Source organism: uncultured Pseudomonas sp. (assembly GCF_913774235.1).
In the GTDB taxonomy this organism is placed as follows: domain Bacteria; phylum Pseudomonadota; class Gammaproteobacteria; order Pseudomonadales; family Pseudomonadaceae; genus Chryseomonas.
The window spans coordinates 1-81,717 of the sequence record NZ_CAJYDW010000001.1; the positions used below are offsets into that span (position 1 = coordinate 1).

At 65.5% G+C, this 81,717-nt stretch carries 96 protein-coding genes and 1 riboswitch; of the genes, 60 read left to right on the plus strand and 36 right to left on the minus strand.

The features are described from left to right. The 33 genes from QZ471_RS00005 to QZ471_RS00165 form a co-directional block, all read left to right on the plus strand. Window positions 1-179: hypothetical protein (locus tag QZ471_RS00005; RefSeq protein WP_078451779.1), on the plus strand; the 179-nt coding region annotated here is incomplete at its 5' end. Between the two features lie 172 nt (window positions 180-351). Continuing rightward, a complete protein-coding gene (gene rpsJ, locus QZ471_RS00010; RefSeq protein WP_003243886.1) occupies window positions 352-663 on the plus strand; it encodes a 30S ribosomal protein S10 in 312 nt (103 codons plus the stop codon). A gap of 84 nt (window positions 664-747) precedes the next feature. After that, the gene (rplC, locus tag QZ471_RS00015) at window positions 748-1,383 is read left to right on the plus strand and encodes a 50S ribosomal protein L3 (RefSeq protein ID WP_007161251.1); all 636 of its coding nucleotides are present in this window, start codon (window positions 748-750) and stop codon (window positions 1,381-1,383) included. Window positions 1,384-1,396: 13 nt separating this feature from the next. Next, a complete protein-coding gene (gene rplD, locus QZ471_RS00020) occupies window positions 1,397-1,999 on the plus strand; it encodes a 50S ribosomal protein L4 (protein ID WP_017640279.1) in 603 nt (200 codons plus the stop codon). Beyond that, entirely contained in the window at window positions 1,996-2,295 is a 300-nt protein-coding gene (gene rplW / locus QZ471_RS00025) for a 50S ribosomal protein L23 (RefSeq protein ID WP_007161249.1), read from the plus strand. The genes rplD and rplW overlap by 4 nt, the downstream gene beginning before the upstream one ends. A gap of 12 nt (window positions 2,296-2,307) precedes the next feature. Then, window positions 2,308-3,129 carry a 50S ribosomal protein L2 gene (gene rplB, locus QZ471_RS00030; protein WP_059232154.1) on the plus strand — a complete coding sequence of 274 codons (822 nt, stop codon included), beginning with the start codon at window positions 2,308-2,310 and terminating at the stop codon, window positions 3,127-3,129. 18 nt (window positions 3,130-3,147) lie between these two features. Then, entirely contained in the window at window positions 3,148-3,423 is a 276-nt protein-coding gene (gene rpsS / locus QZ471_RS00035; protein ID WP_007161247.1) for a 30S ribosomal protein S19, read from the plus strand. Between the two features lie 12 nt (window positions 3,424-3,435). Then, window positions 3,436-3,768 carry a 50S ribosomal protein L22 gene (gene rplV / locus QZ471_RS00040; protein WP_007161246.1) on the plus strand — a complete coding sequence of 111 codons (333 nt, stop codon included), beginning with the start codon at window positions 3,436-3,438 and terminating at the stop codon, window positions 3,766-3,768. A 13-nt stretch (window positions 3,769-3,781) separates the two neighbouring features. Beyond that, window positions 3,782-4,471: a 30S ribosomal protein S3 gene (rpsC, locus tag QZ471_RS00045; RefSeq protein WP_007161245.1), complete on the plus strand. Its 690-nt coding sequence runs from the start codon at window positions 3,782-3,784 to the stop codon at window positions 4,469-4,471. A 12-nt stretch (window positions 4,472-4,483) separates the two neighbouring features. Beyond that, complete coding sequence (rplP, locus tag QZ471_RS00050) at window positions 4,484-4,897, plus strand: 50S ribosomal protein L16 (RefSeq protein WP_017640282.1); 414 nt, start codon at window positions 4,484-4,486, stop codon at window positions 4,895-4,897. Then, window positions 4,897-5,088: a 50S ribosomal protein L29 gene (gene rpmC / locus QZ471_RS00055; protein ID WP_059232153.1), complete on the plus strand. Its 192-nt coding sequence runs from the start codon at window positions 4,897-4,899 to the stop codon at window positions 5,086-5,088. Before rplP ends, rpmC begins: the two co-directional genes overlap by 1 nt. Before the next feature lie 2 nt (window positions 5,089-5,090). Further along, window positions 5,091-5,357, plus strand: coding sequence for a 30S ribosomal protein S17 (gene rpsQ / locus QZ471_RS00060; RefSeq protein WP_007161242.1), 267 nt, complete (start codon window positions 5,091-5,093; stop codon window positions 5,355-5,357). 12 nt (window positions 5,358-5,369) lie between these two features. After that, window positions 5,370-5,738, plus strand: a complete 369-nt coding sequence (rplN, locus tag QZ471_RS00065) for a 50S ribosomal protein L14 (protein WP_007161241.1) — start codon at window positions 5,370-5,372, stop codon at window positions 5,736-5,738. A gap of 12 nt (window positions 5,739-5,750) precedes the next feature. Further along, entirely contained in the window at window positions 5,751-6,065 is a 315-nt protein-coding gene (gene rplX, locus QZ471_RS00070; RefSeq protein ID WP_017640283.1) for a 50S ribosomal protein L24, read from the plus strand. 19 nt (window positions 6,066-6,084) lie between these two features. Next, window positions 6,085-6,624 carry a 50S ribosomal protein L5 gene (rplE, locus tag QZ471_RS00075; protein ID WP_007161239.1) on the plus strand — a complete coding sequence of 180 codons (540 nt, stop codon included), beginning with the start codon at window positions 6,085-6,087 and terminating at the stop codon, window positions 6,622-6,624. A gap of 13 nt (window positions 6,625-6,637) precedes the next feature. Continuing rightward, a complete protein-coding gene (gene rpsN / locus QZ471_RS00080; RefSeq protein WP_295460217.1) occupies window positions 6,638-6,943 on the plus strand; it encodes a 30S ribosomal protein S14 in 306 nt (101 codons plus the stop codon). Between the two features lie 161 nt (window positions 6,944-7,104). Further along, window positions 7,105-7,497 (plus strand): 30S ribosomal protein S8, encoded by a 393-nt coding sequence (gene rpsH, locus QZ471_RS00085; RefSeq protein WP_059232151.1) that lies wholly within the window; start codon window positions 7,105-7,107, stop codon window positions 7,495-7,497. An 11-nt stretch (window positions 7,498-7,508) separates the two neighbouring features. After that, on the plus strand, window positions 7,509-8,042 hold the full coding sequence (gene rplF, locus QZ471_RS00090; RefSeq protein ID WP_295460218.1) for a 50S ribosomal protein L6: 534 nt from the start codon (window positions 7,509-7,511) through the stop codon (window positions 8,040-8,042). A gap of 10 nt (window positions 8,043-8,052) precedes the next feature. Beyond that, complete coding sequence (rplR, locus tag QZ471_RS00095; RefSeq protein WP_007161235.1) at window positions 8,053-8,403, plus strand: 50S ribosomal protein L18; 351 nt, start codon at window positions 8,053-8,055, stop codon at window positions 8,401-8,403. Between the two features lie 3 nt (window positions 8,404-8,406). Next, a complete protein-coding gene (rpsE, locus tag QZ471_RS00100; protein WP_058760892.1) occupies window positions 8,407-8,907 on the plus strand; it encodes a 30S ribosomal protein S5 in 501 nt (166 codons plus the stop codon). Window positions 8,908-8,909: 2 nt separating this feature from the next. Beyond that, window positions 8,910-9,092 carry a 50S ribosomal protein L30 gene (gene rpmD, locus QZ471_RS00105; RefSeq protein WP_007161233.1) on the plus strand — a complete coding sequence of 61 codons (183 nt, stop codon included), beginning with the start codon at window positions 8,910-8,912 and terminating at the stop codon, window positions 9,090-9,092. 3 nt (window positions 9,093-9,095) lie between these two features. Continuing rightward, on the plus strand, window positions 9,096-9,530 hold the full coding sequence (gene rplO / locus QZ471_RS00110; protein WP_007161232.1) for a 50S ribosomal protein L15: 435 nt from the start codon (window positions 9,096-9,098) through the stop codon (window positions 9,528-9,530). Then, window positions 9,531-10,862, plus strand: a complete 1,332-nt coding sequence (gene secY / locus QZ471_RS00115; protein WP_295460220.1) for a preprotein translocase subunit SecY — start codon at window positions 9,531-9,533, stop codon at window positions 10,860-10,862. It begins immediately after the preceding gene. A 30-nt stretch (window positions 10,863-10,892) separates the two neighbouring features. Continuing rightward, entirely contained in the window at window positions 10,893-11,009 is a 117-nt protein-coding gene (gene rpmJ, locus QZ471_RS00120; RefSeq protein ID WP_002555468.1) for a 50S ribosomal protein L36, read from the plus strand. A gap of 130 nt (window positions 11,010-11,139) precedes the next feature. After that, a complete protein-coding gene (gene rpsM / locus QZ471_RS00125; protein ID WP_059232148.1) occupies window positions 11,140-11,496 on the plus strand; it encodes a 30S ribosomal protein S13 in 357 nt (118 codons plus the stop codon). 30 nt (window positions 11,497-11,526) lie between these two features. Beyond that, window positions 11,527-11,916 (plus strand): 30S ribosomal protein S11, encoded by a 390-nt coding sequence (gene rpsK, locus QZ471_RS00130; RefSeq protein ID WP_003281811.1) that lies wholly within the window; start codon window positions 11,527-11,529, stop codon window positions 11,914-11,916. 16 nt (window positions 11,917-11,932) lie between these two features. Next, window positions 11,933-12,553, plus strand: coding sequence for a 30S ribosomal protein S4 (rpsD, locus tag QZ471_RS00135; protein ID WP_059232147.1), 621 nt, complete (start codon window positions 11,933-11,935; stop codon window positions 12,551-12,553). A 22-nt stretch (window positions 12,554-12,575) separates the two neighbouring features. Then, window positions 12,576-13,577, plus strand: coding sequence for a DNA-directed RNA polymerase subunit alpha (gene rpoA / locus QZ471_RS00140; RefSeq protein ID WP_027599182.1), 1,002 nt, complete (start codon window positions 12,576-12,578; stop codon window positions 13,575-13,577). Window positions 13,578-13,621: 44 nt separating this feature from the next. Continuing rightward, complete coding sequence (gene rplQ, locus QZ471_RS00145; RefSeq protein ID WP_007161227.1) at window positions 13,622-14,011, plus strand: 50S ribosomal protein L17; 390 nt, start codon at window positions 13,622-13,624, stop codon at window positions 14,009-14,011. 192 nt (window positions 14,012-14,203) lie between these two features. Then, a complete protein-coding gene (locus tag QZ471_RS00150) occupies window positions 14,204-15,661 on the plus strand; it encodes a catalase (RefSeq protein ID WP_295460229.1) in 1,458 nt (485 codons plus the stop codon). Window positions 15,662-15,821: 160 nt separating this feature from the next. Continuing rightward, a complete protein-coding gene (gene yccS / locus QZ471_RS00155; RefSeq protein WP_295460231.1) occupies window positions 15,822-18,011 on the plus strand; it encodes a YccS family putative transporter in 2,190 nt (729 codons plus the stop codon). Between the two features lie 87 nt (window positions 18,012-18,098). Next, window positions 18,099-18,998: a sugar nucleotide-binding protein gene (locus QZ471_RS00160; RefSeq protein ID WP_295460232.1), complete on the plus strand. Its 900-nt coding sequence runs from the start codon at window positions 18,099-18,101 to the stop codon at window positions 18,996-18,998. Beyond that, window positions 18,991-19,920, plus strand: coding sequence for an NAD-dependent epimerase/dehydratase family protein (locus tag QZ471_RS00165; RefSeq protein WP_295460233.1), 930 nt, complete (start codon window positions 18,991-18,993; stop codon window positions 19,918-19,920). The genes QZ471_RS00160 and QZ471_RS00165 overlap by 8 nt, the downstream gene beginning before the upstream one ends. Window positions 19,921-19,964: 44 nt before the next feature. Here the strand turns inward: QZ471_RS00165 and QZ471_RS00170 are convergent, their stop codons facing one another. The 5 genes from QZ471_RS00170 to QZ471_RS00190 form a co-directional block, all read right to left on the minus strand. Next, window positions 19,965-20,654, minus strand: coding sequence for an OmpW family outer membrane protein (locus QZ471_RS00170; protein WP_295460234.1), 690 nt, complete (start codon window positions 20,652-20,654; stop codon window positions 19,965-19,967). A 97-nt stretch (window positions 20,655-20,751) separates the two neighbouring features. Beyond that, window positions 20,752-21,246: a DUF3299 domain-containing protein gene (locus tag QZ471_RS00175; RefSeq protein WP_295460236.1), complete on the minus strand. Its 495-nt coding sequence runs from the start codon at window positions 21,244-21,246 to the stop codon at window positions 20,752-20,754. Window positions 21,247-21,259: 13 nt separating this feature from the next. Next, complete coding sequence (locus tag QZ471_RS00180) at window positions 21,260-22,513, minus strand: ABC transporter permease (RefSeq protein ID WP_295460237.1); 1,254 nt, start codon at window positions 22,511-22,513, stop codon at window positions 21,260-21,262. 1 nt (window position 22,514) lies between these two features. Beyond that, on the minus strand, window positions 22,515-23,222 hold the full coding sequence (locus QZ471_RS00185; RefSeq protein WP_295460238.1) for an ABC transporter ATP-binding protein: 708 nt from the start codon (window positions 23,220-23,222) through the stop codon (window positions 22,515-22,517). Between the two features lie 7 nt (window positions 23,223-23,229). Beyond that, window positions 23,230-23,781 (minus strand): DUF2796 domain-containing protein, encoded by a 552-nt coding sequence (locus tag QZ471_RS00190; protein ID WP_295460239.1) that lies wholly within the window; start codon window positions 23,779-23,781, stop codon window positions 23,230-23,232. A 122-nt stretch (window positions 23,782-23,903) separates the two neighbouring features. Between QZ471_RS00190 and QZ471_RS00195 the strand changes: the two genes are divergently transcribed. Then, window positions 23,904-24,257, plus strand: coding sequence for a hypothetical protein (locus QZ471_RS00195; RefSeq protein ID WP_295460241.1), 354 nt, complete (start codon window positions 23,904-23,906; stop codon window positions 24,255-24,257). Between the two features lie 127 nt (window positions 24,258-24,384). Here the strand turns inward: QZ471_RS00195 and trxA are convergent, their stop codons facing one another. The 3 genes from trxA to QZ471_RS00210 all read right to left on the minus strand — a co-directional run bounded on the left by trxA (window position 24,385) and on the right by QZ471_RS00210 (window position 26,431). Then, entirely contained in the window at window positions 24,385-25,254 is an 870-nt protein-coding gene (gene trxA / locus QZ471_RS00200) for a thioredoxin (protein ID WP_295460242.1), read from the minus strand. Window positions 25,255-25,322: 68 nt separating this feature from the next. Then, on the minus strand, window positions 25,323-25,970 hold the full coding sequence (locus tag QZ471_RS00205) for a 50S ribosomal protein L11 methyltransferase (RefSeq protein WP_295460243.1): 648 nt from the start codon (window positions 25,968-25,970) through the stop codon (window positions 25,323-25,325). After that, the gene (locus tag QZ471_RS00210; RefSeq protein WP_295460244.1) at window positions 25,967-26,431 is read right to left on the minus strand and encodes a YbaY family lipoprotein; all 465 of its coding nucleotides are present in this window, start codon (window positions 26,429-26,431) and stop codon (window positions 25,967-25,969) included. Before QZ471_RS00210 ends, QZ471_RS00205 begins: the two co-directional genes overlap by 4 nt. A gap of 191 nt (window positions 26,432-26,622) precedes the next feature. On the opposite strand from QZ471_RS00210, the gene nrdR reads away from it, so the two are divergent. From nrdR to ribA, 10 genes are all read left to right on the plus strand, one after another. After that, window positions 26,623-27,093, plus strand: coding sequence for a transcriptional regulator NrdR (gene nrdR / locus QZ471_RS00215; protein WP_007161213.1), 471 nt, complete (start codon window positions 26,623-26,625; stop codon window positions 27,091-27,093). Then, window positions 27,090-28,214 carry a bifunctional diaminohydroxyphosphoribosylaminopyrimidine deaminase/5-amino-6-(5-phosphoribosylamino)uracil reductase RibD gene (ribD, locus tag QZ471_RS00220; protein ID WP_295460245.1) on the plus strand — a complete coding sequence of 375 codons (1,125 nt, stop codon included), beginning with the start codon at window positions 27,090-27,092 and terminating at the stop codon, window positions 28,212-28,214. The genes nrdR and ribD overlap by 4 nt, the downstream gene beginning before the upstream one ends. A gap of 56 nt (window positions 28,215-28,270) precedes the next feature. Next, window positions 28,271-28,429: riboswitch (FMN riboswitch) on the plus strand. Between the two features lie 142 nt (window positions 28,430-28,571). After that, window positions 28,572-29,234, plus strand: coding sequence for a riboflavin synthase (locus QZ471_RS00225; RefSeq protein ID WP_295460247.1), 663 nt, complete (start codon window positions 28,572-28,574; stop codon window positions 29,232-29,234). A 10-nt stretch (window positions 29,235-29,244) separates the two neighbouring features. Continuing rightward, the gene (gene ribBA, locus QZ471_RS00230; protein ID WP_295460248.1) at window positions 29,245-30,333 is read left to right on the plus strand and encodes a bifunctional 3,4-dihydroxy-2-butanone-4-phosphate synthase/GTP cyclohydrolase II; all 1,089 of its coding nucleotides are present in this window, start codon (window positions 29,245-29,247) and stop codon (window positions 30,331-30,333) included. 109 nt (window positions 30,334-30,442) lie between these two features. Further along, complete coding sequence (gene ribE / locus QZ471_RS00235; RefSeq protein ID WP_007161209.1) at window positions 30,443-30,919, plus strand: 6,7-dimethyl-8-ribityllumazine synthase; 477 nt, start codon at window positions 30,443-30,445, stop codon at window positions 30,917-30,919. 8 nt (window positions 30,920-30,927) lie between these two features. Continuing rightward, the gene (gene nusB, locus QZ471_RS00240) at window positions 30,928-31,407 is read left to right on the plus strand and encodes a transcription antitermination factor NusB (RefSeq protein ID WP_027599169.1); all 480 of its coding nucleotides are present in this window, start codon (window positions 30,928-30,930) and stop codon (window positions 31,405-31,407) included. 15 nt (window positions 31,408-31,422) lie between these two features. After that, the gene (thiL, locus tag QZ471_RS00245) at window positions 31,423-32,379 is read left to right on the plus strand and encodes a thiamine-phosphate kinase (RefSeq protein ID WP_295460249.1); all 957 of its coding nucleotides are present in this window, start codon (window positions 31,423-31,425) and stop codon (window positions 32,377-32,379) included. Between the two features lie 23 nt (window positions 32,380-32,402). Continuing rightward, window positions 32,403-32,912, plus strand: coding sequence for a phosphatidylglycerophosphatase A (locus tag QZ471_RS00250; protein WP_295460250.1), 510 nt, complete (start codon window positions 32,403-32,405; stop codon window positions 32,910-32,912). Window positions 32,913-32,939: 27 nt separating this feature from the next. Further along, on the plus strand, window positions 32,940-33,572 hold the full coding sequence (locus tag QZ471_RS00255) for a TIGR02281 family clan AA aspartic protease (RefSeq protein WP_295460252.1): 633 nt from the start codon (window positions 32,940-32,942) through the stop codon (window positions 33,570-33,572). Between the two features lie 298 nt (window positions 33,573-33,870). Further along, window positions 33,871-34,491: a GTP cyclohydrolase II gene (ribA, locus tag QZ471_RS00260; protein ID WP_295460253.1), complete on the plus strand. Its 621-nt coding sequence runs from the start codon at window positions 33,871-33,873 to the stop codon at window positions 34,489-34,491. Here ribA and QZ471_RS00265 read toward each other — a convergent pair whose 3' ends face one another. The 4 genes from QZ471_RS00265 to QZ471_RS00280 form a co-directional block, all read right to left on the minus strand. After that, window positions 34,492-36,648 (minus strand): methyl-accepting chemotaxis protein, encoded by a 2,157-nt coding sequence (locus tag QZ471_RS00265; protein ID WP_295460254.1) that lies wholly within the window; start codon window positions 36,646-36,648, stop codon window positions 34,492-34,494. Between the two features lie 127 nt (window positions 36,649-36,775). After that, the gene (gene dxs / locus QZ471_RS00270; protein ID WP_295460255.1) at window positions 36,776-38,725 is read right to left on the minus strand and encodes a 1-deoxy-D-xylulose-5-phosphate synthase; all 1,950 of its coding nucleotides are present in this window, start codon (window positions 38,723-38,725) and stop codon (window positions 36,776-36,778) included. Between the two features lie 150 nt (window positions 38,726-38,875). Beyond that, complete coding sequence (locus QZ471_RS00275) at window positions 38,876-39,754, minus strand: farnesyl diphosphate synthase (protein WP_295460256.1); 879 nt, start codon at window positions 39,752-39,754, stop codon at window positions 38,876-38,878. Then, on the minus strand, window positions 39,751-39,993 hold the full coding sequence (locus tag QZ471_RS00280; RefSeq protein ID WP_007161201.1) for an exodeoxyribonuclease VII small subunit: 243 nt from the start codon (window positions 39,991-39,993) through the stop codon (window positions 39,751-39,753). Before QZ471_RS00280 ends, QZ471_RS00275 begins: the two co-directional genes overlap by 4 nt. Before the next feature lie 263 nt (window positions 39,994-40,256). Here QZ471_RS00280 and ilvA point away from each other — a divergent pair, with 263 nt between their 5' ends. Further along, a complete protein-coding gene (ilvA, locus tag QZ471_RS00285; RefSeq protein WP_295460258.1) occupies window positions 40,257-41,798 on the plus strand; it encodes a threonine ammonia-lyase, biosynthetic in 1,542 nt (513 codons plus the stop codon). 299 nt (window positions 41,799-42,097) lie between these two features. On the opposite strand, the gene QZ471_RS00290 is transcribed toward ilvA, so the two are convergent. Then, a complete protein-coding gene (locus tag QZ471_RS00290; RefSeq protein WP_295460259.1) occupies window positions 42,098-43,159 on the minus strand; it encodes a DUF748 domain-containing protein in 1,062 nt (353 codons plus the stop codon). A 138-nt stretch (window positions 43,160-43,297) separates the two neighbouring features. Here QZ471_RS00290 and QZ471_RS00295 point away from each other — a divergent pair, with 138 nt between their 5' ends. Continuing rightward, window positions 43,298-44,248, plus strand: a complete 951-nt coding sequence (locus QZ471_RS00295) for a sensor domain-containing diguanylate cyclase (protein ID WP_295460260.1) — start codon at window positions 43,298-43,300, stop codon at window positions 44,246-44,248. 277 nt (window positions 44,249-44,525) lie between these two features. Here QZ471_RS00295 and ppa read toward each other — a convergent pair whose 3' ends face one another. The 5 genes from ppa to QZ471_RS00320 all read right to left on the minus strand — a co-directional run bounded on the left by ppa (window position 44,526) and on the right by QZ471_RS00320 (window position 49,575). After that, window positions 44,526-45,053: an inorganic diphosphatase gene (gene ppa, locus QZ471_RS00300; RefSeq protein WP_058760816.1), complete on the minus strand. Its 528-nt coding sequence runs from the start codon at window positions 45,051-45,053 to the stop codon at window positions 44,526-44,528. A 51-nt stretch (window positions 45,054-45,104) separates the two neighbouring features. Continuing rightward, window positions 45,105-45,941 carry a M90 family metallopeptidase gene (locus QZ471_RS00305; protein WP_295460261.1) on the minus strand — a complete coding sequence of 279 codons (837 nt, stop codon included), beginning with the start codon at window positions 45,939-45,941 and terminating at the stop codon, window positions 45,105-45,107. A gap of 4 nt (window positions 45,942-45,945) precedes the next feature. Continuing rightward, entirely contained in the window at window positions 45,946-46,593 is a 648-nt protein-coding gene (locus QZ471_RS00310; protein ID WP_295460263.1) for a DedA family protein, read from the minus strand. A gap of 175 nt (window positions 46,594-46,768) precedes the next feature. Next, window positions 46,769-47,800, minus strand: a complete 1,032-nt coding sequence (gene adhP / locus QZ471_RS00315) for an alcohol dehydrogenase AdhP (RefSeq protein WP_295460264.1) — start codon at window positions 47,798-47,800, stop codon at window positions 46,769-46,771. Window positions 47,801-48,054: 254 nt separating this feature from the next. Beyond that, window positions 48,055-49,575, minus strand: a complete 1,521-nt coding sequence (locus QZ471_RS00320) for an aldehyde dehydrogenase family protein (protein WP_295460265.1) — start codon at window positions 49,573-49,575, stop codon at window positions 48,055-48,057. A gap of 246 nt (window positions 49,576-49,821) precedes the next feature. On the opposite strand from QZ471_RS00320, the gene QZ471_RS00325 reads away from it, so the two are divergent. Beyond that, window positions 49,822-51,714, plus strand: a complete 1,893-nt coding sequence (locus tag QZ471_RS00325) for a sigma-54-dependent Fis family transcriptional regulator (protein WP_295460266.1) — start codon at window positions 49,822-49,824, stop codon at window positions 51,712-51,714. Here the strand turns inward: QZ471_RS00325 and QZ471_RS00330 are convergent. Then, window positions 51,711-52,868, minus strand: coding sequence for a C4-dicarboxylate ABC transporter (locus QZ471_RS00330; RefSeq protein WP_295460267.1), 1,158 nt, complete (start codon window positions 52,866-52,868; stop codon window positions 51,711-51,713). The two genes, QZ471_RS00325 and QZ471_RS00330, sit on opposite strands and share 4 nt — an antisense overlap. Before the next feature lie 130 nt (window positions 52,869-52,998). Further along, a complete protein-coding gene (locus QZ471_RS00335) occupies window positions 52,999-53,373 on the minus strand; it encodes a hypothetical protein (protein WP_295460268.1) in 375 nt (124 codons plus the stop codon). Window positions 53,374-53,581: 208 nt separating this feature from the next. On the opposite strand from QZ471_RS00335, the gene mpl reads away from it, so the two are divergent. From mpl to QZ471_RS00350, 3 genes are read left to right on the plus strand one after another with little or no spacing between them, the layout of a single operon-like run. Beyond that, window positions 53,582-54,937 carry a UDP-N-acetylmuramate:L-alanyl-gamma-D-glutamyl-meso-diaminopimelate ligase gene (gene mpl / locus QZ471_RS00340; protein ID WP_295460270.1) on the plus strand — a complete coding sequence of 452 codons (1,356 nt, stop codon included), beginning with the start codon at window positions 53,582-53,584 and terminating at the stop codon, window positions 54,935-54,937. Continuing rightward, window positions 54,937-55,569: a flavin prenyltransferase UbiX gene (gene ubiX / locus QZ471_RS00345; RefSeq protein ID WP_295460303.1), complete on the plus strand. Its 633-nt coding sequence runs from the start codon at window positions 54,937-54,939 to the stop codon at window positions 55,567-55,569. The genes mpl and ubiX overlap by 1 nt, the downstream gene beginning before the upstream one ends. Before the next feature lie 4 nt (window positions 55,570-55,573). Further along, window positions 55,574-55,858, plus strand: a complete 285-nt coding sequence (locus QZ471_RS00350) for a YceK/YidQ family lipoprotein (protein ID WP_295460271.1) — start codon at window positions 55,574-55,576, stop codon at window positions 55,856-55,858. Here QZ471_RS00350 and QZ471_RS00355 read toward each other — a convergent pair. The 3 genes from QZ471_RS00355 to QZ471_RS00365 all read right to left on the minus strand — a co-directional run bounded on the left by QZ471_RS00355 (window position 55,855) and on the right by QZ471_RS00365 (window position 58,568). Beyond that, a complete protein-coding gene (locus tag QZ471_RS00355) occupies window positions 55,855-56,469 on the minus strand; it encodes a TetR/AcrR family transcriptional regulator (RefSeq protein ID WP_295460272.1) in 615 nt (204 codons plus the stop codon). The two genes, QZ471_RS00350 and QZ471_RS00355, sit on opposite strands and share 4 nt — an antisense overlap. Beyond that, window positions 56,466-57,080 carry an NAD(P)H-dependent oxidoreductase gene (locus QZ471_RS00360; RefSeq protein WP_295460273.1) on the minus strand — a complete coding sequence of 205 codons (615 nt, stop codon included), beginning with the start codon at window positions 57,078-57,080 and terminating at the stop codon, window positions 56,466-56,468. Before QZ471_RS00360 ends, QZ471_RS00355 begins: the two co-directional genes overlap by 4 nt. A gap of 84 nt (window positions 57,081-57,164) precedes the next feature. Beyond that, window positions 57,165-58,568, minus strand: coding sequence for a PLP-dependent aminotransferase family protein (locus tag QZ471_RS00365; RefSeq protein ID WP_295460274.1), 1,404 nt, complete (start codon window positions 58,566-58,568; stop codon window positions 57,165-57,167). Window positions 58,569-58,713: 145 nt separating this feature from the next. Here QZ471_RS00365 and QZ471_RS00370 point away from each other — a divergent pair, with 145 nt between their 5' ends. Continuing rightward, on the plus strand, window positions 58,714-58,842 hold the full coding sequence (locus QZ471_RS00370) for a hypothetical protein (RefSeq protein WP_260856146.1): 129 nt from the start codon (window positions 58,714-58,716) through the stop codon (window positions 58,840-58,842). On the opposite strand, the gene QZ471_RS00375 is transcribed toward QZ471_RS00370, so the two are convergent. From QZ471_RS00375 to QZ471_RS00390, 4 genes are all read right to left on the minus strand, one after another. Then, window positions 58,830-59,306 carry a YbaK/EbsC family protein gene (locus QZ471_RS00375; RefSeq protein WP_295460276.1) on the minus strand — a complete coding sequence of 159 codons (477 nt, stop codon included), beginning with the start codon at window positions 59,304-59,306 and terminating at the stop codon, window positions 58,830-58,832. The genes QZ471_RS00370 and QZ471_RS00375 overlap by 13 nt on opposite strands. A gap of 40 nt (window positions 59,307-59,346) precedes the next feature. Further along, window positions 59,347-59,760, minus strand: coding sequence for a type II toxin-antitoxin system VapC family toxin (locus QZ471_RS00380; protein ID WP_295460277.1), 414 nt, complete (start codon window positions 59,758-59,760; stop codon window positions 59,347-59,349). Next, complete coding sequence (gene vapB, locus QZ471_RS00385; RefSeq protein ID WP_295460278.1) at window positions 59,760-59,984, minus strand: type II toxin-antitoxin system VapB family antitoxin; 225 nt, start codon at window positions 59,982-59,984, stop codon at window positions 59,760-59,762. The genes QZ471_RS00380 and vapB overlap by 1 nt, the downstream gene beginning before the upstream one ends. A gap of 64 nt (window positions 59,985-60,048) precedes the next feature. After that, window positions 60,049-61,425, minus strand: coding sequence for an L-serine ammonia-lyase (locus QZ471_RS00390; protein ID WP_295460279.1), 1,377 nt, complete (start codon window positions 61,423-61,425; stop codon window positions 60,049-60,051). Window positions 61,426-61,551: 126 nt separating this feature from the next. Between QZ471_RS00390 and QZ471_RS00395 the strand changes: the two genes are divergently transcribed. Next, entirely contained in the window at window positions 61,552-62,487 is a 936-nt protein-coding gene (locus QZ471_RS00395; protein ID WP_295460281.1) for a LysR substrate-binding domain-containing protein, read from the plus strand. Between the two features lie 228 nt (window positions 62,488-62,715). On the opposite strand, the gene QZ471_RS00400 is transcribed toward QZ471_RS00395, so the two are convergent. The 3 genes from QZ471_RS00400 to QZ471_RS00410 all read right to left on the minus strand — a co-directional run bounded on the left by QZ471_RS00400 (window position 62,716) and on the right by QZ471_RS00410 (window position 66,508). Continuing rightward, window positions 62,716-63,357: an oxidoreductase gene (locus tag QZ471_RS00400; RefSeq protein WP_295460282.1), complete on the minus strand. Its 642-nt coding sequence runs from the start codon at window positions 63,355-63,357 to the stop codon at window positions 62,716-62,718. A gap of 89 nt (window positions 63,358-63,446) precedes the next feature. Continuing rightward, the gene (locus QZ471_RS00405; RefSeq protein ID WP_295460283.1) at window positions 63,447-64,985 is read right to left on the minus strand and encodes a C13 family peptidase; all 1,539 of its coding nucleotides are present in this window, start codon (window positions 64,983-64,985) and stop codon (window positions 63,447-63,449) included. 20 nt (window positions 64,986-65,005) lie between these two features. After that, complete coding sequence (locus tag QZ471_RS00410; protein WP_295460284.1) at window positions 65,006-66,508, minus strand: AhpA/YtjB family protein; 1,503 nt, start codon at window positions 66,506-66,508, stop codon at window positions 65,006-65,008. 188 nt (window positions 66,509-66,696) lie between these two features. Here QZ471_RS00410 and serB point away from each other — a divergent pair, with 188 nt between their 5' ends. Continuing rightward, on the plus strand, window positions 66,697-67,851 hold the full coding sequence (gene serB / locus QZ471_RS00415; protein WP_295460285.1) for a phosphoserine phosphatase SerB: 1,155 nt from the start codon (window positions 66,697-66,699) through the stop codon (window positions 67,849-67,851). Window positions 67,852-68,189: 338 nt separating this feature from the next. On the opposite strand, the gene QZ471_RS00420 is transcribed toward serB, so the two are convergent. From QZ471_RS00420 to QZ471_RS00440, 5 genes are all read right to left on the minus strand, one after another. Continuing rightward, window positions 68,190-70,259, minus strand: coding sequence for an EAL domain-containing protein (locus QZ471_RS00420; protein WP_295460287.1), 2,070 nt, complete (start codon window positions 70,257-70,259; stop codon window positions 68,190-68,192). A gap of 40 nt (window positions 70,260-70,299) precedes the next feature. Continuing rightward, window positions 70,300-72,063: a molecular chaperone gene (locus tag QZ471_RS00425; RefSeq protein WP_295460288.1), complete on the minus strand. Its 1,764-nt coding sequence runs from the start codon at window positions 72,061-72,063 to the stop codon at window positions 70,300-70,302. Window positions 72,064-72,130: 67 nt separating this feature from the next. Further along, window positions 72,131-73,039, minus strand: a complete 909-nt coding sequence (gene asd, locus QZ471_RS00430; protein ID WP_295460289.1) for an archaetidylserine decarboxylase — start codon at window positions 73,037-73,039, stop codon at window positions 72,131-72,133. A gap of 16 nt (window positions 73,040-73,055) precedes the next feature. After that, window positions 73,056-73,865 (minus strand): rhodanese-like domain-containing protein, encoded by an 810-nt coding sequence (locus QZ471_RS00435; protein WP_295460290.1) that lies wholly within the window; start codon window positions 73,863-73,865, stop codon window positions 73,056-73,058. Between the two features lie 57 nt (window positions 73,866-73,922). Beyond that, window positions 73,923-75,440 carry an HDOD domain-containing protein gene (locus tag QZ471_RS00440; protein WP_295460291.1) on the minus strand — a complete coding sequence of 506 codons (1,518 nt, stop codon included), beginning with the start codon at window positions 75,438-75,440 and terminating at the stop codon, window positions 73,923-73,925. Between the two features lie 117 nt (window positions 75,441-75,557). Here QZ471_RS00440 and motA point away from each other — a divergent pair, with 117 nt between their 5' ends. The 3 genes from motA to QZ471_RS00455 all read left to right on the plus strand — a co-directional run bounded on the left by motA (window position 75,558) and on the right by QZ471_RS00455 (window position 78,343). After that, window positions 75,558-76,409, plus strand: coding sequence for a flagellar motor stator protein MotA (gene motA / locus QZ471_RS00445; protein WP_027598848.1), 852 nt, complete (start codon window positions 75,558-75,560; stop codon window positions 76,407-76,409). After that, window positions 76,409-77,581: a flagellar motor protein MotB gene (locus QZ471_RS00450; RefSeq protein ID WP_295460293.1), complete on the plus strand. Its 1,173-nt coding sequence runs from the start codon at window positions 76,409-76,411 to the stop codon at window positions 77,579-77,581. Before motA ends, QZ471_RS00450 begins: the two co-directional genes overlap by 1 nt. Window positions 77,582-77,743: 162 nt before the next feature. Then, the gene (locus QZ471_RS00455; protein WP_059232063.1) at window positions 77,744-78,343 is read left to right on the plus strand and encodes a nitroreductase family protein; all 600 of its coding nucleotides are present in this window, start codon (window positions 77,744-77,746) and stop codon (window positions 78,341-78,343) included. A 55-nt stretch (window positions 78,344-78,398) separates the two neighbouring features. Here QZ471_RS00455 and rsgA read toward each other — a convergent pair whose 3' ends face one another. After that, a complete protein-coding gene (gene rsgA / locus QZ471_RS00460) occupies window positions 78,399-79,421 on the minus strand; it encodes a small ribosomal subunit biogenesis GTPase RsgA (RefSeq protein WP_295460295.1) in 1,023 nt (340 codons plus the stop codon). Between the two features lie 94 nt (window positions 79,422-79,515). Here rsgA and QZ471_RS00465 point away from each other — a divergent pair, with 94 nt between their 5' ends. The 4 genes from QZ471_RS00465 to QZ471_RS00480 all read left to right on the plus strand — a co-directional run. Further along, a complete protein-coding gene (locus QZ471_RS00465) occupies window positions 79,516-80,286 on the plus strand; it encodes a class I SAM-dependent methyltransferase (protein WP_295460297.1) in 771 nt (256 codons plus the stop codon). Between the two features lie 50 nt (window positions 80,287-80,336). Further along, entirely contained in the window at window positions 80,337-80,885 is a 549-nt protein-coding gene (gene orn / locus QZ471_RS00470; RefSeq protein WP_295460299.1) for an oligoribonuclease, read from the plus strand. A gap of 14 nt (window positions 80,886-80,899) precedes the next feature. Further along, entirely contained in the window at window positions 80,900-81,514 is a 615-nt protein-coding gene (locus QZ471_RS00475; RefSeq protein ID WP_295460305.1) for a trimeric intracellular cation channel family protein, read from the plus strand. A gap of 99 nt (window positions 81,515-81,613) precedes the next feature. Next, on the plus strand, window positions 81,614-81,717 hold a 104-nt coding region (locus QZ471_RS00480), incomplete at its 3' end, for a PAAR domain-containing protein (protein WP_295460307.1).

The window sequence follows — 81,717 nt, forward strand, 5'->3', positions numbered from 1 at the left end:
CTGACGTGACCGGTAACTGCGAACTGCCGGAAGGCGTCGAGATGGTGATGCCGGGCGACAACATCAAAATGGTTGTCACCCTGATCGCTCCGATCGCCATGGAAGACGGTCTGCGTTTCGCCATCCGTGAAGGCGGTCGTACCGTCGGCGCCGGCGTGGTTGCCAAGATCATCGAGTAATCGGTTGATCTGAAACGGAAAAAAGGCCCTTCGGGGCCTTTTTTCTTGCCTTGCGAAATTGACAGATGGCAAAAGAGGCGTTCTTGACAGGCGTGAGCGACATCCTTAGAATTGCGCCTCCTTTAATCGGGCACCTTTTTGCCCGAGGGGAAAGCTTGGAGTCTGAGGTCAAATGCAAAATCAACAAATCCGTATTCGGTTGAAGGCTTTTGATCATCGCCTGATCGATCAATCCACCCAGGAAATCGTGGAAACCGCGAAACGTACTGGTGCTCAGGTGCGTGGTCCGATTCCTCTGCCTACCCGCAAGGAACGTTACACAGTGCTGATTTCTCCGCACGTCAACAAGGATGCTCGTGACCAGTACGAAATTCGTACCCACAAGCGCGTGCTCGACATCGTTCAGCCCACCGACAAGACCGTCGATGCGCTGATGAAGCTCGATCTCGCCGCTGGCGTTGAAGTGCAAATCAGCCTCGGCTGAGACCGTCAAGGTTTCAGTCGTGTAACGCTCTGAAATGGGCGGCCATAGCGGGTGAAAGCCCCGTACACTCAAGAGGTTCTCAACATGACGATTGGTTTAGTCGGTCGTAAATGCGGCATGACCCGCGTTTTCACCGAAGAAGGCGTTTCCGTTCCGGTTACGGTCATTGAGATCGAGCCGAATCGTGTAACCCAATTCAAAAGCGAAGAAACCGATGGCTACCGCGCCATTCAGGTGACCGTGGGCGAGCGTCGTGCTTCCCGCGTGACCAAGGCGCAAGCCGGTCACTTCGCCAAGGCCAGCGTTGCTGCTGGTCGTAGCGTCCTCGAATTCCGCCTGGAAGACGGTGAGTACAAGGCAGGTGACGAAGTCACTGTCGCCCTGTTCGAAGCCGGTCAGATGGTTGATGTCACTGGTCAGTCCAAAGGTAAGGGCTACGCCGGTACCATCAAGCGCTGGAACTTCCGTGGTCAGGACAACACCCACGGTAACTCCGTTTCCCACCGTGCACCTGGTTCCATCGGCCAGTGCCAGACTCCTGGTCGTGTGTTCAAGGGCAAGAAAATGTCCGGTCACCTGGGTGCGGAGCGTGTAACCGTTCAGTCGCTGGAAGTCGTGCGTGTAGACGCCGAGCGCAACCTGCTGCTGGTCAAGGGTGCCGTCCCCGGCGCGCCGGGTGGTGACGTGATCGTGCGTCCCGCTGTCAAGGCCCGTGGTTGAGAGGAGAGAGAACATGCAACTCAATGTGAATGGCTCTCAAGCTATCGAAGTCTCCGAGCACACCTTCGGCGGTGAATTCAACGAGACCCTGGTTCACCAGGCAGTCGTGGCCTACATGGCTGGCGGTCGTCAGGGCACCCGTGCCCAGAAGACCCGTTCCGAAGTTCGTGGTGGCGGCAAGAAGCCCTGGCGTCAGAAGGGCAGCGGTCGTGCCCGTGCCGGTACCATCCGCAGCCCCATCTGGCGTTCCGGTGGCGTGGCTTTCGCAGCCAAGCCCCAGGATCACAGCCAGAAGCTGAACAAGAAGATGTACCGCGCTGCCCTGCGCTCCATCCTCGCCGAGCTGGTCCGTCTGGACCGTCTGGTCGTGGTTGACGACTTCGCCGTCGACGCGCCCAAGACCAAGACCCTGGTCAGCAAGCTGGACGGTCTGGGCCTGAGCGACGTGCTGATCGTGACCGACGCTGTCGACCAGAACCTGTATCTGGCCGCCCGCAACCTGCCTTTCGTCGATGTGCGTGATGTCCAGGGTTCTGACCCGGTCAGCCTGATCGCCTACGACAAGGTGCTGGTCACTGTGTCCGCCGTGAAGAAATTCGAGGAGCTGCTGGCATGAACCAGGAACGCGTATTCAAAGTGCTGCTTGGCCCGCACATCTCCGAGAAGGCCACCATGCTGGCGGACAGCCAGAAGCAGTTCGTATTCAAGGTTGCCACCGATGCAACCAAGCTGGAAATCAAGAAGGCCGTCGAGCAGCTGTTCGAGGTCAAGGTTCGCAGCGTCAGCACCCTGAACGTCCAGGGCAAGACCAAGCGCACCGCTCGTGGTCTGGGCAAGCGTAACGACTGGAAAAAAGCGTACATCGCTCTCCAGCCGGGCCAGGATCTCGACTTTTCCAGCAGCGCCGAGTAATCAGGGGGCATCATGGCAATCGTAAAATGCAAGCCGACCTCCGCTGGCCGCCGCTTTGTGGTCAAGGTGGTCAACGCTGATCTGCACAAGGGCGCTCCTTACGCTCCTTTGCTGGAGAAGAAGAGCAAGTCCGGCGGCCGTAACAACAACGGTCGTATCACCACTCGCCACATCGGCGGTGGTCACAAGCAGCACTATCGTCTGGTCGATTTTCGTCGCAACAAGGATGGCATCCCTGCCGTCGTTGAGCGTATCGAATACGATCCGAACCGTACCGCGCACATCGCTCTGCTGAAGTACGCCGACGGCGAGCGTCGCTACATCATCGCCCCCAAGGGCGTTGCTGCTGGTGATCAGCTCATGTCCGGCGCTGGCGCTCCCATCAAGGCCGGCAACAACCTCCCGCTGCGTAACGTACCGGTCGGTAGCACCATCCACGGCATCGAACTGAAGCCGGGCAAAGGCGCTCAGATCGCTCGTTCCGCCGGTACCTCCGCTCAGCTGGTCGCCCGTGAAGGCGCCTACGTCACCGTGCGTCTGCGTAGCGGTGAAATGCGCAAGGTGCTGTCCGAGTGCCGCGCTACCCTGGGCGAAGTGTCCAACGGCGAGCACAGCCTGCGTTCGCTGGGTAAGGCCGGTGCCACTCGCTGGCGTGGTGTGCGTCCGACCGTTCGTGGTGTCGCCATGAACCCGGTTGATCACCCGCATGGTGGTGGTGAGGGTCGTACTTCCGGTGGCCGTCATCCGGTTTCGCCATGGGGCGTCAAGACCAAGGGTCTCAAGACGCGCTCCAACAAGCGTACCGACAAGATGATTGTCCGTCGCGGCAAGTAATCAGTAGAGGATTCGACTGTGCCCCGTTCTCTGAAGAAAGGTCCTTTTATCGATCTTCACCTGTTGAAGAAGATCGAAGTCGCGGTGGAAAAGAACGAACGCAAACCGATCAAGACCTGGTCGCGTCGTTCGATGATCCTGCCGCAAATGGTCGGCCTGACCATCGCTGTGCACAACGGTCGTCAACATGTCCCCGTTCTGGTGAACGAAGACATGGTCGGCCACAAACTCGGCGAGTTCGCTGCTACCCGCACCTATCGCGGTCATGCGGCTGACAAGAAAGCCAAGCGTTAAGGGGTAAGGAAGATGGAAGTAGCCGCTAAGCTGTCGGGCGCTCGTATCTCCGCCCAGAAAGCCCGCTTGGTCGCCGACCAGATTCGCGGGAAGAAGGTGGGCGAAGCGCTCAACCTGTTGACTTTCAGCAGCAAGAAAGCCGCTGAAATCATGAAGAAGGTGCTCGAGTCGGCCGTGGCCAACGCCGAGCACAATGAAGGCGCCGACGTGGACGACCTCAAGGTTTCCACCGTCTTCGTAAACGAAGGTCGTTCGCTCAAGCGCATCATGCCGCGTGCCAAAGGTCGTGCTGATCGCATCGTGAAGCGGTCTTGCCATATCACGGTCAAGGTTGCGGACAAGTAACGGAGTCGATCAGATGGGTCAGAAAGTACATCCCAATGGCATTCGCCTGGGCATCGTCAAGGAGCACACCTCGGTCTGGTACGCGGATAAGCGCACTTATGCGGACTATCTGCTGGCCGACCTGAAGGTTCGTGAGTACCTCCAGGACAAACTAAAAAGCGCGTCCGTAAGCCGTATCGATATTCATCGTCCGGCTCAAACCGCACGCATCACCATCCACACCGCCCGTCCCGGTATCGTGATCGGCAAGAAGGGTGAGGATGTCGAGAAGCTGCGTCAGGACCTGACCGCAAGAATGGGTGTGCCCGTGCACATCAACATCGAAGAGATCCGCAAGCCGGAGCTCGACGGTGCCCTGGTTGCGCAGAGCGTTGCGCAGCAGCTTGAGCGTCGTGTGATGTTCCGTCGCGCCATGAAGCGCGCCGTACAGAACGCGATCCGCATTGGTGCCAAGGGCATCAAGATTCAGGTGAGCGGTCGTCTGGGCGGCGCGGAAATCGCCCGTACCGAGTGGTATCGCGAAGGTCGTGTGCCCCTGCACACCCTGCGTGCCGACATCGACTACGCCACTGCGGAAGCCCACACCACCTACGGTGTGATCGGTGTGAAGGTTTGGATCTTCAAAGGTGAGGTCATTGGTGGCCGCCAGGAAGAACTGAAGCCCGTCGCCCCGGCTCCGCGCAAAAAAGCTGCTGCTAAGTAAGGAGTACGCAACATGCTGCAACCCAAGCGTACAAAATTCCGCAAGCAGATGACCGGCCACAACCGTGGTCTGGCTCATCGTGGTAGCAAGGTCAGCTTCGGCGAGTACGCGCTGAAGGCTGTCGGCCGTGGCCGTCTGACCGCTCGCCAGATCGAATCCGCACGTCGTGCGCTGACCCGTCACGTGAAGCGTGGCGGCAAGATCTGGATCCGCGTCTTCCCTGACAAGCCTGTCACCAAGAAGCCTCTCGAAGTGCGGATGGGTAAAGGTAAGGGTAGTGTCGAGTACTGGGTAGCCCAGATCCAGCCGGGCAAGGTCCTGTACGAGATCGAGGGTGTTTCCGAGGATCTGGCTCGTCAGGCATTCGCCCTGGCCGCTGCCAAGCTTCCGCTCGAAACCTCCTTTGTTAAGCGGACGGTGATGTGATGAAAGCGAAAGAATTGCGTGAGAAATCCGTAGAGGAGCTGAACGAGCAGCTTCTCAACCTGCTGCGTGACCAGTTCAATCTGCGTATGCAGAAGGCAACTGGCCAGTTGGGTCAGTCTCACATGCTCTCGCAAGTGAAGCGCGACATCGCTCGCGTCAAGACTGTGCTGAACCAGCAAGCAGGTAAGTGATCATGGCTGAAGCTGAAAAAACTGTCCGTACGCTGACCGGCCGAGTGGTCAGCGACAAGATGGACAAAACCGTCACCGTACTGATCGAGCGTCGCGTCAAGCACCCGATCTACGGTAAATACGTGAAGCGTTCCACCAAACTGCACGCCCACGACGAAACCAATCAGTGCCGCATTGGTGACCTGGTCACCATCCGCGAAACCCGCCCCCTGGCCAAGACCAAGGCGTGGACCCTGGTTGACGTCGTCGAGCGCGCCGTTCAGGTATAAGGGTAGAGAGCCATGATCCAGACTCAATCCATGCTTGACGTCGCCGACAACAGCGGCGCTCGTCGCGTGATGTGCATCAAGGTGCTCGGCGGTTCCCACCGCCGTTACGCCGGCATCGGCGACATCATCAAAGTCACCGTCAAGGAAGCAATTCCGCGCGGCAAGGTGAAGAAAGGTCAGGTGATGACCGCTGTCGTCGTGCGTACCAAGCACGGCGTCCGCCGCACCGACGGTTCCATCATCCGCTTCGACGGCAACGCCGCGGTTCTGCTGAACAACAAGCAAGAGCCGATTGGCACCCGTATCTTTGGGCCGGTGACCCGTGAACTTCGCTCTGAGAAGTTCATGAAGATCGTCTCCCTTGCCCCCGAAGTGCTGTAAGGAGTAGCCGACATGCAAAAGATTCGTCGTGACGACGAGGTAATCGTCATTGCCGGCAAGGACAAGGGCAAACGTGGCAAGGTGCTGAAGGTGCTCGCCGACGACCGTCTGGTCGTGGGTGGCGTCAACCTGATCAAGCGCCACACCAAGCCTAACCCCATGCTGGGCGTTCAGGGTGGCATCGTAGAGAAAGAAGCCCCTCTGCATGTCTCCAACGTTGCCATTTTCAACTCCGAGACCAACAAGGCTGACCGCGTTGGTTTCAAAGTCGAAGACGGCAAGAAGATTCGTATCTTCAAGTCGACCCAAAAAGCGGTCCAGGCCTGAAGCTGCTAGGTAGATCACCATGGCACGATTGAAAGAGATTTATCGGAAGGAAATCGCGCCCAAGCTGAAAGAGCAGCTTCAGCTGGGTAACGTGATGGAAGTTCCGCGCATCACCAAGATCACCCTGAACATGGGTCTGGGCGAGGCAGTCGGTGACAAGAAGATCATCGACAACGCTGTAGCCGACCTGGAAAAGATCGCTGGTCAAAAGCCGGTCGTGACTTATGCCCGCAATTCCATTGCTGGCTTTAAGATCCGCGAAGGCTGGCCGATTGGCGTCAAGGTGACCCTGCGTAGCGATCGCATGTACGAATTCCTGGATCGTCTGCTGTCCATCTCCCTGCCGCGCGTGCGTGACTTCCGCGGCCTGAATGCCAAGTCCTTCGATGGTCGTGGCAACTACAGCATGGGCGTGAAAGAGCAGATCATCTTCCCGGAAATCGATTACGACAAGATCGATGCGCTGCGTGGTATGGACATCACCCTGACCACCACCGCTCGTACCGACGAGGAAGGCCGTGCGCTGCTGCGCGCGTTCAACTTCCCGTTCCGTAACTGATTGAGGTCTTCAGATGGCTAAGCAAAGCATGATTAACCGTGAGCTGAAGCGTCAGCAAACGGTTGCCAAGTACGCCAAGAAGCGCGCCGAGCTGAAGGCGACCATCGGTAACGTCAACGCCTCCCCCGAGGACCGTTGGAACGCCCAGGTCGCCCTGCAGAAGCAGCCCCGTGACGCCAGCGCCAGCCGCCTGCGTAACCGCTGCCGCCTGACCGGTCGTCCGCATGGCGTATACCGCAAGTTCGGTCTGTCCCGCATCAAGCTGCGTGAAGCAGCCATGCGCGGTGACGTGCCCGGCCTGGTGAAGGCCAGCTGGTAACAGCGAGCGCCTTTCATCGCGGTAATTGAATCAAGCCCCTTTTGGGGCTTGATTCGTTTCAGGCCGATCACTAGAATGCTCGGCTCGCCCGAATCGGCCTATTGCCGAGGGGTGATTTTGAGAGCCGGAAGGCTCGTTTCTGTATTAGGAGCTAATAGCCCATGAGTATGCAGGACCCGTTAGCAGACATGCTAACTCGTATCCGTAATGCCCAGATGGCTGAAAAGACCGTCGTAAGCATGCCTTCTTCCAAACTGAAGGCAGCCGTTGCCAAAGTCCTCAAGGACGAAGGCTACATCGCGGATTTTCAGGTCAGCGCGGAATCCAAGCCGTTGCTGTCCATCGAGCTGAAGTACTTCGAAGGCAAGCCTGTCATCGAAGAACTCAAGCGTAGCAGCCGTCCCGGTCTGCGCCAGTACAAAGCCGTTGACCAGCTGCCGAAAGTGCGCGGTGGTCTGGGCGTGTCGATCGTTTCCACCAACAAAGGTGTGATGACTGATCGCGCAGCCCGTGCTGCTGGTGTTGGCGGCGAAGTGCTCTGCACAGTCTTCTAAGGGGAATCAGCATGTCTCGCGTTGCTAAAAACCCCGTAAGACTGCCTGCGGGCGTCGAAGTGAATCTGGCCGGTCAGGCTCTTTCGGTCAAGGGTGCCAAGGGCGCTCTGGAGCTGAAGGTGCATCCCTCGGTCGAAGTCATCCAAGAGTCCGGTGAGCTGCGTTTCGCCGCTCGCAATGGCGACCAGCAGACCCGTGCGATGGCCGGCACTACCCGTGCCCTGGTCAATAACATGGTGATCGGCGTCAGCCAGGGCTTCGAGCGCAAGCTGCAACTGGTCGGTGTGGGCTACAAGGCCCAGGCCAAAGGTCAGGTGCTGAACCTCGCTCTGGGCTTCTCTCACCCCGTGGACTACGAACTGCCGCAAGGCATCACCGCAGAAACCCCCAACCAGACCGACATCCTGATCAAGGGTATCGACAAGCAGCTGGTCGGCCAGGTCGCGGCTGAGATTCGTGGTTTCCGTCCGCCGGAGCCTTACAAGGGCAAAGGTGTACGGTACGCCGACGAAGTCGTCCACCGTAAAGAAGCCAAGAAAAAGTAGGGCATAGCAAATGACCGTCAAGAAAGAAACCCGACTGCGTCGCGCTCGCAAGGCTCGCCTGAAGATGCGCGAACTGGAAGTGGTCCGTCTGTGCGTGTACCGCTCTTCCCAGCACATCTATGCTCAGGTCATCGCGGCCGACGGCAGCAAGGTCCTGGCCAGCGCTTCTACGTTGGACAAAGAACTGCGCGAGAGCGCTACCAGCAACGTCGAGGCGGCCAAGAAAGTTGGTCTGCTGGTCGCCGAGCGTGCCAAGGCCGCTGGCGTTACCCAGGTGGCCTTTGATCGTTCTGGCTTCAAGTACCATGGTCGCGTCAAGGCGCTGGCCGACGCTGCTCGTGAAGGCGGGCTGGAGTTCTAAGTCATGGCAAATAACGATCAAAAGCGCGACGAAGGCTACATCGAGAAGCTGGTTCAAGTTAACCGCGTAGCCAAAACCGTGAAAGGCGGCCGTATCTTCGCCTTCACCGCTCTGACCGTGGTTGGCGATGGCAAGGGCCGCGTTGGCTTCGGCCGTGGCAAGGCGCGTGAAGTGCCTGCTGCCATCCAGAAGGCGATGGAAGCTGCTCGCCGCAACATGATCCAGGTGGATCTGAACGGCACCACCCTGCAGTACCCGGTCAAGGCCGCCCACGGCGCCTCCAAGGTGTACATGCAGCCCGCTTCCGAAGGTACCGGCATCATCGCTGGTGGCGCCATGCGTGCCGTCCTGGAAGTCGCTGGTGTGCAGAACGTCCTGGCCAAGTGCTACGGCTCCACCAACCCGGTAAACGTGGTGTACGCGACCTTCGAAGGTCTCAAGCACATGCAGGCGCCGGAAGCTGTTGCTGCCAAGCGTGGCAAGAGCGTCGAGGAGATTCTCTGATCATGGCTAACGCAACCGTCAAGGTCACGCTGATCAAGAGCGTCCATGGCCGTCTGGCCAATCACAAGGCTTGCGTCAAGGGTCTCGGCCTGCGTCGCATCGGTCATACCGTCGAAGTTCAGGATACCCCTGAGAATCGCGGCATGATCAACAAGGCCTACTACCTTCTGCGTGTGGAGGGTTAAGTCATGAAATTGAATGATCTGCGTTCCGCTCCCGGCGCTCGCCGCGAGAAGCTGCGTCCCGGTCGTGGTATCGGTAGCGGCCTGGGCAAGACCGGTGGCCGCGGCCACAAGGGTCTGACCTCCCGCTCCGGCGGCAAGGTTGCCCCGGGCTTCGAGGGCGGCCAGCAGCCGCTGCACCGTCGTCTGCCGAAGTTCGGCTTCGTTTCGCTGAAGGCCCTGGATCGCGCTGAGGTTCGTACCTCCGAGCTGGCCAAGGTTGATGTCGACGTCGTCGATCTGCAGGCGCTGAAAGACGCCAACGTGATCAGCCGCGACATCAAGCGTGTCAAGGTTGTGCTGTCCGGCGACGTTACTCGTGCCGTCACCCTGAAGGGCATTGGTGCCACCAAGGGTGCACGTGCAGCCATCGAAGCAGCTGGCGGCAAGATCGAGGAATAAATGGCTAAGCAAGGTGCTCTCTCTGCGCTCAGCAAGAGCGGTGGTATGTCCGAGCTGTGGACCCGCCTCCGATTCCTGTTTCTGGCGATCATCGTCTACAGGATCGGTGCGCACATCCCTGTTCCGGGTATCAATCCCGATCAGCTGGCCGCACTGTTCAGGCAGAACGAGGGGACCATTCTTAGCCTCTTCAACATGTTCTCCGGCGGTGCGCTGGAGCGGATGAGCATCTTTGCCCTGGGGATCATGCCGTACATCTCGGCATCGATCATCATGCAGCTGCTTACCGCGATCAGCCCGCAGCTGGAGCAATTGAAGAAAGAGGGTGAGTCTGGTCGTCGCAAGATCAGCCAGTACACCCGTTACGGCACGCTGGTTCTGGCGCTCGTTCAGGCCACCGGGATGTCGGTAGGGCTCGCCAGTCAGGGTGTCGCGTTCAGCGTGGGCTTCAGCTTCTATTTCGTCGCTGTCACCACGTTCGTCGCCGGTGCGCTGTTCATGATGTGGCTTGGTGAGCAGATCACCGAGCGCGGTATCGGCAACGGCATCTCGATGCTGATTTTCGCCGGCATCGTCGCGGGCTTGCCTCGCGCCATCGGTCAGTCCTTCGAGTCGGCACGGCAGGGCGATATCAACATCTTCGCGCTGATCATGGTGGGTGTGGTGGCCGTGGCCATCATCGCCTTCGTGGTGTTCATCGAGCGTGGTCAGCGTCGCATCGCGGTGCACTACGCCAAGCGTCAGCAGGGCCGCAAGGTCTTCGCTGCGCAGAACAGCCATCTGCCGCTCAAGGTGAACATGGCTGGGGTTATCCCGGCTATTTTCGCCAGCAGCATTCTGCTGTTCCCGGCATCGCTCGGTTCGTGGTTCGGTCAGTCCGAACGGCTCGGTTGGTTGCAGGACGTGGCTCAGGCCATCGCCCCCGGTCAGCCGCTGAACATCTTGCTGTTTAGTGCAGGGATCATTTTCTTCTGCTTCTTCTATACGGCGCTGATGTTCAACCCCAAGGACGTGGCGGAAAACCTGAAGAAATCCGGAGCGTTCATTCCGGGTATTCGTCCAGGTGAGCAGTCTGCGCGCTACATCGATGGTGTGCTGACCCGGCTGACCATGTTCGGTGCCCTGTACATGACGGCGGTGTGCTTGTTGCCCCAGTTCCTGGTGGTCGCGGCGAACGTGCCGTTCTATCTCGGCGGGACCTCGTTGCTGATCGTGGTGGTTGTGGTCATGGACTTCATGTCCCAGGTCCAGTCCCATCTCGTATCTCATCAATACGAGTCCCTGATGAAGAAAGCCAACCTGAAGGGCTACGGCGGCGGCATGATGCGCTGAGCCGTTACCCGTAAGGTTAGAGGAGTTGTCATGAAAGTTCGTGCATCGGTCAAGAAGCTGTGCCGTAACTGCAAGATCATTCGGCGCGAAGGCGTCGTGCGCGTGATCTGCAGCGCTGAACCGCGTCACAAGCAGCGCCAAGGCTGAGTGTGATTCACGCGTCTAACCCGGCAGCTAGTGTGCTGCCGGGTTGATCATTTGTTCCTACAGCGTTAATATCGCGCGCCCTTTTCTTGGCTTCCGGGGCGTCGGTAGCTGTCAATTGGAGTTTTTCTGAATGGCCCGTATTGCAGGCGTCAACATTCCAGATAACAAGCATACTGTTATCTCGCTGACCTACATCTATGGTGTCGGTCGCACCACCTCTCAGAAGATCTGCGCGGCCACCGGCATCGAGCCGACCGCCAAGATCAAAGAACTGAGCGACGAGCAGGTCGATCAGCTGCGTAACGAGGTCGCCAAAATCCTCACCGAGGGTGACCTGCGCCGCGAAATCAACATGAACATCAAGCGCCTCATGGATCTGGGTTGCTACCGCGGTCTGCGTCACCGCCGTGGTCTGCCGGTCCATGGTCAGCGCACCAAGACCAATGCCCGTACCCGTAAGGGCCCGCGCAAGCCGATCCGCAAGTAATCGCATCCGCGAATCGACAGGAATCTAGTCATGGCAAAACCTGCTGCTCGTCCTCGTAAGAAAGTCAAAAAGACAGTGGTTGATGGCATCGCCCATATCCACGCGTCTTTCAACAACACCATCGTGACCATCACCGATCGTCAGGGCAATGCTCTGTCCTGGGCGACCTCCGGTGGCTCCGGCTTCCGTGGCTCCCGTAAGAGCACTCCGTTCGCTGCCCAGATTGCAGCCGAACGTGCCGGCCAAGCCGCTCTGGAATATGGTCTGAAGAATCTGGACGTGAACGTCAAAGGTCCCGGCCCCGGCCGTGAGTCCGCTGTTCGCGCCCTGAATGCCTGTGGTTACAAGATCGCCAGCATCACCGACGTGACGCCCATCCCGCATAACGGGTGCCGTCCGCCGAAGAAGCGTCGCGTGTAATAGGAGACAGTGAGAAATGGCTCGTTACATTGGTCCCAAGTGCAAACTGTCCCGCCGCGAAGGCACTGACCTCTTCCTGAAGAGCGGCTCCCGTGCCCTCGACTCGAAGTGCAAGCTGGAAACCGTTCCTGGCCAGCATGGTCAGCGTCGCGGTCGTCTGTCCGACTACGGTCTGCAGCTGCGTGAAAAGCAGAAAGTCCGCCGTATCTATGGCGTGCTCGAGCGTCAGTTCGCCGGTTACTACCAGGAAGCTGCCCGTCGCAAGGGCGCAACCGGTGAGAACCTGCTGCAACTGCTCGAATGCCGTCTGGACAACGTGGTGTATCGCATGGGCTTCGGTGCCACTCGCGCGGAATCGCGCCAGCTGGTCTCCCACAAGTCGATCACCGTCAACGGTCAGACCGTCAACATTCCCTCCTATCAGGTCAAGGTCGGCGACGTCGTCGCGGTCCGTGAAAAGGCCAAGAACCAGCTGCGTATCGCTCAAGCTCTCGAGCTGTGCGGCCAGCGTGGCCGGGTTGAGTGGGTCGAAGTGAGCACCGAGAAAAAGGAAGGCACCTTCAAGAGCGTGCCGGCCCGTGGTGATCTCTCCGCCGACATCAACGAAAACCTGATTGTCGAGCTCTACTCCAAGTAAGGGCTAGAAAGTAGGTGCATCCATGCAGAGTTCGGTAAATGAGTTCCTGACCCCCCGCCATATCGATGTGCAGGCGGTTAGTCAGACCCGTGCCAAGATCACCCTCGAGCCTCTCGAGCGTGGTTTCGGCCATACCTTGGGCAACGCGCTGCGGCGTATTCTGTTGTCCTCCATGCCTGGCTGCGCGGTAGTCGAAGCAGAGATCGACGGAGTCCTGCACGAGTACAGCGCCATCGAAGGCGTGCAGGAAGACGTGATCGAGATCCTGCTCAACCTCAAGGGTCTGGCCATCAAGTTGCACGGCCGTGACGAAGTCACCCTGAGTCTGAGCAAGAAAGGTCAGGGGCCAGTTCTGGCCTCCGACATTCAGGTCGATCACGATGTCGAGATCGTCAACGGTGAGCACGTCATTGCCCACCTGGCGGACAACGGTTCGCTGAACATGAAGCTGAAAATCGCCCGCGGTCGTGGCTATGAGCCCGCCGATGCGCGCCAGAGCGAAGAAGACGAGACCCGTGCTATCGGCCGTCTGCAGCTCGACGCTTCGTTCAGTCCGGTTCGTCGCGTGGCGTACGTGGTGGAAAACGCTCGGGTCGAGCAGCGTACCAACCTGGACAAGCTCGTGCTTGACCTGGAAACCAACGGTACTCTGGACCCGGAAGAAGCCATCCGTCGTGCCGCCACCATCCTGCAGCAGCAGCTGGCAGCGTTCGTCGACCTCAAGGGCGACAGCGAGCCGGTCGTGGTCGAGCAGGAAGACGAGATCGATCCGATCCTGCTGCGTCCGGTAGACGATCTGGAACTGACCGTTCGTTCGGCTAACTGCCTCAAGGCGGAGAACATCTACTACATCGGTGACCTGATTCAGCGTACCGAAGTGGAGCTGCTCAAGACCCCGAACCTGGGTAAGAAGTCCCTGACCGAAATCAAGGACGTTCTGGCCTCCCGTGGTCTGTCGCTCGGTATGCGCCTGGACAACTGGCCCCCTGCAAGCCTTAAGAAGGACGACAAGGCTACTGCCTGATCGTCATTGTTCACCGAACGTTAGTTTGGGAAGGAATTTCAATCATGCGTCATCGTAAAAGTGGTCGTCATCTGAGCCGCACGAGCGCACACCGCAAGGCCATGTTCCAGAACATGGCTGTGTCGCTGTTCGAGCACGAGCTGATCAAAACTACCCTGCCGAAAGCCAAGGAACTGCGCCGCGTTGCCGAGCCGCTGATCACCCTGGCCAAGGAAGACAGCGTCGCCAACCGTCGCCTGGCTTTCGACCGTACTCGTTCGAAAGCTGCCGTAGGCAAGCTGTTCAACGACCTGGGTAAGCGCTATGCCAACCGTCCGGGTGGCTACCTGCGTATCCTGAAGTGCGGTTTCCGCGCTGGCGACAATGCGCCCATGGCGTACGTCGAGCTGATCGACCGTCCGGTCGGCGGCACCGTGGAACAAGCTGCTGAATAAGTAGCGCTGTTCTGGAAAAAGCCGGGCTCTTGCCCGGCTTTTTCATGTCTGGCATTTGACTAGAGCTGCGACAGGATCCGTCGGATTGTATTTTCTATCACGATGCTAGGATCAATAAATTAGTCCTAAAGTATTGCCTTGGCGATACTTCTCCCACGCGATCAGCAAGCGTTATTCAAAGGGAGACAGCCTGTGACCGATACCAAGATCCTCACCACCGCCAGTGGCATTCCGGTGGCCGACAACCAGAATTCCCGCACCGCCGGCCCGCGCGGTCCGCTGATGCTTGACGACTTTCATCTGATCGAGAAGCTGGCGCACTTCAACCGCGAAGTCATTCCCGAGCGGCGGGTTCACGCCAAAGGCTCCGCGGCCTATGGCACCTTTACCGTCACCCAGGACATCACCCATCTCTCCACTGCCAAGCTGTTCGCCAGCGTGGGCAAGCAGACCGAGACCCTTTTGCGCTTTTCTACCGTGGGTGGTGAGCGTGGCTCGGCGGATACCGAGCGTGATCCTCGCGGTTTCGCGGTGAAGTTCTATACCGAAGAAGGCAACTGGGACATCGTTGGCAACAACACCCCGGTGTTCTTCATCCGCGATCCGCTGAAGTTTCCGGATTTCATCCATACCCAGAAGCGCGATCCCTGGAGCAACCTGAAGAGCCCGCAGATGATGTGGGATTTCTGGTCGCTGTCGCCGGAGTCGCTGCATCAGGTCACCATCCTGTTCTCTGATCGCGGCATCCCCGATGGCTATCGCTTCATGCATGGCTTCGGCAGCCATACCTTCAGTCTGGTCAATGCCCAGGGCGAGCGGCACTTCGTGAAGTTTCACTTCAAGAGCCAGCAGGGGATCAAGAACCTGGCGCCCGCCGAGGCGGCGCGGCTGGCCGGTACCGATCCGGACTACAGCCAGCGCGACCTGTTCCAGGCCATCGAGCGGGGTGAGTTCCCGCGCTGGACGCTGTGCATCCAGGTGATGAGCGAGCAGGAAGCGGCCAATCGTGCGGAAAACCCCTTCGACGTGACCAAGGTCTGGTCGCAACAGCAGTATCCGCTGCAGGAAGTCGGGGTGCTGGAGCTCAACCGCAATCCGCAGAACTACTTCGCCGAGGTGGAACAGGCCTCCTTCGCCCCGAGCAACGTGGTGCCGGGCGTGGGGCTGTCGCCCGACCGGATGCTGCAGGGCCGGGTGTTCGCCTATGCCGACGCCCAGCGCTATCGGGTGGGCACCAACTACCAGCAGTTGCCGGTCAACGCGCCGCGCTGCCCCTATGCCAACAACCAGCGCGATGGCGCCATGAGATTCGACGGCAATGGCGGCTCGCAGCCGAACTATGAGCCGAACAGCTATGGCCACACGGCCAAGCAGGCGCCGCAGTACCGCGAGCCGGCGCTGAACTTCGCCGGCCCGGCCGATCGCTACGATCATCGGGTGGACGAGGACTACTACAGCCAGGCTGGCGCGCTGTTCCGGTTGATGAATGCCGACCAGCAGGCGCTGCTGATCGGCAACATCGTCGGCGCCCTGGGTTCGGTGACGCGTGACGCGCAGCTGCGGCAGATCGGCCATTTCCTCAAGGCTGATCCCGCCTACGGTATGGGGGTCGCGAAGGGGCTGGGGATAGAGCCCAGCGAAGTCGCCTAAGCGACATCCGAAAAAGGCCCGGCTGATGCCGGGCTTTTTTTCGTCGGTTAAAAAAGTGGCGGAAAGGCTGTCTCGGACGCCGCTTGCGACGTCGCAGTGCTAAGGTTCGCAACAAGCGCGAAAACACGAGGCTACCTCTTCCGTCATGACTCTGTTTGGAATGTCTTTGCGCCAGCTGTGGGCGCATGAGAAGGCCAGCTACGGTGTGCGGGTCTTCATCGCCTTGAGTGGCGCCATGGCTGTCTGCTGGTCGCTGGGCGATCTGCGGGCGCTGTCGCCGGTGTTTCTCGGCATCATCGCCAGTGCCCTGGCGGAGACCGACGACAACTGGGCGGGCCGGATCAAGTCACTGGTGGTGACCTTGCTGTGTTTCGCGGTAGCCGCCTTTTCCGTGGAGCTGCTGTTTCCCTATCCCTGGATCTTCGCGCTGGGCCTGGGCCTGGCCACCTTCAGCCTGACCATGCTGGGGGCTATTGGCGAGCGCTATGCGTCTATCGCTCAGGCCACGGTCATCCTGTCGGTCTACGCCATGATCGGCGTGGATCAGCGCCTCGGTACCCAGATGCCGCTCTGGTACGAACCCGTGCATCTGCTGGCTGGAGCCCTGTGGTACGGCGTGCTGTCGGTGCTCTGGTGCACCCTGTTCGCTCACCAGCCCGTGCGCCAGAGTCTGTACGCCCTCTATGGCGAGCTGGGCATCTTCCTTAAGCTGAAGGCCGAGATGCTCGAGCCGGTGCGCGGCGTCGACCTGCATCAGCGGCGTGTGGTGCTGGCGCAGCAGAATGGCAAGGTGGTGCAGGCGCTGAACCAGGCTAAGGCGACCATCCTCAGCCGTTTCGGCCGCTCGGGACGACCTGGGGCGCGGTCGGGGCGCTACTTCCGGCTGTATTTCATGGCGCAGGACATCCATGAGCGCGCCAGCTCGTCGCACTATCCCTACAGCGCGCTCACCGAGGCTTTCTTTCATAGCGACATCCTGTTTCGCTGCCAGCGCCTGCTCAAGTTACAGGCCGCTGCCTGTTTCAATCTGGGCGAGGCGATCAGGCTCGGCCAGCCCTTCGAGTACGGTCAGCAGAGCCAGCAGGGCCTGACCGACTTGCAGGCGTCGCTGGAGTATCTCAAACAGCAGCAGAATCCGCGTTGGCGGGGCCTGTTGCGCTCCCTGGATCTGCTCGGCCACAACCTATCGACCCTGGAGCGACAGTTCTCCGAGGCTGGCACCAGCGATTCCGGTGCGGCGGATCTCGATACCAGCCTGCTCGATCCTGCGGCGCGCTCCCTGCGCGAAGTGTTTCAGCGCATCCGTCTGCAGCTCACGCCCACCTCGCTGCTGTTTCGCCACGGATTGCGCATGGCGCTGGCTCTGATGGCCGGCTACGGCGTGCTGCATCTGATCCATCCGGTGAACGGTTACTGGATCCTGCTGACCACGGTGTTCGTCTGTCGACCGCAGTACGGCGCCACACGGGTGCGGCTGGTACAGCGGATCGTCGGCACGGTGATCGGGCTGCTGCTGGGCAGCGCCTTGCTGGAGCTGTTTACCCAGCCGGAGATCCAGCTGCTGCTGGCCCTGGTCGCCGGTCTGGTGTTCTTCATCACCCGGACCGATCGCTACACCATCGCCACCGCGGCCATCACCCTGATGGTGCTGTTCTGCTTCAACCAGGTGGGCAATGGCTTCATGCTGATCTGGCCGCGATTGATCGATACGCTGCTCGGCTGCCTGATCGCGGTGCTGGCGGTGTTCTTCATCCTGCCGGACTGGCAAGGACGTCGTCTGCATGTGGTGATGGCCAATACCCTGCGCACCAATGCGCTCTATCTGCGACGGCTGCACGAGCAGTACCGCACTGGCAAGCGGGACGACCTCGACTATCGGGTGGCACGCCGCAATGCGCACAATGCCGATGCCACCCTGTCCGCCGCCCTGGCCAACATGCTGCGCGATCCCGGGCACTTCCGCCGCAACCTGGAGGCGGGTTTCCGCTACCTGGCACTGTCCAATACGCTGCTGGGCTATCTGTCGGCCCTGGGTGCGCATCGACGCCAACTGGAGGCGGCCGAGCACGACGCCCTGGTAGAGCGTGCCGTCACCCGGATCGCCGAGGGCATGGAGGCCATCGCCGCGGCAGTGGCGGAGCGGCGCAGCCTGGCGCCGACGGCCGAGGAGGAGAACCTGCTGGCCGACGAGCTGGAAGCCGCGGCGGATGGGAATGACGATGGCTACCGGCTGGTCTGTACCCAGCTGGCGCTGATTTGCCGTCTGCTGCCCAATCTCAAGAGCGCCGCCAACCATACGTTGCGCGAACAAACCCGCGAAGAGCCGGCGGCGGGGACCGCCGATGCTTGAGCAAGGCTGGCGCGACGCGCTATGTTGATCGATGTGCGTCGAATTTCTCGACGTCTGTTTCTGCTGGTCTGAAGGCTGTTCCAACTCATGCGTATGCGTCTTCTAGTAGTGGGCGGGGAAAGCGCCCTGGGCAAGGCGCTGCTGACCGCCGGTGCCGAAGCCGGCATCGATTTCATCGCGCCCGCGGCACCGGCCGAGGGCTGGTACGCCGCCGAGCTGACCGAGGTCCTGGACCAGGTGCGGCCGGGAGCGGTGATCAATCTCGCCTATTATCACCACTGGCTGCAGGCGGAGAGCTTCGTGCCGGCGCTGATGCAGCGCCAGGCGCTCGCCGTGCAGCGACTGGCCGGGCTCTGCCAGCATTACCAGATTCCCCTGATCCAACCGTCCAGCTATCGGCTTTTCGATGGCTCGCGCGTGGCCGGCTATAGTGAAAAGGATCTTCCGCGACCTCCTGGGGCGCGCGGCGAGGCGCTCTGGCGGGTCGAGCAGCTGGTACGGGCGTTGTGCCCGATGCACATCCTGCTGCGCCTGGGCTGGGTGCTGGACGATTCGCGCGACGGGCGTCTGGGCCGCCTGCTGGGGCAGTTGACGACCGAGCAGGTCGTGCCTCTGGCCAGCGACCGGCGGGGCAACCCGACCACCGTGGACGACGCCGCCCGGGTGCTGCTGGCCATCGTCAAGCAGCTCGACTGCGGAGCGCCGCTGTGGGGGACCTACCACTATGGCGCCCAGGAAGCGGTGTCGGAGCTGGGGTTGGCTGAGACGGTCGCCATGCTCTGGCAGGAGTTCGACCGGCCGGTACGTTGCGAATGGCAGGAGGTGACGCACCTCGAGCGCGCCGATGCCGCGGAAGAGCCACAACAGGGGGTGTTGATCAGTCGCAAGCTGCTCAACACCTTTGGAATCAAGGCGCGGCGCTGGCAGCAGGAGCTGCCGGCGCTGTTGCAGGGCTTTCGGCAGGACGAGGTAGGTTTCCATGAGTGATGCGCCCATTCTGATCACTGGCGGTGCCGGTTTCATCGGCTCCCATCTGGCCGACGCGCTGCTGGCGCAGGGCAGGCGGGTGCGGGTGTTGGACGATCTGAGTACCGGCAAGCGCGAGAATCTGCCGCTGGACGACGAGCGTATCGAACTGCGGGTGGGCGACGTGGCCGATGCCGCTACCCTGGAGGCGGCGGTGGCAGGCTGCGCGGCGGTGGTGCATCTGGCCGCGGTGGCCTCGGTGCAGGCCTCGGTGGAGGACCCGGTCGGGACCCACAGGGCCAACTTCATCGGCACCCTAAATCTGTGCGAGGCCATGCGCAAGGCTGGGATCAAGCGGGTGGTCTACGCCTCCAGCGCAGCGGTCTATGGCGCCAATGGCCAGGGCCAGGCCATCGACGAGGAGTTGCCCAAGGCGCCGCTGACGCCCTATGCGGCGGACAAGCTGGCCGGCGAGTATTACTTCGATTTCTATCGCCGCCAGCACGGCCTGGAGCCGGCGATCTTTCGTTTCTTCAACATATACGGCCCGCGCCAGGATCCCTCGTCGCCCTATTCGGGGGTGATCAGCATCTTCACCGAGCGCGCCCGGCGCCAGACGCCGATCACGGTGTTCGGCGATGGTGAGCAGACCCGCGATTTCGTCTACGTGGCCGATCTGGTGGACATCCTGGTACAGGCGCTGGAGGCGCCCGAGGTGGCGGCCGGGGCGGTGAATGTGGGTCGTGGCGAGACCATCAGCCTGAACGGTCTGCTGGCGGAGATCGGCCAGGTGCTGGGCGGTTTGCCGCAGGTGACCCATGGTGCGGCGCGCTCAGGGGATATCCGCCATTCGAAGGCGGATAACAGTCGGTTGCGCGAGCGCTTCGATTTCAGTCGCCCCACGAGCATGGGGGCGGGCCTGGCGGCCCTGCTGGGAGACTGAACGAAACCGGCGCCGAGAGGCGCCGGTTTTAGTTTGGGCTCGTCTCAGAAGCGATAGCCCAGGCCGACCATGTAGACCCAGGGATCCACGTCCAGATCGACCTTGGCGCGGGCGCCCAGGGCAGTGTTGTCGACGTGGGCGGTGGTGGAGATGTCGAGGTAGCGGATCTGGGCGTTGAGCATCACCCGCTCGGTGAGCATGACATCGGCGCCGACCTGGGCGGCCCAGCCCCAGGAGTTATCGGCGCGGAAGTTGTCGAAGCCGGCCGCGCTGGCGCCGCTGCCAACGTGCTCGTCATAGATCCAGGTGTAGTTGAGGCCGGCGCCGACATAGGGCTGGAACGTCGCCTTGGCGTCCAGCGGGTAGTAGACCAGGCTCAGGGTCGGTGGCAGGTGCTTGAGGCTGCCCAGCTTGCCGTTGGCGGCGTCCAGACCGGTGCCCTTGATGTTGACCTGGTGCTCGAAGGGCGTGGCGGCCAGCAATTCGATGCCGAGGTGGTCGGTGAGCATGTAGGCGAAGTTGAGGCCCAACTGGGTGTCGCTGTCCATGGTCGCCTTGCCGCCGAGGTTGGCGCCGCTCAGGGCGCCCCGGTCGATCTTGACGTCGGAGCTGTGCTCGTGGGGATCCACGGTGATGGCGCCGGCGCGCAGGATGAAATCGCCGGCCTGGTGCGCCTGGGCGAGGGGGGCGGCCAGGGCGAGGGCGAGCAGGCTGAGACGGAAGAGGGGACGCATGGCTAGGGCTCCGAAGGCATTGAAAAAGGGCTGGGAGCAGCCTAGCGAAGCTGAAACGTCAGACTCTTGATCTCGCTCAAGCGTGGGGCAGATCCGCTCAGGAGCCGTCGCCCTTGAGGATATAGGGCTGGATACGCTGGGCCTGCAGCCAGTAGCCGGCGACGGCCACCTCGCTGCGCTGGGTGCCCACGCCGAGACGGCCTTCCACCCAATAGGGCAGGTGCAGCTTGGACAGCCAGAGGTCGTGGCTACCCTTGACGTAGACGATCTGGTTACCCGGCGGCGGTGGTACATGGATGCAGGCGCCGTAGTAGGGCACCAGCAGGAATTCGGTGACCTCGCCCTCCTCGGTGACCATCAGGGGCACCACGTAACCGGGGAGGCGTACTTCCTGGCCGTCCAGCGCGGCCACCGTAGGGGCATCCGGCCAGGGTTGGCTGGCGGCGGGGCCGTCTTCGCCGAGGCCGTGGTCGACGCTGCCGGGATTGAAGCGCGGCGCATCGGCGGGGACCAGTTCGCGCCAAGCGAGCTGGCGGGGATCGGCCTGCACCCAGGGCAGCCAGCAGAGCAACAGCAGGAGCGCCAGGCGCATGGGGAAGCCTCGTCTACAATCGCACGGACAGGCCATCCGTGAGGGCCTGGCGACAACCGCGCCACGCCGGGATGCAGCCGAGCACCAGGGCGGCGAGCAGGATGCCGCCGAGCAGTTGCCCATCGTAGAGCGAGGGCCAGTCCAGCGGCAAGGCTAGGCCGTATTCGGCCAGCAGCCAGGGCCGGCCCAGGGCGATGGCGCCGTAGAGCAACGCCAGGCCGCCCAGGCAGCCGGCCAGGGTGAGAACCAAGGATTCGGCCAGCAGCAGGCCGAACAGGTGGCGCGGCTGGGCGCCCACCGAGCGCAGGATGGCCATCTCCCGCCGTCGCTCGTTGAGGCTGGCGAGCAGGGCGGTGAGCATGCCGACCAGGCCGGTGAGCACCACGCACATCGACATCACCAGCAGTGCCTGTTCCGCGGTGCCGAGCAGGCCCCAGAGTTCCTGTAGGGCCACGCCGGGCAGGATGGCCAGCAAGGGTTCGCCGGTGTAGTCATTGACCGCGCGCTGCACGGCGAAGGTGGCGATCCGGCTCTTGAGACCGACCAGGGCGGCGGTGAGGTCCTTGGGCGTGAGATCGCGCTGGCGCACCTCGGCGTCGCTGAGGGATGGGCCGGGCATGCCGCCGCGCCAGTCCAGGTGCAGGGCGGTCATGCCGGTCAGCGGGATGTGCAGGGTACGGTCGACCGGGGTGCCGGTGGGGGCGAGGATGCCGACCACGGTGAAGGGGTGGTCGCTGTGCTCGGTGAGGCTGATAGTGGCGACGCCATGGGCCAGCACGAGCTTGTCACCCAACCGATAGTGCAGCGCCTTGGCCACTTCGGCGCCCAGCACCACCTCGAAGACGTCGTTGAAAGGTCGGCCCTGGGCCAGCCGCAGCGGTTGGTTGCGCCCGTAGTGATAGTGGGCGAAGTAGTTGCCGTCGGTACCCAGCACCCGGTAGCCGCGGTGGGAGTCGCCGAGGGACAGCGGAATGGTCCAGGCGACGCGGGGATCGGCGGCGAGCTTCTCGTAGCTCTCCCAGCGGATGTTGTTGGTGGCGTTGCCGATGCGGAATACCGAGTAGAGCAGCAGATTGACCGCGCCGGAGCGGGCGCCTACCACCAGGTCGGTGCCGGCGATGGTGCTGGCGAAACTGGCCTTGGCCTCGGTCCGTAACCGCTCGACGCCCAGCAGCAGGGCCACCGAGACGGCGATGGTGAAGACGGTGAGCAGGGCGGTGGCGCGGCGATTGCGCAGGCTGGCCCAGGCCAGTTGCAGGAGGGGCATCCTAGGTCTCCGGCCGGGCGGCGTTGAGTTGGGCCAGGGTCAGGTGGCGGTCGAAGCGACCGGCCAGGCTGCGGTCGTGGCTGACGAACAACAGGCCGGCACCGGCGGCGGCGCACTCGGCGAACAGCAGGTGCAGGAAAGCGTCGCGGTGATCGGTATCGAGGGCCGAGGTGGGCTCGTCGGCGATCACCAGTTCCGGCTGGCCGATCAGGGCGCGGGCGGCGGCGACCCGCTGTTGCTGGCCGATGGAGAGTTCTCGGGCCGGGCGCTTGGGCAGACTGGGATCGCTCAACCCCAGGGCGTTCAGCAAGGTGAGCGCGGCGTGCTGCGGAGCGCCGTGGCGCGCGCTGGCGCGTTCGCGGCGCAGGGCGGAGAACTGGCAGGGCAGCAGTACGTTGTCCAGCACCGAAAGAAAGGGCAGCAGGTTGAATTGCTGGAAGAGAAAGCCGGTGTGATCGACACGAAAGCGATCGCGCCGGGCAGTGGCAAGCTGTCCGAGATCCTGGCCGAGCAGCCGTACCTGGCCACGGCTGGGACGCTGCACGCCGCCGAGCAGGCCGAGCAGGGTGGTCTTGCCGCTACCGGAGGGGCCTTCGAGAAACAGCGCCTCGCCCCGTGCCAGCGAGAAGTGCCGGATGTCCAGGCACTCCGCCTGGCCGGGCCAGGCGAAGCCGAGGTCTTGGAGCTCGACCAGGGGCGTGGTGGTCACGAGCGTCTTACCACTTCAGCTGCGGTTGCCTGGCGGTCAGTTCGGCGCCTTGCTGGCCGCTGGCGACGATGGCCTGGACCTCGACGCTGTGGCTGTTGGGGAAGCGAGCGAACCAGCCGGAGAGATCCAGGCTATCGAGGGCGGTCGGCTTGCTGCAGCTGAAGCTCATGCTGGCTTCCACGTCCAGATGGCCGCTGGCCTTGGCGTCCGCGGCGAATAGGGGGCTGATGGCGCTAGCTTCGGTCAGGCGGCAATCGGCTGCCGCGGGCAGCTTCACCAGCGCCTGGGGATTTTCCAGGCTTTGCCGGAGGGCGGCGACGGCGTCCTTTTCCGCCTGGCTGCGCGGAGCGTGCTCGAAACCAACCAGGTCGGCTGCCGGGCTGCGCCACTGCAACTCCAGGCCGGTGTCGGTCTGGGCCAGGTCGAGGTGGGATTCGCCATGCACGTGGGCGCCCAGCGAGCCGTGCTCATGCTCGTCGTGGTCGTCCTGGGTGCCATGGGCGAAGACGGGTTGCGCGAGCGCGGCAGCAAGGCAGAGGGTCAGCAAGTACAGGCGCATGGTGGGCTTCCAATGGACGGGAAGGCGCTATGTTATGTTGTTGCTTTTGCGCGCCGCAACCTCGGTTTGGCGTCGGCCAGTGGCTGTGGGAGCATGGGCCTTGGTAAGACGAGGAGAACACCATGGTACGCATTCGCGGAACCATCGGCAGCCAGCCCGTGGATCTCACGGTGGAGCTGGATGACGCCGACTGGCAGCGCCTGGCCACCGCCTTGCGCCCGGCGGAGGCGCCCGTAGCTGCCGTCGCCGCTGCCGCGCCCAGCGGCCCCAAGTCGGGTGGTGACCTGCTGTGGGATCAGGTGGTGAAGTTGCTCAGCTCAGCCGGTCGGCTGAGTGGACCGGACATCCTCGTGGCGCTGGAGAAGTTGACCGGCAATCTAGGGGTGGCCAAGCAGTTGCTGGTACGACTGAGGCACAGCCCGCAGGTGCGCATGGAGCGGGTGGGGGAGGCACAGTTCTATATCTGGCAGGGGTGAGGCTGGAGCGAGATAGTGGAAAACGCTGCGCGGTTTTCCACGCTAAGGTAGATCGTCCACAGGGCCGCGATTGCTCCGGATGTGGATAAGGCTGCGTCCGCAGTGACGCAGCCTTTGTCGAGGGCTGTTAGTACAGTGCCTGATACAGCCGGCGGCGGTAGGTGGCGACCAACGGGTGGTCATTGCCCAGCAGATCGAAGACCTGCACCAGGGTCTTGCGCGGCAGGTCGTCGCCGTAGCCGCGATTGCGGCGGAACAGTTCCAGGAGACCATCCAGTGCCGGCTCGTATTGCTGGCGGGCGAGTTCCTGCACGGCCAATTGGTAGGCGGCTTCGTCGTCGCCGGCATCGCGGGCCAGGCGGCTCTTGAGGTCGGCGACGTCGGGCAGGCTGGTGGCCTGGCGCAGGAAGGTCAGCTGGGCGCGGGCCCCCGCCAGGGCCTGCTTGTGTTCGTCGCCCTTGACCGCGTCCAGCACGGCCTGGGCATCGTCCAGCTCGCCGCGCTCGGCCAGGCAACGGGCATAGAGGATCAGTGCCAGGGCGTCACTGTTGTCTTCTTCCAGCAGGGCCTTGAGCAGCGCTTCGGCTTCGGCGAAACGACCCTCGGCGAACAGTGCCTGGGCCGCCTCCAGCGGATCTTCCTCGGCCGGCGGCAGGGCCTGGACATGGGGCTCGAGCAGGGCGCGGATGGCCGATTCGGGCTGGGCGCCGGCGAAGCCGTCCACCGGCTGGCCATCCTTGAACAGCACCACGGTGGGCAGGCTGCGGATGCCGAATCTCATCACCAGTTCCTGCTCGATGTCGCAGTTGACCTTGGCCAGGTGCAGGGCGCCGCCGTAGGACTCGGTGATCTTGGCCAGTAGCGGCATCAGCACCTTGCAGGGGGCGCACCATTCGGCCCAGAAGTCCACCAGCACCGGGGTCGTGAAGGAGGCATCGATGACCTGTTGCTGGAAGGTATCGAGGGTGGCGTCGAAAATGTAGGGGACCTGGCTCATGGCGGACTCGGTAATCGAAAGATGCACTATAGGTGGGGGCGCCGGGCTTGGAAACAAGGTGGCCCGGCTCAGCCCTGATAGAGCGCCACGCGGCGGAATTCGTCCGGCTCGGCCAGATCCGGCAGGGTGCAGGCCTGGAGCATGGCGATCCGGGTGAAACCGGGGTGGACCAGGTCGCGGACCCGCGAATCAGCCAAGAGCACTCTTTCAGCGCGCCCTTGCAGCAGGTCCAGCAGGGGTAGGTTGGCCCGGTCGTAGAGGACATCGGCCGCCAGGATGAGATCGAAGCGCTCGGTACTGGCGTGCAGATCGTCCAGCGTCTCGATTTGCACAGCGTTGGCCCGGGCATTGGCACGACAGGCGGCGAGTGCCAGGGGATCAAGGTCGCAGCAGACCACCCGCGCGGCCCCGGCCCGGGCCGCGACGAGTCCAGCGACACACGAGCCGCTGCCGAAATCCAATACTTGGCGCCCAGCGACCGAGTTGGGGTTGGCAGCGATCCAGCGCGCCAGGGCGAGGCCGCTGGCCCAGCAGAAGCACCAGTAGGGCGGTGCCTCCAGCAGGCGCTGGGTTTCCGCAGGGGAAAAGGCCCGCGCCATGTTGGCCGGATCGATCAGCCACAGCGACAGGTCGCTGTCGGGCAGGGCCTGCAGCCTGAGCTGGGCGTCGCCGAGCAGTGTCGCCAGGGCGGCGGCGAGATCGACGGGCGGCGTCACGGGGTCTGGTTCAGCACCAGTTCGCCGAGGTTCTGGGTGGTCGGTCCCCCCACGCTCACCGGCGGCAGATAGCTGGCCAGCTGACCGGCCTGGATCAGGCGGGCGTGAAATTCCACCTTGAGATCCGGGCGGGTGGGAAAGATCTCGGGATTGAAGGGCAGGCGGAACGCCAGGGGCGCGCCCTTGCCGGTCACCGTCTCGCTGGCCAGCAGGCGCTGGGGCAGCCCCTTGGCGTTGACTGCCAGCAGGGCGATCTCCACCTGGGCGCCAGCCGGGACCAGCCCCTGGGCATTGCGCAGCACGCCGGAGATCTCGCGCAGATTGGCCGGGGTCGGCGCGCCGGCGACCGGTACCGGCTCGTCGGCCGGAGTGGTGGGCTGCGGCGGGGTGGCTTCGGGCGGACTGGAACAGGCGGCGAGCAGGCCGGTGAACAGCAGAGGCAGGAGGCGGCGTGAGGTCATGACGGATTCCGTAGGTCGCAGCCGGAACAGGCTGCACGGGAGGCTGGGTGGTCCGGACAGGAGGCCAGCAGACATAGCGCGCTCTTATAGCCCAGCGGCCCCTGGCTGTCGATTCGTCCGGCACCCGGAGGTTCCCGGCAGGGGGTGATCGGGTACCATGAAGGCTTTCCCTTCCGGCGGTCGACTCTCCCATGCATTGTCCCTTCTGCGGCGCCCACGACACCAAGGTCACGGATTCCCGGCTGGTTGCGGCCGGCGAGCAGGTGCGTAGGCGGCGCGAATGTCTGGCCTGCCAGGAACGCTTCACCACCTTCGAGACCGCCGAACTGGTGCTGCCGCGACTGATCAAGCAGGACGGCACCCGCCAGCCCTTCGATGAGGACAAGCTGCGCGCCGGCATGCAGCGCGCCCTGGAGAAGCGCCCGGTGAGCGTCGAGCGCCTGGAAGAGGCCATCGCCCTGATCAAGCATCGGCTGCGCGCCACCGGCGAGCGGGAGATCCGTTCCCGGGTGGTGGGCGAGCTGGTGATGGACGAGCTGCGCAAGCTCGACCAGGTGGCCTACATCCGCTTCGCCTCGGTCTATCGGCAATTCCAGGACCTGGCCGAATTCCGCGACGAGATCGAGCGCCTGGCCCAGGACCCGGGCAAGCAACCGGTATGAACAACGCCAACGAGGTGAACGACGAATTCTGGATGGCGCGCGCCCTGGCGCTGGCGGCGCTTGGCCGCTACAGCACGGCGCCCAATCCACGAGTGGGCTGCGTCATCGTCCGCGACGGTCAGGTGGTGGGCGAGGGCTGGCATCGCCAGGCCGGCGGTCCCCATGCCGAGGTGCATGCCCTGCGTCAGGCGGGGGAGGCCGCGCGTGGCGCCACCGCCTATGTGACCCTGGAACCCTGCAGCCACCATGGCCGCACCCCGCCCTGCGCCGATGCCCTGGTGGCCGCTGGCGTGGCCGAGGTGGTGGCCGCCATGACCGATCCCAATCCGCTGGTGGCCGGCCGTGGCCTGGCGCGCCTCACCGCTGCCGGCATCGCCACCCGCGCCGGGGTGCTGGAGGCCGAGGCCCGGGCACTCAATGCCGGCTTCATCCAGCGCATGCTCACCGGGCGGCCCTTCGTGCGAGTCAAGCTGGCGCTGAGTCTGGATGGTCGCACCGCCATGGCCAATGGCGAGAGCCAGTGGATCACCGGACCGGCGGCGCGCCAGAGCGTCCAGCGGCTGCGCGCCGAAGCCGGCGTGGTGATCACCGGCGCCGATACCGTGCTGGCGGACGGTGCACGCCTCACGGTTCGTTCGAATGAGTTGGGCCTGACCGGCGAGGAGCTGGAGCTGGCCACCCTGCGTACGCCGCAGCGGTTGCTGATCGATGGCCGCGGCCGGGTGCCGCTGGATGCGCCCTTCTTCCAGGCCGGCACTGCGCGGGTCGCCGGTATGGCTGCCGAGGCGCCCACCTATGCGGCGGCCGGTCATGACTACCTGTCTCTGCCGGGTATCAACGGCCAGGTCGATCTGGCGGCCCTGCTGACCCGACTGGGCAGCGAGCAGGTCAACGATGTCCTGGTGGAGGCCGGCCCACGTCTCGCCGGTGCCTTCGCCCGGGCCGGCTTGGTCGATGAATACCACCTGTTCCTGGCGCCCAAATTCCTCGGCTCCAGTGCCCGGCCATTGCTGGACTGGCCGCTGGAGCACCTGGCCCAGGCGCCGCAGCTGGAAATCGTCAGCGCGACGCCGGTGGGCGCGGACCTGCACCTGATCGCCCGGCCCCTGCGCGACACCTGACGCCCCTGGCCCCCCGACGGCGAACTGTGTTACAAAACCTGCGCCACCTTGGAGTGGCAAGTTCTCAGGGCGGGGTGCAATTCCCCACCGGCGGTAATGCCCGATCAGTCGGGACGAGCCCGCGAGCGCTCCCCGGTCCTCCGTGGCAGGGGAGGTCAGCAGACCCGGTTGGATCCCGGGGCCGACGGTCATAGTCCGGATGAGAGAGAACGGGATAGCCTCGCCTGGCAGGGGTGCGAGCCCCTCGTCCGTCTGATTTCCCTTCTGTCCGTGCGCCCTGTTTTTTCACCGAAACAGGAGTTCGTCGATGTCTAGCTGCACCGCCTGTTCGGCTCTACCTCTCGGAGGCCTGAGCTGATGTTCACCGGAATCATCGAAGCCCTCGGCGAGATCCGCGCCCTCACGCCCAAGGGCGGAGACGTGCGCCTCTACGTCGCCACCGGCAAACTCGACCTTGCCGACGTCAAGCTCGGCGACAGCATTGCCGTCAACGGGGTCTGCCTCACCGCCGTGGAATTGCCCGGCGACGGCTTCTGGGCCGACGTCAGTCGCGAGACCCTGAGCCTCACCAGCCTGGGCGGCCTCAAGCCCGGCAGCAAGGTCAACCTGGAAAAGGCGCTGATGCCCACCAGCCGGCTCGGTGGCCACCTGGTCAGCGGCCACGTGGACGGTTTGGGCGAAGTGGTCTCCCGTGCCGATAACGCCCGTGCCGTGCAATTCCGCCTGCGCGCCCCGGCCGAGCTGGCCCGCTACATCGCGCTCAAGGGCTCCATCACCGTGGACGGCGTCAGCCTCACGGTGAACGCGGTGGACGGCGCCGAATTCGAGCTGACCATCGTCCCCCACACCCTCGGCGAGACGATCATGGCCGACTACCGCCCCGGACGCCGGGTGAACCTGGAGGTGGACCTGCTGGCCCGCTACCTGGAGCGCCTGCTCATGGGTGACAAGGCCGCCGAATCCAGCAAGGGCGGCGTCACCGAACACTTTCTCGCCGAACACGGCTATCTGCAGCGCTAAGGACGACACCGTGGCACTTTCCAGCATCGAAGACATCATCCAGGACATCCGCGCGGGCAAGATGGTCATCCTCATGGACGACGAGGACCGCGAGAACGAAGGCGACATCATCATCGCCTCCGAATGCGTTACCGCCGAACACATCAACTTCATGGCGCGCCACGCCCGCGGCCTGATCTGCATGCCCATGAGCAAGGCCCTCTGCGAGCGCCTCAACCTGCCGATGATGGCCAGCCGCAACGCCTCCGGCTTCGGCACCAAGTTCACCGTGTCCATCGAGGCCGCCGAAGGCATCAGCACCGGCATCTCCGCCGCCGACCGCGCGCGCACCGTGCAGGCCGCCATCGCCAAGGACGCCAAGCCCGGCGACGTGGTCAGCCCCGGCCACATGTTCCCGCTGATGTCCCAGCCCGGTGGCGTGCTGGCCCGCGCCGGCCATACCGAAGCCGCCTGCGACCTGGCACGCATGGCTGGCTTCGCCGAGAGCGGGGTGATCTGCGAGGTGATGAACGACGACGGCACCATGGCCCGTCGCGACGAGCTCGAAGCCTTCGCCGAACAGCACGGCCTCAAGGTCGGCACCATCGCCGACCTCATCCACTACCGCCTGCTGCACGAGCACACCGTCAAGCGCATCGACGAGCAGCAATTGGAGACCGAACTCGGCTCCTTCAAGCTGGTGACCTATCGCGACGAGGTGGAGGGCGACGTCCACCTGGCGCTGATCCGTGGCGACCTGGCCAGCCAGGAGTTGCCACTGGTGCGGGTGCACAACATGGACCCGCTGCGCGACCTGCTGCAGGTCCATCAGCCGGGCCGCTGGAGCCTGCGCAGCGCCATGGAGCGGGTGGCTCGCGAAGGCGCCGGCGTGGTGCTCTTGCTCGGCCACTCCCTGGAAGGCGATGACCTGCTGGCACATCTGCGCGAGCCGCTGCCGGTGCCCAAGGCGCTGTCCACCTACAGCACCGTCGGTGCCGGTTCGCAGATCCTGCGCGACCTGGGCATTCGTCAGATGCGCCTGCTCAGTTCGCCGATGAAGTTCAACGCCATATCCGGCTTCGACCTGGAAGTAGTAGAATATCTGCCTCCTGAAGAATGACCCTTCCGCCTGGCGCGCCTTGCCCGGGTGGTGTGGCGCGCTTCACCTGGATTTCCACGGACGGCCCGGCATTGCCGGCCGTCCGGCTCTTTGACAACTGGACCCGCACATGAACATCAAGACCTTTGAAGGCACCTTCATCGCTCCCCAGGGCCGCTTCGCGCTGGTGGTCGGCCGCTTCAACAGCTTCGTCGTCGAGAGCCTGCTGCAGGGCGCCATCGACGCCCTGGTGCGTCACGGCATCAAGCCGGACGACCTGACCATCATCCGCGTCCCCGGCGCCTTCGAGATCCCGCTGGCCGTGCAGAAGATCGCCCAGCGCGACGAATTCGACGCCATCATCGCCCTCGGCGCGGTGATCCGCGGCGGCACCCCCCACTTCGAATACGTGGCCGGCGAGTGCACCAAGGGCCTGGCCCAGGTTTCCATGGAATTCGGCGTACCGGTGTCCTTCGGTGTCCTGACCGTCGACTCCATCGAGCAGGCCATCGAGCGTTCCGGCACCAAGGCCGGTAACAAGGGCGCCGAAGCCGCGCTGTCCGCCCTGGAAATGGTCAGCCTGCTGGCGCAGTTGGAGGCCAAGTGAGCGGCGATTTGACTCCGCCCGCGGCCGGCAAGCCCGCAGGCAAGAAAGCCCCCACCGGCAAACTGGCTGCCCGCCGCGAAGCGCGCAGCCTGTCGGTCCAGGCGCTGTACCAGTGGCACATGGCGGGCCAGGCGATCAACGAAATCGAGGCGCAGTTTCGCGTCGACAACGATTTCGCCAAGGTCGACGGCGCCTACTTTCATGAAATCCTCCACGGCGTCCCGGCCAACAAGGGCGAGATCGACGGCCTGATCCTGCCCTGCCTGGACCGTGCCATGGACGAGGTCGACCCGGTCGAGCTGGCCGTGCTGCGGCTGTCCTGCTACGAGTTGCTCAAGCGCATCGACGTGCCCTATCGCGTGGTGATCAACGAGGGCATCGAGCTGGCCAAGATCTTCGGCGCCACCGACGGCCACAAGTTCGTCAACGGCGTGCTGGACAAGCTGGCGCCCAAGCTGCGCAGCGCCGAGTTGCGCGGCAAGCGCTGATTCGTCCGCGCTGGCATGGGTGAATTCGAACTCATCCGCCGCTATTTCGCCGCGGCGCCCTGTGCCCGTGGCGGACCTGGCGTGGCCCTGGGCATCGGTGACGACTGCGCCCTGCTGGCGCTCGCGTCCGGCGAGCAACTGGCGGTCTCCACCGATACCCTGACCGCCGGGGTGCACTTTCCCGATCCCTGCCCGGATGCTTTCGGCCTCGGCCAACGCGCCCTGGCGGTGAGCGCCAGCGATCTGGCCGCCATGGGCGCCGCGCCCCTGGGCTTCACCCTGGCGCTGACCCTGCCGAGCGTCGAGCCCGCCTGGCTGGAGGGCCTGGCGGCAGGACTTGCGCAGATGGCCGAGCAGTGCGAGTTGCGTCTGGTCGGTGGCGACACCACCCGCGGTCCTCTGTCCCTTACCGTCACGGTCTTCGGGCGAGTTCCAGCCGGACAGGCGCTGCTGCGCAGTGGTGCCCGGCCGGGTGATCTGCTGTGCCTGGGCGGCGCGCCCGGTGAGGCGGGTGGGGCCTTGCCCTTCGTCCTCGGTCAGCGTGCAGCGGAGGGCGACGCGAGTCGGCACCTGCTGGCGCGCTACTGGGCGCCGCAACCGCAATTCGCCCTCGGCCTCTGGCTGCGCGGGCGGGCGACGGCGGCCCAGGACGTCTCCGACGGCCTGGTGGCCGATTGCGGCCACATAGCCGCGGCCTCCGGGGTGCGCCTGGTGGTGGAGACGGCGCGGCTGCCGGTGAGTCCGGCGCTGGCCGAGCTATTCCCGGCCGACGAGGGGCTGCGCCTGGCCCTGGGCGCGGGCGACGACTATCTGCTGGTCTTCACCCTGCCGCCGGACCAGGCCCCGGCCCTGGCCGCGGCTTGGCCCCAGGCGCAGGTGATCGGGCGGGTCGAGGCGGGCAGCGGCGTCACTGTCCTTGCGGCAGACGACCAGCCCATGGCCCTGACACAAACCGGTTTCCAACATTTCTAGCGCCCTGGCGCGGAGTCCTTTCCTTGAGCGAACACCAAGCCCCCGCCCAGCCGGTCCCCCTGTCGGTCTGGCGCGATCCCTGGCACTTCCTGGCCTTCGGTCTCGGCTCCGGTACCCTGCCCAAGGCGCCCGGTACCTGGGGCTCGCTGATCGCCTTGCCCTTCGTGCCCCTGTGGCACCTGCTCACTGGCTGGAGCTATCCGCTGCTGTTGGTGATCCTGACGCTGTTCGGCTGCTGGCTGTGCGGCAAGGTCGCCCGGGAGCTGGGCGTCCATGACCACGAGGGCATCGTCTGGGACGAGATGGTCGGCATCTGGATCACCTTCTGGCTGGCACCACCGGGGTTGATCTGGCTACTGGTGGGTTTCGTCGCCTTCCGCGTGCTAGACATCTGCAAGCCCTGGCCAATCCGCTGGCTGGATGTCAATGTCCGCGGCGGTGTCGGCATCATGGTCGACGATGTGCTGGCCGGCGTCCTCGCCTGGCTGGTCGTTCAGGGGCTACATCTCGGTTGGGGTCATCTCGTCGGCTGACGGGACACAGGCCCAAGGAGCAGGGCAGTGAAAAGACTGGGCGCGTACGGCCTCTTGTTGGCCGTCGGTTCGCTCGCCTGGGCGCAACCCCAGGTCAGGGTCGTGGGGTTGTTCAATGGCGCTGCTGTGGTCAACGTCAACGGGCAGCGCAAGCTGCTCAAGGTCGGGCAGCGCCTGGACGACGTCGAGGTAGTCAGCGCGGATGCCCAGCAAGCGGTGCTGCGCATCGACGGTCGCACCCAGACCTTTACCCTCGACCGTGAATACAGCGACGGCTACAGCGCGCCGCAGCGCCGGGAATTCAGCATCCCCCGCAGCAACAACGGCCATTACCAGGTCACCGCCTCGATCAATGGCCGACCGGTCGCGCTGCTGGTGGATACCGGCGCCACCAGCATCGCCCTGAGCGGTGCCCAGGCCGACCAGTTGGGCATCAAGTACCGCGACGGTACCCCGGGCTGGGTGGAGACCGCCAGCGGCCATGCCCGTGCCTGGCGCACCACCCTCAACCAGGTCCGCCTGGGCGATATCGAGGTGCTGGGGGTGGAGGCCATGGTGCTGGAAGGCAATTATCCGAGCCAGGGGCTGCTGGGCATGAGCTTCCTCAATCGGGTCGGCTGGCGCGAAGCCCAGGGTGTCCTTTACGTCCAGGCGCGCTGAGAGCCTGTTCAAAATCTGCTGCGCGTCGGCCAAACGGCGTTGAAAATGGCCTGGAAGGCCAGCCCCGCCTGGGCGGCCCCGTCGCAATGCTCATTTACCACTCGTAAACCCGAGCGCGGGTCCGATCCGCTTCCTCAGCCGTTTTCGCGGGGCCGCCTAGGCCTTGTTTGGCTCTAGCGCGCGAGATTTTAAACAGGCTCTAATAGATCGCGACGTGTCGTCGTCATAACCCCTGGCGATGACGCCCGACCCGGGGAAAAGGTTACAATGTACGTCTTTCCCCGCCAGGAGCCCGCAGGTGTCCGTCGTCTTTGTCGCCGCCTCCCAACTGCCCACCCCCTTCGGCCTGTTCACCATGCACGGTTTCCTCGACGAGGCCGATGGCAAGGAGCATGTCGCTCTGACCTTCGGTGACGTGGCCGATGGCGAGCCAGTGCTGGGCCGCCTGCATTCCGAATGCCTGACCGGTGACGCCCTGTTCAGCCTGAGATGCGATTGCGGCTTCCAGCTGGAAGCGGCGCTGCGCGCCATCGCCGAAGCCGGACGTGGGGTGCTGCTCTACCTGCGCCAGGAAGGGCGGGGCATCGGCCTGCTCAACAAGATCCGCGCCTACGAGTTGCAGGACGCCGGTGCCGATACGGTGGAGGCCAATGAACGCCTGGGCTTCGGCGCCGACCAGCGCACCTACGCCCTGTGCAAGCCGATGCTCGAGCACCTCGGCGTCAACTCGCTGCGGCTGATGACCAACAACCCGCGCAAGGTCAAGGCGCTCGAGGCCCTGGGCATTCCGGTCGCCGAGCGCGTTCCCCTGCAGGAAGGGCTCAACCCGCACAACCGGCGCTACCTGCTGACCAAGGCCGGCAAGCTCGGCCATATGCTCGGCAATCTGCATCAGAACGAAGAGATCGCCGAGTCCTGATCAACCGGCCGTGCGCGCCGGCTCCAGGCGCTGTGCGGCTTCCTGCAATTCCAGCACCTGCTGATCCACGTTGCGGCTGGCACCCAGGGTAGCCTGGGCCAGGTCGGCACTGCGCCGGGCCTGATCCAGACTGGCCTCGGTACGTACCTGCAACTGATTGGCGCTGGTGTCCAGGGTCTCCAGGGTATGGCTGATCTGGGTCAGATGCTCCTGCAGCAGGCCGACATCGCGGTCGATGGCACCGAGCGCTTCCTGGGCCTGGTCCGAGCGGGTACGGGAGGTCTGGGCGTCTTCCTTGCAGCGCTGCATGGCGGCCACCGCCTGTTCCGACAGGACGCGGATCTGGTCGAGAATGCTGGCGATCTCGCGGGTCGAGTCCGCCGAGTGGTTGGCCAGGCGGCGCACCTCGTCGGCGACCACGGCGAAGCCACGGCCCTGGTCGCCGGCGCGGGCCGCCTCGATGGCGGCGTTGAGCGCCAGCAGGTTGGTCTGCTCGGCGATGCCACGAATGGTATCGGTGACGTGGCGCACCGCGTGGGTCTGCTCGTTCAGCGCGCCGATGGTGCTGGCGGAGACGCCGATGGTGCCATCGAGAGTCTCCAGGTCACGGGCCACCTGGCCCACCAGCAGGTTACCGTTGTCACTGCCACTGCGGGCGCGGGTCGACAAGCCGCTGCTGTCGCGGACATGGGCGGCCATCTCCTGGCTGCCCTGCAGCATGAGCTGCATGGCCTGGGCGTTGGCCTCCGCCGCCTGGCGCTGCTGCGCGGCCTCCTGGCTGGCGTGCTGGGCGCCGCGTTGGAGACCTTCGGCGTCCTGGCCTAGCGTCTGGGTAACCTGCTTGACGGTCTGTAGCGAGGTATCCAGCCGGTCGACGAAGCTGTTGATCCAGGTTGCCAGTTCGCCGGTCTCGTCGACGCGAAAGCCTTGGCGATCCAGGCGTTGTTCGAGACTGCCGCCGCACTCGGCGATGTCCAGGAAGAAGTCGCAGAGACTGCGCAGGCGGCGGGTGCAGGGCGCCACCACCAGGGTGCCGTAGAGCAGGGCGGCGAGGCCCGCGCTACCCAGGGCGAAGACGCCCTGCCAGGCCGGTTGCCAGAGGCTCAGGGCGGCCTGCAGGCCCCAGGCACCGCCCGCCAGCAGCAGGGCGCCGAGCAGCAGGTGCTGGGTCAGGCTGCCGCCGCGATAGGCCTCCTCCAGATCAGCCTCGCACAGCAGGCCCCAGGTGTCCGGTGAACCCGGCAATTGCAGAGTGAGGCCGGCGCCTATCACCGGAACGTGGCGATAGTCGGAGTAGCCGGGATAAGCGACGAAGAGGTTACGGCCCTTGCGGATGGTCTCGCGTACCCCGGGATGCAACTCCTTGGTCGCCGGCGCGGTGAATTTCAGTTCGAACTCGGTGTGTTCGCGCACCCGCACCGTGCCGAAGGGGGTCGCCACGCCCTGCTTGAGATTGTCCCCGGCGGTGAAGGTGGCATCTTCGAAGCGCGACCGTGACAGCGCGGTTCCCGCTGCGATGCCGGGGTCGGCGACGGCCTTGATCATGAACAGGTAGTTGTCGCCGGAGTCCGGGAAAACGTGGCCCGCCTCACGCTGGATGAGATCGCTGAGCACGTCGTTGGGCAGCCGCAGGCAGAGACAGCCCAGCGGTTTGCCGGCCTGGCGCAGCGGCTGGTGGAACATCAGGGTGACGGCGTCGTGGAAGGCCGAGGTGGTCGGCCCCAGAGCGAGGGTGACCGGATCGCGATAGGGGCCCTGCAGGAAGGGCCCCTGCAGACCACGGGCGAGGGCTTGGCCGTCGTGGCGGCTGCCCTGACGCTGGCGCGCGGTGGAGGCGAGGATCAGCCCCTGGGCGTCCACCACGAAGAGTTCCGAGGCGCTGGAAAGATGCGCCAGGGATTCGTCCAGACTACGCGGATCGATGTTCGGCCAATCGGTTTCGAGCACAGCGGCGATGCGTTGCAACTGCTGCCAGTGCCGCTGGGTCCAGGACAGCAACAGGTCCCGCCGGGTATTGGCCAGGCCGGTGAAGGTCTTTCCCAAACGTGCCTGGCGACCCCCGTTACGCAGACAGGCCCAGCCGCGGGCGAACTTGCCATTGCGGCCCAGCCAGGGCAGCCAGCGGCGCTCTTGGCCGCTCAATTCCATGTCGCTCATGAAGCTAAGTCCTTGCAGCCGATAGGGATAATACCTTATCGGCTAGCATGAGCGAGGCTTTAACCCCGAGCTAGAGGGGTTTGGACGAGGCGGCCAGCTGGCCGGATCAGCGGCACGGCGGCTCTGCTCAGGCCGAGGCGCCGCGGGCCAGGCGGGGTGCCTCGCTGGTTGCGGTGGCGTCCAGCAGCGCCAGGCGCGCGCGCACCGCGTGCTCGATGCCGGCCGCGTCCAGTCCGCACTCGGCGAGCATCTCGGCCGGCTTGGCGTGCTCGATGTAGCTGTCCGGCAGGCCCAGGTTGAGCACCGGTTGGACCAGGGCATTGGCCTGCAGGAATTCGTTGACCGCACTACCGGCGCCACCCATGACGCTGTTCTCCTCGACGGTGACCAGCAGGTCGTGGTCGGCGGCGAACTGACGGATCAGCGCCTCGTCCAGCGGCTTGACGAATCTCATGTCGGCCACGCTGGCGTCCAGGCCCTCAGCGACCTGCAGGGTTTCGGCCAGTTGCACGCCAAAGACCAGGAAGCCGACCTTGGTGCCGTTCTTCAGGCTGCTCTGGCGACGCACCACGCCTTTACCGATAGGCAGGGGTTCCAGGCCCGGATCCAGCGCGGCGTTGGGGCCGCTACCACGCGGGTAGCGCACCGCGGCTGGGCCCTGGTGGCGATAGCCGGTGGTGAGCAGGCGGCGCAGCTCGTTCTCGTCGCTGGGCGCCATGATCACCATGCCGGGGATGCAGCGCAGATAGGCCAGGTCGAAGCTGCCGGCGTGGGTAGGGCCGTCTTCGCCGACCAGACCGGCGCGGTCGATGGCGAAGAGCACGTCCAGGTTCTGCACCGCGACGTCGTGGATCAGTTGATCGTAGGCGCGTTGCAGGAAGGTCGAATAGATGGCCACCACCGGCTTCATGCCGTCGCAGGCCAGGCCGGCGGCCAGGGTCACCGCATGCTGCTCGGCGATGGCCACGTCGAAATAGCGCTCGGGGAAGCGTTCGGCGAAGCGGATCAGGTCGGAGCCTTCCTTCATCGCCGGGGTGATGCCCACCAGCTTGGGATCGGCGGCGGCCATATCGCACAGCCAGTCGCCGAAGATGTTGGAGTACTTGGGCGCGCCCGGACGCTTGGGCTTGGCGTCCAGCGGCTCCAGCTTGGTGATGGCGTGGTAGCCGATGGGATCGGCCTCGGCGATGGACAGGCCCTTGCCCTTGCGGGTGATCACATGGAGGAATTGCGGCCCCTTGGCGTCGCGCAGGTTGCTCAGGGTGGTGACCAGGGTCGGCAGGTCGTGGCCGTCGATGGGGCCTATGTAGTTCCAGCCCAGCTCCTCGAAGAGGGTGCCGGGGACCAGCATGCCCTTGGCGGCCTCTTCGGTGCGGCGGGCGATTTCCCAGGCGCCGGGCAGCTTGGACAGGGCCTTCTTGCCATTTTCGCGCAGGTGCTGGTAGGTGCGGCTGGAGAGCAGGCGCGCCAGGTAGTTGGACAGACCACCGACATTGCGCGAGATGGACATGTCGTTGTCGTTGAGCACCACCAGCATGTTGGCGCCGGTGTCCGAGGCGTGGTTGAGCGCCTCGAAGGCCATGCCGGCGGTCAGGGCGCCGTCGCCGATCACCGCCACCGACTTGCGCTCGATGCCTTGCAGCTGGGCGGCGATGGCCATGCCCAGGGCGGCGCCGATGGAGGTGCTGGAGTGGCCGACGCCAAAGGTGTCGTACTCGCTTTCGCTACGGCGCGGGAAGGCGGCCAGGCCGTCCTTTTGGCGCAGGCTGGCCATGCCTTCGCGGCGACCGGTGAGGATCTTGTGCGGATAGGCCTGGTGGCCGACGTCCCACACCAGCCGGTCTTCCGGGGTATTGAAGACGTAGTGCAGGGCCACGGTCAGTTCGATGACGCCCAGGCCGGCGCCGAAGTGACCGCCGGTCTGGCCCACGGTCCACAGGAGAAAGGCGCGCAGTTCGTCGGCGACGGCTTCCAGCTCGGCGTCACCGAGCTGGCGCAGCTGGACCGGCGAGTCGATGCGGTCGAGCAGGGGCGTCGCGGGACGCTGGCGGGGAATCTCGTGAAACGTCTTGGGCATCTGGCTGATCACTTTGCGCAGAGAATTCGGCAGTTTACCCGATGCCCGCGTGGCATCCCAACAGCGGGCAGGGCGTCTTGTTATGCCCCTGTGACAACGGACCCGGGGGCAAATGCGGCCCGGGTCACGAGTTTTTCCGCGAGCGGAGACTTAGCTGCGCCGTCCGACGATGTAGCGGGCCAGGGCGCGTAGGGGTTCGGCGCGTTCGCCCAGGGGTGCGATGGCGGCCAGGGCCGTGTCGCACAGCTCCAGGGCATAGGCCTTGGCCGCCTCCAGCCCGAGCAGTGCCGGGTAGGTCGGTTTGTCGCGGGCGAGATCAGCGCCCTGGCGTTTGCCCAGGGTCTGCGTATCGCTCTCGATGTCGAGCACGTCGTCCCACACCTGGAAGGCCAGGCCGATGGCCTGGGCGTAGCGGGCCAGGGCCTCTCGGTCGGCTGCGGTGGCGGTGCCACTGGCGAGGGCCCCGAGTTGCACGCTGGCGGCGATCAGGGCGCCGGTCTTGTGCAGGTGCATGGTCTCCAGCGCCGGCTGGTCGATGCGCCGCCCTACTGACTCCAGGTCGATGGCCTGGCCGCCGACCATGCCGGCCGGGCCGCTGGCGCGGGCCAGGGTGGCGACCATCTCCAGGCGCACCGCGGCATCCTGGGGCGCCGCCAGCAGGGTCTCGAAGGCCAGGGTCTGCAGGCCGTCGCCGGCGAGGATGGCGCAGGCTTCGTCATAGGCCTTGTGGGTGGTGGGCCGGCCACGGCGCAGGTCGTCGTCGTCCATGGCCGGCAGGTCGTCGTGGACCAGGGAGTAGGCGTGGATCAGCTCCACCGCGCAGGCGGCCTGGTCGGCGCGCGCCGGGTCGCCGCCCAGGGCTTCGCAGGCGGCATAGACCAGCAGCGGCCGCACCCGCTTGCCGCCACCCATGACGCTGTAGGCCATGGCGTGGTAGAGACGGCCGAGTTCCGGGCGCGGCGCTTCAAAGAGGGGGGCGAGGGCACTGTCGACGCGAGTCTGGCAGCGTTGCTGGTAGGCCTCGATCATGCGTCGTCCCCGACGGGGGCGAAGGGGGCAGCACTGAGTTCGCCGTCCTTTTCCAGCAGGATCTGCACCTTCTGCTCGGCCTGGGCCAGGGCGCCCTGGCATTCGCGGGTCAGACGGATGCCCTGTTCGAAGGCACCTAGGGAGTCCTCCAGGGATAGCTCGCCGCTTTCCAAGCGTTCCACCAGGGTCTGCAGTTCGGCCAGGGATTGTTCGAAGTCGGGAGCTTTCTTGCGGGCCATCGGGATTCTCGGCAGAGGCGATCGGGTCGCGGGAAGTGGGCTACAGGTCAGCCATTGTGCCACAGCCATCGGCGCTGCTTGACGCCGTGCCCGGCCAGGCCCTAGGGTAGCGGTCATGAAAACGCGCAGCCCCCAACGCCCCAGCATTATTACCGCCATTACCTGATGGCGGGACAGCGTTAGCTGCGCAACCAAACCCGCCCAAGAGGCGGGTTTGTACTTTCTGACTCCTGGGCCCCGACGAAACACCCCAGGAGCCCGCCATGACCGCCCAGGAACCCGCCACCGACCTCTTGCAGCGTTATGCCCGCAAGATCCTCGAAGCCCCCGTCTACGACGTGGCGATCGAAACGCCTCTGCAACCGGCGCGGGCGCTGTCCGAGCGACTGGGTTGCCAGGTGCTGCTCAAGCGCGAAGACCTGCAGCCGGTGTTCTCCTTCAAGATCCGCGGTGCCTACACCAAGCTGGCCAGTCTCTCGACCGAGGAAAAGGCCCGCGGGGTGATCGCCGCCAGCGCCGGCAACCACGCCCAGGGACTGGCCCTGGCCGCTCGCGAGCTGGGGGTGCGGGCGATCATCGTCATGCCGCGCACCACGCCCGAACTCAAGGTCATCGGCGTGCAGTCCCGCGGTGGCGAGGTGGTGCTGCACGGCGATGCCTTCCCCGAGGCCCTGGCCGAGGCGCTACGGCTGGTCGAGGAGCAGGGCTACACCTTCGTCCCGCCCTATGACGACCCTGACGTCATCGCCGGCCAGGGCACCGTAGCCATGGAGATCCTGCGTCAGCATCCGGGGCGGTTGGACGCTATCTTCGTCCCCGTGGGTGGCGGTGGTCTGATCGCCGGTATCGCCGCCTACGTGAAATACCTGCGCCCCGAGATCAAGGTGATTGGCGTGGAGCCCGACGACTCCAACTGCCTGCAACAGGCCATGGTGGCGGGCGAGCGGGTGGTCTTGCCAAGGGTAGGGCTGTTCGCCGACGGCGTGGCCGTGGCCCAGATCGGCCATCACACCTTCGAGGTCTGCCGGCGTTATGTGGATGAAGTCATCACCGTCAGCTCCGACGAGATTTGCGCAGCGATCAAGGACATCTACGACGACACCCGCTCCATCACCGAACCGGCCGGCGCCCTGGGTGTTGCAGGGATCAAGAAGTACGCCGAGCGAGAAGGCTGCGGCGGTCAGGTGTTGGTGGCCATCGATTCCGGTGCCAACATCAACTTCGACCGGCTGAGACACGTGGCCGAGCGGGCCGAACTGGGCGAGCAGCGCGAAGCCATCATCGCCGTGACTATCCCCGAGCGTCCGGGCAGCTTCCGCGCCTTCTGCGAAGCCCTGGGCCGGCGGCAGATCACCGAATTCAACTACCGCTACCATACCGGCGAAGAGGCGCACATCTTCGTTGGCGTCCAGACCCATCCCCAGCGCGATCCGCGCGAGGCCCTGCTCCAGGGCCTGCGCGACCAGGGGTTCCCGGTGCTGGACCTGACCGACAACGAACTGGCCAAGCTGCATATCCGCCATACCGTGGGTGGCCATGCCGCGCGGGTGGATCAGGAGCAGGTGTTCCGCTTCGAATTCCCCGAGCGCCCGGGTGCGCTGTTCGACTTCCTCGAACGCCTGGGCGGGCGCTGGAACATCAGTATGTTCCACTACCGCAACCACGGGGCGGCGGATGGTCGGGTGTTCGCGGCGCTTGAAGCGAGCCAGGCGGAAAGGGCGGAACTGCTGACGACCTTGGATGCCATCGGTTATCGCTACTGGGACGAGACGGAGAATCCGGCATATCGGTTGTTCATTGGCTGATTGGGTTTCAGAATCGCGGCCATGGCTGCCCGCTAACGTGGCTGCTCTGCATTGATCGCGGCCATGGGCCGCTCCTACAGGGTGCATTCATGCCGGTAGGAGCGGCCCGTGGCCGCGATTGCCTGTAACGGGCCCTGGGGCCTATCAGTGGAAAACGCTGCGCGGTTTTCCACGCTACGAACTGCGGAGTCCAATCGCCCCCTCTCCCTGTGGGAGAGGGCTGGGGTGAGGGGAGCCGCGTACCAGCAGTCGAGCCTGTTGGGCTTCGCTACGCTCAGCGCCCATCTAAGAGAGTGGCGTCAATCCGCGTCATAGCGGGCACTGAAGGCCTGTACGAAGGCGTTGCGCAGGATATTGAAGAAGGCCTGCAGCGGGCTGATGTTCTGGTTCTTCACGCTCCCCGAAAGATCCACCCGGGTGGCGAATTGGTCGCGGCGCTGGTTCTTGAGCAGGGTCTGGGCCGTGCCCACCACGGCTTCCCAGGCGCTTTCCAGGGCGTTCTTGTGGCGATTCTCCACGTCCTGCTGCCAGTCGAAGATGTCGACGTTCCTCATCAGGGGTTTGACGTAGCCGCTGAGCTGGCCGTCCACTGCCTTGGCTTCCACTACCACATCGCCGGTGCCGGCGCGGAAATCGAATTTGCCATAAGCGCGGGCGAAGTCGTTGAGCTTAGGCAAGTCGATGTCGGTGACTCGCAGGCGGAAGTCGAAGTCGGTGAAGTCCTTGAAGGGGTCGAAGCGGGCGCTGGCTTCCAGCGGCGCGCTGCCGAGCACGGCGGCCTTGCCTTCGAAGTGGGCGATGCGTTCGCCCTGGGCGTCGGCGGCGTTGGTCAGGTTGTAGAGGCTGGCGTTGACGTCGGTGGCCGCCAGATTCACCTGGGGCTTGGAGTTGAAGTTGCGAAAGGTCACCCGTCCATCGACTACCCGCACCTCGTCGAGGGTGATGGAGATCAGCTTGTCGACCTGGTCCTGCCAGTCGGTGCCTTCACCGGTCTGCGACTGTTCCTTGCGCGCCCCGCCGTCGACGAAGTTGAGTTCGGGGCGTTCGAAGAGGATGCGTCCGACGATGGCGTGGTCCCGCCACAGCGAGCGCCAGCTCACCGCGATGTCGATGCTGGGCGCCTTGAGGAAGGGCACCGGCACCTTGCCGTTGACCTTGACGATTTCCAGGCCCTCGATGCGATAGGCACCGCGCCACCAGGCCAGGTCCACGTCGGTGATCTGGCCACGATAGTCACCCATGTCCGCCAACTGCTCGTTAAGGTAGTGACGAATCACCAGAGGCGCGGCCAGGTGCAGGCACAGCAGCAGGACGATCAGGCCGAGGAGGCAGTAGCAGGGAAGGCGCAGTCGCGGCGGCATTAGTTGGGCCCCGGATTAAGCATGTCCTGTCTCGACCCTGGAAGCGGCTGTGAGGTTCTGTTTCGAATGCCGCTTCTTTACGCGCCGCTTCGCTTCTGGTAGCGCTATGGAGAACGTCCACAATGACATCATTGCTCCATGGCCATCGATCTGCAGTCGCTTTATCCCCGGCTTATCCATCTCATGCTGGATACGGTTTTCGTGGTCGATCAGCATGATTTCATCGTCTTCGTGAGCGATGCCTGCGAGAGCCTGCTCGGCTACCGTGCCGATGAACTGATCGGCACGCCGATCACCAACTACATGCATCCTGAAGATCTGGAGGCCACTCGTGCCTCCATCGAGAGGGTCATGAGTGGGCAGCCGCATCTCGACTTCCGTAACCGCTACGTGCGCAAGGATGGTGGTGTCGTCCATATCATGTGGGCAGCCTTCTGGTCGGTGGAGGTGGGTGCGCGGATTGGCGTAGCGCGAGACGTCACGGCGCTGGCCAAGGCCGAAGAGCAACTGCGCTTTCTCGCTCACCGCGATCCCTTGACCCATCTGACCAATCGCTCGCTATTCAACGACCGTCTGGAGTCGGCCTTGCGTCATGGCCGCCGTCACCAGAGCACCTTCAGCCTGCTGTTCATCGATCTGAACGATTTCAAGGGCATCAACGACCGGTACGGGCATGCGGCGGGTGACCGGGTGTTATGCGAGGTGGCACAGCGACTGCAGCGCGGCGTGCGCGAGGTGGACACCGTGGCGCGCCTGGGCGGCGATGAGTTCGTCATCCTGCTGGCCGATGTCGCGGCGCAGGCGGATGTGGCCGCCAAGGTCGCCCAATTGCAGGCGCTGATGGAGGTACCGCTGGCAGATGAGGAGGGCGGCTTCGGCATGCCGTCCTGCAGTTTCGGCGTCGCCTGCTATCCCCTGGACGGCGCGGACGCCGAGGCGCTGCTCAGGCACGCCGATAGTGCCATGTATCGCATGAAGAAGGCGTCTGCCGCGCGGCTGGAATCGCTGCGAGTGCAGCATGACTGCCGGCTTTCCAACTGGTCGACGGACGCGGGAGGCACGGAATCCACGGTCGGCGGGCCTGAATGAAAGACACAAAAAAGCCGGCTTGTGGCCGGCTTTCGAGGGCGGGTTGAGCTGATTTTTGGTGAGCCCGGCCCGCCCGGGTTGCCCTTGCCGGGCAGATGAGAAAGAGGCCTGGGGCCTCCGGCGGCGATCGGCAGATGGCGGATCGGCGCGGGGTCGCGGATGGCGACGAGGGGTGCAGGGTAGTCGCTTTGCCGCCGGATAGGAAGCCCGGAATGGCCGGCGTGACGCCCAGACACAGAAAAGCCCGGCGAACCGGGCTCTTCGCAGGCGACGTGGATCAGCCCTTGTAGGCGGCCACGGCCTTGGTGATTTCGGCGCGGGCGGCGTCGGCGTTGCCCCAGCCTTCGACCTTGACCCACTTGCCCTTCTCCAGATCCTTGTAGTTCTCGAAGAAGTGCTTGATCTGCTCCAGCAGCAGGGCCGGCAGGTCGGTGTATTCCTGCACGTCCTTGTAGAGGACGGTCAGCTTGTCGTGGGGGACGGCGATCAGCTTGGCGTCACCACCGGCTTCGTCGGTCATGTGCAGCACGCCGACCGGACGGGCGCGGATCACGGCGCCAGGCGCGACCGGGTAGGGGGTCACCACCAGCACGTCCAGGGGATCGCCATCGTCGGCCAGGGTGTTGGGGATGTAGCCGTAGTTGGCCGGGTAGAACATGGGGGTGGCCATGAAGCGGTCGACGAAGAGGGCGTCGCTGTCCTTGTCGATCTCGTACTTGATCGGCGCGTGGTTGGCCGGAATCTCGATGGCGACGTAGATGTCGTTCGGCAGGTCTTTGCCGGCGGGAATCTTGCTGTAGCTCATGAACGGGTCCCTCTGGTCGGTTGGGAAAAGTGGCCGGGAGTATAGGCGCTTTCAGATCGGGGTTCGAGCCTCGGACCCCGGGGTTGCCGGCTGTTGCACGCTCGCCAGACTTACGGCGAGACGCTGGCGCGGGTCCTGGCGAAACAGCTGCTGCAGCTGGGCGTAGACCGCGGGATAGTGTTCGTCGAGGACATCGGGGGCGCTGAAGAAGTACTCGCAGGCGACGGCGAAGAATTCCTCGGGGCTTTCCGCCGCATAGGGATCGAGCGGGGTCTCGGCATCCGGGTCGGCGTCGAGCTGGCGATTGAGGTCGTCGTAGGCGCCTTGCAGGGCGCTGGTCCAGGCCGCCTGGGGCATGCCCACGTGCAGCGGCGGCTGGCCATTGCATAGGCCACCGGCGAGCAGGTCGAGGAGGTGGGCGAATTCGTGGATGACCAGGTTATAGGCCTCCCAGCCGCCACTGGCCTGGATACCGGGCCAGGCCAGCACCACCTGGCCGCGATCCCAGGCTTCGCCGTCGCGTTCCTCGTCCCATTCGTGTTCCAGGCCGCCCTCGTCGCGATGGCGTTGGGGACTGACGAAGGCATCCGGGTAGACGACGATCTCGCGCACGTTGGGATAGAGCGCCGCTTCCGGCAGATGCAGCAGGGGCAAGAGTGCCTGGGCGGCCAGCAGCAGCCGGTCACCGTCGTCCAGCTCCAGGCCTTCGAGCAGGGTCAGGCGCTTGTCGGCGAGAAACAGCACGCAGTGTTCGCGCAACCAGGCATCTTCCTCGGTGGTCAGGCCGTCGAGGATCGGCAGGCGTTGGCGCAGGCGCGCCCAGAGCTCGTCGGCGATGGCCACTCGCTCCAGCAGGCGCCGCTCGCGCCAGGCGCGCCAGAAGCCCAAGGCCTCAGGCCCCGCTCTGGACCGAGGCGCGGCGGCTCTTGATCAGGCCGAGGATCATCGGCAGCAGGGAGATGCCGATGATGGCCAGCACCATCAGGGTGAGGTTCTGCTTGATGAAGGGTACGTTGCCGAAGAAGTAGCCCAGGCTCACCAGGCCGCCGACCCACAGCAGCGAACCAAGCACGCTGTAGCCGAGGAAATAGGGGTAGTGCATGCGCCCCACGCCGGCGACGAAGGGGGCGAAGGTACGGATGATGGGCAGGAAGCGCGCCAGGGTGATGGTCTTGCCACCGTGGTGCTCGTAGAAGGCCTGGGTGCGCAACAGATAGTCGCGACGGAAGACCTTGGAATGGGGATTGCTGAACAGCTTGTCCCCGGCGAAGCGGCCGATCAGGTAGTTGGTGCTGTCGCCGGCGACGGCGGCGAACATCAGCAGGCCGGCCAGCAGATAGGGGTCCATGTCACCGAGGGCGGACAGGGCGCCGGCGATGAAGAGCAGGGAGTCGCCGGGGAGGAAGGGCGTCACCACCAGACCCGTCTCGCAGAAGATCACCGCGAAGAGAATGGCGTAGATCCAGGTGCCGTATTGGGCTACCAACCCGCTGAGGTAGACGTCGAGGTGCAGGATCAGGTCGATCGGATTGAATTCCATGGGGCGTGCCTACCGAGTGTGCGAGGGTCCAGCGGCGATTATAAGGGCAGCCGGGACCGGGTTTTGTGGCCTGGTCGTGATCGGCGCCGGGAAAAATCGCCAGCCGCTCAGAGGTCGGGGTAGGGCAAAGGTTCACTCCCGCGCCTTGCCCGGCGCGGGAGTGGCGAGCCGGTTCTCAGCTCAGCGCCATGTCGATCACCACCCGCCCTTCGATAGCGCCCTGGTGCATGCGGGCGAAGATGTCGTTGATGTTCTCCAGGGGCTCGGCGCTCACCGTGGCCTTGACCTTGCCCTCACCGGCGAAGTCCAGCGCCTCCTGCAAGTCCAGGCGGGTGCCGACGATGGAGCCGCGCACCGTGGTGCCGTTGAGCACCATGTCGAAGATCGACAGCGGGAAGTCGCCCGGCGGCAGGCCGTTGAGGGCGATGGTGCCGCCGCGGCGGGTCATGCCGATGGCCTGCTCGAAGGCCTTGGGCGAGACCGCCGTGACCAGGGCGCCATGGGCACCGCCGATCTCCTTCTTCAGGTAGGCCGCGGGGTCCTGCTGGCGGGCGTTGACCGTGACCTCGGCGCCCAGGCGGCGGGCGAGATCGAGCTTCTTGTCATCGACGTCCACCGCCGCCACGTTCAACCCCATGGCGCGGGCGTACTGCACGGCCATGTGACCGAGGCCGCCGATGCCGGAGATCACCACCCAGTTGCCGGGCTTGGTGTCGGTCATCTTCAGGCCTTTGTAGACGGTGACCCCGGCGCAGAGGATGGGCGCGATCTCGACGAAGCCGACGTTGTCCGGCAGACGGCCGACGTAGCCGGCATCGGCCAGGGTGTATTCGGCGAAGCCGCCGTTCACCGAATAGCCGGTGTTCTGCTGGGATTCGCAAAGGGTTTCCCAACCGCCCAGGCAGTGCTCGCAATGACCGCAAGCGGAATACAGCCAGGGCACTCCGACGCGGTCGCCTTCCTTGACGTGGGTGACCCCGGCGCCCACTGCCACCACATGGCCGACGCCTTCGTGGCCGGGAATGAAGGGCGGATTGGGCTTGACCGGCCAATCGCCTTGGGCGGCATGCAGATCGGTATGGCAGACGCCGCTGGCGGCGATCTTGACCAGCACCTGGCCGGGGCCTGGGGTGGGCACCTCGACTTCGCGGAATTCCAGGGGTTGGCCAAAGGCGGTGACGACAGCGGCTTTCATTGTTTTGGGCATGACGAGTCCCTCATGGATACATGATGCGTGGATGAAGCCAGACGGGGCCTGCGCCGGGATGCACCTGTCCACCACGGGCGGCCGCTGCGTCTAGCGTCGGCCACCCACGGGGAGAGAGTGTTGATCCAGGTCAGGCGGGAAGCGCGCCCCGACGTCCTGCTGAGGCGCGCGATCCAGGCGTCGTTTTCTTGGAGCGGCGTTGGATGGCGGGTGCAGCTAGCGGTTGGCTGCGCCCGTCGTCCTGCCGATCACTCCTAGAAGAAGCCCAGCGGATTGATGTCGTAGCTGACCAGCAGATTCTTGGTCTGCTGGTAGTGGTCGAGCATCATCTTGTGGGTTTCCCGGCCGACGCCGGATTTCTTGTAGCCACCGAAGGCGGCGTGAGCGGGATAGAGGTGGTAGCAGTTGGTCCAGACGCGACCAGCCTTGATACCGCGGCCCATGCGGTAGGCGCGGTTGATGTCGCGGGTCCAGACCCCGGCGCCGAGGCCGAACTCGGTGTCGTTGGCGATGGCCAGGGCCTCGGCTTCGTCCTTGAAGGTGGTGACGCCGATCACCGGGCCGAAGATCTCTTCCTGGAAGACGCGCATCTTGTTGTGACCCTTGAGCAGGGTCGGCTGGATGTAATAGCCGCTGGCCAGGTCACCCTGCAGCTTCTCGACGTTGCCGCCGGTGAGGAATTCGGCGCCTTCCTGACGGGCGATCTCCAGGTAGGAGACGATCTTCTCGAATTGCTGCTGGGAAGCCTGGGCGCCGACCATGGTGTCGGTGTCCAGCGGATCGCCGCGCTTGATCTGGGCGATCTTCTTCATCACCGCCTCCATGAAGGGGGCGTAGATGGATTCCTGGACCAGGGCGCGGGACGGGCAGGTGCAGACCTCGCCCTGGTTAAAGAAGCCCAGCACCAGCCCCTCGGCGGCCTTTTCGATGAAGCTCGGCTCGGCTTGCATGATGTCTTCGAAGTAGATGTTGGGCGACTTGCCGCCCAGCTCCACGGTGCTGGGGATGATGTTCTTGGCGGCGCAGGAAAGGATATGCGAACCCACCGGGGTGGAGCCGGTGAAGGCGATCTTGGCGATGCGGGTGCTGGTGGCCAGGGCCTCGCCGGCTTCCTTGCCATAGCCCTGCACCACGTTGAGCACGCCGGGGGGCAGCAGATCGCCGACGATCTCGACGAACAGGGTGATCGACAGCGGGGTCTGCTCGGCGGGCTTGAGCACCACGCAATTACCGGCGGCCAGCGCCGGGGCCAGTTTCCAGGCGGCCATCAGCAGCGGGAAGTTCCAGGGGATGATCTGGCCGACCACGCCCAGCGGCTCGTGGAAATGGTAGCTGGCGGTGTTGTCGTTGATCTCGGCGGCAGTGCCTTCCTGGGCGCGGATGCAGCCGGCGAAGTAGCGGAAGTGGTCGGCGGCCAGGGGCACGTCGGCGTTGAGCGTCTCGCGCACCGCCTTGCCGTTGTCCCAGGTCTCGGCGACGGCCAGTTTTTCCAGATTCTGTTCGATGCGGTCGGCGATCTTGAGCAGGATCAGCGAGCGGTCCTGCACCGAGGTGCGGCCCCAGGCATCGGCGGCGGCATGGGCGGCGTCCAGGGCGCGCTCGATGTCGGCGGCGTCAGAGCGGGGAAATTCACCGATCACCGAACCGTTCACTGGCGAGGTGTTGGTGAAGTATTGGCCCTTCACCGGAGCGACGAATTCGCCGCCGATGTAGTTGCCGTAGCGGGCTTGCAGGGTCACGAGGGCGTCTTGGGTGCCGGGAGCTGCGTAGCGCATGGTGGGTCTCCTGTTTGTTCTTGTATGAAGCGGCGCTCCCATCCTGAGCAAGGCGCGGGCCAATTCCGGCAGACCCGCATGACTGCGGCCTTGCGGCCTGTTCCAGAGAAAGCCGCTGCCTGTCACTGTGACAGAGGTGTCACCCCTTGGCGTGACAGCCTGTCACCTCGGGGTGACAAAGTGCCCAGTCGGCCCGATTTGGCCTATGCTGGAAGCCGCGCAGACGCCCCGCGGAGGACAACAACAATGGCCGCCACCCCGTCCGATCGTCATGCCAGCCAGGTGCTCGAACTCGCCCGCGGCGCCGTCCTCGACGGCCCGGCCAGCGATCCGGCCATCGCCCGCTCCTGGCGGCGCTGTCTCGACGAACACCAGCTGGACCCGGCCGCTCAGGTAGCGCCCTGGGTGCTGGAGCGCGCCCGCTTCGACGAGCACCGCCAGCGGCAGCAGCGGGTGCTGCAGATCGCCCGTGGTCAGATGAATGCCCTGCACCAGCAGCTCGGCGGCGCTGGCCATGCCGTGCTGCTCACCGATGCCCGTGGGTTGATCCTCGATTGCGTCACCGCCGAGGCCGAGCGCGAGATCTTCCAGCGGGCCGGGCTGTGGTTGGGCGCCGATTGGAGCGAGGCCTGCGAGGGCACCAACGGCATCGGCACCTGCGTGGTGGAGCGCCAGGCGCTGACTATCCATCGCGACGAACACTTCCGCAGTCGCCACACCCAGCTGACCTGCTCGGCCAGTCCGGTCTTCGATCCGGCCGGCGAGCTGCTGGCGGTGCTGGACGTCTCTACCGCCCGCCAGGAAGCCTCGCGCCAAGGCCAGTTCCACACCATGGCGCTGGTCAATCTCTCGGCCAAGCTGATCGAGAGCTGTTATTTCCTCGACCACTACGCCGACGGCTATCTGCTGCGCTTCCATGCCCAGGCGGCCTATGTCGGCCTGCTCAGTGAGGGGCTGCTGGCCTTCGATGGCGAGGGGCGGATCAACGCCGCCAACGAGACCGCCCTGATGCTGCTCGGCCTGGCGCGTAGCGCGGTGCTGGGGCAGCGTATGGAAACCCTGTTCGAGCTGCGGCAGGACGATCTGCTGGAGCGCGCCCGGCCGCAACCCAGCGCTTGCTGGACGCTGCGTAGCCGCCAGGGGCAAGGCTTCCACGGCCTGGTGCGTGGTCCTCAGGTACGGCCGGTCACCCCAGTGACGGTGCCCAAGGCGTCCCTGCCCAGCGGCATCTGCCTGGCCGATCCGGCCCTGGCGCGGGATTTCACCCGGGCGCTCAAGGTGCTGGAGCGCGACGTGCCGGTGCTGCTGCACGGCGAGACCGGCACCGGCAAGGAGGCCTTCGCCAGCGCCTTGCACCGCGCCAGCAGTCGCGCCGGCCAGGCCTTCGTCGCCCTCAACTGCGCGGCCATCCCGGAGACGCTGATCGAGAGCGAGCTGTTCGGCTATCGCGGCGGCAGCTTCACCGGCGCGCGCAAGGAAGGCATGGCTGGCAAGTTGCAGCAGGCCGATGGCGGCATCCTCTTCCTCGACGAGATCGGCGACATGCCGCTGGCGCTGCAGACGCGCCTGTTGCGGGTGCTGGAGGAGCGCCAGGTGGTCCCCCTCGGCGGCGGCGCGCCGCGCGCCCTGGACCTACGCCTGATCAGCGCCAGTCACCGCGATCTGGAGGCCCTGGTGACCGCCGGCAGCTTCCGCGAAGACCTCTACTATCGCCTGCGCGGCCTGGTGGTGACCCTGCCGGCGCTGCGTGAGCGCAGTGACCGCGGCGAACTGCTCGATCAACTGCTGGCCGAGGAGGCCCGTGGTGAGTCGATCCGTCTCGATCCGACGGCGCGCGCCTGCCTGCTCGCCCAGCCCTGGCCCGGCAATGTCCGCCAGTTGCGCACCGTGCTGCGCACCCTGGTGGCCCTGAGCGAGGACGGCCATATCGGCTTGGACGAGCTACCGGCCGACTGCCGTGGCGCCAGACTCTCCGTGCCGCCTAGCGCAACGCCGGTCGACAACGCCCGTGAAGAGCTGCGCGCGGTGCTGGACGACTGCCACTGGCAGATGACCCGCGCCGCCAAGCGCCTGGGGGTGAGTCGCAACACCCTCTATCGCTGGCTGCATCAGCATGGCCTGCAGCGCCCCCAGGATTAGCGTACCTTCTTGCACAGGTGAGCGATGCAGGGCGAGACGAACAGGTTGCCCCGGTAGGCGCCCGCCAGGGTGCGGCTGGCGACCAGGGTCCACAGCAGGACCAGCGCCACCACCAGCACCGAACCCAGGCCGCTGAAGAAGGGCGCGGCCAGGGTCTCGCCCAGGCGCAGGGTGGTTAGCGCATAGACGCCCAGGGGAAAGGTGAAGCCCCACCAGCCCAGATTGAAGGGCATGCCCTCACGGGCGTGGCGATGGGTGACCAGCACGGCCAGTGCCAGCCACCACAGCCCCAAGCCCCAGAGCAACACTGCACCCAGGAGTCCCAGACCCTGGGCGACCTCGCCCAGCACCGCGAGACCGACGGCAGTGAATACCTCTGGCGCAGCCTTGCCTAGCACCAGCAGCCCGAGGGCACCGGTGGCGATGGGCCCCAGCGCCAGCCAGCTCGACGCCGCCATGCTGGCGGGCGGCAGCTTGTGCAGCGCCAGGCGCAACAGCAGGATCACCAGCAGGCTCAGGGCGACCGGCACCGAATAGGCCCAGAGCACATAGCTGGCGACGAGCACGGTGAATTGCTCGCCCGCGGCCAGGTGCGGCACCAGCAGACCGCCACTGGCGGCGGCCACCTCCGCGGCCACCACCGGCAACAGCCAGACTGCGGTCATCTGGTCGATGCGGTGCTCCTGGCGCGTGAACATCAGATAGGGGATCAGCACCCCGCAGGCCAGCGCCATGGCCGCATCCAGCCACCAGAGGCCGAAGGCCAGGGGCAGCACCGCCTCGCCCCAGCGCGGCAGGCCAAACAGCAGCAGCCCGTTGATCAGGGTCGCCAGACCCATGGGTAGGGTGCCGAGGAACATCGAGACGGTGCCGTGGGCGAAGATCTCGCGGGCCTCGTCGAAAAACAGCAGCCAGCGAGCGGCATAGAGGATGGCGAACAGGCTGAACAGCAGCACGTCGAGCAGCCAGAGGCCTTCGGCTACCTGATGCAGCCCGGGTATCGGCAACGGCAGGGCGGCCAGAGAGAGGGCCAGTACGCCGGTACCCATGGTCACGGCGAACCAGTTGGGCGTGAACTGGCGAATGACCTCCAGCGGGTGGTCGAGTTGGCTAAAGGGTTTGCAGCCTTGGGGTAGAGCAACGGCAAGTCGCATGGCAGGGCTCCCGAACAGGAATACCGCTAGCCTAGGTGAGCCTTCTTATCATTAAAAACGAATGATTTTGAAATATTAATCCGCATCATGGATAAGGCGCTGTCGCGGGCTTGGCCGACAGCGCCCCGCGTCAGGGCTTGGCTACGTGCCACACCTGATTGACGCCGTCGCCGGTGGTGTCGCCCGGCTTGCTGTCCTTGACCCAGGTATAGAGTGGCTTGCCCTGGTAGGCCCACTGCTGGGTGCCGTCGTCACGGGTCACCAGACTGTAGCCATCGGCCGCCTTGGCACCGGCTTCGGCCTTCAGGGGCGGCCAGTTCTGGGCGCAGGGGCCATTGCAGGCGGATTTGCCCGCGCTGTCCTTGTCGAAGGTATAGAGCGTCATGCCCTTACCGTCGACGAGCACCTTGCCCAGGGCGGTGTCGGCGACCTTGGCCGGCGCGGCGGCGAGGGCCAGGCTGGCGAAGGAAAGGGTGGCAGCGGTGATCAGCAGGCGTTTCAACATGGTCGACCTCTTGTGCTTGTTATCAGGGCGAACGGACCTACGGCTATGCAGGCATCCGGAGAGCCAGGGATGCCTTTCGCACTCTAGTCGAAATTCTGCCGGCCCGGACAGGCGCAGCACCCGGTATCCGCGATGCCCATCGCTCCGACGCCACGGCCCCCCGTGCTAACCTTGCCGCCGTTCAAACCCGTAGCGGAGCCTGTCGTTCATGCACATCCACATCCTCGGTATCTGCGGCACCTTCATGGGGTCGCTGGCGGTGCTGGCCAAGGAAGCCGGCCATCGCGTGACCGGCTCCGATGCCAACGTCTATCCGCCCATGAGCACCCAACTCGAAGCCCAGGGCATCGAGCTGACCCAGGGCTACGATCCGGCCCAACTCGATCCGGCACCGGACCTGGTGGTGATCGGCAACGCCCTGTCGCGCGGCAATCCGGCGGTGGAATACGTGCTGGATAAGGGGCTGCCCTATGTCTCCGGTCCCCAGTGGTTGGCCGAGCACGTGCTGCAGGGCCGCTGGGTGCTGGCGGTCGCCGGCACCCATGGCAAGACCACCACCACCAGCATGCTGGCCTGGGTGCTGGAGCACGCCGGCATGAGTCCGGGCTTTCTCATCGGCGGGGTGCCGCAGAACTTCGGCATCTCCGCGCGGCTGGGCGGCACGCCCTTCTTCGTGGTGGAAGCCGACGAATACGACAGCGCCTTCTTCGACAAGAGATCCAAGTTCGTCCACTACCGGCCGCGGACCACCATTCTCAACAACCTGGAATACGATCACGCGGACATCTTCCCGGATCTGGCGGCCATCGAGCGACAGTTCCATCACCTGGTGCGGACCATCCCCAGCACCGGCCTGATCATCCATCCCACCGCCGAGACGGCCCTGGTGCGGGTGCTGGAGATGGGCTGCTGGACGCCGGTGCAGACCACCGGCGAAGGTGGTCAGTGGCAGGCCCGCCTGCTGGCGGAGGACGGCTCGCGCTTCGAGGTGCTATTCGCCGGTGAAGTCCAGGGCACCGTCGCTTGGGAGCTGACCGGCCAGCACAATGTGGCCAATGCCCTGGCCACCCTGGCGGCGGCTCGTCATGTCGGTGTGGTGCCCGCTCTGGGCGTCGCCGCCCTGAGCGAATTCCGCAGTGTGAAGCGGCGCATGGAGAAAGTCGCCGAGGTGCGGGGCGTGACCGTCTACGACGACTTCGCCCACCACCCGACCGCCATCGCCACCACCCTGCAGGGCCTGCGCGCCCGCGTCGGCGGCGAGCGCATCATCGCCGTCATCGAGCCGCGCTCGAATTCCATGAAGCTGGGCGCCCACCGCGACGGCTTGCCGGCCAGCGTCTCCGAGGCCGATAGCGTGGTCTGGTACGCCCCGCCGAACCTGGGCTGGGACCTGGCCGGGACTGCTGCCGCCTGCCAGGTGCCCGCGGTGGTCTGCGATTCCCTGGAGGCCATCATCGAACGCGTCCAGGCCGAGTTGGGCGGACCCTCCCACGTGGTGATCATGAGCAATGGCGGTTTCGGCGGCCTGCACGGCAAGCTGGCCGCGGCCCTGGAGCAGGCATGATGGCCGGCCCGGAACGCATCACCCTGGCGCTGACCGGCGCCTCCGGCTCCCAGTACGGCCTGCGTCTGCTGGACTGCCTGGTGCAGGAGGAGCGCGAGGTGCACTTCCTCATCTCCAAGGCTGCGCAACTGGTGATGGCCACCGAGACCGATGTGGTGCTGCCACCCAAACCCCAGGCCATGCAGGCCTTCCTCACCGAATACACCGGTGCGGCGCCGGGCCAGGTGCGGGTGTTCGGCCAGAGCGACTGGATGGCACCGCCGGCGTCCGGCTCCAGCGCTCCGGCGGCCATGGTGGTCTGCCCCTGTTCCACTGGCACCCTCTCGGCCATCGCCACCGGGGCCAGTAACAACCTCATCGAGCGCGCCGCCGACGTGGCCCTCAAGGAGCGGCGGCAGCTGATCCTGGTGCCGCGCGAGTCGCCGTTCTCCAGCATCCACCTGGAAAACATGCTCAAGCTGTCCAACCTGGGCGTGACCATCCTGCCGGCCTCGCCGGGCTTCTACCACCAGCCGCAGACCCTCGACGACCTCATCGACTTCGTGGTGGCGCGCATCCTCAACACCCTGGGCATCCCCCAGGACATGCTGCCGCGCTGGGGCGAGCATCACCTGGCCAGCAGCGATGACTAGGGCCATGCGCCTCGGCCTGCTGCTGACGGCCATCCTGGCCCTCGGTGGCTGCGCCACGGCGCGCACCCTGGATGCCGCCAAGCCCGGCGCGCCGGTGGTCTATGCCGGCACCCGGCTGGATCTCTATGCCCTGCAGGGCGGTTGCTGCGCCCAGGAGCGTTTCGGCGCCGAGGCGCCGGCTTGGCCGGTGCTGGACCTGCCCGGCAGTGCCCTGCTCGATACCCTGTTGCTGCCGCTATCGCTACCTGCTGCCATCGGTGGGCGGGGCAGCGTGCGGGGCGGTCTCTAGCCGGGGGCGCTCCGATCGCTGCGGTTGAGCAGGTCCAACAGGGCCGACTGCAGCTCCCCGGCAGCCTCGGCGGCACCGATGTCTCCGGTCACTGCCGCATTCGCTAGGGCGTCAGCTGCGCCCAGCAGCCCCCAAAGTCCCGCCTTGGTCAGGCCGCTAGGGCCGACGAAGGGCGCCAGAAGCGCGGCGCACTTGTCGATGAACAGCTGTTGATAGCGGTACTTGACGGCGGATAGTTCCGGCGAGCCGCTCAAGGCCGCCAGCACCTCGGCGATGTCCCGCCCCTGGGTCAGGACGCAATTGACGTAGCTGATGGCGATGGCCCGCGCCTTGGCCTCCCGGGTCGGCTCGGCGGCGGCGACGGCCGCGTCGAACAGTGCCGTCTGGCGCACATCGTAATCCTCATACAGGGCTGCCAGCAGGCCGTTGCGACTACCGAAGTGATCGTAAACCAATGGCTTGGTGACCCCTGCTACTTCACTGAGGTGGATGAGGGTGAGCGCGTCGGTACCCTCGTCAGCGATCAGTTGCCAGGCCGCGTCCAGCAACTGGCGCGTACGGGCTTCACGGGATAGGCGTCGCCGCGAGGAGGCGCCAGGGGTAGACGTCATCTAGGCCGCTCCTGCTGGGTACGGTGCTCAGCGAATAGGCTCTGCCCCAACGAGAGGGCCCGCTGGAGATGGGCTTCGGGATAGCCCACGTCGGAAGCCAGTAGCAGTGTCGATGTCTTCACCGGAGCGCCGCAGTAGCCGAAGATGCCGTGATCGATTTGAGTTTTCATGGCTCCCTCGTAACCGTGCCGCTCGAGGGTGCCGCGATCGGCGCCACCCAAGGCGACGAGATGAACGGGTAGCCAGCCCAGCTTCCTCACCAGGGTGCCGTCCTTGTCTTCGTAGGCCCACCCGTAGCTGAAGACACGGTCGATCCAGCCTTTGAGCACCGCCGGGAAGGACCACCAATACAAGGGATAGACCAGCACCAGCGCATCTGCCCGTTCCAACCGGGCATGTTCGGCGGCGATATCGGCTGCTGGGGCGATATTTCCATGGAAGAGCGCCAAGTCTTCCCGATTGAAGCGTGGATCAAAGCCTGCGCCGATGAGATCGGCGATTTCCCACGAGTCCGCAGAATTGGCCGCGGCAATACCCTTGGCAAGCTCAGCGGCGATGGCGTTGGTCAAGGAATCTTGCAAGGGATGGGCGACGACGATGAGGGCATGCATCAGAGATAGCCTCAGAAGTTAATTTACCAACAGTAAGTTACCTTTGGTAAATTAACTCGTCTACCTCTCCTGATCTATCGCCATTCAGAGCCCTGCCAGCAACGCCCCGAGCCTGGCCATGGCCGCCTCGCTGCGCTCGTCCCAGGGATGGCCGCAATTGAGTCTGATGCAGTGGCGAAAGCCCTGCTGCGCGGAAAAGATCGGTCCCGGTGCCAGGCTGATGCCCTCGGCCAGGGCCTGGCGATAGAGCGCCAGGCTATCGACGCGCTCAGGTAGTTCGAACCAGAGAAAGTAACCGCCCTGGGGCCGGCTGACCTGGGTGTCGGCGGGAAAGTAGCGCCGCGCCGCGGCCAGCATCGCCTGGCGCTGACGGTCGAGGCTCAGCCGCAGGCGGCGCAGATGGCGATCGTAGCCGCCGTGCTGCAGATAGTCGGCCAGGGCGGCCTGAGCCGGCATCGAGGGGGTGATGGTGGTCATCAGCCGCAACCGGGCGACGGCGCCGGCCTGGCGTCCGGCGGCGATCCAGCCGATGCGGTAGCCCGGCGCTAGGCACTTGGAGAAGGACCCGCAGTGCAGCACCAGGCCATCGGTGTCGAAGCGCTTGACCGGGCGGTGCGGTTCACTGCCGCTGTAAAGCTCGGCATAGACGTCGTCTTCCAGCAGCGGCACCTGGTGGCGTTGCAGCAGGCCATAGAGGCGCTGCTGGGCGCGGTCGTCGAGACTGACCCCGGTGGGATTCTGCAAGCCGCTCATGAACCAGCAGGCCTTGATCGGCAGGCGACTCAGGGCTTCTTCCAGGGCATCCAGATTGAGGCCCCGCTCGGCATCGACGGGGATCTCCACCGCCTTGAGCTGCAACCGCTCCAGCACCTGCAGGCTGGCATAGAAAGCCGGGCTTTCCACTGCGACCAGATCGCCGGGGCGGGTCAGGCTCTGCAGGCCCAGGTTCAGCGCCTCCAAGGCGCCGTGGGTGATCACCAGTTCTTCGCCGACGTCGGGCATGCCGGCCAGGCCGTAGCGCCGGGTGATCTGCCGGCGCAATTCGGGATGACCAGGGGTGACGTAGGCGGTGAGGTCCTGGGCGGGCAGGTCGCGCAGGCCGTGGGCCATGCTGCGCGCCAGTCGCGCCAGGGGAAAGAGATCGGGACTGGGAAAGGCCGAGCCGAAGGGCACGATGCCTGGGTCCTGCAGCGATTGCAGCACCGAATAGACCAGGTCGCTCACCGCTACCTCGGTGCCTTCCAGGGGGGCCAGCAGCGGCGCCGTGTCTCGCGCCCGCGCCGGTTCGCGGACGAAATAGCCGGACCGCTCGCGCGCCTCGATCAGGCCGCGGCTCTCCAGCAGGTAATAGGCCTGGAACACCGTGGAGGGGCTGATGCCATGGGTCTGGCTGGCGCTGCGCACCGAAGGCAAGCGCTCGCCGGGGGCGAGGACGCCGGTGGTCATCAGGGTGGCGAGCTGGTCGGCGAATCTTTCGTAGCGCTTCATGCGGGGCCAGGACAGGGGAGACCATCAATATAGCGAGGCTGATTCCATCTGATCCGGTTTTTCCGGTGCCTACCTGCTGCTGTGAAGCTCAGGCGCCGGGGACTAGGCTGTACCTATCCCTTTTTGGCATCCCGCGGAGGCAGCCATGGACGATGGTATCTTCATGATTCTTTTCAGCGTGCTCGCACTCATCCTGCTCGGCAGCGGCTACTACGCCTGCGTCATGCTGAACAAGGATCGTCGCGACGTGGAAAAGAACGATCAGCTGCGCTGATCGCCTACCTCGCAGACATCCACCCAGCGCGCCTCGCTGAGGGCGGCCAGCCGCTCCGGAGTGAGGCGCACGCAGCTGTGGATGGCACCCGCAGCCGGTAGCACCTCGTCGAAGGCTTTCAGCGATTCGTCGCAATAGACCGGCAGCGGTGTGGCCAGCCCAAACGGGCAGACGCCGCCCACCGGATGACCGGTGAGGCCTTCCACGATGGCGGCATCGAGCAGCTTCGCCTTGCCACCGAAGGCGGCCTTGAGCTTGCGGTTATCCAGTCGCGCATCGCCGCGCGCCACCAGCAGCAACTGCTGCTCCCCGACTTTCAGTCCCAGGGTCTTGGCGATCCGCCCCGGCTCCACGCCGTGGGCAGCCGCGGCCAGGGTGACGGTCGCGGTGCTGGTGGTGGCCTCGAGAATCTCGAGATCGGGGGCGATACGGGCGAGGTGCTGGCGGACGGAGTCGAGGCTCATGGACATTCCTGGCATTTACCGAAGAGTCGACCGTGCCGATTCAATCGGCCGCTGTCCAGTTCTCGCACGTCAAATCGGTGACCCGGCTGAATTCCCGCAGATTGTTGCTGACCAGGATCAGCGCCCTAGCGCGGGCATGGGCGGCGATCCACAGGTCGTTGTTGCCGATGACCTTGCCCTGGCGCTCCAGCTCGGCGCGAATGGCGCCGTAGTGTTCGGCGCATTCCGCATCCAACTCCAGCACGGCGATCTGCTGCCGCAGTTGCTCCAAAATCGCTCGCGTGCGCTCGGGCTGCTGACTCTTGGCCGCGCCATGGCAGAGTTCGCCCCAGGTGATCGCGGACATCGCCAGTTCATCGCGCCCGTGCTGAGCGAAACGTTCGCGGACTTGCGGCGGATTGTGCTTGGCGATGTAGATGCAGATATTAGTGTCGAGTAGATAGCGAGCAGGCACTAGAACTCTTCCCGTACCTGAGGTGGACTGTCTTCCCGCTCCAGCGTCGCCAGCGACAGGGCAGCCAGGGTGTCGAAGATGTCGGCGGCACTGGGGCGCAGCTCACGTAGAACGATTTCGTCTCCGCGGCGGAAAATCTCCACCCGATCCGACTCGAAACGAAATTCCTTGGGCAGGCGCAAGGCCTGGCTATTACCGGACTTGAACACACGGGCTTCGGCCATCATCGGCTCCCAATGACGTATATACATCATCGTATATACGCTGCCCCATCTGATCAAGCGACTCTCAGCACTCCACGAAGGTGACGGCCAGGCCGCCGCGTGAGGTTTCCTTGTACTTGTCGTGCATGTCCGCGCCGGTTTCCTTCATGGTGCGGATCACCTGGTCGAGGGAGATGAAGTGCTCGCCGTCGCCGCGCAGGGCCATCTGGGCGGCATTGATCGCCTTGACCGCGGCGATGGCATTGCGCTCGATGCAGGGCACCTGCACCAGCCCGCCGACCGGATCGCAGGTCAGGCCCAGGTTGTGCTCCAGGCCGATCTCGGCGGCGTTTTCCAGCTGCGCCGGACTGGCGCCCAGCACCTCGGCCAGACCCGCGGCGGCCATGGCGCAGGCCGAGCCCACCTCACCCTGGCAGCCCACCTCGGCGCCGGAGATGGAGGCGTTCTTCTTGCACAGGATGCCGACGGCGGCGGCGGCCAGCATGAAGCGCACCACGTCGTCGTCGCAGGCGTCGGGGTTGAATTTCATGTAGTACATCAGCACGGCGGGGATGATGCCGGCTGCACCGTTGGTGGGTGCGGTGACCATGCGGCCACCGGCGGCGTTCTCCTCGTTCACCGCCAGAGCAAAGAGATTGACCCATTCCATGGCGGAGAGGGTGGAGCCGATGACATTGGGCTTGCCGATGGCCTGCAGACTCTGATGCAGGCGGGCAGCGCGGCGACGCACCTTGAGGCCGCCCGGCAGGATGCCTTCGTTGGCGAGCCCGTTCTGGACGCATTCCTTCATCACGCCCCAGATGCGCAGTAGGCCGCTGCGAATCTCGTCTTCGGAGCGCCAGCTCTTCTCGTTCGCCAGCATCAGTTCGGCCACGCCCAGGCCGTGGGTACGGCACAGGTGCAGCAGCTCGGCGCCGCTGGAGAAGTCATAGGGCAATGCGGTGGTGTCGTTGTCCAGCAGGCCGCTAGCGGCCTGCTCGGCGTCCACCACGAAGCCACCGCCCACGGAATAGTAGGTGGCTTCGGCCACCTCGCCGGTGGCGCCGAAGGCGGTCAGGGTCATGGCATTGGGATGGTAGGGCAGGCTTTCGTCCAGCAGCAGCAGGTCTTCCTGCCAGTCGAAGTTGATCGGGTGGGTGCCGGCGAGCAGCAGCTTGCGCTCGCTGCGCAGCACCTCGATGCGTGGCTCCACGGCAGCGGGATCGACGCGATCCGGCCATTCGCCCATCAGGCCGATCAGGGTGGCTCGGTCGGTGCCATGGCCGACCCCGGTGGCCGACAGCGAACCGTAGAGACGCACCTCGACCCGCTTGACCTGCTCCAGCAATCCTTCGTCGACCAGGCGCTGGGCGAAGAGGGCACCGGCCCGCATCGGTCCCACGGTATGGGAGCTGGACGGACCCACGCCGATTTTGAACAGGTCGAAGACGCTGATGGCCATGACGATAATCCCAGAGTGAGCTTGAATGGGCGCCAGACAGGATGTTGGCGGATAGCCCATAGTGGTGATAAGCCTCCCAGTCGCACAAACGAAAGCTTCTAAGCGATCCTTTAGCGGAACTCATCGATGAGCCGGATCCTCAACGCCCAAACCCAGGCTTGGCTGCAGGTCTTCGCCTGCGCCGCCCGGCACCTCTCCTTCACGCGCTGCGCCGAAGAGCTGCACGTGACCCCCGGCGCCATCAGCCAGCAGATGCGCCAGCTGGAGGAGCGCCTGGGCTTCAAGCTGTTTCACCGCGTGGCGCGGGGCCTGGAACTGACCGCCGAAGGCCAGCGCCTGGCGACCACCCTGAACCAGGCCTATGGCCTGATCGACGCCGAGCTACGCCGCCTCAATGCCGGCCAGTTCGGCGGGGTGGTACGGCTGCGGTCGATTCCCTCCTTCCTCGGCAAGTGGCTGACGCCGCGCCTGCCGCGGCTGCAGGAGCGCTTTCCCGATCTGCAGTTGCGGCTGGTAGCCGAGGACAGCAGTTGGTCGCTGCGCGAGGGCGAGTTCGACCTGGCCATCGACCTCAACGACGGCAGCTATCCGGGTCTGGCCTCGACGCCGCTGATGGAAGAGGAAATCTTCCCGGTCTGCGCGCCCAGCCTGCTGGCGGGGCGACCGCCGCTGGAGCGGCCGGAGGACCTAGAGTTCTATCCCCTGCTGCACGACATCACCGCCTGGCGCGGCAGTTACGAATACGCCGAATGGGAGTTCTATCTCGCCAGCATCGGCGCCCCGGCGCTGGATGTGCGGCGAGGCCACACCTTCAACCGCAACCACCTGACCATCGAGGCGGCCATCGCCGGCATGGGCGTGGCCATCGCCCGCCGTGCCCTGATCACCGACGAACTGGCTCGCGGCGCGCTGGTGGTGCCGCCCTTCGGGCGTTCGGTACCGGCGCACAAGAGGTACATGCTGCTCTATGCCCAGGGCGCCCTGGCCGATCCGCGGCTACGCGCCCTGCACGATTGGCTGGTGCTGGAGGCCGACCAGATGGTGCTGGCGCAGCCGGCCTGAGGAGCTGCGTAGTGTGGAAAACGGCGCAGCCTTTTCTGCGGTGAGTTCGCTATTAGGCGTGCCCTCACCCCAGCCCTCTCCCGCAGGGAGAGGGGGCTGTCCGAGCGGGCGGTAGTGGCTTTGATAGGTTTTCGGAAAGCCTGATGGACCGTTGCGGGGCTTACCTGTAGGAGCGGCCGCATCGGCGGACCGCCATGACCGCGATGGGAGGCAGTCCGAGCTGCGCCTTCACCGCCCCAGCTTGCGCAACTCGTCCGATTCCACCACTCGCACGCCCTTGCCTTCTTCGAGGGCCAGGCGCCAGAGGGCGCGGGCCAGGACGGCGGCTTCGATGCCATGCCATTTACCTGGCAGCCATTGCGACAGAGGCGCTGCCAGGCGCTCGCCCAGGCGTTCTTCCTGGCGTTGGCCGATCAGCAGCGAGGGGCGGGCCAAGGTCAGTTGGGGCCAGCCTTGACCGCGTAGGGCTTCTTCCAGCTCGCCCTTGACCTTGTTGTAGAAGATCGATGATTGCGGATCGGCGCCGATGGCGCTGACCACGATGTAGTGGCGCGCACCCAGCTCCAGGGCGCGCTGGCCGACCGCCAGCGGCAGGCCATAGTCCACCGCGCGAAAGGCAGCTTCGGAGCCGGCCTGTTTCATGGTGGTACCAAGGCAGCAGAAGGCCACGTCGAGGGGGCCTTCCAGGGTCGGCAACAGACTGTTGAGATCACCGACCGGGTTATCCAGGCGTGCATGTTCTGCCAGCGGTCGCCGCGTCGGCGCCAGCACGCGGGGTACCGTCGGCTCGTTGAGCAGCCGGTCGAGCAGGTGTTCGCCGGTCAGGCCAGTGGCGCCGGCGATGAGGGCATGCTGGGGCGTCAGGTACACGGGGCTCTCCTTGGTAGCGGCGGCCACTTCTGCCGAATTGGACCGCGGACGTTCCGGTTGTTCATCAAGGCCGCCGGCAAGACGTGCACTCAGCGACTCGCGCGCCAGGCACGCCACTTCTGCAGCACGGCAGGCGGGGCCCACAGCTGGGGCTCGGACGGGTCGAAGCCTTCGGTCTTCTCGCGCACCGAGACCGTGTCGCGGGCGCGCTGGAAGGCCTGCTCGGGATCGTCGGTATGCTGGAAGGCCTCGGCGAAGAGGGCACGGCCGAAATAGGTGAAGTCGGCTTCGTCGGTGCAGCCGAAGGAGGTGCGATCGGCCTTGGAGGCGGTCATCACCAGGGTGTGGTCGTCCTGCAGTTGGGGAATGAAGCCGCCACTGTAGCAACTGGAGACGATGACCACCTTGTCCCGGCCACGCAGGGGCGCGAGCAGGCGCCCGAGTTCCGCCGCCGGCAGGCTGGAGAGATCCAGCCCGGGTTGGTCGAGGACCAGTTGGTGGTCGGCCGAGCCGTGGCTGGTCAGGTAGATGACGATGAGGTCTTCCGGTCCGGTGCGCTGGGCCAGGGTCTGGATGCTTTGGTAGAGATTCTCGCGGGTGGCCAGTGGGTGATCGCTGCGGATGTCCTTGGCGTTGATCAGGTGGATGACGCCGCGGGCCCCCCAGGTGGTGGTCATGAAGTTGGCCACGTAGTTGGCTTCGCGCTGGAATACGCCCTGGTTGCCGTCGCCGGCCAGCACCAGGCCATAGAGTTCGGTGGCGGGGGTGGAGGCGGGGATCTGCTGCAGTTCCTGGTCGAGCACCTTGCCCTGATCGAGCAGGGCGCGCTCCAGGGGATCGGCGATGTACTGACCCTGGTCGTCGCGGATGCGCTTGCCGCCTTCCCAGAGACCGCGTTCGAGCTGGCCGTCGGCCCGGGTGAGGACGCCCGCGCCGGCATAGACGCCATCGGCGAAGCTGCCCCGATAAATACTGCCGTCGCTGTTGGTGAGCACCCCTTGGCCGTCGAACTTCCAGTTGCGGAAGGCGCCGCGGTACTGGCTGCCATCACTGCCGACGAACTCGCCGTTACCGGTCAGTTCGCCAGCGCTGAAACGGCCGCGCCAGAGATCGCCGCTAGCGCTGCGGTAGACCCCGGCACCCTCGAACTGGTCATCGACGAATTCACCGTCGTAGCGGTCGCCGCCCGGCTCCTGCCACTGGCCGACGCCATTGAGGTGGCCGTCGTTGAAGGTGCCGATGGTCTGGGTGCCGTCGCTGTCGAGCTTGGAGCCCTGGCCCTGCATGCGGCCGTTGACGAAGCTGCCGTGGTATTCCCAGCCGCTGCTGCTGATGAGGTTGCCCTGGCCGTGGTAGAGGCCACGGCGGAAGGTACCCTGGTAGTAGGTGCCGTCGGCGAATTGCTGCTCGCCGGGGCCTTCGGCCAGACCATCCTTGAAGCGGCCCTTGAGCCAGTTGCCGTTGGGCCATTCGATGCGGCCGCTGCCGTTGAGCAGGCCGCTGACGATTTCGCCGGTGTAGACCCCGCCATCGGGCAGTCTCACGCTGCTCGCGTTGGGCGCCGCCTGGGCGACGCAAGCCACCAGCAACAGCGCGGCGAAGGCGAGACGGGGCGATAGGGCGCTCATAGGTGGGGTCGGTGGGCGCCTTAACGCGCCTCGAGCCGGACCAGATGACGCTCCAGCGTCGCGGAGTAGGGTTCCAGGAGGCGTTCCACGCAACTGGCACCCGCGGGACTCGCGATGGTGCGGATGCGGGCGCGTTTTCGCAGCAGTTCGTCCTCGGCGATGCTCTGTTCGACCAGCAACAGGTTGCGACTGTGGCGGCTCAGGGTCTGGGCGTTGCGTACGGTGGTGTTGTCCAGCAATTGGGCGAGTTCCAGGCCGGCGAGACGTTCACCCTGGGTCAGACCGAGTTGCAGCTGCAGGGTTGCACCGCTCCCTATCACTTCCACCTGCAGGGCGTGACCCAGGGCACGCATGATCTCGCCGCAGCAGAGGGCGCGGGTGAGGTAGTCATCGTCGTCGCTGCGTTCGTGGAAGAGGATCAGGCTGCCGCCGTCCTTGAGGGTATGCAGTTCACCGTCGTAGAGCTCGGTGGCCTGCTGCAGGCAATCGCGGTAGCGACCGAGCAGCTCTTCCAGCCGGCTCCGGGGCAACCGGCTGAGCTGGTCTTGGGCACCCAGCTGGATGGCCAGCACCGCCGAGGTGACGATGTCGGGTTCGGTGGGCAGCGCCGGTGCCGGGGTGGCCGGCGGCTCGGTGAAGGAGTCGGGTACCAGGTCGGCGAAGGCGTCGGCGTCCAGTTCGTCGCTCTCCGGCTGCGCTGGCGCTGCCGGCTTGCGGGCGGCAGGCTTGGCGGCTGGGGCCTTGCGCGCCGGGGGCGGCTTCACGCTCAGGCCGCCCTGTTCATCGGCGAAGGGATCGTCATCCGCGGCCGCTTCCGCCTTGGGCGGCTTGGGCGGTACCAGCCGGCTCTGCAGCTGGCGGGCCAGGTCGCCCAGCTCGTCGAGACGCCCGGCGCCCGGCGCCGGGTCATCGGGGTCGCGCAGCCAGACGCGCAGCTCCAGCAGCGGAATCGAGAGCTGGCGCCCCAGGCGCAGGCTGAGGATCAGCGTCAGGGCCAGCAGGATCAGGCCGAGCAGCCCCATGTTCTGCAGGCTGATCATCATTGGCTGCTGGAACTGGTTCATGTCCAGCGCCAGGCGGACCTGGCCGGCAGTGACGTCCTGGAAGCGGATCGGCGTGCTGTAGATGCCATCGGTGGCGGTCAGCAGGCCCTGGCTCGGCCGGGTGCCGGATTCGGCCAGCACCCGGTTGTCGGGGCTGTAGACCGCGGCATGGGCCACCAGCGGATTGCGCGCCAGGTTGCCCAGCAGCACGTTGAGGCTGAGGTTGTCGTTGGCCACCAGCAGCTCGGCGGCGGAATTGGCGGTCTGGGTCACCAGGCTCTGGCCGAGGGCGTCGGCCTGCTGCTGCATGGCATGGCGGAACTGCATGCTCATGATGCCGGCATAGATCACCAGGGCGGCAGCCACCAGCAGCAGGCTGTGGGAAACGATGCGTAGGGCCACCGGCACACGACGCTGGCGCAGGGCTCGGTAGATCAGCAGGAAGAAATTATCGGGCTTGACGGTCGCGGGGCGGGTCACAGAAATCGTTTCTTTGGACAAAAAGTGTGCGGCAAGTATAACCAGCGGGTCGGGGGGCGAAAACGGCGAATGCGGGTCCTCGCCCGCAAATAAGGCCGGCGGTGGGCTCTCTCCGCCGGCCGGCGTGCCCGGCTCGGCACCGCCCGGGCGAAAGGGTAGACTGCGCGCTTTTCGTCGAGGGGATCGCCATGCAAGACGTTATCGGACTTCAGGCCGTGGGCACGCTGCCCGCTGACTGGCTGGCTGCCCTCACCGGCGCCCTGGCCGCGGCCGGGGCCCGGCTGGAGTCGTTGCAGCAACAGGGCCTGGGCCAGGGCGCTGCCGTGACCCTGCTGGTCAGCCCGGTCACCGCGGGCACCGCGCTGGTCCAGGCCCTGCAAGCGCTGGGTTTGCAGGTGGCGCCCCTGGCGCAACCCGCACCGCCCGCGGCGGCGTCGCACGTGCTGACCTTGATGGGGCGTACCCTCGCCGATCTGCCGCTGACCCGCCTGAGCGCGCTCTGTCGCGAGCAGGGTCTGGGTATCCAGGCCATTCGTGCCCTGAGCGAGCCGGGTTCGACCGAGCGCGCCGCGCTGGAACTGAGTGTCACCGGCGAGCCGCACGACGCCCAGGCCTGGCGCGCCGCGCTGCTGGCACTGGCGCAGGAAGGCCAGGCCGACATCGGCTGGCAGCTGGATGAGCTGCAGCGCCAGCATCGCCGCCTGGCGGTGTTCGACATGGACAGCACCCTGATCCAGGCCGAGGTCATCGACGAACTGGCCAAGGCCGCCGGCATCGGCGAACGCGTCGCCGCCATCACCGAGCGCGCCATGCGCGGCGAGATCGATTTCCGCGCCAGCTTCACCGAGCGCATGGCCTTGCTGCAGGGGCTGTCCGAGGACGTCCTGGCGGACATCGGCGCGCAACTGCGCCTCACCGAAGGCGCCGAGCGGCTGTTCGCCGAGTTGAAGCGCCTGGGCTACAAGACCGCGATCCTTTCCGGCGGCTTCACCTATTTCGCCCGGCAGGTACAGGCTCGGCTGGGCATCGACTACGTCTACGCCAACGAGTTGGAGATCATCGACGGCAAGGTGACCGGGCGAGCGGTGGAACCCATCGTCGACGCCCAGCGCAAGGCCGATCTGCTGCGTGAGCTGGCCGGCCGCGAAGGCCTGGACCTGGCCCAGACCATCGCCGTGGGCGATGGCGCCAACGACCTGCCGATGCTGGCCCTGGCCGGCCTGGGCGTGGCGTTCCGGGCCAAGCCGCTGGTGCGCCAGTCCGCTCGCCAGTCGGTCAGCGTGCTGGGGCTGGATGGGGTGCTCTATCTGCTAGGTGTGGAAGATCGTCATACCCTGGGCTGAGACGGCCATCGCGGCCAGGGTTGGTCCGCCAATGCGGCCGCTCCTATCCAATATCCGTAGGAGCAACTGTCTTATCGCGGCCATGGGCCGCTCCTACAGGATAGGTAGGACTCTGTAGGAGCGGCCGCATCGGCGGACCGCCATGGCTAGATCTGAGCCGTAGCGTGGAAAACGGCGCAGCCTTTTCCGCGATGTACGGCGTGGTGAGGTGCCCTTCACCCCAACCCTCTCCCGAGGGGAGAGGGGGCTAGCCGGGCAGGCGCCAATCTCCATGAGTTCCAGCCCGGTCGCGATCCGGCAGTTGTGCTGGCCATCAGGCGGGATCGTCGTGTCCGTGACTACTCGGCCTGGAACTCGTAGTCCATCGCCTGACTGGGCTCCTGCAGGTAGTAGCCCTGGATGAAGTGCACCCCGACTTGCCAGAGCTGTGCCAGCACGCTGGCGCTCTCGACGAAGGGGGCGATGGTCAGAACGTTCTGCGCACTGAGTTCGGCGACCATGGCCTTGAGGCGCTCCTGGTGTTCCGGCTGGCTCAGGTCGCGGATCAGTGTGCTGGAAAGCTTGGCGTAGTCCGGCACCAGCAGGCGTAGCGCGGCCAGCGGCTGGCTGCTGCCGGCGAAGCCGCTGATGGCGACCTGGTGACCCTGACGGCGCAGGCGCTGGACCATGGCCAGCCCCTGGGTCGGATTGGCCAGCAGGTCGTCTTCGGTCAACTGGAAGATCACCGCCTCGGCCGCCAGGTTCTGGCTCTGCAGGGTCTTGGCCAGCCAGGGCAGCAATTCCAGGTCGTCCAGGGTCGCGCCCGAGAGATGCACGAAGATCCGTGTGCCGTGCCCGCGGGCCCGATGCTCGCCCAGCTGGCGGACCGCCTGGTGGATCACCCAGCGGTCTATCTGCCCGCTCAGGCCGCTGTCCCGCGCGGTACGGGCGAATTCGGTGGGCGAGACCTCCTCGCCCTGCGGATTGATCAGCCGCAGCAGGGCTTCGTAGTACTCGTGGCTGCCGCCGCGCAGGCCGATCACCGGTTGGAACAACAGGCGGAAGCTGTTCTGTTGCAGTGCCTGCTTGACCATGGCCACCAGGTTGCCGCGATTGGCGGCTGCCGCCAGCTCTTCCGCCGGGTCGTAGCGTTTGCAGGCGTTGCCGCCGCGCTGGGCGATCTGGCGCGCGGAACGATGCGCCCGGTCGACCAGATCGCCGGCACTCTTGACGTGGGTATCCAGGCCGACCACGCCGATGGAGTAGCTGATGGCCAGGGCCCGGCCGGCGATGGTCAGCGGCTGGCGTTCCTGGCGGCCGAGCAGGCGCTCGAAGGCGGTATCCAGGCTGGCGTCGGCCGCCTGGGGCAGCAGGGCGGTGAAGGCATCGTCGGCGAACCGGGCCAGGGTGGCCAGGGTGCCGAAGTGCTCGCGCAGGCGATCGGCCAGCGCCACCAGCAGTTCGTCCATGGCGCCGATGCCCAGCTCCGCCAGCAGTGCCGGATAGCGGTCGATGGTGAGGTAGGCGAAGCTGGCCGCAGCGCCGAGCCGAGCGCGTTCCAGGGCGTCTTCCAGCAGGTCGAGCATGCGACCGCGATTGATCAGGCCGGTCAGGACGTCCTGGGAACGGACCTCACGCAGCTGCTCCTCGATGGATTCGGGCACCGCGCGTGCTTCGCGCAGGTGCAGTTGCACGCAGGGTTCGTCGAGATAGATCGCCGGTGCCAGTCGCAGATGGACATCGATCAGGCTGCCATCGTGGCGGACGCACTGGCAATCCAGTTCGCGGGCGCTGGGGTCGTCGCGTAGCTGGCGAAAGGCCTCGCGCAACGCCGGCTGATCGGCCGGCGCGATGAGGTCCATCAGCGGGGTGATTTCCAGGTCGTCCGCGCCCGGATAGCCGAGCAGTTCCACATAGGCCGAGTTGACGTGGATGTGCAGGCCATCGTGGACGTAGGCGACCGCGTCCACGGCATTGGCCAGCAGCAACTGGCAGCGCTGTTCGGCTTCGGCCAGGGCCTGTTCCAGGCGGCTGCGCTCCTGGCGCTCGGCCAGGTTGCCCAGTTCGCGCAGGCTGGCCAGCAGCAGGTGTTCGTCGTTATCGGTGGCGATGGCATCGCGGGCACCCTGACGCAGGGCGCTGATCAGAGCATCGGGATCGTCCGGGTGGATGCGCTGGATGACGGCGAGTCGCGGCGCACGCTTGCGCAGCAAGGCGAGCGCTGCGGTGGGATCGAGCTCTTCGGAGGGGGCCGCGAGGATGGCGAGGTCCCAGGACTGGGTCAGGAGTTCCTCGAGTCCGGCCGGGTCGGCGAGGCGGTGGGCGCGGGTGGCGCGGCCGGCGTTACGAAACAGGCTTACCAGGCGTTCCGCCTCGTTCTGCGATGCTTCGAGCAGCAACAGGCGGATCGCACTGTATTCGGAAGCCATGGTCTACTCGCACCTTGGCGATAACGATAATTTTCTGAAGCTACAGAGACTTCCACAGGGAGTCAAAGTCTTCTTCCTGACGGACCCCAGGTGCGCCAGACGGTGCTCCCGAGGGCGGTGTCACGCTCTGTTCCAGCAGGTGATATTCGAAGACGCTGAAGCTGACGGTCATGCTGCGCCGCCGGTCGAGCATGCCGCGTTGTTCGTCGCCCTGCTGGTTGATCTGCACCTTGCTGCCCTCCTGGAAGGGTAGGCGCGGCGCGATCAGGGTCGGTGCCTGATCGATGGCCTTGATCTCGGGCAACAGCAGGGCGCGCAGGTACTGGCTGTTCTGCTCGGCCTTGCGCAGCAGTTGCAGGCCGCAGGGACGGGCGGTAGGGGCCAGCAGTTCGACGCCCATCTGGGTGCCGCTGCCCGGGACCTGGCGTACCCAGCGCACCACGCCCGGGCCCCATTTGTGATCCTCGGGCAGTTTCACGCCGAGCAATTCGCCGGCCTGCAGTTGCTCGGGCACCTCGCCACCCCAGCTCAGGCAGTAGCCGCCCGGGCTGTGATTGACCACTTGCACGGAATGGATCGGAAAGGCGGGACTGGCCGCCTCGCTGTCGCCGGGCAGGACGTCGTAATGGATTTCTTCCATGGCCCCGGCGTTCCAGTCGAGGGCGTCGGCGGTAGCGGTATCGGCGTCGAAGGCGAGCGACCAGACGTCTTCCTTGGGTTTCGGAGCGAAGGCCTCGGGTGCCCGCGGCGCGGCTTGGCGCAGGGTGTCGTTGAAGGTCTGACCGCCGGAGAGCTGGTAGTGCAGGGCGCTCATGCCGATGCAGACCAGCACCTGGCCCTGTCCGGGCATGCGCTGGAAGGCCCGATCGGCTTCCTGGCCCCAGGCCCCGACCAGATGCTGCAGCAGGTCGAGGGACAGGTCGCCATGCACCGGCAGGCGGGCGCGGGGGCGCTGTTCGGGGGCCAGGGCGAGATAGTCCTCGATGGCCTGGACCAGTTGCTGCGGGGCGAGGCCCAGCAGGCCGCTGAGGTTGGTTTCGCGCAGCAGCGAGCGATAGCGCGGCGGGGCGTCGATCTGCGGCGCCACCACCATCAGGGTGCCGTTCTGCTCGGGGCCCTGCAGGCGGACCAGGTTGGCCCAGTCGTCCAGGTGCAGGGTGAGCTGGGCGATGTGGCTCTGGCGCAGCTGGTTGCAGCGCGCGGCGCCGAACAGCAGGGCGGCGCAATAGGCCTGGGTGATGGTCTGGCTGCCATCGCCTGGCAGCAGCTCGTCGCGGACCTTCTGGTTGTGCACGCCGGTGGTCACCGCCAGGCGGTAGAGCTGGTGCAGCTCCAGCCAGAGGTTATCGTGGACCGGCGTATAGAGCTGCGCGGCGCGGATCAGCGGGCCGAGCAGGGCGCGCAGGGCGCGCTGGATGGCGGTGGCCAGCAGGGTGCCGCGTTCGCCACGCTCGCTTTCCTCGACCACGATCAGCTTGTAGCCGGCGGCCAGCAGGTTCTGCAGCGCCTGGCAGAGGTTGGCGACCTTGCGCGAGCGTTCGTCGAGCACGATGGCCTGGTTGAGCACATGGCGTTCGAGCAACTGGCAAACCCGTTGCACGTCCGGGCGCAAGGCCTCCAGCAGGCGCAGCCGCGCCTCCGCCGTGAGCATCAGGCGGTTGATCTCGAGCAGGCCCTGATAGAGCAGCCGTGCGAATTCGCCGAGCTTGGCCCGGGGCAACTGGTCCAGCCAGCGCTTAAGGCCGGCCGGCGTAGCGTCACAGAACGTCAGGCTGCGCTGGTCGGGCGTCGGTACCCGCAACATGAGCTGAGGCCTTTTGCTATCCATTCGCCGCTCGTACTCCTCTTTCGATGGGCAATGAACCGCGCATCTAGACGAGAGGCCCAGGCTCGGAAAGGGTGGTCGATGGGGTGGGCGCGGCGGGAACGCCGAGCAGTTGCCCCATGTTGACGGTGGACAGCGCGCCGAGTTCAGCGGACCAGTTCACCGCCTCGGGTCCGAACAGGACGATGGCGGTGGAGCCCAGCTTGAAGCGGCCCAGCTCGTCGCCGATGCGCAGGGTGATGGGTGCCCGCGCCGCCTCGTCGTAGGCGAAACGCTTGAGTTCGCGCTTGGGCGGCGTGACCAGGCCGGCCCACACCGTCTCGATGCTGGCGACGATCATGGCGCCGACCAGGATGACCGCCATGGGCCCCACCGCGGTGTCGAAGATGCAGACCACCCGCTCGTTGCGGGCGAACAGCTCGGGCACGTTCTCGGCGGTGAGCTGGTTGACCGAGAAGATGCGCCCGGGGACGTAGATCATTTCCCGGAGGGTGCCGGTCAGCGGCATGTGCACCCGGTGGTAGTCCTTGGGCGACAGGTAGATGGTGGCGAAGCTGCCGCCCATGAAGGGCGCGGCGCGTAGACCGTCGCCGCCGAGCAGTTCCAGCAGGCTGTAGCTGTGGCCCTTGGCCTGGAAGATGCGGCCATGCTCGATGCGGCCGAGCTGGCTGATGGCGCCGTCGCTGGGGCTGACCACCACTTCCGGTGCGGCCGGCAGCGGCCGGGCATCGGCCTTCAGGGCGCGGGTGAAGAAGGCGTTAAAGTTCTCGTAGGCCGTAGGTTCTTCCACCAGGGCCTGGCGCATGTCCACGTCGTAGTGACGCACGAACCAGCGGATCAGGCGGTTCTTGAACCAGGGCGCGCGGCAATCGGCGAAGCCGCCGATCACCCGCGACAGCAGGTGGTGGGGCAGCAGGTGCTGGGCCAGGATGAACAGACGGTCTTGCAGTTTCATAGGGTGTCCTTGGCGATCATTCGATGGGCGTATCGGGGTGGTTGCCCCATTCGCCCCAGGAGCCGGCATAGGCCTTCACGCGCGGGTAGCCCAGGGCCTTGGCCGCCAGGTAGGTGAAGCCGGATCGGTGGTGGGTCTGGCAGTGGGTGACGATTTCCTTGTCACGGGTGATGCCCAGGCGCTCGAGTTCGGCGGCCAGGTCCGCGCGGATGCGCAACTGGCGTTCGCGGTCCATGCCGGCGGTCCACTCGAAGTTGATCGCCCCGGGGATATGGCCGCCGCGGGCGGTCAGCACCTTCTCGCCGCGGTATTCGTCGGCGCCGCGAGCGTCCCAGATGGCCAGGTCCTCGGCGCCCAGCCGGCTCTGCAGGTAGGCGCGGGTAGCGGTGGGCTCCTCGTGCAGGGTCAGGGACACCGGTCCGCCGGCGGGGGCGGGAACGGCGGTCTCCAGCGGCAGCCCGGCAGCGATCCAGCCCTGGCGGCCGCCGTTGAGGTAGTGGTAGTTCCCATGGCCGATGACGTCCAGCAGCCAGATGAAGCGTCCGGCCCAGCCGCCGCCCTCGTCGTCATAGACCACGTAGACGGCCTCGTCGCGCTGCCCCAGCTCGCCGAACAGTTGCTCCAGGTCGGCCTGCGCGGGCAGGAGGCCGGGTGCCGGCTTGGTTCCCAGCTGGGTGCGGGCGGGCGCGACGTGGCGCGCACCGGGCAGATGCCCCTCGGCGTAGTGGGCGGCGCTGCAGAGGTCGACCAGGATGAGTTCGGGCGCATCCAGGCGCGCCGCGAGATCGGCCGGTTCGATCACCAGGGGCAGGGCGGAAAAGGGCATCGCGGATTTCCCGTCAGTCCGAAGAGGGTCAAGTGTACCGAGGTTGGCCGCCCAGCGTCAGGTTGGTCGCGCCTTGGCGCGATTGGCGAAGGTGGCGATGGCGCGCTCGATGCACGTGAAGGTCTTGTCCAGGGCCGCCGTTCGGCGAGGGTCTGCCGGCTCCAGGTCGGTATCCAGCACCGCCAGCAGTACCACCCGCTCGCCGAAGCCCAGACTGCGCAGCCAGAGGCGTTCGCTGGTGAACAGCCGGCGCAGATCGGCGGGCAAATGGGGGGCGAAGCGCGTCCGGTTGGCCGTGTCGATACGCAACTGTCCCGAGCTGCCGAACAGCTTGGCCAGCAAGGGCTGGCCGGCAATCTCCAGTTGCAGGCCGACGGCGTCGTCGAGGCCATGATGCAATTGGGCGTTGGCCTTGGTGCCGGTGCGATCGGGGGTGAGCAGTAGCAGGCGCGGCAGGCCGCAAGCCACCAGGGCCTGACGCGCGCAGTCGAACAGTTGGGGCAGGGTGGCGAAGGCGCTGGGCGTGTGCAGCAGCTGCTCGCACAGGCCGCGCCAGCGTTGCGCCTGGCTTTCGCCGGCGACCTGCACCTTGGGTATCGGCTTGAGGCGCCGCTCGCCGGGCGGCCAGAGCAGGCCTTCGGCGGGATGCCAGAGGCCGGGGCGGGCGTGACGCTGGGCATCCTGGACCGCGAGTTCGTGACTGCGGCTCTGCACCCGTGCCAGCGGCAGCTGTAGGTAGAGCGCGCTGAAGCGTTGCCAGCGCAGGGTGTGGGGGCCGTCCCAGGCATGGTGGCTGGCCAGGGCCAGGCCGTTGGCCAGCAGGATGGTGTTGCCCGGGTGGGTCAGCCAGCGCCGCAGCTCGGGGTCCTCGTCGAGTCGGTGCTGCTGTTCGAGCGGGTCCTCGGCATGGGCGATGTGCAGGGCCTTGACCAGTTGGCGGCGATCCTGGTCGAGCAGGCGATAGCCCTCGACGATCCAGTCCGGCAGTTGCCAGTGGCGGGCCAGTGCCTGGCACAGGCGTACGGCGGGAACGCCCAGCAGGTCGAGTTCGACCTTGAGCGCCGGCTCGCCTTCGCCCAGCACTCGCCTTTCCCATTCTTCGAACAGTTCCGGATGTCGGGTGACCAGCGGCCAGAGTGGGGCCAGGAACAGCAGGGCGGCCAGGCGGATGTCCGGCCACAGTCGCGCCAGGGGCACGCCGAACAGGCCGAGACCCAGGGTCATGGCGTGCTGGCTGACCAGGCACAGCTGCCGCAGCGGCTGCGGCAGGCGTTCCTCGGCCAGGCTGGGCTGGCGGGCCACCAGATACTCCGCCGGGCCGAGGCCGACGCGGCCGAGCACGGCTTCGAGGCTGGCCGCGGGATCGCCCAGGCTGGCATGACCACGATTGGCCTCGCGCAGCAGGGCCAGCGCCAGGGGAGGTGACTCGCAGAGCCGTTCGGCTATCTCATGCAGCGCCAGCCGGCCATCGGCCAGGCTGCGGCGTAGACGCTCTGCGGTAGCGGTGGCCACTGGCAGGCGCACGCCTTCCAGATGTTTGACCCAGTCTTCGACGGTGTTCGGGCGGCTGGACATACGACGGTCGCCTTGAAATTTGATGAAAGGCCTTCAGTCCGGGGCGCCGGGTCCGATAAAGGGGGCGTGAGGGTTATTCCCCGGCTCAACTTTCCTTAGCACACAGTATTCCCAACCATGGCAAAAATCATCGGCATCATCGTGATATTCGCGGCTGTCCTCGGCGGCTACATCCTCGCGCATGGCAAGATCGCCGCGATCATCCAGCCGCTCGAGGTGCTGATCATCGGCGGTGCCGCCCTGGGGGCCTTCCTGCAGGCCAACCCGGGCAGCACCTTCATGCAGGTGTTCAAGAAGTCGCTGAAGATGTTCGGCAACCGCTTCACCCACGCCTTCTACCTGGACGTGTTGAAGCTGCTCTACGAGATCCTCAACAAGAGCCGGCGCGAGGGCATGATGTCCATCGAGGCCGACGTCGAGGACCCCAAGGCCAGTCCGATCTTCAGCAAGTACCCGAATATCCTCAAGGATGAGCGGATGACCGCCTACATCGCCGACTACCTGCGGCTGATGTCCTCCGGCAACATGGCGCCCCACGAACTGGAAGGCCTGTTCGACATGGAGCTGGCCGGCATCAAGGAAGAGCTGGAGCACCCGTCCCATGCGGTATCGCGGGTCGCCGACGGTCTGCCGGGCTTCGGCATCGTCGCCGCGGTACTGGGGATCGTGATCACCATGGGCATGCTCGGCGAGGGCGACCAGGCGGCCATCGGCGGTCACGTCGGCGCGGCCCTGGTCGGCACCTTCCTCGGCATTCTCGCCGCCTACGGCTTCTTCGGCCCGCTGGCGACCTGCCTGGAGCACGACGCCAAGGAAGAACTCAACGTCCTGGAAGCCATCAAGGCCTGCCTGGTGGCCGCCGCCAGCGGCATGCCGCCCACCGTCGCCGTGGAGTTCGGCCGCAAGGTGCTGTTCCCCGCGCACCGGCCGTCCTTCAGTGAGCTCGAGCAGGCGATGCGGGGCAGCTGATGGACAACAACCAGCCGATCATCGTCAAGCGTGTTAAGAAAAGCGCCGCCGGTCACCACGGTGGCGCCTGGAAGATCGCCTTTGCCGACTTCGCCACTGCCATGATGGCGTTCTTCCTGGTGCTCTGGCTGATGTCCTCGGCCACCCCGGAGCAGAAGAAGGCCATCGCCGGCTACTTCCAGGACCCGATCGGCTTCACCGAGAGCGCCAGCCCCTACGTCATCGACCTGGGCGGTACTCCGACGCCCGCACCTGACCGGACCCTGAACCCCGAGATCCAGGCCCAGCCGGATTCGACCCAGAACAAGGTCAATCCGGACATGGAAGAGCGCGCCGACCCCAACGAATCCAACCGGGTGCAGCCCGATCCGACCCAGTCCCCGGACACTTCGCCGGATCGCCAGCCGAATGCGGCGGCGCAGAAGGATCAGAACAAGGAGCAGAGCCAGCAGGCCCAGAAGATGGATGCCAGCCAGGCGGAGAAGATCGCCGAGCAGGTCGAGAAGCAGCGCCTGGAGCTGCTGCTGCAGGAGTTGCAGAACAAGATCAACGAGAATCCGGAACTGCAGAAGTTCAAGGACCAGATCCTGATGGAGATCACCCAGGACGGCCTGCGCATCCAGATTGTCGATGCCGACAATCGGTCGATGTTCGATTCGGGCAGCCCGCGGCTGAAGCCCTATTTTGAGGACATCCTGCTGGCCATGGCCGACACCATTCGCCAGGTGCCGAACAAGATCAGCATCAGTGGCCATACCGATGCGGCGCGCTACGTCGGCAAGGGCGATTTCAGCAACTGGGAGTTGTCCGCCGGCCGGGCCAATTCGGCGCGGCGTGCCCTGGAGGCCGGTGGTTATCCGGACGAGCAGGTGGCGCGGATCGTCGGTTATGCGGCTTCGGCGCCTTTCGATCGTGAGCACCCGCTCAACCCGGTCAACCGCCGCATCGACATCATCGTGCTGACCAAGAAGGCTCAGCAGGCCATCGAGGGGCGCAACGGTAACAAGGGTTCCTCCGCGACGCCGGCCCAGGGTGCACCCGGGGCAAATCGCGGCGGGGTCTCCAGCGGGGGCGTATCCGCCACCGGCAATCTGGCGCAACCCATCAACAACGCCGCGTTCAAGCAGCAGATCAACGCCTTCGATGCGGGTGTCATCCAGAGCAAGCCCTGAGCGGTCGCGCTGATCGATAGGAAAATTCGCTGCCAGCGTTCGGTTTTTTCGTCCGTTGGCGCGCGGCTGGCTCGCTATGCTGCAGAGGTTTCATGATGGATCGGGCACCTTGCGCCCTGGCGCGAGGTCTCTCGATCTCCGACCCTTAGCAGGAGCCTCCCGATGAGCAACGCCTTTATCGACACGATCAAGCGCCGCCGCAGCCAGTACGCGCTGGGCAAGAACCTGCCGCTGGCGCAGGACCAGGTCACCGCCCTGATCCAGGAGGCGGTCAAGCTGTCGCCGTCCTCCTTCAACTCCCAGAGCTCGCGCGCGGTGATCCTGTTCGGCGCCGAGAGCGAGAAGTTCTGGGGCTTCGTCATGCAGGCTCTGCGGCAGATCGTGCCGGCCGAGTCCTTTGCGCCCACCGAGGGCAAGATCAACAGCTTCGCCGCCGGTGCCGGTACCGTGCTGTTCTATGAGGATCGCCAGGTCATCTCGGCACTGCAGGATAAATTCCCCAGCTACGCCGACAACTTCCCCATCTGGTCGGAACAGGCCAGCGGTATCGCCCAGTTCTCGGTATGGACGGCGCTGGCCAATGCCGGCATCGGCGCCAGCCTGCAGCACTACAATCCGCTGCCCGATGCCCTGGCTGCCGCCGAGTGGAAATTGCCGGAGACCTGGCACCTGCGCGCGCAGATGCCCTTCGGCTCCAACGAAGGCGACTTCCCCGAGAAGACCTTCATGGATGACGCGGAGCGCTTCCGCGTCTTTGGCTGATAAAAAACGCCGGGCTAGCCCGGCGTTTTCTTTAGCGCTTGTAACAGGCTCTTGGTTAGTAGCGCGACTCGCCTTCCAGGCTAGCCAGGATATGCCGGTAGCTGGCCATCCGCTGCGGATGGATGTCGCCTCGCTCCAGGGCGGCGAGCAGGGCGCAACCCGGCTCGCGTTCGTGCTTGCAATCGCGGAAGCGACAGCGGCCAATGAAGTCGCCGAATTCCTTGAAGCCGGCTTCCACGTCGTCACGGCTGACATGGCTCAGGCCGAATTCACGGATGCCGGGCGAGTCGATCAAATCGCCGCCATCGGGAAAGTGGAAGAGCCGGGCGGTGGTGGTGGTGTGGGTGCCCTTGTTGGTCAGCTCCGACAGCGGACCGACCCGGGTATCGACGCCGGGCAGCAGGGCATTCACCAGCGACGACTTGCCCACGCCGGATTGACCGACGAAGACGCTGACATGCTCGTCCAGCGCGCTCTTGAGCTGATCCATGCTCAGGCCGTTGTGGGCCGAGACCTCCAGCAGCGGATAGTCCAGCTCGCGGTAGATCCCCAGCAACTCATCCAGCGCCGGGCCATTGTGCTCGTCGATCAGGTCGGCCTTGTTCAGCAGTAGCAGCGGCTGGATGCCGGCGTGCTCGGCCGCCACCAGGTAGCGGTCGATGAGATTGGCGTGGGGCGTGGGCAGCGGGGCGAAGACAATCACCAGGCGGTCGACGTTGGCCGCCACCGGCTTAAGCTGGCCGCGCATGTCCGGCCGGCAGATCTCCGAGCGGCGCGGTAATTGGGCGACGATGACGCCATTGCCCTGGATGCCGGCGCGGAACACCACCTGGTCGCCGGTGACCAGGGTCGGCAGGTTGGCGCGCAGATGGCAGCGCTGCAGCCGGCCTTCGCCATCTTCGACTTCCACCTGAACGCCGAAGTGGGCGATTACCTGACCCTGTTGTTCCGGGCCCAGGTCACCGCCTTCGAGTTCGTCGATCAGCTTGGATTCGCGCTTTTCCGCACGGGCGGCGCGTTCGGTCTGGATTTTCTCGATCCGCCAGCTCTGGCGACGGGTCAGGTGGCGTTTGGCCATGGGAAGTCCGCGGGTTGCAGGGGCGAGGAGTCTAGCATTGGCCGCTCCCCACGGATTACCTAAACTTGGCGCACCTCGTCGTCCTGGAGCGCCCATGCTGGCCCATCTCGCCTCGCGCTATCCCCTGTTGCTGGCCGTGCTGGTGCAACTGGCCGCTCTGGTGGTCGCCATCGTCGGCCTGAGACTCTGGGCCAGCTTCGCCGGCCAGCGACCTTCGTTGCTGGCGCTGGTCTGCCTGCAAGCTGTGCTGGCGGCCCTGCTGGGGGAACTGCTCGGGCTGGCGCGCTGGTGGGTGTTCATCAACCTGCTGTTCGCTCCGGCGCTCTACCTGGTCAGCGGTCGCGGACTCTCGGCAGGCATCGCCGCGCTGGGCTTCCTGCTGCTCCTGCTGCTGAACTGGAACAGCCTGCGCGAGCGGGTGCCGCTCTACCTCACCGGCCGCCAGACCCGTGAGCGGCTGGCCGAACTGCTCGCCGAGCGGGAGCCCACCTTTCGCTTCGTCGATCTCGGCTGCGGCCTGGGCGATACCCTGGTCGACCTGTCCCGGCGCTTTCCGGCCGCCACCTTCGTCGGCGTGGAGACGGCGCCGCTGAGCTTCGCCCTGGCCTGGCTGCGCTGCCTGCCACGGCGCAACTGCCAGGTGCGCTATCGCGATCTCTGGCGGGTGGAGCTGGGCGAATTCGAGGTCGTCTATTGCTTCCTCTCGCCGGCACCCATGCCCCGCCTGGGCGAAAAGGCCCGCCAGGAGCTGCGCCCCGGCAGCTGGCTGGTCAGCAACACCTTCGAGATCCCCGACCAGCCGGCCGATGCCATCCTTGAAGTGGGTGACCTGCGCGGCAGCCGCCTGCTGCTGTGGCGCCGGTAGGTAGGCGACAGGCGCGCTGCTACACTGGCGCCCTCATCAAGGAGTTCACCATGACCGCCCCCAATCCGCAGCACCTGATCTGGATCGACCTGGAAATGACCGGCCTGGACCCGGATCGGGACGTGATCATCGAGATGGCCACCATCGTCACCGACAGCGATCTCAACGTGCTGGCCGAAGGCCCGGTGCTGGCCATCCACCAGACGGACGAGATCCTGGCCGGCATGGACGAGTGGAATACCCGCCAGCATGGTGGCTCGGGGCTGACCCAGCGGGTCCGCGAGAGCACCGTCGACACCGCCCAGGCCGAGGCCCTGACCCTGGAGTTCCTGCGTCAATGGGTGCCCAAGGGCAAGTCGCCGATCTGTGGCAACAGCATCTGCCAGGATCGGCGCTTTCTCTATCGCCGCATGCCGGAGCTGGAAGCCTACTTCCACTACCGCAATCTGGACGTCTCCACCCTCAAGGAACTGGCCGCGCGCTGGGCCCCCCACGTCCGCGATGGCGTGAAGAAGAGCGGCAGCCACCTGGCGCTGGACGACATCCGCGACTCCATCGCCGAACTGCGCCACTACCGCGAGCACTTCATCAAGGTCTGACGGCCGCGCCCGTGCTGCTGTCCGTCCTCTACCTGGTGGCCATCACCGCCGAGGCCATGACCGGCGCTCTGTCCGCTGGGCGGCGCGGCATGGACCTGTTCGGCGTGGCGCTGATCGCCAGCGTCACCGCCCTGGGCGGTGGCTCGGTGCGTGATGTGCTGCTGGGCCACTATCCGCTCGGCTGGGTTAAGCACCCGGAATACCTGGCGCTGACCGTCGGCGCGGGCCTGGCCACCGTGGCCATCGCCCGGGTCATGCGCTACCTGCGCCGGCTGTTCCTGCTGCTCGACGCCCTGGGTCTGGTGGCCTTCACCGTGATCGGCTGCCAGGTGGCCCTGGAGATGGGCCTGAGTCCGGTGATCGTCATTGTCAGCGGCACCCTCACGGGCACCTGCGGCGGCATCCTGCGCGACATCCTCTGCAACGACGTGCCGCTGATCCTCAGGCGCGAACTCTACGCCAGCGTGGCGGTGCTATCCGCCGGCTGTTACCTGCTCTGCCGCCAGTGGCTGAGCGAGGAGCAGGCGCTGCTGATTACCCTCAGCGCCGGCCTGCTGTTGCGCCTGCTGGCGCTGAGATTCAACTGGCAGATGCCGACCTTCACCTACCCGGAGGATCCCCATGGCTAGGGGTGTGACGGCTTCCGCGGCTTTGGCTTGAAAGCCTTGTCCTAGAGCAGTTCATGCGGCATTTTCCAGCGCCTGTAGTTACCGATAGGGAGATCGGTCATGTCTGGAAAACCCGCGGCGCGCCTGGGTGACGCCGTCACCTGCCCCAAGTGCGGTACCTCGGCCCTGGTCCAGGGCTCGTCAAACGTCTTCTTCGACGGCCT

Coding starts and splice junctions, on each gene's coding strand:
- rpsJ (WP_003243886.1), top strand. CDS start 352: ATGCAAAATCAACAAATCCGTATTCGGTTGAAGGCTTTTGATCATCGC.
- rplC (WP_007161251.1), top strand. CDS start 748: ATGACGATTGGTTTAGTCGGTCGTAAATGCGGCATGACCCGCGTTTTC.
- rplD (WP_017640279.1), top strand. CDS start 1,397: ATGCAACTCAATGTGAATGGCTCTCAAGCTATCGAAGTCTCCGAGCAC.
- rplW (WP_007161249.1), top strand. CDS start 1,996: ATGAACCAGGAACGCGTATTCAAAGTGCTGCTTGGCCCGCACATCTCC.
- rplB (WP_059232154.1), top strand. CDS start 2,308: ATGGCAATCGTAAAATGCAAGCCGACCTCCGCTGGCCGCCGCTTTGTG.
- rplV (WP_007161246.1), top strand. CDS start 3,436: ATGGAAGTAGCCGCTAAGCTGTCGGGCGCTCGTATCTCCGCCCAGAAA.
- rpsC (WP_007161245.1), top strand. CDS start 3,782: ATGGGTCAGAAAGTACATCCCAATGGCATTCGCCTGGGCATCGTCAAG.
- rplP (WP_017640282.1), top strand. CDS start 4,484: ATGCTGCAACCCAAGCGTACAAAATTCCGCAAGCAGATGACCGGCCAC.
- rpmC (WP_059232153.1), top strand. CDS start 4,897: ATGAAAGCGAAAGAATTGCGTGAGAAATCCGTAGAGGAGCTGAACGAG.
- rpsQ (WP_007161242.1), top strand. CDS start 5,091: ATGGCTGAAGCTGAAAAAACTGTCCGTACGCTGACCGGCCGAGTGGTC.
- rplN (WP_007161241.1), top strand. CDS start 5,370: ATGATCCAGACTCAATCCATGCTTGACGTCGCCGACAACAGCGGCGCT.
- rplX (WP_017640283.1), top strand. CDS start 5,751: ATGCAAAAGATTCGTCGTGACGACGAGGTAATCGTCATTGCCGGCAAG.
- rplE (WP_007161239.1), top strand. CDS start 6,085: ATGGCACGATTGAAAGAGATTTATCGGAAGGAAATCGCGCCCAAGCTG.
- rpsN (WP_295460217.1), top strand. CDS start 6,638: ATGGCTAAGCAAAGCATGATTAACCGTGAGCTGAAGCGTCAGCAAACG.
- rpsH (WP_059232151.1), top strand. CDS start 7,105: ATGAGTATGCAGGACCCGTTAGCAGACATGCTAACTCGTATCCGTAAT.
- rplF (WP_295460218.1), top strand. CDS start 7,509: ATGTCTCGCGTTGCTAAAAACCCCGTAAGACTGCCTGCGGGCGTCGAA.
- rplR (WP_007161235.1), top strand. CDS start 8,053: ATGACCGTCAAGAAAGAAACCCGACTGCGTCGCGCTCGCAAGGCTCGC.
- rpsE (WP_058760892.1), top strand. CDS start 8,407: ATGGCAAATAACGATCAAAAGCGCGACGAAGGCTACATCGAGAAGCTG.
- rpmD (WP_007161233.1), top strand. CDS start 8,910: ATGGCTAACGCAACCGTCAAGGTCACGCTGATCAAGAGCGTCCATGGC.
- rplO (WP_007161232.1), top strand. CDS start 9,096: ATGAAATTGAATGATCTGCGTTCCGCTCCCGGCGCTCGCCGCGAGAAG.
- secY (WP_295460220.1), top strand. CDS start 9,531: ATGGCTAAGCAAGGTGCTCTCTCTGCGCTCAGCAAGAGCGGTGGTATG.
- rpmJ (WP_002555468.1), top strand. CDS start 10,893: ATGAAAGTTCGTGCATCGGTCAAGAAGCTGTGCCGTAACTGCAAGATC.
- rpsM (WP_059232148.1), top strand. CDS start 11,140: ATGGCCCGTATTGCAGGCGTCAACATTCCAGATAACAAGCATACTGTT.
- rpsK (WP_003281811.1), top strand. CDS start 11,527: ATGGCAAAACCTGCTGCTCGTCCTCGTAAGAAAGTCAAAAAGACAGTG.
- rpsD (WP_059232147.1), top strand. CDS start 11,933: ATGGCTCGTTACATTGGTCCCAAGTGCAAACTGTCCCGCCGCGAAGGC.
- rpoA (WP_027599182.1), top strand. CDS start 12,576: ATGCAGAGTTCGGTAAATGAGTTCCTGACCCCCCGCCATATCGATGTG.
- rplQ (WP_007161227.1), top strand. CDS start 13,622: ATGCGTCATCGTAAAAGTGGTCGTCATCTGAGCCGCACGAGCGCACAC.
- yccS (WP_295460231.1), top strand. CDS start 15,822: ATGTCTTTGCGCCAGCTGTGGGCGCATGAGAAGGCCAGCTACGGTGTG.
- QZ471_RS00160 (WP_295460232.1), top strand. CDS start 18,099: ATGCGTATGCGTCTTCTAGTAGTGGGCGGGGAAAGCGCCCTGGGCAAG.
- QZ471_RS00165 (WP_295460233.1), top strand. CDS start 18,991: ATGAGTGATGCGCCCATTCTGATCACTGGCGGTGCCGGTTTCATCGGC.
- QZ471_RS00170 (WP_295460234.1), bottom strand. CDS start 20,654: ATGCGTCCCCTCTTCCGTCTCAGCCTGCTCGCCCTCGCCCTGGCCGCC.
- QZ471_RS00175 (WP_295460236.1), bottom strand. CDS start 21,246: ATGCGCCTGGCGCTCCTGCTGTTGCTCTGCTGGCTGCCCTGGGTGCAG.
- QZ471_RS00180 (WP_295460237.1), bottom strand. CDS start 22,513: ATGCCCCTCCTGCAACTGGCCTGGGCCAGCCTGCGCAATCGCCGCGCC.
- QZ471_RS00190 (WP_295460239.1), bottom strand. CDS start 23,781: ATGCGCCTGTACTTGCTGACCCTCTGCCTTGCTGCCGCGCTCGCGCAA.
- QZ471_RS00195 (WP_295460241.1), top strand. CDS start 23,904: ATGGTACGCATTCGCGGAACCATCGGCAGCCAGCCCGTGGATCTCACG.
- trxA (WP_295460242.1), bottom strand. CDS start 25,254: ATGAGCCAGGTCCCCTACATTTTCGACGCCACCCTCGATACCTTCCAG.
- QZ471_RS00210 (WP_295460244.1), bottom strand. CDS start 26,431: ATGACCTCACGCCGCCTCCTGCCTCTGCTGTTCACCGGCCTGCTCGCC.
- nrdR (WP_007161213.1), top strand. CDS start 26,623: ATGCATTGTCCCTTCTGCGGCGCCCACGACACCAAGGTCACGGATTCC.
- ribD (WP_295460245.1), top strand. CDS start 27,090: ATGAACAACGCCAACGAGGTGAACGACGAATTCTGGATGGCGCGCGCC.
- QZ471_RS00225 (WP_295460247.1), top strand. CDS start 28,572: ATGTTCACCGGAATCATCGAAGCCCTCGGCGAGATCCGCGCCCTCACG.
- ribE (WP_007161209.1), top strand. CDS start 30,443: ATGAACATCAAGACCTTTGAAGGCACCTTCATCGCTCCCCAGGGCCGC.
- thiL (WP_295460249.1), top strand. CDS start 31,423: ATGGGTGAATTCGAACTCATCCGCCGCTATTTCGCCGCGGCGCCCTGT.
- QZ471_RS00265 (WP_295460254.1), bottom strand. CDS start 36,648: ATGAGCGACATGGAATTGAGCGGCCAAGAGCGCCGCTGGCTGCCCTGG.
- dxs (WP_295460255.1), bottom strand. CDS start 38,725: ATGCCCAAGACGTTTCACGAGATTCCCCGCCAGCGTCCCGCGACGCCC.
- QZ471_RS00275 (WP_295460256.1), bottom strand. CDS start 39,754: ATGATCGAGGCCTACCAGCAACGCTGCCAGACTCGCGTCGACAGTGCC.
- QZ471_RS00280 (WP_007161201.1), bottom strand. CDS start 39,993: ATGGCCCGCAAGAAAGCTCCCGACTTCGAACAATCCCTGGCCGAACTG.
- ilvA (WP_295460258.1), top strand. CDS start 40,257: ATGACCGCCCAGGAACCCGCCACCGACCTCTTGCAGCGTTATGCCCGC.
- QZ471_RS00290 (WP_295460259.1), bottom strand. CDS start 43,159: ATGCCGCCGCGACTGCGCCTTCCCTGCTACTGCCTCCTCGGCCTGATC.
- QZ471_RS00295 (WP_295460260.1), top strand. CDS start 43,298: ATGGCCATCGATCTGCAGTCGCTTTATCCCCGGCTTATCCATCTCATG.
- ppa (WP_058760816.1), bottom strand. CDS start 45,053: ATGAGCTACAGCAAGATTCCCGCCGGCAAAGACCTGCCGAACGACATC.
- QZ471_RS00310 (WP_295460263.1), bottom strand. CDS start 46,593: ATGGAATTCAATCCGATCGACCTGATCCTGCACCTCGACGTCTACCTC.
- adhP (WP_295460264.1), bottom strand. CDS start 47,800: ATGCCCAAAACAATGAAAGCCGCTGTCGTCACCGCCTTTGGCCAACCC.
- QZ471_RS00320 (WP_295460265.1), bottom strand. CDS start 49,575: ATGCGCTACGCAGCTCCCGGCACCCAAGACGCCCTCGTGACCCTGCAA.
- QZ471_RS00325 (WP_295460266.1), top strand. CDS start 49,822: ATGGCCGCCACCCCGTCCGATCGTCATGCCAGCCAGGTGCTCGAACTC.
- QZ471_RS00330 (WP_295460267.1), bottom strand. CDS start 52,868: ATGCGACTTGCCGTTGCTCTACCCCAAGGCTGCAAACCCTTTAGCCAA.
- QZ471_RS00335 (WP_295460268.1), bottom strand. CDS start 53,373: ATGTTGAAACGCCTGCTGATCACCGCTGCCACCCTTTCCTTCGCCAGC.
- mpl (WP_295460270.1), top strand. CDS start 53,582: ATGCACATCCACATCCTCGGTATCTGCGGCACCTTCATGGGGTCGCTG.
- ubiX (WP_295460303.1), top strand. CDS start 54,937: ATGGCCGGCCCGGAACGCATCACCCTGGCGCTGACCGGCGCCTCCGGC.
- QZ471_RS00350 (WP_295460271.1), top strand. CDS start 55,574: ATGCGCCTCGGCCTGCTGCTGACGGCCATCCTGGCCCTCGGTGGCTGC.
- QZ471_RS00355 (WP_295460272.1), bottom strand. CDS start 56,469: ATGACGTCTACCCCTGGCGCCTCCTCGCGGCGACGCCTATCCCGTGAA.
- QZ471_RS00360 (WP_295460273.1), bottom strand. CDS start 57,080: ATGCATGCCCTCATCGTCGTCGCCCATCCCTTGCAAGATTCCTTGACC.
- QZ471_RS00365 (WP_295460274.1), bottom strand. CDS start 58,568: ATGAAGCGCTACGAAAGATTCGCCGACCAGCTCGCCACCCTGATGACC.
- QZ471_RS00370 (WP_260856146.1), top strand. CDS start 58,714: ATGGACGATGGTATCTTCATGATTCTTTTCAGCGTGCTCGCACTCATC.
- QZ471_RS00375 (WP_295460276.1), bottom strand. CDS start 59,306: ATGAGCCTCGACTCCGTCCGCCAGCACCTCGCCCGTATCGCCCCCGAT.
- vapB (WP_295460278.1), bottom strand. CDS start 59,984: ATGGCCGAAGCCCGTGTGTTCAAGTCCGGTAATAGCCAGGCCTTGCGC.
- QZ471_RS00390 (WP_295460279.1), bottom strand. CDS start 61,425: ATGGCCATCAGCGTCTTCGACCTGTTCAAAATCGGCGTGGGTCCGTCC.
- QZ471_RS00395 (WP_295460281.1), top strand. CDS start 61,552: ATGAGCCGGATCCTCAACGCCCAAACCCAGGCTTGGCTGCAGGTCTTC.
- QZ471_RS00405 (WP_295460283.1), bottom strand. CDS start 64,985: ATGAGCGCCCTATCGCCCCGTCTCGCCTTCGCCGCGCTGTTGCTGGTG.
- serB (WP_295460285.1), top strand. CDS start 66,697: ATGCAAGACGTTATCGGACTTCAGGCCGTGGGCACGCTGCCCGCTGAC.
- QZ471_RS00420 (WP_295460287.1), bottom strand. CDS start 70,259: ATGGCTTCCGAATACAGTGCGATCCGCCTGTTGCTGCTCGAAGCATCG.
- QZ471_RS00425 (WP_295460288.1), bottom strand. CDS start 72,063: ATGTTGCGGGTACCGACGCCCGACCAGCGCAGCCTGACGTTCTGTGAC.
- asd (WP_295460289.1), bottom strand. CDS start 73,039: ATGAAACTGCAAGACCGTCTGTTCATCCTGGCCCAGCACCTGCTGCCC.
- QZ471_RS00435 (WP_295460290.1), bottom strand. CDS start 73,865: ATGCCCTTTTCCGCCCTGCCCCTGGTGATCGAACCGGCCGATCTCGCG.
- QZ471_RS00440 (WP_295460291.1), bottom strand. CDS start 75,440: ATGTCCAGCCGCCCGAACACCGTCGAAGACTGGGTCAAACATCTGGAA.
- motA (WP_027598848.1), top strand. CDS start 75,558: ATGGCAAAAATCATCGGCATCATCGTGATATTCGCGGCTGTCCTCGGC.
- QZ471_RS00450 (WP_295460293.1), top strand. CDS start 76,409: ATGGACAACAACCAGCCGATCATCGTCAAGCGTGTTAAGAAAAGCGCC.
- QZ471_RS00455 (WP_059232063.1), top strand. CDS start 77,744: ATGAGCAACGCCTTTATCGACACGATCAAGCGCCGCCGCAGCCAGTAC.
- rsgA (WP_295460295.1), bottom strand. CDS start 79,421: ATGGCCAAACGCCACCTGACCCGTCGCCAGAGCTGGCGGATCGAGAAA.
- QZ471_RS00465 (WP_295460297.1), top strand. CDS start 79,516: ATGCTGGCCCATCTCGCCTCGCGCTATCCCCTGTTGCTGGCCGTGCTG.
- orn (WP_295460299.1), top strand. CDS start 80,337: ATGACCGCCCCCAATCCGCAGCACCTGATCTGGATCGACCTGGAAATG.